At 41.7% G+C, this 95,500-nt stretch carries 83 protein-coding genes, 1 tRNA gene and 3 pseudogenes; 44 read left to right on the forward strand and 43 right to left on the reverse strand.

Going from position 1 to position 95,500, the window contains the following annotated elements; genetic code table 11:
- Positions 1-214: 214 nt before the first annotated feature.
- Both ACFE93_RS03790 and ACFE93_RS03795 read left to right on the forward strand, forming a co-directional pair.
- Entirely contained in the window at positions 215-1,087 is an 873-nt protein-coding gene (locus ACFE93_RS03790) for a hypothetical protein (RefSeq protein ID WP_375472088.1), read from the forward strand.
- A gap of 181 nt (positions 1,088-1,268) precedes the next feature.
- Positions 1,269-2,175 (forward strand): annotated as a pseudogene (locus tag ACFE93_RS03795) (DNA-methyltransferase).
- Positions 2,176-2,248: 73 nt separating this feature from the next.
- On the opposite strand, the gene ACFE93_RS03800 reads toward ACFE93_RS03795, so the two are convergent.
- Positions 2,249-2,443 carry a hypothetical protein gene (locus ACFE93_RS03800; protein WP_292740248.1) on the reverse strand — a complete coding sequence of 65 codons (195 nt, stop codon included), beginning with the start codon at positions 2,441-2,443 and terminating at the stop codon, positions 2,249-2,251.
- A gap of 232 nt (positions 2,444-2,675) precedes the next feature.
- A pseudogene (locus ACFE93_RS03805) lies at positions 2,676-2,753 on the reverse strand (hypothetical protein); the annotation flags it as partial.
- 604 nt (positions 2,754-3,357) lie between these two features.
- Between ACFE93_RS03805 and ACFE93_RS03810 the strand changes: the two are divergent.
- A complete protein-coding gene (locus ACFE93_RS03810) occupies positions 3,358-4,413 on the forward strand; it encodes an SGNH/GDSL hydrolase family protein (protein ID WP_375472089.1) in 1,056 nt (351 codons plus the stop codon).
- 67 nt (positions 4,414-4,480) lie between these two features.
- A complete protein-coding gene (locus ACFE93_RS03815) occupies positions 4,481-4,837 on the forward strand; it encodes a DUF4864 domain-containing protein (protein ID WP_375472090.1) in 357 nt (118 codons plus the stop codon).
- Between the two features lie 25 nt (positions 4,838-4,862).
- Here ACFE93_RS03815 and larE read toward each other — a convergent pair whose 3' ends face one another.
- Positions 4,863-5,690, reverse strand: a complete 828-nt coding sequence (larE, locus tag ACFE93_RS03820) for an ATP-dependent sacrificial sulfur transferase LarE (RefSeq protein WP_375472146.1) — start codon at positions 5,688-5,690, stop codon at positions 4,863-4,865.
- Positions 5,691-5,784: 94 nt separating this feature from the next.
- The gene (gene hrmK / locus ACFE93_RS03825; protein WP_375472091.1) at positions 5,785-7,635 is read right to left on the reverse strand and encodes a hybrid histidine kinase/response regulator HrmK; all 1,851 of its coding nucleotides are present in this window, start codon (positions 7,633-7,635) and stop codon (positions 5,785-5,787) included.
- Positions 7,636-7,843: 208 nt separating this feature from the next.
- Here hrmK and ACFE93_RS03830 point away from each other — a divergent pair, with 208 nt between their 5' ends.
- Positions 7,844-8,710 carry a branched-chain amino acid ABC transporter permease gene (locus ACFE93_RS03830; protein ID WP_375472092.1) on the forward strand — a complete coding sequence of 289 codons (867 nt, stop codon included), beginning with the start codon at positions 7,844-7,846 and terminating at the stop codon, positions 8,708-8,710.
- Between the two features lie 21 nt (positions 8,711-8,731).
- Here ACFE93_RS03830 and ACFE93_RS03835 read toward each other — a convergent pair whose 3' ends face one another.
- Together ACFE93_RS03835 and lipA are read right to left on the reverse strand one after the other, a co-directional pair.
- Entirely contained in the window at positions 8,732-8,869 is a 138-nt protein-coding gene (locus ACFE93_RS03835; protein WP_104907558.1) for a photosystem I protein PsaX, read from the reverse strand.
- A 187-nt stretch (positions 8,870-9,056) separates the two neighbouring features.
- Entirely contained in the window at positions 9,057-9,971 is a 915-nt protein-coding gene (gene lipA, locus ACFE93_RS03840; protein ID WP_375472093.1) for a lipoyl synthase, read from the reverse strand.
- 234 nt (positions 9,972-10,205) lie between these two features.
- On the opposite strand from lipA, the gene ACFE93_RS03845 reads away from it, so the two are divergent.
- From ACFE93_RS03845 to ACFE93_RS03855, 3 genes and pseudogenes are all read left to right on the forward strand, one after another.
- Positions 10,206-10,871: a response regulator gene (locus tag ACFE93_RS03845; protein ID WP_375472094.1), complete on the forward strand. Its 666-nt coding sequence runs from the start codon at positions 10,206-10,208 to the stop codon at positions 10,869-10,871.
- A gap of 388 nt (positions 10,872-11,259) precedes the next feature.
- Positions 11,260-12,375: pseudogene (locus tag ACFE93_RS03850) on the forward strand (protein kinase); the annotation flags it as partial.
- A gap of 1 nt (position 12,376) precedes the next feature.
- Positions 12,377-13,426: a sensor histidine kinase gene (locus ACFE93_RS03855; RefSeq protein ID WP_375472147.1), complete on the forward strand. Its 1,050-nt coding sequence runs from the start codon at positions 12,377-12,379 to the stop codon at positions 13,424-13,426.
- A gap of 98 nt (positions 13,427-13,524) precedes the next feature.
- On the opposite strand, the gene ACFE93_RS03860 is transcribed toward ACFE93_RS03855, so the two are convergent.
- Positions 13,525-14,916, reverse strand: a complete 1,392-nt coding sequence (locus ACFE93_RS03860; protein WP_375472148.1) for a cytochrome P450 — start codon at positions 14,914-14,916, stop codon at positions 13,525-13,527.
- 243 nt (positions 14,917-15,159) lie between these two features.
- Positions 15,160-16,194, reverse strand: a complete 1,035-nt coding sequence (locus ACFE93_RS03865; protein WP_375472095.1) for a terpene synthase — start codon at positions 16,192-16,194, stop codon at positions 15,160-15,162.
- Positions 16,195-16,850: 656 nt separating this feature from the next.
- Between ACFE93_RS03865 and ACFE93_RS03870 the strand changes: the two genes are divergently transcribed.
- From ACFE93_RS03870 to ACFE93_RS03890, 5 genes are all read left to right on the forward strand, one after another.
- Positions 16,851-18,167, forward strand: a complete 1,317-nt coding sequence (locus tag ACFE93_RS03870) for a response regulator (protein WP_375472096.1) — start codon at positions 16,851-16,853, stop codon at positions 18,165-18,167.
- A 42-nt stretch (positions 18,168-18,209) separates the two neighbouring features.
- Complete coding sequence (locus ACFE93_RS03875) at positions 18,210-19,361, forward strand: FIST signal transduction protein (RefSeq protein ID WP_375472097.1); 1,152 nt, start codon at positions 18,210-18,212, stop codon at positions 19,359-19,361.
- Between the two features lie 6 nt (positions 19,362-19,367).
- Positions 19,368-20,411: a sensor histidine kinase gene (locus ACFE93_RS03880; protein WP_375472098.1), complete on the forward strand. Its 1,044-nt coding sequence runs from the start codon at positions 19,368-19,370 to the stop codon at positions 20,409-20,411.
- 565 nt (positions 20,412-20,976) lie between these two features.
- Positions 20,977-21,495, forward strand: a complete 519-nt coding sequence (locus tag ACFE93_RS03885) for a methanogen output domain 1-containing protein (RefSeq protein WP_375472099.1) — start codon at positions 20,977-20,979, stop codon at positions 21,493-21,495.
- 86 nt (positions 21,496-21,581) lie between these two features.
- The gene (locus ACFE93_RS03890; RefSeq protein WP_375472100.1) at positions 21,582-22,973 is read left to right on the forward strand and encodes an ATP-binding protein; all 1,392 of its coding nucleotides are present in this window, start codon (positions 21,582-21,584) and stop codon (positions 22,971-22,973) included.
- 95 nt (positions 22,974-23,068) lie between these two features.
- On the opposite strand, the gene ACFE93_RS03895 is transcribed toward ACFE93_RS03890, so the two are convergent.
- From ACFE93_RS03895 to prfC, 10 genes are all read right to left on the reverse strand, one after another.
- Entirely contained in the window at positions 23,069-24,673 is a 1,605-nt protein-coding gene (locus ACFE93_RS03895; protein ID WP_375472101.1) for an NAD(P)H-quinone oxidoreductase subunit N, read from the reverse strand.
- 329 nt (positions 24,674-25,002) lie between these two features.
- The gene (locus tag ACFE93_RS03900; protein ID WP_375472102.1) at positions 25,003-25,275 is read right to left on the reverse strand and encodes a hypothetical protein; all 273 of its coding nucleotides are present in this window, start codon (positions 25,273-25,275) and stop codon (positions 25,003-25,005) included.
- A gap of 229 nt (positions 25,276-25,504) precedes the next feature.
- Positions 25,505-26,563 (reverse strand): WD40 repeat domain-containing protein, encoded by a 1,059-nt coding sequence (locus ACFE93_RS03905; RefSeq protein ID WP_375472103.1) that lies wholly within the window; start codon positions 26,561-26,563, stop codon positions 25,505-25,507.
- Between the two features lie 111 nt (positions 26,564-26,674).
- The gene (locus ACFE93_RS03910; RefSeq protein ID WP_375472104.1) at positions 26,675-27,646 is read right to left on the reverse strand and encodes a CobW family GTP-binding protein; all 972 of its coding nucleotides are present in this window, start codon (positions 27,644-27,646) and stop codon (positions 26,675-26,677) included.
- 388 nt (positions 27,647-28,034) lie between these two features.
- Positions 28,035-28,865 (reverse strand): hypothetical protein, encoded by an 831-nt coding sequence (locus tag ACFE93_RS03915; RefSeq protein ID WP_375472105.1) that lies wholly within the window; start codon positions 28,863-28,865, stop codon positions 28,035-28,037.
- A gap of 260 nt (positions 28,866-29,125) precedes the next feature.
- On the reverse strand, positions 29,126-30,040 hold the full coding sequence (locus ACFE93_RS03920; protein WP_375472149.1) for an alpha/beta fold hydrolase: 915 nt from the start codon (positions 30,038-30,040) through the stop codon (positions 29,126-29,128).
- Between the two features lie 95 nt (positions 30,041-30,135).
- The gene (locus tag ACFE93_RS03925; protein WP_375472106.1) at positions 30,136-30,570 is read right to left on the reverse strand and encodes a SufE family protein; all 435 of its coding nucleotides are present in this window, start codon (positions 30,568-30,570) and stop codon (positions 30,136-30,138) included.
- A 547-nt stretch (positions 30,571-31,117) separates the two neighbouring features.
- On the reverse strand, positions 31,118-31,627 hold the full coding sequence (locus ACFE93_RS03930) for an RNA recognition motif domain-containing protein (protein WP_375472107.1): 510 nt from the start codon (positions 31,625-31,627) through the stop codon (positions 31,118-31,120).
- A 624-nt stretch (positions 31,628-32,251) separates the two neighbouring features.
- Positions 32,252-34,525, reverse strand: a complete 2,274-nt coding sequence (locus tag ACFE93_RS03935) for a M48 family metalloprotease (RefSeq protein ID WP_375472108.1) — start codon at positions 34,523-34,525, stop codon at positions 32,252-32,254.
- A 108-nt stretch (positions 34,526-34,633) separates the two neighbouring features.
- The gene (gene prfC / locus ACFE93_RS03940) at positions 34,634-36,262 is read right to left on the reverse strand and encodes a peptide chain release factor 3 (protein ID WP_375472109.1); all 1,629 of its coding nucleotides are present in this window, start codon (positions 36,260-36,262) and stop codon (positions 34,634-34,636) included.
- 124 nt (positions 36,263-36,386) lie between these two features.
- On the opposite strand from prfC, the gene ACFE93_RS03945 reads away from it, so the two are divergent.
- On the forward strand, positions 36,387-36,746 hold the full coding sequence (locus ACFE93_RS03945) for a DUF4870 domain-containing protein (protein ID WP_375472110.1): 360 nt from the start codon (positions 36,387-36,389) through the stop codon (positions 36,744-36,746).
- 404 nt (positions 36,747-37,150) lie between these two features.
- Positions 37,151-38,131: a porphobilinogen synthase gene (gene hemB, locus ACFE93_RS03950; protein WP_292740208.1), complete on the forward strand. Its 981-nt coding sequence runs from the start codon at positions 37,151-37,153 to the stop codon at positions 38,129-38,131.
- A gap of 326 nt (positions 38,132-38,457) precedes the next feature.
- Here hemB and ACFE93_RS03955 read toward each other — a convergent pair whose 3' ends face one another.
- Entirely contained in the window at positions 38,458-38,670 is a 213-nt protein-coding gene (locus ACFE93_RS03955) for a DUF6887 family protein (protein WP_375472111.1), read from the reverse strand.
- An 8-nt stretch (positions 38,671-38,678) separates the two neighbouring features.
- Positions 38,679-38,840: a DUF6888 family protein gene (locus ACFE93_RS03960; protein WP_375472112.1), complete on the reverse strand. Its 162-nt coding sequence runs from the start codon at positions 38,838-38,840 to the stop codon at positions 38,679-38,681.
- Between the two features lie 331 nt (positions 38,841-39,171).
- Between ACFE93_RS03960 and ACFE93_RS03965 the strand changes: the two genes are divergently transcribed.
- From ACFE93_RS03965 to ACFE93_RS03985, 5 genes are all read left to right on the forward strand, one after another.
- Positions 39,172-40,155 (forward strand): alpha-ketoacid dehydrogenase subunit beta, encoded by a 984-nt coding sequence (locus tag ACFE93_RS03965; protein ID WP_375472113.1) that lies wholly within the window; start codon positions 39,172-39,174, stop codon positions 40,153-40,155.
- A gap of 198 nt (positions 40,156-40,353) precedes the next feature.
- The gene (secD, locus tag ACFE93_RS03970; protein WP_375472150.1) at positions 40,354-41,766 is read left to right on the forward strand and encodes a protein translocase subunit SecD; all 1,413 of its coding nucleotides are present in this window, start codon (positions 40,354-40,356) and stop codon (positions 41,764-41,766) included.
- A complete protein-coding gene (secF, locus tag ACFE93_RS03975; RefSeq protein WP_375472114.1) occupies positions 41,763-42,752 on the forward strand; it encodes a protein translocase subunit SecF in 990 nt (329 codons plus the stop codon). Before secD ends, secF begins: the two co-directional genes overlap by 4 nt.
- 72 nt (positions 42,753-42,824) lie before the next feature.
- A complete protein-coding gene (locus ACFE93_RS03980) occupies positions 42,825-43,238 on the forward strand; it encodes a hypothetical protein (protein WP_375472115.1) in 414 nt (137 codons plus the stop codon).
- 179 nt (positions 43,239-43,417) lie between these two features.
- Complete coding sequence (locus ACFE93_RS03985) at positions 43,418-43,912, forward strand: GNAT family N-acetyltransferase (protein WP_375472116.1); 495 nt, start codon at positions 43,418-43,420, stop codon at positions 43,910-43,912.
- A gap of 66 nt (positions 43,913-43,978) precedes the next feature.
- Here ACFE93_RS03985 and ACFE93_RS03990 read toward each other — a convergent pair whose 3' ends face one another.
- The 6 genes from ACFE93_RS03990 to ACFE93_RS04015 form a co-directional block, all read right to left on the reverse strand.
- Entirely contained in the window at positions 43,979-44,914 is a 936-nt protein-coding gene (locus ACFE93_RS03990; RefSeq protein ID WP_375472117.1) for a sensor histidine kinase, read from the reverse strand.
- Positions 44,915-45,010: 96 nt separating this feature from the next.
- A complete protein-coding gene (locus ACFE93_RS03995; RefSeq protein ID WP_375472151.1) occupies positions 45,011-45,619 on the reverse strand; it encodes an L-threonylcarbamoyladenylate synthase in 609 nt (202 codons plus the stop codon).
- Between the two features lie 65 nt (positions 45,620-45,684).
- Positions 45,685-46,575: a peptide chain release factor N(5)-glutamine methyltransferase gene (prmC, locus tag ACFE93_RS04000; protein WP_375472118.1), complete on the reverse strand. Its 891-nt coding sequence runs from the start codon at positions 46,573-46,575 to the stop codon at positions 45,685-45,687.
- A gap of 25 nt (positions 46,576-46,600) precedes the next feature.
- On the reverse strand, positions 46,601-47,416 hold the full coding sequence (locus tag ACFE93_RS04005) for a Tic22 family protein (RefSeq protein ID WP_375472119.1): 816 nt from the start codon (positions 47,414-47,416) through the stop codon (positions 46,601-46,603).
- A gap of 591 nt (positions 47,417-48,007) precedes the next feature.
- A tRNA-Pro gene (locus ACFE93_RS04010) sits at positions 48,008-48,081 on the reverse strand.
- A gap of 306 nt (positions 48,082-48,387) precedes the next feature.
- Positions 48,388-48,939, reverse strand: a complete 552-nt coding sequence (locus ACFE93_RS04015; protein ID WP_334845940.1) for a GNAT family N-acetyltransferase — start codon at positions 48,937-48,939, stop codon at positions 48,388-48,390.
- A gap of 481 nt (positions 48,940-49,420) precedes the next feature.
- On the opposite strand from ACFE93_RS04015, the gene ACFE93_RS04020 reads away from it, so the two are divergent.
- Together ACFE93_RS04020 and ACFE93_RS04025 are read left to right on the forward strand one after the other, a co-directional pair.
- On the forward strand, positions 49,421-50,140 hold the full coding sequence (locus tag ACFE93_RS04020) for a hypothetical protein (protein WP_012410214.1): 720 nt from the start codon (positions 49,421-49,423) through the stop codon (positions 50,138-50,140).
- A gap of 122 nt (positions 50,141-50,262) precedes the next feature.
- Entirely contained in the window at positions 50,263-51,174 is a 912-nt protein-coding gene (locus ACFE93_RS04025) for an alpha/beta fold hydrolase (RefSeq protein WP_375472120.1), read from the forward strand.
- 88 nt (positions 51,175-51,262) lie between these two features.
- Here ACFE93_RS04025 and tsaD read toward each other — a convergent pair whose 3' ends face one another.
- Complete coding sequence (tsaD, locus tag ACFE93_RS04030; protein ID WP_375472121.1) at positions 51,263-52,330, reverse strand: tRNA (adenosine(37)-N6)-threonylcarbamoyltransferase complex transferase subunit TsaD; 1,068 nt, start codon at positions 52,328-52,330, stop codon at positions 51,263-51,265.
- A gap of 360 nt (positions 52,331-52,690) precedes the next feature.
- Here tsaD and ACFE93_RS04035 point away from each other — a divergent pair, with 360 nt between their 5' ends.
- The 3 genes from ACFE93_RS04035 to ACFE93_RS04045 all read left to right on the forward strand — a co-directional run bounded on the left by ACFE93_RS04035 (position 52,691) and on the right by ACFE93_RS04045 (position 54,173).
- A complete protein-coding gene (locus tag ACFE93_RS04035; protein WP_375472122.1) occupies positions 52,691-53,185 on the forward strand; it encodes a Photosystem I reaction center subunit III in 495 nt (164 codons plus the stop codon).
- Between the two features lie 39 nt (positions 53,186-53,224).
- Entirely contained in the window at positions 53,225-53,374 is a 150-nt protein-coding gene (gene psaJ, locus ACFE93_RS04040) for a photosystem I reaction center subunit IX (protein ID WP_375472123.1), read from the forward strand.
- A gap of 277 nt (positions 53,375-53,651) precedes the next feature.
- Positions 53,652-54,173: a photosystem I reaction center protein subunit XI gene (locus ACFE93_RS04045; RefSeq protein ID WP_104907526.1), complete on the forward strand. Its 522-nt coding sequence runs from the start codon at positions 53,652-53,654 to the stop codon at positions 54,171-54,173.
- Between the two features lie 73 nt (positions 54,174-54,246).
- On the opposite strand, the gene gmk is transcribed toward ACFE93_RS04045, so the two are convergent.
- Both gmk and remA read right to left on the reverse strand, forming a co-directional pair.
- The gene (gene gmk / locus ACFE93_RS04050; RefSeq protein ID WP_375472152.1) at positions 54,247-54,846 is read right to left on the reverse strand and encodes a guanylate kinase; all 600 of its coding nucleotides are present in this window, start codon (positions 54,844-54,846) and stop codon (positions 54,247-54,249) included.
- Between the two features lie 166 nt (positions 54,847-55,012).
- The gene (remA, locus tag ACFE93_RS04055; protein WP_073639751.1) at positions 55,013-55,279 is read right to left on the reverse strand and encodes an extracellular matrix/biofilm regulator RemA; all 267 of its coding nucleotides are present in this window, start codon (positions 55,277-55,279) and stop codon (positions 55,013-55,015) included.
- A 255-nt stretch (positions 55,280-55,534) separates the two neighbouring features.
- On the opposite strand from remA, the gene ACFE93_RS04060 reads away from it, so the two are divergent.
- Positions 55,535-56,560: a phosphotransferase enzyme family protein gene (locus ACFE93_RS04060; RefSeq protein ID WP_375472124.1), complete on the forward strand. Its 1,026-nt coding sequence runs from the start codon at positions 55,535-55,537 to the stop codon at positions 56,558-56,560.
- Positions 56,561-56,565: 5 nt separating this feature from the next.
- On the opposite strand, the gene ACFE93_RS04065 is transcribed toward ACFE93_RS04060, so the two are convergent.
- The 3 genes from ACFE93_RS04065 to tyrS are packed head-to-tail and all read right to left on the reverse strand — an operon-like array spanning position 56,566 to position 59,240.
- Positions 56,566-57,300 (reverse strand): hypothetical protein, encoded by a 735-nt coding sequence (locus ACFE93_RS04065; protein ID WP_375472125.1) that lies wholly within the window; start codon positions 57,298-57,300, stop codon positions 56,566-56,568.
- Positions 57,297-58,028, reverse strand: coding sequence for an orotidine-5'-phosphate decarboxylase (gene pyrF / locus ACFE93_RS04070; protein ID WP_375472126.1), 732 nt, complete (start codon positions 58,026-58,028; stop codon positions 57,297-57,299). The genes ACFE93_RS04065 and pyrF overlap by 4 nt, the downstream gene beginning before the upstream one ends.
- Before the next feature lie 21 nt (positions 58,029-58,049).
- A complete protein-coding gene (tyrS, locus tag ACFE93_RS04075; protein ID WP_375472153.1) occupies positions 58,050-59,240 on the reverse strand; it encodes a tyrosine--tRNA ligase in 1,191 nt (396 codons plus the stop codon).
- A gap of 173 nt (positions 59,241-59,413) precedes the next feature.
- Between tyrS and ACFE93_RS04080 the strand changes: the two genes are divergently transcribed.
- Complete coding sequence (locus tag ACFE93_RS04080) at positions 59,414-61,339, forward strand: transglycosylase domain-containing protein (RefSeq protein WP_375472127.1); 1,926 nt, start codon at positions 59,414-59,416, stop codon at positions 61,337-61,339.
- A 222-nt stretch (positions 61,340-61,561) separates the two neighbouring features.
- On the opposite strand, the gene ACFE93_RS04085 is transcribed toward ACFE93_RS04080, so the two are convergent.
- Positions 61,562-61,885: a DUF1825 family protein gene (locus ACFE93_RS04085; protein WP_104907522.1), complete on the reverse strand. Its 324-nt coding sequence runs from the start codon at positions 61,883-61,885 to the stop codon at positions 61,562-61,564.
- A 126-nt stretch (positions 61,886-62,011) separates the two neighbouring features.
- Positions 62,012-62,944: a DnaJ domain-containing protein gene (locus ACFE93_RS04090; RefSeq protein ID WP_375472128.1), complete on the reverse strand. Its 933-nt coding sequence runs from the start codon at positions 62,942-62,944 to the stop codon at positions 62,012-62,014.
- A 189-nt stretch (positions 62,945-63,133) separates the two neighbouring features.
- Here ACFE93_RS04090 and ACFE93_RS04095 point away from each other — a divergent pair, with 189 nt between their 5' ends.
- Entirely contained in the window at positions 63,134-63,508 is a 375-nt protein-coding gene (locus ACFE93_RS04095) for an NINE protein (RefSeq protein ID WP_292740152.1), read from the forward strand.
- A gap of 14 nt (positions 63,509-63,522) precedes the next feature.
- On the forward strand, positions 63,523-64,056 hold the full coding sequence (locus tag ACFE93_RS04100) for a helix-hairpin-helix domain-containing protein (protein ID WP_375472129.1): 534 nt from the start codon (positions 63,523-63,525) through the stop codon (positions 64,054-64,056).
- 79 nt (positions 64,057-64,135) lie between these two features.
- Here ACFE93_RS04100 and lepB read toward each other — a convergent pair whose 3' ends face one another.
- Positions 64,136-64,708: a signal peptidase I gene (gene lepB / locus ACFE93_RS04105; RefSeq protein ID WP_334925281.1), complete on the reverse strand. Its 573-nt coding sequence runs from the start codon at positions 64,706-64,708 to the stop codon at positions 64,136-64,138.
- A 1,606-nt stretch (positions 64,709-66,314) separates the two neighbouring features.
- Between lepB and ACFE93_RS04110 the strand changes: the two genes are divergently transcribed.
- The gene (locus tag ACFE93_RS04110; protein WP_375472130.1) at positions 66,315-67,223 is read left to right on the forward strand and encodes a polysaccharide deacetylase family protein; all 909 of its coding nucleotides are present in this window, start codon (positions 66,315-66,317) and stop codon (positions 67,221-67,223) included.
- 484 nt (positions 67,224-67,707) lie between these two features.
- On the opposite strand, the gene gltB is transcribed toward ACFE93_RS04110, so the two are convergent.
- Positions 67,708-72,417: a glutamate synthase large subunit gene (gene gltB, locus ACFE93_RS04115; RefSeq protein ID WP_375472131.1), complete on the reverse strand. Its 4,710-nt coding sequence runs from the start codon at positions 72,415-72,417 to the stop codon at positions 67,708-67,710.
- A 780-nt stretch (positions 72,418-73,197) separates the two neighbouring features.
- On the opposite strand from gltB, the gene ACFE93_RS04120 reads away from it, so the two are divergent.
- From ACFE93_RS04120 to ACFE93_RS04160, 9 genes are all read left to right on the forward strand, one after another.
- Positions 73,198-75,252 carry a phosphodiester glycosidase family protein gene (locus tag ACFE93_RS04120; protein ID WP_375472132.1) on the forward strand — a complete coding sequence of 685 codons (2,055 nt, stop codon included), beginning with the start codon at positions 73,198-73,200 and terminating at the stop codon, positions 75,250-75,252.
- A 340-nt stretch (positions 75,253-75,592) separates the two neighbouring features.
- Positions 75,593-76,012, forward strand: coding sequence for a cupin domain-containing protein (locus ACFE93_RS04125; protein ID WP_104907515.1), 420 nt, complete (start codon positions 75,593-75,595; stop codon positions 76,010-76,012).
- Between the two features lie 250 nt (positions 76,013-76,262).
- Positions 76,263-76,586 carry a HesB/IscA family protein gene (locus tag ACFE93_RS04130; protein ID WP_375472133.1) on the forward strand — a complete coding sequence of 108 codons (324 nt, stop codon included), beginning with the start codon at positions 76,263-76,265 and terminating at the stop codon, positions 76,584-76,586.
- A 133-nt stretch (positions 76,587-76,719) separates the two neighbouring features.
- Entirely contained in the window at positions 76,720-77,103 is a 384-nt protein-coding gene (gene rpsL / locus ACFE93_RS04135; protein ID WP_012410236.1) for a 30S ribosomal protein S12, read from the forward strand.
- 603 nt (positions 77,104-77,706) lie between these two features.
- Positions 77,707-78,177: a 30S ribosomal protein S7 gene (gene rpsG, locus ACFE93_RS04140; RefSeq protein ID WP_069070112.1), complete on the forward strand. Its 471-nt coding sequence runs from the start codon at positions 77,707-77,709 to the stop codon at positions 78,175-78,177.
- A 137-nt stretch (positions 78,178-78,314) separates the two neighbouring features.
- Positions 78,315-80,393, forward strand: a complete 2,079-nt coding sequence (gene fusA, locus ACFE93_RS04145; RefSeq protein WP_375472134.1) for an elongation factor G — start codon at positions 78,315-78,317, stop codon at positions 80,391-80,393.
- A gap of 23 nt (positions 80,394-80,416) precedes the next feature.
- Positions 80,417-81,646 carry an elongation factor Tu gene (gene tuf, locus ACFE93_RS04150; RefSeq protein ID WP_334845917.1) on the forward strand — a complete coding sequence of 410 codons (1,230 nt, stop codon included), beginning with the start codon at positions 80,417-80,419 and terminating at the stop codon, positions 81,644-81,646.
- A 175-nt stretch (positions 81,647-81,821) separates the two neighbouring features.
- The gene (gene rpsJ / locus ACFE93_RS04155; protein WP_008232935.1) at positions 81,822-82,139 is read left to right on the forward strand and encodes a 30S ribosomal protein S10; all 318 of its coding nucleotides are present in this window, start codon (positions 81,822-81,824) and stop codon (positions 82,137-82,139) included.
- A gap of 226 nt (positions 82,140-82,365) precedes the next feature.
- Positions 82,366-83,013, forward strand: a complete 648-nt coding sequence (locus ACFE93_RS04160; RefSeq protein ID WP_375472135.1) for an LON peptidase substrate-binding domain-containing protein — start codon at positions 82,366-82,368, stop codon at positions 83,011-83,013.
- Positions 83,014-83,091: 78 nt separating this feature from the next.
- Here ACFE93_RS04160 and pheA read toward each other — a convergent pair whose 3' ends face one another.
- On the reverse strand, positions 83,092-83,967 hold the full coding sequence (pheA, locus tag ACFE93_RS04165; RefSeq protein ID WP_375472136.1) for a prephenate dehydratase: 876 nt from the start codon (positions 83,965-83,967) through the stop codon (positions 83,092-83,094).
- A gap of 464 nt (positions 83,968-84,431) precedes the next feature.
- On the opposite strand from pheA, the gene ACFE93_RS04170 reads away from it, so the two are divergent.
- Positions 84,432-85,019: a DUF1997 domain-containing protein gene (locus ACFE93_RS04170; RefSeq protein ID WP_375472137.1), complete on the forward strand. Its 588-nt coding sequence runs from the start codon at positions 84,432-84,434 to the stop codon at positions 85,017-85,019.
- 7 nt (positions 85,020-85,026) lie between these two features.
- Here ACFE93_RS04170 and ACFE93_RS04175 read toward each other — a convergent pair whose 3' ends face one another.
- From ACFE93_RS04175 to ACFE93_RS04190, 4 genes are all read right to left on the reverse strand, one after another.
- Positions 85,027-85,683: a ribonuclease HII gene (locus ACFE93_RS04175; protein ID WP_375472138.1), complete on the reverse strand. Its 657-nt coding sequence runs from the start codon at positions 85,681-85,683 to the stop codon at positions 85,027-85,029.
- Between the two features lie 8 nt (positions 85,684-85,691).
- Positions 85,692-87,830, reverse strand: coding sequence for a ribonuclease E/G (locus ACFE93_RS04180; protein WP_375472139.1), 2,139 nt, complete (start codon positions 87,828-87,830; stop codon positions 85,692-85,694).
- A gap of 937 nt (positions 87,831-88,767) precedes the next feature.
- Positions 88,768-91,425 (reverse strand): TIGR03960 family B12-binding radical SAM protein, encoded by a 2,658-nt coding sequence (locus tag ACFE93_RS04185; protein ID WP_375472140.1) that lies wholly within the window; start codon positions 91,423-91,425, stop codon positions 88,768-88,770.
- A 148-nt stretch (positions 91,426-91,573) separates the two neighbouring features.
- Positions 91,574-91,903, reverse strand: a complete 330-nt coding sequence (locus tag ACFE93_RS04190) for an STAS domain-containing protein (RefSeq protein WP_375472141.1) — start codon at positions 91,901-91,903, stop codon at positions 91,574-91,576.
- Positions 91,904-92,374: 471 nt separating this feature from the next.
- Here ACFE93_RS04190 and ACFE93_RS04195 point away from each other — a divergent pair, with 471 nt between their 5' ends.
- Positions 92,375-92,575, forward strand: a complete 201-nt coding sequence (locus ACFE93_RS04195; RefSeq protein WP_094349495.1) for a hypothetical protein — start codon at positions 92,375-92,377, stop codon at positions 92,573-92,575.
- A 181-nt stretch (positions 92,576-92,756) separates the two neighbouring features.
- Here the strand turns inward: ACFE93_RS04195 and ACFE93_RS04200 are convergent, their stop codons facing one another.
- Positions 92,757-92,936: a hypothetical protein gene (locus ACFE93_RS04200; protein WP_375472142.1), complete on the reverse strand. Its 180-nt coding sequence runs from the start codon at positions 92,934-92,936 to the stop codon at positions 92,757-92,759.
- Positions 92,926-93,291 (reverse strand): hypothetical protein, encoded by a 366-nt coding sequence (locus tag ACFE93_RS04205; RefSeq protein WP_375472143.1) that lies wholly within the window; start codon positions 93,289-93,291, stop codon positions 92,926-92,928. Before ACFE93_RS04205 ends, ACFE93_RS04200 begins: the two co-directional genes overlap by 11 nt.
- A 295-nt stretch (positions 93,292-93,586) precedes the next feature.
- Between ACFE93_RS04205 and clpS the strand changes: the two genes are divergently transcribed.
- The 3 genes from clpS (at position 93,587) to ACFE93_RS04220 (ending at position 95,309) form a co-directional block, all read left to right on the forward strand.
- Positions 93,587-93,868 carry an ATP-dependent Clp protease adapter ClpS gene (gene clpS, locus ACFE93_RS04210; protein WP_229451116.1) on the forward strand — a complete coding sequence of 94 codons (282 nt, stop codon included), beginning with the start codon at positions 93,587-93,589 and terminating at the stop codon, positions 93,866-93,868.
- 155 nt (positions 93,869-94,023) lie between these two features.
- On the forward strand, positions 94,024-94,845 hold the full coding sequence (locus ACFE93_RS04215; protein ID WP_375472144.1) for a lysostaphin resistance A-like protein: 822 nt from the start codon (positions 94,024-94,026) through the stop codon (positions 94,843-94,845).
- Between the two features lie 269 nt (positions 94,846-95,114).
- Positions 95,115-95,309 (forward strand): hypothetical protein, encoded by a 195-nt coding sequence (locus ACFE93_RS04220; RefSeq protein ID WP_375472145.1) that lies wholly within the window; start codon positions 95,115-95,117, stop codon positions 95,307-95,309.
- Positions 95,310-95,500: the final 191 nt, after the last annotated feature.

Here is a 95,500-nt window from a genome sequence, read left to right on the forward strand (position 1 = left end):
TTATTTGTACTACTACGAACTCACCTCTATTTACCACTTTGCCAACATTTAGATGTGCGTTTGCCCTGATTTGGTACTAAATAAAGTTTTATTAAAAAATACTATGTAAGTTTTAACCCGATTTCTGGCTGGTATCACACAGTTTTGCAGTCTTTTTCAAGTTATTTTTTGATCAACCAAGAGTCTTGGGTTATGGTAGTCGGGCAGGAGTAATATGGCAGAACTGGAAATCCCAGAAAAATATAAGCCTGGGTTCAAACAACTCTTAAGCATAGACAGCAAAACTGTAGAAAAATTAATTGATGCTTTGAGACAAGCCTCGCCATCGCTAGTTATTGAGGATTTAGCATCAGTAGTGGCTTCACAGGTTCAGGTTTTGACTGTAGAAGAAGTAGTAGATGTCATAGAAGCCTTAATTTCCTTATACAACTTTCGAGATTATACTGGTGCATCGATAGATGACTTGGTAAAGAGCATTAGTCAGGCTGTTCAGGATGATGAAGAACTTCCAGATATTTCTGACGAACAAAAACAAGAACTTGAGCATCGATTGACTACTTTTTTAGAGTTTGATGGGGTACTTAGTGTTACTTCTAAAGCAATCGAAGTGATACGGGATCATGAACGTCTATTTACACGTTCTCGTGTTCTTTTTGTCACAGAAAAAATTGAGCGTGATTATCCTAACCTCACTGTCTATGGATACAAACTTACCAGTCCAGATACAATTGATTACAACTGTATTGCTTGGGCAGCAGAGGATGATGAAACATGGTGGTGGCCCGATATTCAACATCAGTTTTATTGGCCATTGAGTATTCCCAGAGAGGAAACTATAGAGGCATTTAAAACACTTGGTTATGAAGTTTGTCAAGGTGATGCTTTAGAAGAGGGATTTCAAAGAATAGCAATATATGCTAATTCCAATAAAGTACCAACTCACGTTGCTAGACAACTATTTACTGGTAAATGGACAAGTAAGCTTGGATCACTTGAAGATATAGAGCATAATAATTTACAAGGGCTAACTGGAAATCCTGGTTATGGTAAAATTGTCTGTATTATGAAAAAAATCATTCCAGTGTAGAAAATATTTAGCACTATCTAATTTACTAGGCTAATTAAAAGTCTGAAGTTCATATACTCCTCTGTATTACTTTGCGCTTCCCTCTGTATTCCTCTGCGTTAAAAAATAATTTTTAAAATTAAATCCTTAGACAATACCAAAACAAGTTATAACTATAAAAAATGAGATAATTTTATCACTCTTGCAAGAAGAACCCATAACGCCACCAAAAAAAATAATTTTTAATCCCTCTTATACCCAGCAGAACGGTGCAGCATATTTAGGTAATAGTCTTAAACTTATTAAATTTATTGATGATAATAGTATTAATTTAATTCTTACCTCACCTCCATTTGGTCTGACACGAAAAAAAGAATACGGTAACGAAACTGCGGAAAAATATATTGAGTGGTTCCTACCTTTTGCATCCGAATTGAAAAGAGTACTAGCAGAGAATGGCTTATTCGTACTAGATTTAGGTGGTGCTTACTTACCTGGTAATCCGGTGCGGAGTATCTACCAATAAGAACTTTTAGTAAGATTATGCAAAGAAGTAGGTTTCTTTCTCGCTCAAGAATTTTACCACTATAATCCAGCTCGGCTGCCAAGCCCAGCTGAGTGGGTGACAATCAGACGGATTCGTGTGAAGGACTCAGTAAATACAGTTTGGTGGTTGTCTAAAACACCGAATCCTAAAGCAGATAACAAAAAAGTTTTAAAGCCCTATAGCCAAAGTATGAAACAATTACTCAATAAATGGCTATAAAGCAAAAATATGTCCTAGTGGACATAATATTTCTGATAAATTTCAAAAAGATAACTAAGGTGCAATTTTGTCAAATTTACTAGAAATTGCTAATACTGAATTGAATAGTGCTTATTTAGGACGCTGCAAAACAGCAGAAATTAGACCCCATCCAGCACGTTTTCCTCAAGGGTTCGCCGAGTTCTTCATCAAATTCTTAACTGATGAAGGTGATATAGTATTAGATCCATTTGCAGGTTCTAATACAACGGGCTTTGTTGCTGAAACTTTGCAACGTCGATGGATATCTTTTGAAATTAATGAAAATTATCTAATGAGAAGTCGTTATCGATTTAGCCAATAATTAAATTAAGTAAAGAGTCAGGAGTGAGAAGTTAAAATTTATAACTCATAACTCTTAACTCATAGCTACTCAATTAAATCTCTCCATTTACCTGCATTTGATGAACTTGATCGGCTAGCTCTTGACGACCTCGATCATCTAGTTTATCAATAGCTAACATCCCCATTAGAATAACTTCTTTCAGGGTCAAACGTGTGGAATGTGCCTGTTTTTGCACAATCTCTTTAATAATCGGACTGACACCAATCGCTGTACTAGCTCTAGCCACAGAAGAAAAGGAAACACTAATGATTCAGCCTAAATCTTAGCACTTTCAATGAGGTTATTCTCTAAAGTTAAAACTTAATTTAAGTGTGTTTCAACTCATACTTCAATGAGTAAACATAAATTTCAAATTATGTATAGGTAATTCTCAAATTCTTAGTATGGCAAATCTGATACTTGCTCATTAAGGACACATCATCGTATGATATCAATATTCTCAACAGTTAAACTTTTGCCTATTTCTCCAGAATTTTCACTAAGTCCTCAATCGTCACATTAAAGGTACGAGCTAATTTGTATATAGTAGTAAAGTAAACTGTTGTCGCAAATTACCCCAAAATTGTCAGAAACTTATTTTAGTGACCATGCTTTCACTTGTGCTAGTTATCAAAACTTTAATCTGAACTAATCACATCTTTAATAACTGGTGCATTTGCACTGCTTAATTTGACATGACAAAGTGAAAACTGTCGAAGTACTCCCGTGGCATTCTCGGTCTAGCCAACTCTCAGGCGATCGCGACAATTGACTGAAATCTAGAAACCTAAAATCTGATGGTTATTTCACATACTAGCAATATCAAAAGCAAAAACCTCTGTCCTGAGATCCTTAAAAATCAATCACTAATCGCCAAGTTTGCAAACACTAGTAATATTTGTAATAACTGAGTTAGAAAAAGTAGTGGGCTGATGAAAACAGTGCTTTTAGTAGAAGTATTCTCACAAATAAGATTTGTATACCACCGGGAAAACCGTACTTTAAAGAGATCGTAAATTGTCAAATATAATCTCATGAACACGCTTTACAGAACTATACAGCGTAAATAAGAATAATAACTTAACCGAAGTAAAATTTTCCTGAATACAGGCAACTAATGCCGTGATATGGAAAAGTAGTGAGTAGAGGAGAGAGAAAGCGATGAGGGACCCTTATCTGTTGGCAGCAGGCTTGTTAACAGGATTAGCAATACCAGCATCGGCTCTTCCACATCTGTCAATTGTCCTGCCAGAAAGTTCTAGATTCCTGTGGGATTTAAAACAGGGTTCGCAGACAATAGCCAGTACAAAAATTATCAATAGCGTCGATCTCTCCTTACCAGAACTCAGCGGTCAAGCGTTCCAACCCCTAAAAAGTTCGCAGCCAATAGTAGGTGAGAAAAACGTCTCTAGCGTACCAGAATTCAGCAGTCAGGCATTACCAGTATCAACAGAGTCATCACTCAACCCCAGCGCCCAAGCAACTAGCCTCTTATTGACATCTGGAAATCAACTTTACTACCAAAGATTGGCAGCTCTGAAAACAGGTCAGATTTATACACGCGTAGATAGTGATAATTTGCAATCATTGTGGGAGTCGATCAAGAAACGTCAACTAACTTATGACGACTGGAAAAGTTTATTAGCTTTAGAAGCTAGAGCGATCGCTCAAGGTCAAGGAGCCAATCATCTAAGTATTTTAGTTGGTGATTCTTTGAGTATGTGGTTTCCCAGAGAAAAACTGCCTGCTGGGAAGTTGTGGCTGAATCAAGGCATATCTGGAGATACTTCTAGTGGCGTTTTAAAAAGATTGGGAGCATTTTCGGCAACGCGGCCAGATGTAATTTACATCATGGCTGGGATTAACGACTTACGAAAAGGCGCTACTGATGAAACAATTTTGCGTAATTATCGCCGAATTGTCCGTCGTTTACGGCAGGCTCACCCCCAAGCTCAAATCATTGTCCAATCAATTTTGCCTACTCGTCTAGCAAAAATTTCCAATAGCCGCATTCGTCACATCAACATCCAACTAACCGTGATTGCTAAACAAGAAGGTGCTAATTATCTCAATATTTATAGCTGGTTTACGGATATGGAAGGCAATTTGCGTCCAGAGTTGACCACAGATGGGTTGCACCTGTCTCAAGAGGGATATGATGTGTGGCGAACGGCACTACAGCAGATAGAATACAAGCTCACTCAGCTTGAGAATTGAGCAATCGCTTTGCCGACACTTGGAGCGATGTCTAAGGGCGGGCTGCGCCTACGCAATTTTTAAATTTATGGAAGTTCCTGATATCGATGCCATCAACATACGTTCTGTAATTGAATACCAATTGGCAGCTTTTAAAAAAGATGATGCCCAAAGTGCTTTTACCTATGCTAGTCCGGCGATTCAGGCGCAATTCAGAACCCCAGAAAATTTTATGCAGATGGTAAAGACAAGCTATGCAGCAGTATATCGTCCTCGTTCTGTCTTTTTTGAGAAGATAACAACCATCCAGGGAAATATAACTCAACCAGTCCTGCTACTTGCTCCTGATGGAGTTCCCTTGAGGGCTTTATATTTTATGGAAAAACAGCCCAATAATATCTGGAGAATTAACGGTTGCTTCCTAGTTTCTCTAGAAGATAAATAAACTCTATATTTATACAACTAAAATCCTATACTTTAACGCCCAAGGCTTCCCTATTTAAAACCTGATTCAACTTACCGCTACGATAACCTTCTAAATCTAAGGTTACGTAGATAAATCCAAAATCTTGAAATGCCGAAACTAACGTTTGTAAATCGTTAGTCAACACAAACTCTTTGATTTGTTCTGGTGGTAATTCAATACGTGCTGTATCCCCTTGGGATCGCACGCGCAAATTTTGCCAACCTAGCTTTCTTAAGAAAATTTCTCCTCTACCGACTCGTTGCAACTTAGCGACAGTAATCTCTTCACCGTAAGGAAACCGGGAACTGAGACAAGGTTGAGCAGGTTTATCCCACCAAGGTAAATCGAGTTGTTGCGAAAGTTGGCGAACTTCTACTTTGGTGACACCCACTTCTGCTAAAGGCGATCGCGCCCCTCTTTCTTTCGCTGCCTGAATTCCTGGGCGATAATCATGCAAATCATCAGCATTTACGCCATCCACTACATAGGGATAACCCAACTGTAAAGCTAAAGGTTTGAGAGTGTCGTGCAACTCACTTTTGCAAAAATAACAGCGATTAACAGGGTTAGAGGTGTAATTGGGATTTTCCATCTCGTGAGTCTGGACGATTTTATAAGGAATCCCGATAGTTGCAGCTTGGATTTTCGCGTCTTCCAACTCTTCTGGCAACAGCGAAGGAGAAACAGCCGTGACAGCCAAAGCGCGATCGCCCAACATATCATAAGCAATTTTGGCAACCAAAGTGCTATCAACGCCCCCAGAGTAGGCAATCAACGCCTGCTCCATTTCTCTAAATAAGGCTCTTAATTGCTCAAATTTTTCTGTCAGCATCATTTCCCAATCCTGCCAAAACCCTATAGCACCCAATCATTTATATTGTAGTCATTAGTTATGGGGCATTGGGCATAGTTTCTTCTTGTCTCCCTCACTCCCCACTCCCCACTCCCCACTCCCCATCAACCAAGGTTGGTGCTTGACTGTACTTGGCCACCAGACTGGCTAAAAGCGGTAAATCAATCGGTTTAGAAATATAGTCATTTACTCCAGCTGCTAGACAGGTTTCGCGATCGCCTTTCATCGCCATTGCTGTTTGAACAATTACCGGAATCGTCCGATATTGCTGATGTTCTCGCAGTTGTTGCACCAAGTTAAGACCATTTCCATCTGCCAGAAAAACATCCATTAAAATTACCGCTGGATCTAACTGTGTTAGAGCTTCCCACATCTCATCAGCATTTTTAACCCAAGTCACCTGATATCCCAATTTACTTAGATAAATTTGTATCAAGTCAGCATTGGGTAAATCATTTTCTACCAGCAAAATTTCTCTAGAAGAACTAGGTGTCAAAGGCTGAGGAGATGAGGAAAATTTTGCTTCCCCTGCTTCCTGTACTCTTCCCACTCCCGCCTCTTGGTTAAGGGGAAGTATGAGGGTAAAACGGGAGCCGCGATCTATTTCAGATTCCACTTTCACAGAACCACCGTGAATTTGGGCGAGTTTTTGAGTCAGTGCTAAACCCAAACCAGTACCTTCAACACCATCAGCCTTGGCAATTTGAAAATAGCGTTGAAACAGTTGAACTTGGTCTTCTTGGGAAATGCCAGTGCCAGTATCCCAAACTGTAAAATGCACAAATACACCTTCAAGAACAACCTCTAAGCCAACACTTCCTTCACTGGTGAACTTTAGGGCATTCAAGAGTAAATTCAACAGCATTTGCTTGAGTCGCAAATCATCAGCTACTAGGGTTGTAATATCGGGGTCAATTTCTAGACGTAGGTTTAAACCCTTATCAGCAGCTTTCTCTTTCACTAGTGCGAAAACACTGTCACATACGAATGTTACATCTAGTATTTCCCACTTCACTGCTAGCTGATTTGCTTCAATTTTAGAAAGATCCAAAATATCATTAATCAGAGCTAGCAAGTGCTTGCCACTAGACTGAATGATATTTAAATAGTTTCGCTGGCTTTCTTTAGTTGGTTCAAACCCTGGGGTTAAAAGCATGTAAACTGGCACAGTAATACAATTAAGCAGTGTGCGAATTTCATGGCTGGTATTTGCTAAAAACTGATTTTTCAGTTGATTGGTGCGCTCTAATTCTTGATTAGAGTTACTTAACTGTTGATATTGTTGCTGCCAAGATAAGATATGTCTAAGTTGTACCAAGGCTGTAGTACAGTACTTCGCAGACCTTGCCATCAATTGCGATCTGAGTTGAGCTTGTGATTCTATGCGTGACTCACGATCAGAGCTTAGGGGCGCTGTGGCGATAATTAGCCAGCCCATAACGCTGCCAGAATCATCAGCTAACCGCCAAGCGCTTGGTAGTTGTTGATTCTCAAGCTGTTGCAAATCTTGAAGTTTTATGACCTCTTGCAACCTCAATAGCAGCTTTTTTTCTGCTGTCAGCACTTCTAGAAATAAAGGCGGTGAATTTGGGGATGGAGAACGAGAAACATAGCAAACTGTGGCAACAGTTTCTTGTGGTTGGCACATAGCGATGCCTACGGCACATTCTGTAAGTGCCAGACTACTACTGTGAACAGCACTGTTAATCTCGTTAACCACGGTTTGGAAAATTTCCGCTTGTGCGGCTTCTGTCTGTGGGACAGTGTTACAAGCAGAAAGCAAGCAATCATTAAGACGACTTTGCAACTGGTTTAAGCTGCTCTCCAGCCACAGCTGCGCGCGAAGTTGCTCAATTGTTGTCAAAAGTTTTGGCGTTGCATCTATCAGTGAGTTCTGGTCTGGTAAGCTTGAGTACTGCTGCATGGTCAACTAGACCGCTGAACAAGTTTAGCTACGCATAAAAATCCCAACAGGATTTTATGTATATTAGCGGACAATTCTTTTTTATTTATAAACGATAACTTATGTTGTTATAAACCATAACTTATGATGTCGAGTTTAGCAGCTAGTCCAAAAAAAAATTATTGTATGAACCACTAACCTAAAATTTTTTAAACGCAACTTAAGACTTATGGATGCACAATTCGCCCAACTAATCGTTAATGGGATTGCGGTGGGGAGTATTATTGCTCTAGCCGCAGTCGGACTGACTCTTACTTATGGAATTTTACGGCTATCTAACTTTGCTCATGGTGACTTTCTCACTTTAGGAGCCTATCTGACTTGGCTAATAAACACCGTTGGAGTCAATATTTGGCTGTCGATGATCCTAGCGGCGGCGGGAACAGTAGCAGCAATGCTGTTATCAGAAAAGTTACTATGGTCAAAAATGCGCTCTATCCGTGCTACTTCCACTACGCTGATTATTATTTCTATCGGACTTGCCTTATTTCTTCGCAATGGAATTATCTTTATCTGGGGCGGCAAGAACCAAAATTATAATTTACCTGTTACTCCGGCTTTAGATATTTTGGGTTTAAAGATACCGCAAAATCAATTATTAGTATTAGGGTTGGCGGTGCTAGCAATTTTGGCGCTGCATTACCTGCTGCAAAATACCAAAATTGGTAAAGCGATGCGAGCAGTTGCCGACGATCTGGACTTAGCCAGGGTTTCAGGTATCAATGTTGACCGAGTAATTTTCTGGACTTGGCTAATAGCTGGCACTCTTACATCATTGGGTGGCAGTATGTATGGGTTAATTACAGCCGTGCGCCCGAATATGGGATGGTTCTTAATATTACCATTATTTGCCTCGGTAATTCTTGGTGGGATTGGCAACCCCTATGGTGCGATCGCAGCAGCTTTTATCATTGGCATCGTCCAGGAAGTCAGCACTCCTTGGCTGGGTTCACAGTATAAACAAGGTGTTGCACTGTTGATCATGATTTTGGTGCTGCTCATTCGTCCCAAAGGTTTATTCAAAGGAACGATTTAAGCAGCACCATTCCACTTCTAACTATTGAATAATGTGGAAATAGTAGGCTGCTACCAGGAAATTAATAGCTAACAACAACAGTGCCCACCCTGTGCGAAAGGCGTAGGGAGGTTTAGCGCCGCTGTCGGCAACTGGGGAATTCTTAGCTTTAGCAGTCATAATGCGATTCTCCTTATGTCATGACTTTTTAAGAAATACCAAACTGGCGTACCAAATACTCAAATTCTTTAAGAATATTTGTGTGAAGTTAAGAATTGGGCACAACAGTTCCGAGTTCCAAGTTCCGAGTTCTGAGTAAAGAAGTAAGATTTCCCACTCAGCACTCAGCACTCAGCACTCAGTACTACTACTTCCCCACTCCCTCCTCTCCAGCATGATAGGAACTGCGAACCAGAGGCCCAGAACGAACATGGTTGAATCCCATTTCCCATGCTAATCTGCCGAGTTGATCGAATTCCTCTGGAGTCCAATATTTTTGGACTGGCAAATGTTCTAGAGAAGGACGCATATACTGCCCAATAGTCAAGCGATCGCACCCCACAGTCCTTAAATCAGCCATTGCTTCAATGACTTCATCAAGTGTTTCTCCGTGTCCCAGCATCAAACCTGATTTGGTGGGAATTGTCGAATCGATTTCTTTAACCGTAGCCAGCACCAAGAGCGAGCGATCGTACTTGGCTCCCCGGCGCACTGGGCCAGTTAACCGTTGCACTGTCTCAATATTGTGATTGAAACAAGCTGGTTTGGCTTTGACAATCATCGCTATCCGCTGGCGTTGACCTAACTCTCCAACACCAGCACCACCCCAAAAATCTGGGGTCAGCACTTCAATTTGAGTCTCTGGGTTCAATTGGCGGATAGTCGCGATCGTCTTCACAAAGTGCCCTGCCCCCTGATCGGGCAAGTCATCACGGGCTACAGAAGTCAGCACCACATAACGCAATCCCAAAAGCTGCACCGCCTGTGCTACCTTTTGAGGTTCATCTAAATCAAGAGGCATCGGTGCATGGCCTTTATCTACTTGACAAAAAGCACAAGAGCGTGTACACGTAGGCCCCATTAGTAAGAAAGTTGCAATTTTTTGAGCATAGCACTCTCCCCGGTTGGGACAGCGTCCTTCTTCGCAAATTGTGTGAATTTGGCGCTGCTTAATAATGCGTTGTACGGTAGAGATTTCACTGGCTTTGCCAATTGGGCGACGTAGCCAGTTAGGCATTGCCGTAATTTCAGACTTTAGGTCGGCTTGTTGTGACGAAATCATAGACATCCCAGCAAGATGCGGATATAGATGTAGTGGTCTGTTGATTAAATATCACCATGACACAAATTGAAAAGAGCGCGAGCAAAAGTTTTGCAAAACACCTCTAGCAATGTCATTTATACCGAAATATACTATCCCCCAATTGCTAGAAATTATGTATATAGTGGGAGGATTCTCAAGGACAATCGGCAAAGCCGCTATTTACACTTATAGTTTCTGTTAGAGCAAACAGTCGTGGCAAGCAACAAGATTTTAGTTATCGATGACACTACAGTTGTCAGGGTAAAAGTACGAGAAATGTTGCCTCCGGGCAATTTTGAGGTACTGGAAGCAAAAGACGGTGTGGAAGGACTAAATTTCATCCTTCAGGAAAAACTCAGTCTGATTATGCTGGATTTCCTGTTGCCTAAAATGAGTGGCTGGGAAGTTTTCCAGAAAGTTCAAGCCGATCCGGAACTAAGGAAAATTCCTTTAGTGATCATGTCTGGTCGCAAGGAAGAGGTGACTGAGAAAATCACAGAACCATTTGAATATTTTGAATTTTTGGGCAAGCCTTTTGATCAGAAACAACTAATTGGCGCGATTAAGTTAGCTATGGCTAAGGCGAAACAGCCACGTCCAGAACTAGTTTCAGTAGGAACAGGAGTTTCCGTAAAAAATGGTACATCATCAACCTCTGATGTCACCAATAGTACGGTAGTAGCCCCTAGCGTCGCAATTCCTAGTGTCACAATCCCCAGCATCGCAACCCCTAGCGTCGCAACCCCCAGTACTGGGGGAGTCTCCGAGGCAGAAATTAATGCATTGAATGAGAAAATTGTCAAAATGCAAGCAGAAATTGATGGTTTGAAGAAACAGCTAACTCAGGTTGTGACTTTTATTAAACAAAAAATCAAGTAGTATTTGTGCTCGTTATTATTATCGCAGCCAAAAATACACCATCTATACTGGTGTCCGATTAAAAGCGGATAAAAATAGTTAGTTCAAAAACACTTATGTTGACAAATCATCATTATTTAGTGAGGTACAGCTTTACCTTAGCCTGGTAAAGCTGTACTTTATCTTCCCTCTTCGTAAGTTCAAAGAGGGGTTGTGGTTGAGGTTTTGATATTTACTTAACTTGATGAGAAAACGCTACAGCTCAAGATTCAGATATTTAGTAAGAAAAATATATTAAAAGTCATATTTTCTAATACAAATTAAACAAAAAAATCCTATTTCATGATGAGGATAGTCTTTGCGCGGGAATAATAAGCCATAGAAACAATAATTATGAGCATAGTCCGCAATGTTAGTAGTATTGGATACATTATATTCGTTTCTTGGCTATCGCATTACTGAACAAATCTACTCAGGCAGTAAAACCCTGGTTTATCGGGGTATTAGAGAAGAAGACCAAAAATCAGTCGTTCTCAAATTGATGCGGAATGAATATCCTACCTTTACGGAAATAGCTCAGTTCCGAAATCAATATATCATCACCAAAAACCTCGATCTTCCTGGCATAGTCAAAACCTATAGCTTAGAAAATTACCGTAACAGCTATGTCTTAGTGATAGAAGATTTTGGCGGTATTTCCCTACAAAACTGGCGAATAGAGGACAAGGTAAAAAAGGAAAACTGGCTTTCCCTGAAGGAGTTTTTCCACATTGCGATTAAAATTGCTTCTACCCTAGAAAGACTACATCGCGATCGCATCATTCACAAAGATATCAAGCCTGCCAACATCCTCATCAACCCTACCACAAATGAAATCAAACTCATCGACTTTAGTATTGCCACCCTTCTGCCAAGAGAAATTCAATTTCTCACGAATCCCAACATCTTAGAAGGTACTCTGGCTTACATTTCCCCAGAACAAACCGGAAGGATGAACCGAGGTATTGACTACCGCACTGATTTTTATTCCCTCGGTGTCACCTTCTTTCAGCTCCTCACTGGACAGTTACCCTTCACCAGCAAAGATCCGACAGAGTTAGTTTATTCACACATTGCCAAACAACCGCTAAGAGCCAGTCGGATTAACTCCAATATTCCGCCAATTTTGTCTGACATCATCAGCAAACTGATGGCAAAAAATGCCGAAGACCGCTATCAGAGTGCTTGGGGGTTAAAGCATGACTTGGAGACGTGCCAAAGCCAATGGCAAGAAACAGGAAATATTGCACCCTTTGAACTCGGTGTGAGAGACATCTCAGACCGTTTCGTAATCCCCGAAAAACTCTACGGTCGCCAAAGTGAAGTTGAAACCCTACTCGCTGCTTTTAAGCGTGTAACAGATGGGGCAACAGAAATGATATTAGTCGCAGGTTTCTCTGGCATTGGCAAAACTGCCGCGATCAATGAAGTCCACAAACCTATTGTGCGGCAGCGTAGTTACTTCATTAAAGGCAAATTTGACCGCAATATCACTAGAGAATGCTATTCTTTATAAAAATTTAGCACAAGCTAAAGAAAGCTTGGAAGAATACAACCATACTCTAGAGGGAAAAGTTCAGGAAAGAACCCAAGAACTCAACGACAAAAATCACTGTTTACAACAAGCTTTACAAGAATTGCAACGTACCCAAATTCAATTGATTCAAAGTGAAAAAATGTCTTCTTTGGGACAAATGGTGGCGGGAATTGCTCATGAAATAAATAACCCTATTAACTTTATTCATGGCAATATTAATCATGCTAGTGAGTATGTCCAAGACTTGCTAGATTTGATAGTTATTTATCAGCAAGAATATCCCCTTGCTTCGCCTTTAGTTGAGGAAAAAACTGAGGAGATTGACATAGATTTTTTAGCAGAAGATTTGCCAAAGATTCTAGATTCAATGAAAGTGGGGAGTTCGCGTATCCGAAATATTGTTTTGGGCTTACGCAACTTTTCTCGCCTAGATGAATCTGAGATGAAGCCTGTAGATGTTCATGAGGGAATAGACAACACCTTAATGATTTTGCAGCACCGACTTAAAGAAAAGAGCAATTTTCCAGAAATTGAAATCATCAAAGAATACGGTAAATTACCGGAAGTTATCTGTTACCCTGGTCAACTTAATCAGGTGTTTATGAATATCCTAAGTAATGCGATTGATGCTTTAGAAGAGTCATTTGTCATTAATCATCCATCATTGGTAAATAACAAAGAACAAATAACAAAGGACATAGATGCATCAGCGGCTTCTCATAAGGTAGGAAAAATTCACATCTTTACTGAATTAATAGATTCTAATACGGCGAGAATTCGGATTGCCGATAACGGTTCTGGTATGACAAAAGCGGTGCAGCAGAAAATATTTGATCCATTTTTTACCACCAAGTCTGTAGGAAGTGGCACGGGGTTGGGGTTGTCGATTAGCTATCAGATTATTGTGGATAAACACAAGGGTAGTTTAACCTGTGATTCTATGCCAAAAGAGGGGACTGAGTTTACTATTGAGATACCGATGCAACAGTTAGAGGGCTAGATTAGTAATCTGTCAAGCCCAAATCTAAGAGTGCTAAAAACCCAATTTGTCCCAAAAACTGGGTTTCTAATATTCATTAAAATCGCTCTGACAGATTACTAAAAGACGGGTGTAGTTGTCATATTCACTTGAGACTCTTCACGCACGTGTCGTCCTGTAACTACCATCTTGACTCCATTAGCAGGCGCAAGTGCAAAACCTCGACGTTGAGGATGCTCTGGCCGCTTACCAGCTAGAGCAAGTTGATAGCTTGACAGTACTTTTGCTAATACTAGCTTCATTTCAAACATAGCCAAAGCTTCACCAATACAGCGACGAACTCCACCACCAAAGGGCAAGAATTCATAGGCAGAAAATTCGTGTTCTATAAACCGTTCTGGTTTAAATTGCTGAGGCTGGGGATATAAATCCTCACGCTGATGAGTCAGGTAAATACTGGGAACTAGTAACGTTCCAGAAGCTAAAGGATGTCCTAGTAGTTCACAGGGTTCTTGGACTATCCTGGGGAATGCGAACATTGCGATCGGGTGAATTCGCAAAGTTTCATTACAAACAGCTGTGAGATAAGGTAGTTGGAAAATGCTCATGGGATCTGGGGAATCACCGAGAGAATCAAGTTCTTGAAGCAATTTCTCTCGGACTTTCGGTAAATGATGAATCCAATACAATCCCCAAGCCATTGCTGTTGCCACTGTTTCATGTCCTGCTACCATCAGTGTCATCAAATCATCACGCAACTCTTGATCTGTCATCGGATTACCCGCTTCATCCCGCGCTAACATCAGCAAGGATAAAATATCGATGCGATCTGGATTGGGTTCTTCCCGGCGTTGGGCAATTTCAGCGTAAAGCAATTCATAAATTTGTTGCCGTTGACGTAGAAACCATCCCCAAGGACTCCAAGCTCCTAAATCTTGTTGCAGGAAAGGGAAAAAAAGGAAGCTAGAAGTAAAGGGTGAGCTAAAGAGATCGAGAAGCAACGCCATTAAGTGTTTGATTTTGTCGTAACGTGCTCCTTTATGCAAGCCAAAGACAGCTTGTAAAATGATTTGCAGAGAAATTTCCTGCATTGTAGTACGAGCTAAGAAGGGCTGATTTAGCGGTAACTGACTAAAGACTTGTTCGGTGAGATTAGAAATCAAAGAACCGTAGGCTCGCATTCTGTTGCCATGAAAGGAAGGCATTGTGAGTTGTCGCCGCCGTTTATGGCGTTCACCGTTCAGCATCAGGAGTGAATATTCCCCAGCTAAGGGTTCAAATATTCTGTTCACTTTCCCAACGAATAGAAACTTCTTCCGATCGTTAGTGAAAATTTCCTTAATTGCTTGAGGATGGTTCACGAAAACCACAGTCTCCCCAAAACCTATTACTTCAGCAGTAAAAATGTCAGGATATTGCTGAACTGCATTTTCCATAAAACTAACGGGGTTTGCAACCCACTGGATTTTCTGGATTAAAGAGGGAATTTTTAGTGGATTAGGTAGTTGCATTTGATTTTTCATACTGAAATTGCGTTATTGCAGGAAGCAGGAGGTAAAAACATTACTCTTCCTGACATTCACGCTTGTCATTATGTCCTAACCTACATGACTACGGCTATACTTTTGTATTGTTAGTTATGGAGTAATATTGATTAACTTTGAAGCAGTAAAATTTTAGATGCTCCTAACCACTCTTTATCAAAATCGTTGGGAGCATCGTGAAAAATCTTCGCTGAGATAGTATAGTTTTCCTTATGATGGTAATAAAACTTTCATGTTTGAAAGTACTTGCATATTGCTTTGAGATTTATCTAGCTCCAAGGTTTCTACTAATTCTAGCCTTTCTATAGTTTGATAGCGATCGGAATTAAAGTACCAATCGAGATTGCCGCGTATCCAGGCATACATTCCTGATATATACTTTGCAAGTTCAGCATCTACTTCTTCTCCAAAAGATGGCAGACATGCTTCTAATTCGATCAGTTCTCGTACTTCTCGATCGTGGATATCGACTGCACACTTAATCGCTATTTCTAGAGATAGTTGCTGTTGATAGTGCAATACTAATACTAGATTGTGAACATCACCACTTGCCATTTCTCTAGAATACGAGAAGAGATCATTACACCAGGCAAGAATATTAATTGTCTTCTCCTTGAGTTTTTTGAAGATGTCGTGCTGTCGTAAAATATCAGGAATCAGCAATTGATCGCAAAATTCAATCAACACTACGGTAAGATCCCCCGCCGAACTTAAGTTCCGTATTCTGATATAAGTATCAATATCCGGTATAATTCCCTGTGCGCGGTTACTTGCTTCCTGTACACATCCGGCGAAGTATTCCTCAAAGCTAAAAACAAAATGATGGAACCATTTTATGCTTCCTATCTGAAGCATCCGTTGTCGTAGGTCACTTAAAGCATAGCTAAGGTGTATATCGTTGCTTGTAAGTTCTGCTCCATTTAGTACTTCAATAAATCTTTGGTGAAAAAGCTTGAGTGCTTCAGGTTGTTGGCCTAAATCTGACATATCACATTGATCATCCCAAATAAACAGCCAACTGAACAAATCACTGGCAATCTTGATTTTTTCTAGATCGCAGTAAGGATAAGCGCCTGCTACTAGCTTAAAAAAATTTGACTTGATGAAACGTCGGTAAACTGATTGATTTGCCAGTAGGTTAAAACGAATTACCCATTCTAGAGCATACTCTTCTAAAACATCAACATGTTTATTGATATGGGCTGAAAATGGGCAATATAAATCAGAGGAAAGTAGTTCCTTCATAAAAATATATTAGTTAGAAGTAACAAACATTAATTACAGGAGAACAAAATCAAGAGACTCAAAGAAAGCCTATGAAAATTTTTTGAAAAAACTCAGATCGCTAGAACACAACATGTTATACAGTGTGTAAATTATATTTACGTCACTGTAGTGGTGTGTAAATCTATATGAGTGTTTTCAAACTTAACTAATATTGTTGAATGTTTTAAAAAAAAAACTAACCGTAATTATCTGTAACTATATTTATTTTTTAAATTTTGATAAAAATATAGTTAAATGTATAAAGATTCATGATAAATACTGTTGACTAACTGAAAAGATTAACTTAGGGTATCAAAAATATTATTCTTAGTTAGCGCTAATTTTCTAAAAAACAAGGGTAATAATAAGTAATTTTATAGCGATCGCCTTTATAAAAGAGGATTTTGAACTTTGGTGAAAATTAAAATTGGTGATTGATGTCCATTAGCGATCGCCCCAGCAAAAAGCTGTAGGCAATTTAGTCTGAGAATGTTGCTGTTATCAGAGTTTTTGGGAACTATAGGGTTGTCAGACAATAGATTTGCAGTCAGTCTGCCAATAAAATAGAGGTGACTTAGCTGCGATCGCAGAGCAAATAGGGAATAACTAACAATGAATAAAACTAATTTAAATATATGAATGAAAAACCAGATATGAAAATGCTTTATAACCCAAAAGATAGTTTAATCTTAGTGGTAGATGATACTACTACTAATTTAGAAATTGTCTTTAATATATTAAATAATGTAGGTTTTAAAGTTATCACAGAAAATAATGGAGAAAAAGCAATTAAACAGGTTGAATCTAGACTACCCGATTTAATTTTATTAGATGTCATGATGCCGGGGATAGATGGATTTGAAACCTGTAAAAAGCTAAAAAATAACTCAGAAACCTGTGATATTCCCATAATTTTTATGACGGCTAATTCTGATACTGATAGTAAAGTAAAGGGTCTAAATATAGGGGCAGTTGATTACATTACTAAACCCTTTCATGCAGAAGAACTATTAGCTAGAATTAAAACCCATCTGCAATTACGAAATCTCACAAAAACTTTAGAAAAACGAGTTGTAGAAAGGACAGCAGCTTTGTCTAGGGCATTAAAAGACCTACAAGAGTCTCAACTCCAGCTTGTGCAGACAGAAAAAATGTCTGCCCTTGGGCAATTAGTAGCAGGAGTTGCTCATGAAATTAATAATCCAGTTGGTTTCATTCATGGCAATCTTGGACACGCTTCAGTATATTTCCAAGACATGATTAACATTATTGACCTCTATCAGCAGCACTATCCTAATCCAGTTTCAGAAATTCAAGAGGAAATTGCAGCGATAGATTTGAAGTATATACTTGCCGATCTACCTAATTTAATTTCCTCAATGAAAGAAGGAGTTCAGCGCATTCGCAACATTAGTACCAGCTTGAGAACCTTTTATCGAGCAGATAGCGATCGCAAAGTTTCTTGCAATATTCATGATGGCATAGATAGTACAATTATGATTCTCAAACACCGTTTAAAAGCATCCGAAGCTCGACCCGATATTCAAGTAATTAGAGATTACGATATATTGCCAGAATTAGAATGTTTTATCGGACAGCTAAATCAGGTATTTATGAATTTATTAGCTAATGCTATTGATGCTTTAGAGGAGTCGAATGTAGGACTTAACTATATGGAGATTGAAGCAAATCCTAATCAAATTTTGATTAAAACTACTCTTACTGAAGATAAATATATCTTGATTAAGATTAAAGATAATGGCATAGGAATGTGTGCTGATATCCAAAAAAAAATCTTTGACTATTTATTCACCACCAAGCCTGTGGGTCAAGGTACAGGATTAGGGTTATCAATTGCCCGTCAAATTGTTGTTGAAAAACATGGAGGAACTCTAGAGGTAAATTCATCAATAGGGCAAGGTTCAGAGTTTATCATTAAACTTCCCATTTAATAATTATAGTAAGTTACGTTTATCAACATAATAAATAAATGTATGTTCAAGGCAGTAGTAGGTCACAGTAACGATCCAGATTCTCTAGCAGCAGTTGAAGAAGTTCTTCAGCAATGTGCCAGTTCTCTTACAGGAGATATACCAAAAGCTGGGATTATTTTTGCTGCAATTGACTTTGATCATTCTCTCATTTTGCAGCAAATCGATCGGGCTTTTCCGGGGATTGAGTTGATTGGTGGAACAACAGATGGAGAAATTTCCTCAGTCTTAGAGTTTCAGCAAGATTCAATCACCTTGATGTTGTTTTGCTCAGACGAAGTTGAAATTCATGCAGGAGTTGGACGCAAAGTTTCAGACAATCCAATAACTGCAACTAAACAAGCTGTGGATCAAGCTAAAGCAAAAAGTATCGCACCTCCAAAGCTATGCTTAACTCATCCAGAAAGCCTCACAACTAGTGGTGTCTCTATATTGAATGGCTTAAAGCTAGCTCTTGGTCAATATGTGCCGATATTCGGTGGTTTAGCAGGCGATCAATCAAGATATCAAAGTACATATCAATTTTTTCAAACAGAAGTATTAAGTGATTCTGTACCAATTCTGCTTTTTTCTGGCACAATATTGTTTTCTCATGCTGTTGCAAGTGGTTGGCATCCTATTGGTCAAACAAGCAAAGTGACTAAGGTAGATAAAAACATAGTCTATGAAATAGATGGTAAACCAGCTTTAGATTTTTATCATCATTATTTAGGTTTGCTTCCTCCTTCAATAGAATATCCACTAGCAGTCTTTGATGAGAATGAAAACAATTTTTATATAAGAGCACCTATTGCTTATAATCAAGAATCTAGTAGCATAACCTTTTTTGGAGATATTCCCGATCGAGCAATTATTCAAATTTCCGAAGCAGGTTATGAAGATATTTTGGCAGCTTCTAAAGCATCATTTATGAATGCTTTAGATAATTATCCTGGTACAGAACCAAGTGCTGTTTTATTTTTTTCATGTGTAGCTCGTCGGCAGATACTTGGTACTAGGGCACAAGAAGAGTATCAGAATACGAAACTTTGTCTGAGTGACTATTTACCTGCCTGTGGATTTTATTCTTATGGAGAAATTGCTCCTCTAGATGGAATTAGCCAGACGCTATTCCATAATGAAACTTTTGTAACTTTAATTTTGGGAAATCATTAAAAGTTAATGGAAATATTAGATTACCAACAAGAAATTAAAAAATTAAAAAAAGCCAATCGAATTCTCCAAAAGAAATTAGATCGGTCTGAATCAGACCGAATAAAACTTGAAGAAACAAATCAAAAAAAAGAATGTTTGCTTAGGAGAGTAATTGATGAATTAAAGGAATATCAAAATAAGTTAGAAGAAAGAAGCCATGAGCTAGAAATAATGCTTCTTAATCTTCAGATAATGGAGAATAAGATGTCTACTTTGGGAAGCATGGTAGCAGATGTAGCTCATGAAATTAACAACCCAGTTGGCTTTATTGCAGCTAATCTGACTCCTGCTAAAGAGTACGTTGATAATTTATTACATCTAATTGATCTCTATCAGCAGACCTATCCCAAAACATCTCAGCAAATTCAAGAAACAATCGAAATGATTGACCTAGAATACGTGCGCGAGGATTTACCTAAACTCATTTCCTCAATGAGAGGAGGGACAGATCGTATTTCCAATATTAGCCATAGCTTACGAACTTTCTCTAGAGCCGATACAGAACAAAAAACTCTGTTTAATATTCATGAGGGTATTAACAGTACTCTCCTCATTCTCAAGCACCGTTTACAAGCGAATAAGATTCGTCCTGCTATTCAAGTAGTTAAATATTACGAAGAATTTCCCCTAGTAAAATGCTTTCCAGGACAATTGAATCAAGTATTTATGAATCTCTTGGCAAATGCTATTGATGCTTTAGATGAGTCTAGTGCTGGACTTAATTTTAATGATATTAAGCTAAATTCCAATCAAATTACAATTCATACTGCCCTCACTGAAGATAAGAATTATGTCTCAATTCGGATTCAAGATAATGGGGTGGGAATATCGGCTGATGTTCAGCAAAAAATATTTGATCATTTATTCACAACAAAACCTGTGGGAAAAGGAACAGGATTAGGATTATCAATTGCTTATCAAATAATTGTCCAAAAACATAAAGGAACTCTAGAAGTAAATTCTGTGTTAGGAAAAGGTTCTGAGTTTATAATCACTACACCTATTTATTAAACTAGCAAAAATATAAAATACGTAACCTATTCAAAAAAAATGTTCAATATATTAGCAAGTTATAGTAAATAAAATTACTTATATTTCCTACCTTGAAATTAATTAGTTTTTAAAGCAACAAAATTGATTTATAGAAAATATAAAATTTGTATACTGATTGCGAACAAATATACTTTTGCGCAGTTTGATAATAAAATATGTTTAGTGTTAACAATATTTTGCCCCAGAAGATTCTCCCAACCCAAGCTCACTACTTATAGGGATAAAACTTAATATTTTGCTGGCTAACCTTTTTAAGATTCGATCTCATTCCCTACTTTTTAAGGAGGGTTGGAAAGGATAAGGGGACGTAATTTAGAAGAGACTATACAAAACCGTAAACTATCACAATGATAAGGCTCATAATTTGTTATAGACATTTTTTATTAGAACCAAAAACAAATATTAAATTCTTAGAATAAAAAGATTAAGTAGTTACTTTAGAGGCATTTTGGGGAACTCTATATATAACTTTACTTCCAAGATTGTATCTTCAAAATTTATGATCGATGCACCTAAGCACTCAATGGCTACGCTTAATTTTTCTTTGGAACGCGATATATTTTTACGTACACTAATCAGAGAATTATCTGGTACTTTGCAGGATGTAGTTGGTTTAGAAGAAGCTTCGGGATTTATTAGCGTTGTTGGTGAAAGGATGGGAAGGCAGATTAACCAAGATTATAAATCTGCCCTGGAAATCTCTAACCTTTCTCGTAAGCAGGTAGCTGATGTCTTGATTGATTTAAAAAAACGAATCCAGGGTGATTTTTATGTTATTGAGCAGAATGATGAAAAAATTGTCTTTGGCAACCGTGTTTGCCCATTTGGCGACAAAGTACTTAATCGCCCTGCCATGTGCATGATGACTTCAAACGTTTTTGGAACGATCGCAGCTAACAATCTAGGATATGCCAAAGTAGAATTGCAAGAAACCATAGCACAAGGTGCTTCTGGATGTAGAGTTATTGTTTACTTAAAACTTACAGAAGAAGCAGAAGATGCACAAGGTCGAGAATACTTTAGGGGAATAGAATCTGTGTAAACCCTTCAGCATCAAACAAAATAACTCCAGAATTAAGCTTAGTGCAGATATGTAAACTAGAGTCAAACCGTGAAAGTTGAAGCCCCATGACTCCTGAACAATTTCTTGAACTTGCCAGAGTTCTACCAGAACCTCTACTCCTGGTGAGTGGAGAAGGTCAGTTGTTAGCTACGAATCAACCAGTAACAGATATGCTGGGATTACGCCGTCAGGAACTGCGCAAAAAAATGCTTTTTGAACTTGTAACTGAGCCTGCCAACGATATTGTAAAGTACCTAGAAGCTTGTTCAAGTAGTAGGGCAATGGTTATTGGCTCCTTGACTTTCCGAAAGAATGATGGACAAACGTTAATATGTCGTAGTCAAGGAGCAGTTATTCAACCTTGGTCTCCTGAATCTTCAGCTTTAATTCTCTTACGCTTGGAAAATAGAGTTGTAGCCAGCAGTAATTTCGTTCTCTTGAACGAAAAAATTGATGAGTTAGCAAAGGAAGTGCAAAAACGAAAACAAGCGGAAGAAGCGCTTTGGAAAGCGAATCAAGAGCTTGAAATTCGGGTTGAGGAACGTACAACTGCTTTACAAGAAACACTAAATGAACTACAACTTACCCAAACTCAACTTATTCAAGCTGAGAAAATGTCTAGTTTAGGTCAGATGGTCGCTGGTATTGCTCATGAAATTAATAACCCCGTGAGTTTTATTTATGGGAACCTTCACCACGCTCATAAATATACTCAAGATTTACTGAAATTAGTGCAAGTTTATCAACAAGCTTTTCCAAATACTCTTCCAGAAATCCAACAGCAAGTAGAAGAAATAGATTTAGATTTTTTGATTCAAGATATAACTAAACTCTTCCAGTCCATGAAAGTGGGAACAGAACGCATTCAGGAAATTGTTAAATCACTACGTAATTTTTCCAGGCTGGATGAAGCAGAACTTAAGCAAGTTAATATTCATGAAGGAATTGATAGTAGTTTAATGATTTTAGAGCATCGCCTGCAAGCTAGGCATGAGTACCCAGAAATCAAAGTCATCAAAAAATACAGTCAACTGCCGAATGTAACTTGCTATCCTGGTCAACTCAACCAAGTGTTTATGAATATTCTTGCTAATGCGATCGATGCACTGGAGGCGTCGGTCAATAATGGTCAGCGTTCAGTAGTAAATTCACAAACTACTGACAATCAAAAACTCGCAGAGAATAATCCTAAAATTCAAATAAAAACTGAGTTAATCGATCAAAACTGGATAGAGGTTACTATTGCTGATAATGGTTTAGGGATAAATGAACAAGTTCGTTCAAAGCTATTCGATCCATTTTTTACCACTAAAACTGTGGGTAAAGGTACTGGACTAGGGCTATATATAAGTTATCAGATTATAGTTGAAAAACATAAGGGAGAACTTAACTGTTTTTCTGTTCCAGCAAAAGGTGCAGAATTTGTAATTAAAATACCTATTCAATCAGCCTCATAAAGTTTCAGTAAGTTTCAGTTAAAAGATATAACAACGCCTGTCTGCTAATTAGCAAACAGGCGTGTCTTTGAGTACAAAGTATAATTGAGAGTCGGTTATATCTTGGCAGTAGAATCAACTGAGGATTGAGACTGACTAACCGAATCTAACTTTGGTAAAAGCAGTAGATTTTCTGCTTTTAGATTCCTGTTGATTGTTGCTTGCAAAAATGGGGTATGGGAAATGGAATTGTTAGCCAATGTAAACAGTGGATTTGACAAAATCCCTGCTATGGAAGTGGCGATTAATGTTACTATCAACCCGACCTGTAAAGGTCTTAGCCCAGGCAAATCCCAACGCACTTGTGGATAATTCTTCACCACGTCGGACATTTCGTGGGGTTCTTTGACTACCATCATCTTAACTACACGAATGTAGTAATAAATGGATACTACGCTGGTGACTAAGCCCAACAAAACTAACCAATAAAGTCCTGCTTGCCAACCAGCCCAGAATAAGTAAATCTTGCCGAAAAACCCAGCCAATGGTGGAATACCACCCAAGGAAAGCAGGGAGATACTCAACGCCAGTGTTAGAAGTGGGTCTTTTTGATATAAGCCAGAGTATTCGGCAATCTGGTCGGTTCCTGTTCGTAGTGAGAACAGGATGATGCAGGTAAAGCCGCACAAGTTCATGAACAGGTAAACCAGTAGGTAAAATATCATACTGGCGTATCCTGCCTGTGTACCAGCAATCAAACCAATCATCACAAACCCAGCTTGGGCAATGGATGAATAAGCTAGCATCCGTTTCATGCTGGTTTGGGCTAGGGCGACTACGTTACCCAAGATCATGCTGAGAACGGCTAGAGCTGTGAAGACAAACCTCCACTCGTCAGCAACAAGAGGGAAGGCTGTTGTCAGCAAGCGGATGGCTAGGGCAAACCCAGCCGCTTTGGAACCGACAGATAAAAAGGCAATCACTGGCGTGGGAGCGCCTTCATAAACGTCTGGTGTCCACTGGTGGAAGGGTGCAGCGGAGATTTTGAAGCCAATACCTGCGATCGCAAAAACCAGGGCAATCACTAAACCTAGAGATTGTCCGACTTTCGCTGTGGCAATGCCATTAGCAATCGCACTAAGTTCAGTTTGTCCTCCAGATAGTCCATACAGCAGTGATACACCGTACAAAAATATTGCCGTACTGGAAGCTCCAATTAACAAGTATTTCAGCGCCGCTTCGTTGGAGCGAGGGTCACGCTTGGTATAACCTGTCAATAGATAAGAGGAGATACTCAGGGTTTCTAGGGAGATGAAAATCATCACCAACTCACTAGCCCCGGATAAAAACATCCCTCCTAATGTAGCACTCAGCAAAATAGCGATGAATTCGGCTAAGGCGGTGCCGCTCTGCTCAACGTAGCGAATTGACATCAGTATAGTCACAATCGCAGACAAGGCAATAATACCGCGAAAGACTATACTCAGGTCATCACTATTAAAGCTACCGGTAAAACCGATGGGATTAGGAGAGTCCCATTGAAAATATAGGGCGACAATCGAAGCAAATAAACCTGCGATCGCTAGATATCCAATCCAGCGTGCGGATGTACGCCCCAAAATCAAATCAACAATCAAAACCCCCAAGAGGGTGAGAATAACAATCCCCTCTGGCAAAATCGTTCCAGCGTTTAGCTGGGATGCAATATTAGCAAAATCCATGAGATGTATAGGTTTTGGGGATTAGACATTAAGGCTAACTCTGTTCACTCTAGCAAGTTTTCTAATCCCCGGACTAGCTCTTTTAACAAGAGCTTAACAGCTTGGGTGCAGATAGCGAACGTACCAACTTCACTGGCTTACCAGCAGCTTTCTCAGTATCTAGGAATTCACCTAACAGCTTTCCTACCTCGTTTTTTAGGCGCGAACTTCAGGGAATATCATAAATAATTATGCCGCAACCAGTGCGATAGTTAGGTACAAATAGCTTATAAAATTAATAAGGGCACAGCAATGCTGTGCCCCAACAATATTTATAACTCCTAAGTTTATTAAAAACTGATTGATGGCAGCTTGCCTTGTAGCGACTGAAATTTAGACTGAACACAGTTGGCACAATTACAACCAACTCGATCAATAATCGGATTAGATGTTTGAATCAAATGTGGTGTTACCAGATCGGGAATTTGTTGTGTAGATACTACCGTCACAATTTGGGTAGCATAAGCAGATTTCAGGCTGGATGCGTTTGCTGGATTGATTACCAGCAGCATGGATACTAGAAATGCAGGACAGGCAAGTAGAATCAGTTTGATAATGTTCATAATTTACAAAGATACCTTTGCTGATACAGCATAGCTAATAAATTCCCCACCTTCAACTTTAATAATTCGTAATTCGTAATTTTTGGGTTTAATTACCTTTTTCTCAAAGGCAGAGGCTAACGCTAACGTCTATCTATAAAGTTGTAGTTTTTCAGTCTGCGTATAATACCTTGATGTAACAGTCTTTAATTACGAATTACGAATTACGAATTACGAATTACAAGTTATTTTAACTACGCCCAAATCCTTGACCCCGTAGAACCTTTGACCATATAAGTAATTCGCCCTGTTCGCCGCCTGCGGCCAGTAACTTGCCTTGGGGATGCCAAGCTAGGCTAGAAAATCCTCCTGAGACACCTGTGATAATTTGGGATACTTCTTTGGCTTTGTTCCACAAACACAACCAGCCATCAGTAGCAGCAGAAGCGAGAAGGAAGCTTTTGGGTGCAAAGGCGATCGCATTAATCACACCCACATGATTAGTTAATACTCGTGCTTCCCAACCTAATGAATCATCCTCTAGCTTCTCCCACACCACAATACCTTCAACGCTAGAAGATGCCAGTATTGGCGCACCCACTTTAGTCATAGCTTCTGACCATGCCAATTGGCGAATTTTACCAGGGAAGCCACGCATTACCCAAGGATCGGGGTTGTTCCATTCCAAAACGGTGACACTACGATCCATATTACCAGAAGCCAGAAATTTGCCATCGGGCGACCAAGCCATAGCTAAACTGACAGTAGTCATATCTAAGCTGTATGGTTCTTCATCCCAGTTTTGACTATGCCAAATCTTCACTCCCTTGTAACCACTAATAGCCAAATACTGTCCGTCAATGCGCCAATCTATACCCAATACTGAAGAGTTGTCGAAATTCAGCGTCACGACAATTTCACGAGTATCTGCATCCCAAACTTGAACGTAACGCCCCAAACTAAAAGCCAGTTGGTTACTGGTGTAATTCCAAGCTAACTTGTCAACCCATGCAGGGGCATTTTCTAACGTGGCGATTAATTCAGTGTCGCACCAAATTTTCACCTGTCCATCTTGTCCGCCGACGGCTAAAAATTTGCCATCGGGCGAAAAAGCGAGACAGTCTACTGATTTACCGTTAGCAGTTTGTAAGGTTATAAGTTCGCCATTATTCCACAATACTACTTCACCGGCGGCGGAAGTTGCTGCTAAAGTTTGACCTTGTGGCGACCAAGCGATCGCAGTTACATAATCTGAAAGTGTCCCCGAATAGTGTTGTTCAAATTCCTTAGATTTGGTTGTGGAGTTCATATTTATTGGGTATTGGGTACTGGGGATTAGCGACTGGGGACTGGGAACTAGGGACTGGGAAATATAAAGTGAATTTTTCCCAATCCCCAATACCCAATCCCCAATCCCCTTTTAAACTAAACAAGCGAGAAAATCTTGCTTGAGTTGGGCTGCATCAAGGTTACGGCCGATGAAGACTAGTTCGTTTTTGGGGGTTTCGCTTGGTTTCCAGGGGCGATCGGGTTTGCCATCAAATATCATGTGTACTCCTTGAAACACAAATCGATTCTCTTCTCCTGCAATATTTAAAATGCCTTTCATCCGAAAAATATCTGGGCCTTGGGTACGCAGTAACTCGGAAATCCAAGCGTTTAATTTTTCTCCATCGACTGCACCTGCTTCTACTAAAGCCACAGAAAAGACAGTTTCATCGTGTACATGAGCATCTTCGCCTAAGAAATCTGGATCAATTTCTAATGCCCGCTCTAAATCAAAGGCTTTCACGCCTAATAAAGCATCCATTCCTAGTTCAGAATTTTGGGTACGGTAGATTTTTGCGATCGCATTCATCGCCCGAATCCGTTTTTCTAACTCATCTAACTCTTCTGGCGCTACTAAATCTGTTTTATTAAGTAAAATTACATCAGCAAAGGCAATCTGTTCTTGGGCTTCGTCTGCATCCCAGTGCTGCGAGATATGCTTGGCATCTACGACTGTCACCACCGCATCTAGAGACAGTTGGCTTTGCAAATCTTCATCAACAAAAAATGTCTGAATCACTGGTGCCGGATCGGCTAATCCAGTCGTTTCAATTACTAAATGGTCAAATTTATCGCGCCGCTTCATCAAATTGCCGATGATCCGAATTAAATCGCCACGGACTGTACAACAGATACAGCCATTGTTCATTTCAAATATTTCTTCATCTGCATCGATAATCAATTGATTATCAATACCCACTTCCCCAAATTCATTGACAATCACAGCAACTTTTTTGCCGTGTTCGTAGGTGAGGATGTGATTGAGTAGAGTCGTTTTACCTGCTCCCAAATAGCCTGTAAGAACAGTAACGGGAACTGAATTGTTGATTACGTCAGCCACCATACTCTAAATTCCTTTTGTCTCACCTTATGGATAATCATTATCACACATCATAAATCTTTTTATATTTTTGTGCTAGCTTGCCTTCTTTTCGGCTTCAGCAAAATCATCACATAATTTAATTAAGAAAGATTTTATTTCTCTGCATCTATAATAAGTAATAAATATTCCCAAATTGGGGTAGCCTGATAGGAATATTGCATACAACCACTAATCGGTTTTCAGTGATTAGTTTTCAGTTATCAGTTAACGCCGATATAATGGGGGACTCTGACTCCCAATTGACTTACAATTTTAACTGACAACTGATAATTATTAAAAAGCTTACTTTATATTAGTTTCAGCCTTAGTGTATAATTTTCCGGTTTTGGCACGGTGATACCACATTCAGCTATGCTGTTTGTTCTTTAGAATTTCTATAAAAGATAAAAGCGGCAAAACTAATAAAGGCAATAGCTATAAATATTGAAGAATATTTCCCTCTACTGCGGTTACTCAAATTAGCTCTAGGGAAGATAGTCCAGTAACTATCAGCAATGGCAACTCCTTGCTTCTCTAACCACGTTCTCACTTCTCCTTCTCCACCCTCAGTCACAAATCCACTCACTGTTACTGTTTCACTTTTTGGATCTTCGTGAATATACTCTTCAATATCACCCTTCTCTAATGAAATAATCAAATGAACCGGGGTGTTCGACTGAGAATTCTCTCTCAATGCAATATAGACTCTGGGTATTCTATTGCCCTTTTGTGTTACTAACGCATTGGGATCTGGATAGCCTGAAATATTAGCATAAAAACTGTGTTCAGCAATTTTGCCGGAACTTAGTTGAGTGACGCTAATCGTACCGATATCTTTGGCGAATGATTGTGCTAATGTACCATTCAGCGCAATAACCCCGATAATTAAAATAATTATCGGCATGAGGGCATTTTTTAGAAGTCGGTTACTTGTCAAATCATCAATTACATTCCACTTAGCAGAAAATTCTTTATCTGGATTTTGACTTTGAACTCGATTGCGTAAATAAGTCCCTAACAATATAACTGGAAGATGAAGGATCATAAAACTTACAGATTGCCACTGTTTACCAAACAGATTCATCTGCATTTCTCCCAAAAATTGCACTAGTCCAGTATAGTGAAAAAGCCAATATGTTGTCAGTGCAAGATACGCACAATACGCTAGAGATAAATATTTTAATTTCTGATTGTTACTCATGTTTAAAATTTTGATTTACGCTCATTTTTTAACCTAAAAAAGATTAAATTGAGATCCGTACTCAAACGGAAATAGGGGCAGATATAGCAGTGCAATGTAGCGATCGCTAATTTCACACCATTTACTACATCACCCTGTAAAATTTAAAGCCTCTCTCCTTTTAAGAGAGAGGTCAGAGTATATTGCATACAAACGAGAAGCGCTATGTGATAATAATGAGCGCAAACAATAAAATTATACTTTGAGGGATAAGTGAGGATTTAATTTTCTGGGGAGAACAAAAAATCTTGAACTGCTTCTAAAACAACTGCTGGGTATTCTTCATGTAGTCCTAGAGAACCAGGTATAACAATGCTTCTCACTCCTGGTAAGGCTACCAAAGCGTTCATTTCTTCTCGTGATTTAGGGGGGCTGGATTCCCCAATTACTACCATGAGCGGTACGGTTAAAGACTGCACAAGTTCCAGAAAATCAGATTGTTCGCGTACAGCATCAAGATTACCAGTTACAAAGGCAGCAGATGCAAATCGCGCTCCTGGTTGTTGAGTCGTGTGCCACTTCTTCTCAATGAAACTGGGTGTAATTTTAGCCGCGTCAGTAAAGACATGACGGCGGTACATAAAACTTAAGAAAGATTGGGTAGTGTTGAGTTTGTAGAGAGTTTGACCAACTATAGGCGATCGCACCAATTCTCTCACAATGCCAGCTATTTGCTGACTTGCCCCCATTGTTGGCAAAGGCCCACGCCAAGTAGGAGCTAACAACAAAATTCGTGAGAAAGCAGCCTGCTGTTTGACAGCTAATTGTAAAACGTAACTAGCAGCATGACCAGCCGCAACTACAGTGATGGGAGTATTAAAAACAGCTTTGACAAAATCTTCCAGAAATTGCTGATATATTTCTGGTCGATAATTCAAACTAGGGCGAGAAGATTCACCAAATCCAGGCCAGTCTACGGCTACAACTTGAAAATGGGGAGCTAGTAACTTGGCAAGTTCGCCTACTTCCAAACGCGTCGAAACACTGCTGAAAGATGGTAGCAGCAATAGTGGTGAACCTTTACCAAGGGTTTCATAAACAACACGCAATTGCTGATTTTCGCAGTTCCAGAGATATTCTTGAACCACTCCACCAAAGCCAGTAGCAGCAGAGGTAGATAATAAATTTGTTGACATTAGACTAAATTTTGGTAGTTGTACCTTATTTGTCATTAGTCATTTGTCATTTGTCCTTTGCTAATGACCAATGAGCAATGACTAATGACTAATAACTAATGACCAATTTTAGATTCCAACGCTTTTTTTTGCATAGTTTTGAAAATGTTGTAAAATCCATTAGCGCGGGAAGGTGTCAGGCTAACATTTAAACCTGTTTCTTGAATAAAATCTGGAGTAAGTTGGACAATCTCACTTGGTGTTAATCCATGTAATCCTTCAACCAGAAGCCCTACTAATCCTTTGGTTAATTGGGAATCGGAATCGCCCTGAAACACAACCTTATCGTCATCCAAAGCTGCTGTGATATAAACTTGAGACACGCAACCAGGAACTTTATTTTCGGGTAATTTATCAGCTTCTGGGAACTCATTGAGCTTCTGAGCATACCAGATTAGCTGTTCGTAGCGTCGCTTCGGTTCGGAAGCGCGTTGAAAGCGCTGGACAATTTTAGCGAGCGCAGGTGGCAAAGAATCTAGAGTTGAAGACATAAACAGAAGCTGAAAACGATCGGTATCTCCTTGAGTGTAGATTATCTTTAGAGCGATGCCTACGGCGGGCTGCGCCTACGCGCCTCCGGTTCTCTTCGCATTACTGACTATAATTTATCAAATCCAGCTAATTACTGCGATCGCATTGATAAAGATCGAGTTTTTTAATGTGTCTAATCACAAAAACTTAATTTTATGTTTTTATAAGCAAGTTTTAACAATAAGTTTACATAAACTATAGTTGCATCAATATATACTTTTATTACGCAAGTATGATAAATTTGTGAAACTTATGTGTCGTTTGATTTGATTGAAATGCAGATAGATTTTGTGGAGCTTGGTCGGTTTGCACGCTCCTAGCTGCTAACTCTCAGCTACGCCTTAGTGTGACTAGTGGCGATGCGATGCCTACGGCGGGTTGCGCCTACGTACTTACAAAATTAGCTGCAAGTTCATTAAACTAAGCAGCTAGATAATTATCAACAATTAAAAATTAAAAATCAAAAAAAATTCTGATTTTTAATTTTTAATTTCTCTCCCTTGAGGATTAATTTGTAGCTTGGGCAGCTAGCATCTGCTTCAGCTTTTCTAATTCCGAAGCCCAACGAGGATCTGGACGAATAGCGTCTGAATCGGTGGTTGTGGTGTTGTTTTCACGAGAACCGCCGCCGCCACCGCCGCCACGACGAGGCTTCTTAGAGCTTTTCTCGCGGCGGCTACCTTCTCTGTTGGGGCTAGGAGTCGGGGTACTATTACTAGCAAGAGTAACTGGTTTAGGAACTTGCTCGTCACCCTCTTCACCTTTTGTCCGAGGTAATGCCTTCTCTAGCTTAATGGGAGTATCTTTGAACATCTGACCATTATACTTTTCAATAATTTCGTCAGCTTGTTCGTCATTGTTGACTGTAAGAAAACCGAAACCACGGCATTTGCCAGTTTTGCGGTCTTTAATTAATTTAGTAGTTACAGCATCACCTTCTGCTGCAAAAACGGCTTGTAGATCTTGACGATCTATTTCATCTTTAGGCAAATTACCTATATATAGGCGAACGGACATGAACTATACCTCCAGAGTTGAATGAACATGGCAAGGCAAGAAAACAATCATTTAGCTTTAGCTTTTAAATAGATGCTATTGACCAAGACTGCCATAAACCAATTTTTTTGCTCGAAACTGTCAACCTATACAACAATACAGTTTTTCGTCGGGATCAAGCTTATTTAATCCAAAGGCTCACACTATGGTGAGCTAATAACACCTTAATTCTAAGAGTTGTAAATTTAATAGCCTATTGCCTGCTAAAGTACACGCTTTCTTCTATGCCCTTATTCGCAGAATCAAATACCATTCCTTACATTACCACGGTATTTTCTACGTAGCTAGTTTAGCGCATACATTTCCGACATTAGTATTACGGCATCGTAACATAAAACACATTTTTTTATTCAAGTGAGCATATTTTGAAACAAAAACCAGCCAGTGGCTGGTTAATTTGCTGCTGTGTTGGGAGGATAAAAAGATATAGAGCGGGGAAAAAGCACCTAAATCCACAACTAAGCGGTGATGATGAGTTATGTCGGTTGCTCTTGTTTGTGTAAATAAATGTAACATTTGTTAAAAAAACCTGCAACTTTTGTTTACATTCCGATTTGTCCTTTGTCCTTTGCTAATGACCAATGACTAACCAGTGAGAAAGACGTATGCGCCCCAAGCCTGTGCTGCAACAGCTAAAAAAGTAGACCAAATGGGATGAGGGCTATGAATGGTTTTACCACTTTGAGTTTCTAGGGTTTGGATATCGATCCAAGGTGTTGCTCCTCGCCGGAACCAACCTGTAACGATAATTTGCCGCCCGATTAGATCCTGGTGATTGACTGACTGTCCTAGCCAAGAAATATGGTGTAATTTCACCAAACCTGCGCTGGATTGAAGAATTAAATCTTGCGCTAGGGAGTTGCTAGTACCTTGACGACCTAATAATTTACCTACAAGACGCACGCTGACGCTATCAATAGGTAAGGCAGAAGGGTCAGCTAACAGGTTGGGTAAGCTATCGTCAGTTTGTACAGTGGCAGGTTTAATATCAGGAAAGAAAGAATTAATCCGCATCACAGTACCAATGCTAAAGCCAATCAGAAGGCAGCCTGTAATGAAAGACCAATCTTCATATATCCACTTTAGATTTAAAAACTTGAGTGTGAATGCTAGTTGCCAGGTTAGCCAGACGAAAGCTGCAAACAGAACCCCTAGAGGAATTCCCAACCAGGGAGCGACTTGTAATAGAAAAGACTGACGCTTAACCTTCAATGGAACGCTTGCAAAATGTAGTTCGGTGTCTAGATGCCAGTGACGGGCTATTTGGCAGAGGCGTTCGAGGCGATCGCCCATTAAAGGATGGCTATTATTAATCGTAAACCATCGGCGATAGGGATTGGCAATATCCCACTTCAAAAAGGATTCAAAAGATAGATTACTGGCAATAGTTCCCAAAGATAAACTCTGTTGGTAGCTGACTGGTGTTAAAAGATTTAAGCTTTCCAGTTGCCAACTGGTGCGTTCTTGTTTTTGGATATCAGCGGCAATGCCAATGGCAATTTTGAGTAAAGCGCGAATCAGGGCATTGGGATTACCAGTAATTTCAGCAGCGATGCGATCGCTATAATAAAGCCGCAACCGCGACAACCACAATGCAGTTCCAGTCAGCAAACACCAAACTCCATAAATTAGACTCGCCAAAATTGTCACCGGCCAGCGCCAAATTTTCGCTGATATTTTGTCTCCCAACTCCGAAACTCGTTGATATAGCTGATGAGTTGGTAATGTCACCAGCAGCAACAAAGACATGACAGCAAAATCCCAGTGAGCAATATGCCCTAGTTGCGTAGCGTAAATAATGGCGATTTCATCATCTGCCAGCTGCTCTAATAGCCCTTGACTGACAACAATCCTGGCATTACGTGGTAAACTACCATAAGTCAGAATAATTGGTGCAGCCGTTGGTAAAATCCGCAGTTTGGGTAACGGCCAGTGTCGTTGTTGGCAACAACGTTGTAGCACCCGAACAGCTTCGCGGCTATGGGTATTCAATACATCTTTCGGAAATTCTCGCTGACCATACAAGTTCGCCAGTAACAGATCCAGCAGCCAAGGTGAGACTCCAATTAAAATCACCAAGACTATTAGCAACAGTTGAGTAGGGTCGGAGTATAAAAGCTGAATCGGTTCCAGATAAGGTAGTTTGACTAAAGTCTGGTTGATGAATCCTAGTGCTAACTTGAGGATTTCTCGCATCACCCAAAACAGGGCGATGAATGTTCCGGCTGACAGTAGCCGCAAAGGAATTAATTTTAGTTTACGTAGTGGTTGCCATGCTCTGGCGCGTTGTGCTTGTCGCCAATAAATAACGCCGAATAATTTGGCTTGGGTGCGGGTAACGGAACCCATGAAGCCGCTTAGGGGCGTAGGTGGTGGTGGTGGTGCTAATGTAGCTTTAAGTCTCGCTAGTGGCACCATCGCCGGGATGTCGTCGCTTTTGGTTTCTATTACTTGCTCGTTTGGCTTTTCCTCTAATGTTGGAGTTTCCGGGGGAGTAACGGGGGTTGAATCTGGAGTTGAATCTGGCGTTGAATTCTCAAAAGCAACAAATCCAGTTTCGATTTTTTTGGATTCTTGCTCAGGTTTTTTACGTTTTGTCAGGTGTTCGAGAGCGCGTGTTGCCCACTCTTGAACTTGCGGATTGTTACTCTTAATGAGATTCTGGGAAATAGCGATCGCTTTGGGAACTTCGCCAGTGCGAGCATAAGCCATCACTAAACCAACTTGGGCTTGTAAGCTAGCAGTTCCATTATTTTGGCTACTAGCAATAGGTTCTAGTTGGGCGATCGCTGTTTGGTAATTTCCCTGCTTGAGGGCAACTAAACCAGCCTCCAAAGACGGTTTGGCATGTGAAGGCATACAAATTCTGGCACTCCAATCTCTTCTAAACGATCCACGTTTGTGCAAAAGCGCGAACCTCGGATGCAGTGGAAATCAACCGCGCTCAAGTTTTGCTTGTCAAGTGAATTATTCCTCCACTGGTTGTTGACTAGAAAATACTGGAGCGATCGCGCTTAATTTTAACTCTGGATGGTCGCCCAATAACTGTTGACAATTCCATTCATTACGGAATAGCAACACTGGTCGTCCCATACTATCTTTAACTGTAGTGGTATTGAATATTCGTCCCACTTTTTCTAATGCTTCCCAACCACCCTCAACCCAACGGGCGACACTGTAGGGCAATAAGTCTAATATGGTTTCTACACCATACTCATTTTGTAAGCGAAACTGTACCACCTCGAATTGCAACTGACCCACCGCCGCCAAAATTGGATCGCGCTTGGCTTCATCAGTTGAATACATAATTTGCACAGCACCTTCTTCTCGCAATTCCGCAACGCCTTTTTGGAATTGTTTAGACTTTGAGGGGTTGGGATTCCTCAGAGACGCGAACAGTTCCGGCGAAAAATACGGAATCCCCTCATATTCGAGCTTTTGTCCCGTGTAAATTGTATCCCCGATCGCAAAAACACCGGGATTGTTCAAACCGATCACATCGCCAGGATAAGCCACATCAATCGATTCTCGCTCTTGAGCAAAGAGTTTTTGCGGGCGAGATAGACGGATAAGTTTACCAATGCGGGCGTGATTCACCATCATATCTTTTTCAAACTTACCAGTGCAAACCCGGATAAATGCGACGCGATCGCGGTGCTTCGGGTCCATATTCGCTTGCAGTTTAAAGACAAACCCCGAAAACTCCGGGTATGTAGGGGGAACTTCGCCAACACTGCTGACATGAGAACCGGGTTTGAGGGCATAGTCGAGGAAATACTTGAGGAATAACTCTACCCCGAAGTTAGTCATGGCGCTACCAAAGAACACAGGCGTCATTTTGCCTTCGTGTATCAACTGTAAATCTAGCTCTGGTCCAACTCCTTCTAACAGTTCTAGATCGTTTTTCAGTTGGTAGTACAGGTTTTGTTCTAGCTGTTCTTCTATTTTCGGATCGCCTAATTCTACTATCGTATCACGGGCTTCTCGGCTACCGTGGGCGCTGCGTTCAAATAGGTGTATTTGTTGCTTGTGTCGGTCAAACACACCTTTAAAGCGATCGCCCATCCCAATCGGCCAGTTTACCGCATAGGTTTGCAATCCCAATTCTTGCTCAATTTCATCCAACAGTTCCAGAGGTTCCCTACCTGGGCGATCGAGCTTATTGATAAATGTAAAAATTGGGATACCCCGCAACTTACACACTTCAAACAATTTGCGGGTTTGGGGTTCCAAACCTTTTGCCGCATCGATCAACATCACGGCATTATCGGCGGCGGCGAGGGTGCGATAGGTATCTTCACTGAAATCTTGGTGTCCGGGAGTGTCTAATAAATTGATTTGACAATTTCGGTATTCAAATTGCAACACTGTAGAGGTAATAGAAATACCCCGTTGTTGCTCCATCGCCATCCAGTCAGAAGTCGCCTTTCGCTGTGCCCGTCGCGCTTTCACTGCCCCAGCTTCGTGAATTGCACCCCCATACAGGAGTAGCTTTTCAGTTAGTGTAGTTTTACCAGCATCGGGGTGAGATATAATCGCAAAGTTGCGGCGAAGTTCAACTGCTTGAATAAGTTCAGACTGAAGTTCAGTAGACATAAATGTATTTGTTTGTTAGCTAGCTTAATTTTTTTTGACTCTGGCAAGTCTTTTAATCTTAAGACAACGATGCTCATGATAGGGTCGTAGTATAACCAACAATCTGACTAAATAGGAGAAAGCAATGTACGACACAGACAAGCGAAAGCTTCTATCTGCCTTGTCTCATGGAGCGATTTTTTTCAGCACAACATTGGTATCTGTAGGCATACCTATCGCCATACTGCTTGTATCTGACGATCTTGTTGTTAAAGAAAACGCCAAAGAATCGATCAATTTCCACTTTAATGTCTGGTTTTATGGTGCAATTCTGGGAGCGCTGTTTTTTTTATTCGGCTGGTTAGTGTTACCTCTATTATTGTTGGGGCCATTAGCAGGTCTGGGATATCTATTACACTGGGGATTAACAATTTGGGCGCTGATCGGAGTTTTCAACGATCCTGATGTACCCTTTCGTTATCCCTATATTTTCCGAGTTTTCTAGCACAAATTATTATTGGGCATAGGGCATTAGGCATTGTAAATTATTTGTTATCAATTACAACATTTCATTAATTTGTAGCGAATTCTCTGCGTGCCTCTGCGTTTACCTCCGCGCCCCTTTGCGTTTAAATTTCAACCCTCAATTCGCCAGGATTTTTGCCAACAGACAGTCTTAGCATTTTGAATTTTAAATTTTGAATTGCTTCATAATGTTGTTTTTTTTCCAGTCCGTCGGATAGGTGCAACCAAGTTGTAGAATACAAAATTGCCCCACAACTTGATTAAGAGTAGGGCAAAGGACAGTTAAGCACTGTTTATAGTCTGTCTGACGGCAGGAAATTTTTAGCCTGCTTTTGTGACGCTTTGTTTTGTGTCTATTTGCGTTGTTTTTCTTCATAAAATTTTATGTTTCCTATACATCGCCCCCGTCGTCTACGTACTCATCCTCAACTGCGCCGGATGGTTCGTGAAACTGTTTTAACAACAAGCGATTTAATCTACCCACTATTTGCTGTACCGGGTGAGGGAATCGCTAATGAAGTGAAATCCATGCCTGGAGTCTACCAACTTTCGGTAGATAAAATTGTTGAAGAAGCAAAAGAAGTTTACGACTTAGGAATTCCTTCTATTATTCTATTTGGGATTCCGGCTGATAAAGATGTGGATGCCACTGGCGCTTGGCATGATTGCGGTATTGTCCAAAAAGCAGCGACGGCGGTAAAAGCAGCAGTGCCAGATTTGATTGTAATTGCTGATACTTGTTTGTGTGAGTATACTAGCCACGGTCATTGTGGTTATCTGCAAGTTGGTGATTTAACAGGACGAGTTTTAAATGACCCAACTTTGGAATTGTTGAAGAAAACAGCAGTTTCTCAAGCGAAAGCTGGTGCCGATATCATCGCGCCTTCAGGGATGATGGATGGGTTTGTGCAGGCAATTCGTCAGGGTTTGGATGAAGCCGGATTTCAAGATACGCCGATTTTATCTTATGCTGCTAAGTATGCTTCGGGTTATTATGGCCCATTTCGGGATGCAGCAGACTCGACACCACAATTTGGGGACAGAAGAACTTACCAAATGGATCCAGGTAACGCCCGTGAAGCGATTAAAGAGATTGAATTAGATATCGCTGAAGGTGCTGATATGCTCATGGTTAAGCCAGCCTTGGCATACATGGATATTATCTGGCGCGTTAAGGAAGCGAGTAACTTACCAGTTGCGGCTTACAATGTTTCTGGTGAATATGCGATGGTAAAAGCTGCGGCTCTCAATGGTTGGATTGATGAAGAGCGAGTGGTTTTGGAAACTTTAACTGGGTTTAAACGGGCTGGTGCAGACTTAATTTTGACTTATCATGCCAAAGATGCGGCGCGATGGTTAAAGTAGGCTAGGCATATTGAATACTAATTTAAAAGCAAATCTCACACAGAGGCGTAAAGATGCAAAGAAAGTTGTATTTTGGTGTCTGGGTGTGAGATTCTTTATTTATGGCTATTGCGATGCTTGCGGTTTTTGCTAGCCTACGCAACTTTGATCGTCAAAAACCTTTCGAGTGGGTGTTATGGGGATAGCGATCGCTAGCGAAACATTGGTGGGTTATGACTCCACCTAACCCACCCTACAAAAACCTAAACTTAATGCCCAGATACCCGACTTCTCACCAGAAGTCGGGATCTATATTGATAAGCTTCGTTTGTCTTGTTGGAGAAGGTTTAAGCTTGCTTTCGTAATCTTTCTAGGTTCTGTTGATGCAACTCTGGGAAGTTTTTTAAATCATCTATTGACTGCGGCGCAAGGAAGATTACAGCATCTTCAGAGGTGAATCGATCTAAATAAGTTTGAAAGGCTTGATCATCTTCTCTGTGGTCAAGGATATATTGACGCAATTGGACACGGGGCATTGTCATAAAATCTGGCTTACTCATATATATCTTCACTTCCCGTCTAGGTAAATTATAATTTCATTTTCTTCGCCAGCGATAATTACAACATTTTTTGTTCGTTCATCGATTCGCACTAAAAATACAGGTAAATACATTTTAGTAGCCCAAAAACTTAAGATAAACAACGTTTTCAATTGTTCTACAGTAGGCATATTTAAATTATTGCTACAACAAATTTTTTATTCTGGGGTGACTGGAATTAAGTTAGTATATTTTAATCATTAAACACGGATATATTTTTAAACATAATTTTACGTTATATTACATAGACAAAACAGTCACATTTGCCAGAGTCAGAGGCGATCGCTCATAAAACCGATAAAATCTAAGTTAAATAGCTTTGATATAGTTATGGCAATAACTCGTTCTATGCTATGAGCAGTTTATTTAAAAAACCTAAACTCTAACTAGTGCGATCGCTCACTGTATTTGCGACAGCAGCACGATAAAATTCTAAAACCATAATCGTACTAAAAGGTCTAAATGGCAGAAACACTATTCTTCAACGCCTTACGGGAAGCCATCGATGAAGAAATGGCGCGTGACTCCAGCGTATTCGTTCTCGGTGAAGATGTCGGGCACTACGGCGGTTCCTATAAAGTTACCAAAGACCTGTACCAAAAATATGGCGAACTCCGCATTCTAGACACCCCTATCGCTGAAAATAGCTTTACTGGGATGGCTGTGGGAGCCGCAATGACTGGGTTGCGCCCGATCATTGAAGGCATGAACATGGGCTTTTTACTGCTCGCCTTCAATCAAATATCTAACAACGCTGGAATGCTGCGCTATACTTCTGGCGGTAATTTTAAAATTCCGATGGTAATTCGCGGCCCTGGAGGTGTAGGACGGCAGCTAGGCGCAGAACATTCCCAGCGACTAGAAACCTACTTCCAAGCTGTGCCGGGGTTGAAGATTGTTGCCTGCTCCACACCAAGAAACGCTAAAGGACTGCTGAAATCCGCTATCCGCGATGATAATCCAGTGTTGTTCTTTGAACACGTTCTACTTTACAACTTGAAAGAAGATTTACCAGAAGAAGAATACCTACTCCCCTTAGATAAAGCAGAAATTGTCCGTCCAGGGAAAGACGTAACAATTATTACTTACTCACGAATGCGCCATCATGTAGTGCAAGCCGTAAAAACTCTTGAAAAACAAGGATACGATCCAGAAGTTATCGATTTAATATCCCTCAAGCCATTAGATTTTGATACCATTGGTGCATCAATACGTAAAACCCATAAAGTCATTGTTGTGGAAGAATCGATGCGAACTGCGGGTATTGCAGCAGAAGTCATCGCCTCAATAAACGATCGCTTATTCGATGAATTGGATGCGCCAGTACTACGACTTTCTTCCCAAGATATCCCCACACCTTACAACGGCAATCTAGAACGACTAACAATCATCCAACCAGAGCAAATAGTAGAAGCTGTGGAAAAAATGGTGGCGTTGCGAGTCTAGGGACTGAAGACTGAGGAGGCAGAGGAGCAGAGGGGCAGAAGGGCAAGAGAAGAATAATAATGCCCAATGACGCCAGTTGCTTCAAGTCGGGCATTGCCCGCCCAACGCACTGGCTCCCCAATGCCCCATCCCCAAACTCCTAACTCATAACTCCTCAAAAGAGCGCTATTATAGCGTTTGTCAGTTGCGAGTTATGATATGCAAAGACAGCGATCGCTATTAATTTTGATTTTAGTCCTGATAATCGCCGCTATTACGGTGATTGCCACAATTCCGATACCTCTTGGGCTGGACTTGCGCGGAGGTTCACAGCTCACAATTCAGGTGAAACCATCAGCGGATATTCCCAAAATCACCGAACGAGAATTAGAAGGTGTAAAGAAAGTTGTCGAAGGCCGGATTAATGGTCTGGGTGTTTCTGAGCCAGTAATCCAAACAGTCGGCACAGATAAAATATTGGTGCAACTACCAGGAGTCAACGATCCAGAACAAGCTGAACGGGTGCTAGGGGGTACAGCACAGTTAGAATTTCGTACCCAAAAGCCGAATACAGAAACTCAACTGCTTGCTTTTCAAGCATCAAGAGCCGAATTGAAATTCAAGCAAGAAGAATTAAGAAAGAGTACCGACAAAGCAGCAATTGTCAAGAATCAAGAAGACTTACAAAAAAATAATCAAGCGATCGCAGAATTGTTTGAAAGCACTAATCCACCACTAATTGGCAAATACCTTAAGGATGCCTATGGTGAACCCACTCAAGGTAACAACTGGAATGTTGCTATTCGCTTCGACCAAAAGGGTGGTGAACTGTTTGCCAATTTGACGAAAAATCTCGCTGGTACTGGGCGTAGTATTGGTGTTTTTCTGGACAATGAAGTGATCAGCGCTCCCACCGTGGGTATAGAATTTGCCGCTACTGGTATTACTGGTGGTTCTGCGGTGATTACAGGACGTTTTACCGCCCAGCAAGCCAATGACTTAGGCGTGCAATTACGCGGTGGCGCATTACCCGTACCAGTAGAAATCGCAGAAAGGCGGACAGTCGGAGCAACCTTGGGTAAAGATAGCATTCAAAGTAGTATTTATGCTGGAGTCGGTGGTTTGACTTTAGTATTAATATTCATGGTGGTTTACTATCGACTACCAGGATTGATTGCGGATATATCACTAGTGATCTACTCTCTCTTAACTTGGGCAACCTTTGCTTTGTTGGGCGTTACCCTAACTTTGCCGGGAATTGCTGGTTTTATTCTCAGTATTGGGATGGCAGTTGATGCCAATGTGCTAATTTTTGAAAGGACGCGGGAAGAATTGCGGGCAGGTAAATCTCTGTATCGTTCTGTGGAATCTGGTTTTTATCGGGCATTTTCTAGTATTTTAGATAGCAACGTCACTACATGGATTGCTTGCGCTGCCCTGTTTTGGCTGGGGTCTGGTTTAGTTAAAGGCTTTGCTCTCACTTTAGCTTTGGGGGTAGCTGTAAGTATGTTTACTGCAATTACCTGTAGTCGGACATTGCTGTTTTTGGCAATTTCAATTCACTCCTTGCGGAAGACAGAACTTTTCTATCCAAACCTGCCAGCATCGAATAAGGCAGAGGTGACTCAATGAAACTGAGTATTAATAAATCGCGATCGCTTTGGTGGACTATTTCTGCTGCTATCATCCTCGCTGGTATCATCTCAATGGTGATTTCTTGGCAACAACCGAATATTCGCGCCCCCTTACGCCCCGGTTTAGATTTTATCGGTGGTACGCGGTTGCAGTTTGTCCGAGATTGCACCAAACCCGGTAACTGTGACAAACCAATTGATATCAACGCTGTCCGAGAAGTAGCAAAAGCACAGGGACTAGGTGATAGCAGTATCCAACTTGTCTCGGAAAATGGTGCAGAAAATGGTGTACTAATTCGGTCAAAAGATTTGAGTGTCGATCAGCGTACCAAATTACAAAACGCTTTAAGCGAAGAAATTGGCGTTTTTGACCCCCAAAAGAACCAGATTGACTCCGTTGGCCCCACCTTGGGAAAAGAACTGTTTACATCCGGGGTGTTAGCTTTGATAGTTTCCTTCATCGGTATTACTATCTACATGAGCTTCCGCTTCCAGTTAGATTATGCTGTGTTTGCGATCGTTGCCCTACTCCACGATATCTTAATCACAGTAGGGGCTTTTTCAATTTTGGGTTTGGTAGCAGGCATCGAAGTAGATAGCCTTTTTATCGTCGCCTTACTTACGATCACAGGTTTCTCAGTCAACGACACAGTAGTAATTTACGATCGCATTCGGGAAACCATTAAAATCCATCCTGACCAGCCGATTGCCGAAATTGTAGATGATGCGGTTAACCAAACATTGACAAGATCGATCAACACTACCTTAACCGTATTACTGACATTATCTGCAATCTTTCTATTTGGCGGAGAAACACTGAAAAACTTTTCCCTCGCTTTGATTATTGGCTTCACAATGGGGGCTTATTCAAGTATTTTCATCGCCAGTACTCTTCTAACTTGGTGGCGAGAGCGTAAAGGGAAATCCCAGGTGTTAGACAACGCTGATTCGATTGATACATCTCCCAGTTCCCAGGATAGTTAAACTTGTGTATATTTCCCAATTGGGTGAAAGCATTTTGAATTGCTCACCCACGCCTTGCAATCTTATTCCCCTATGGAGCAACCGAAAGAACTATTAACTACTGTCCCAGTTTTTGAGAAATCTGACCCATCGTTTGCTCAACAAGTACAAAGGCTACATCAGCTAACAGTATATGGCAGGTGGCTGTTTGTCGGCTGTTTATGGCTGACCATTGCGCCTGTTTCCTTGTGGGGTCTACGTGCAGAAATTGCTCTGTGGCAACAATATTTTACCTGGGTGGCAGTGAGATTTGGATTGTTCTACCATCCACTGTCTACCTTCGGTCTAGCCTTTTGTCTGGGGATGACTGCTGCTGTTTTAGTTTGGCAAAGTCGGAATATTCTACTCGGACTGCCACCGCAAGAAAAACAACGTTTAGAAAAACAAGTTTATCGGATACGTCAACAGGGAGCAACTCATCCTCTATGGAAGTGGGTTTGTCATTAAATTTTCTTTCACCACACGTACAGCAATTTATAGCAAAATATGACTTAACCTTACTAAACATCTGCCCAAAAAGAATGTAGAGGCGTAGCAGTGCTACGTCTCTACGAGATTTCTGGATAATACATATTTAATTTCACCAAATGTCTGCTCAAAGATACTGCCAAAAGTGGATGCCATACATGAACGATCTTCAGATTAAATTTAGCGATCGCAAGTCTGAAATTGACCTTTACCAACTCCAACAACTGTTAAACGTTTCCGCTTTCTGGGCAAAGGGACGCAGTATTGAAGATTTAGATATAGCTATTACCAACAGTGAGCCAGTGATTTGTGTTTGCGATCGCGATCGGCTCATTGGCTTTGCCAGAGCAACATCTGATGGCATCTATCGCGCCACAATTTGGGATGTTGTGATTCATCCAGAGTATCAACATAGTGGCTTGGGAAGCAATTTAGTAGAAACCATTTTGAGACATCCCCGCATGAGGTCGGTTGAGCGTGTTTATCTAATGACTACTCACCGCCAGGGTTTCTACGAAAAGATTGGTTTTCAACCCAACACTACCACTACGATGGTACTACATAACCGAGCTAACCATACTTTCCTTGCTGCTACAGAAGTTCAGCTTCAGGAATCACCGAAACAGTTCCGAGCAATGAGTGCTGAGTGCTGAGTATAAGAACTGTTGTAGTAGTAAGGTAGTCAAGAAGCAAGATATTTTGTCTCTACTATTCAGAACTCAAGACTCAGCACTATTCACTAAGGGGATAGAGATTTGTAGTCTGGTAAGCTGCTGAAGTGTTTCCTTCACAGTGGTTGAGGGCAAGATTTCTAACTTTCCTCCCATAACTTCCAGTAGAGTCTGATTGATTAATAGCCTCATTCCTGGGGAAAGAGCAGTCTTCTTTTGGTCAATCTCGGTCAACGGATCTTCAATTTTGAGCAAATCAATCGGCTCACTCCAGGTCATGGCATGGGTTGGGATATCTAGCCAAATGTTTACAAAATTGTTTGTAGGTAGAGTGCTACTGGAAATACAAATGCTGCCTTCCTCCATCTGAGTAATGGCAGTGTCTATTAAACTGATTAATACTTGGCGGAGCCAGAGGTAATCTGTCAAAACATAAATTTCTGAGTCGGCAGGTAATAATTGTAAGGGAAAATTGCGATTTGCCGCCAGCATATAAGTTAAGTCATGAACCTCATCTAAAATTTGGGCTAAGGGTCTGGGCTGAATATCTAATTTATTGGTGCCGTGTTCAGTTCTAGCAACATTGAGAATTTCATCCATTAGCTTCAACAGCTTCAGTGTTCGCTCGTGAGCTTGGGCAAGAAATTCTCGCTCTTCAGCTGGATTTTCACACAAATCTGACAAAATTAGTTGATGTAAGCCAATCAAACCATTAAAAGGCGATCGCAATTCATGGGTAGTCCGTGCCAAAAAACCAGCTTTAAACTGGCTTATCTCCCTTGCCATCAGGTATGCCAGCTGCGTTTGCTGTAGCTGTTGCGATATTGGTGGTATATCCTGTTCAGCTAATGGCGCTACTGGGGATGAGCTAGATGAAACATTAGGCGATGCCTGCGGCGGGCGTAGCCATCGCCCAAATAAGTGACGGAAAACCATACCTAGTGTTATTCCTACTCCTAGATATATCCAGTTGCTCCAATTCATATCTGGCAATTATTAACTTGCTAATTAAATACAACAGCGCAAACTAAAGTTTCAGATTTCTCTGTTGTTAAAACATGAAAACAACATTATAGCTACCTATACTTGGTTATCAGTTAATAAATCTAACTCAATCGCACCTTGCCGCAAAATCTGCCAATTTATCCCTGTCCATTTAGCAACGGTGGAAGGTATACCCATCCCCAACATTTCACCCTGGTATTCTGTCGCTGCTAAAGTCAGAACCTTGGGAAACTGATTCTCAATTTCTGCCATTGTTTGCAAAGGCGGCTGACCAGAAAAATTGGCGCTAGTGGTGGCAAGAGGGCCTGTTTGCGCCAAAATAGTTTGAGCGATCGCACTGTTTGGGACTCGAATGCCAATTGTTGTGGGATCGATGGGATTCATAACTTTTGGTAGGCGTTGACTCGCTGGCAAAACTAATGTCAGCCCTCCTGGCCAATATTTCTCTGCTACTTTTTGCCAAACTTTATACTCGTTCTCACTACCTTTGACATACAGCCACAAATCTTCAACACTAGCAGCCATCAAAATCAAAGGTTTGTCTTGACTACGTTGCTTCGCCGCAAAAATTAATCCAGCTTTTTCTGGTACTACTGCAAGTGCAGGAACAGTATCAGTCGGAAAGCTCACCAAAAGACCAGCACGTGCGCCAGCTATTAGATTTGTTAGAGAAACTTGTGTCATTTTTATCGGGTTTGGCATGGGACATTTTTCCTATTCCCTATGCCCTATGCCCCATGCCCTATTTCCTAACTTTTGTAGGCCAGGGCAAAGCGTTCAATTCCAGCTAAATCAGCGTGAATTTGAATTTTATAATAGCTACCTTGATTTTGTAAAAATTCTTGCACTGTATCTGCCTGTCCAGCCATCATCTCAATCAGCCATACGCCACCAGGTTGCAAATAACTGGGGGAAATTTCGATCAAATGGCGAATGCTATCTAAGCCATCAACGCCACCATCCAAAGCTAGATGCGGTTCGTGGTTAACTACTTCTGGTTGCAAAGTAGGTAAAGTACTGGTGGGTATGTAAGGGGGATTTGACACCATACCACTGAACTGACCTTTGAGAAATGTCAGTGGCTCCCACCAGGAACCTTGATAAAATTTAATCCGGTCAGCAAGACCCAAATTATGGGCGTTGGATCGAGCGATCGCCAGAGCTTCTAAACTGTAATCAACTGCATGAATTGTTGCTTTTGGCAAGACATCTGCTAATCCCAGTGCGATCGCTCCACTCCCAGTACCCAAATCTGCCCAGTGTCCTGAAGCATTACTAGTAGATGCTTTAGCTAAATCAATTAAACACTCTGTCTCTGGTCTAGGAATCAAAACCGCACTCGACACGGCGATTTGAAACTGACGCCAAGGTGTAACTCCGGCAATATACTGCATTGGTAAGCGGTCATTTAATCGCCTTTGCCACAGAAGTTCTAACTCTTCTAAAGGTAATTGCAGCTGGATTTGCGGCCAGTTTTTAAAAGACTCCAAACGCAGTGCCAAGCGGTCTAACCCAGCAACTTCGAGGAGCAGCCAATCTACCTCCATTGGTGGCACATCAGTGGCGATCGCTGCTTTAAGAGCTGCATTCCGCCACTGCCAAAGTTGTAAACCAGAGACTATTAAATGTTTCTCCCCCATACCTCAACCTTGGAGCGCATATCCGTTATTTTTTCGGAGCGGGGGCAGGTGGCTTGGCAGCTGGTGATTGATTTGGCGCAAGGGAGCGAATAAAGTTGATCGACTCGCGTGATGGATAAAGAACAATTTTATTGATACTAGGATCGCTACTGCTATTGAGAGCCTCCATAACACCGTACAAATCCACCACTTGAATTTCAGTGTTGTTTGCTTCCTTTGGCACGGCTTTTTTGAATTCGTCTAACAGAGCCACTGCTTGTTCTTTCTCAAAAAAGAAAGGGATGTATCGCTCATTACCTTTAGCAAGGGGAATAGTCAGATAGCTATTATCTTTCTTAAATTTGGGTACAAATAAGGGAATACCATTGAATTGCTCTACCTTTTTACCATTTTGATTCAGCATACTTGTTGCCGAGGCTACTTGCTGTTGCGTCGGCACTAAAGTATAAATCACAGAGTCTGATTTCTTTTTGCTTTCTTGGACTATTTTATAGTAGTCAGCCAAGGACAAAGGTCTAACCTGTAGCGTGCCTGCCAACTGGGGGTTTTCTTTTTTGAGTCGGCTGTCAAGGAATTTTTGAGCATCTTGCTTGCTAATAAAAAATCCTACTTGTGAGATCGGCTTGGATGCGTTGTTTCTCGAAAGAACTACGAATTCGCCTTTAGGATTGGTAAGCGTGAATACAGGTACTTCTTGGAGCTTTTTCACAACCTGATCTTGTGGCAACGCGATCGCCTCTAGATTGCCCAGTCCTGGCATATTGCCTATTCCTGAAAGCCCTGTTAAAAATACACTGCCAGCTATACCCAATGTCGCACCTAAGCGAATAAATGATTTCATGACTGCTCCTCGCATCAATAGTCCAATTAAATTAAACAAATGGTTGGATTTGCACAGCACCAACTAGCTTTAGTTATATAGCAATTCATTTTAGTTTTGAAAAATTCATTGTGCGCGTTGGGGTTGAGTGTTAAGCCTCAACGGTTAAAATCCAATGTTCCCTAACTATTTAGAGTTGCTATAGTATCGTTTTCACAAATTGGCTGTGCTAACGTTGTGTTTTTCTAGGTTTTGCTTCGCTATTTACCGCAAAATGCCGTAGATGCCTATTATATGTTTTCTCAAACAGCAAAAAATCTCTCGCTCTCTCCAACCTTGGAGATGATAAATGCTATTTTATCGGCTTTTTCTAATATTGGTTGACGCTATTACTTAATCAATCGTTCCATCTGCGATTGGTTTAATATCTTCTCAAATATATATAAAGCTCAGTGTCAAAAATCACCTTACTACTTAATGACGAAATTTGCCTGTTAGGCTTCAACAGCAGAACAGCTTAATTGGTATTCTCCGTAAAAATATCCAATTAAATAGCAGATTTAGCAAAGAAAGCCTAGCTAATTACCTTAACTGTTAACTATATTAATTAAATCGGGATGACAGGATTTGAACCTGCGGCATCCTGCTCCCAAAGCAGGCGCGCTACCAAGCTGCGCTACATCCCGTTATACTTAATCTACTTTTTTTGGGTTTGGTTTTAGTTTCCCATCAAAGCGATCGCACTTCACAAAAGCGTTAAGGCAATCATATCACATAACACTGCTCATGCCTAATATATTTATATCTTCTGCAAATTCGAGCTAAATTAGATAATTACACTGATAAAGGTTTGGCTGCCGACTTCGTTTTACAAGAGATATTACTTGTTCGTTCGTCGGCTAAACCTTGTCAAACCAAATTAAAATAATAGATTTATACTACTATACCTACCTGATTTTATTGTGCGAATCGGGTTTTATTTGGATTGAGTGTTAGTGAGGATACCAGAACATACCTTTGATGCCTTCTGGATCGGCCATAAACCCCATAGTTCGGTAGAAATCTACAACATGGGGGTCGGCAAAGAGAGTGACATTACTAATTTCTTCACTCCTAAGTTTTTTGAGAACATATTTCATCAGCGCTTTACCCAGTCCTTGACTTTGAAAGTCTGGGTGAACCACTACATCCCAGATAGTGGCATTAAACGCGTGATCTGAAGTAGCACGGGCAAAACCAATGAGCCGCTTTTGGTTTCCTCTCACTTGCCACATTGAGGCAACGAGAAAACTATGCTCAATAGCTTTTTTCACTTTTCTTAGAGGACGACGCGACCAACCAACTGCATCACAGAGTTCTTCTAGCTCATATAGGTCAATATCTCGTTCTGTGCTGAAGACGATCCGAGCCTCCTTTGAGGAAGCTTCGCTAATACTACTAGGGCTAGAGTTGCCCGCAGTTTCTGCTGTATGCTCTTCAAAGAGGTTTGTCCTAGTTGTCCCTACAGATTCAGGAGTACTAAACCAAGTTTTCCAAAAACCCATGCCAACGCGGTTCGGGTAGTATAACTGAATTGGTTTCCACTCTCAGGAGTGTTGATATCACTTTTAACATCGCTACCCCCATTTACTACCCTTTACACTCAAAGTTTTTCGGTTGTTTTCGGGATTTGCAATGGTAACAGCCAGTTAGAGCGTGTTTCACACCAATCATTTTCAACTTTAGCATTTTGTTGTAAAGGCTAGGAGAAATTCATCAAAAGGGTAAGGATATAAACAATTCAAAATTCACGCATTCATAATGGAAAAACCTAATCCTGGCAATTGCTCGTATAGAGCTTAAATGCAAGTTAGCTTAGGAGTGAATTGTATACACAGGATTGGGCATTGGGAATTGGGAATTGGACATTGGGTATCGAGAACACTCTTTTGTTGTCCCCTTGTCCTCCCAGTCCTCAATCTCCAGTCCCCAGTCCCAAACACCTAGCCCCCAGATGACGAAAGCAAGCGAGTTTTACCCTTAACAATGGCTTCTGGTTTAAAATCTTCAACACTGGAACTCCTAAAGCGCTTTAACCGAGCGTTTCCCCAGTTTTATGAGCAATTCGTCAGTAGTGAAATTCAACTGCAAAATTTGCGGCTAGCCTACCGTCTCTATAAAACTAGACGCGCTGTTATTGAACTGAAACCGGAAGGTAGCAAAAGTGCCCTGCATTTTGCTTACCGCAACCAGTCTTTTCTCCTCAGCGATATTTTTGGTGTACTAGCAGCTTATGGGTTGACTATCCACGGTCTGAGTCTATACGGTCAGATCCGTCCGCCAATGTTAGTTTTTATCAAACTTTTGGTATCTCGTGGTAGTAAAGCCTTGACCGAGAAAACCGCAGAAAATGTCTGTCGCGCCATTCGCGAGGCTTTAGGAGGTCGGTTTGAGGTAGAAGAGATGCTGGCAGTAGAATTTAATCTTGACACTGGCTTAGAGCAGGTACAAACTGAGTTCTATGTCGATCCGGTCTTTCATCTCCCTGCTCTAGTGATTGAAGCTGATAATCAACCAGGATTATTCTACAAAGTGATGTACGCTATCTGGCAGGAAGACCTTTTGGTAGTCAATGCCAATTTACTGGTTTGGCGCGGACGTACACGGCTAATTCTGTACTTGTTAGGGCCGAATGAAAGCCTCATTCCTGAATATCTGGGTCACAAAATTGCTGAAGGAGTGCGACAGAGGTTGTTGGGTAAATAAACAAAGTGAAAAGTGAGGAGTTATGAGTTATGAGTTATGAGTTAAAAATTCCTCACTCCTAACTTCTAACTCTTTCCACTTTAGTATTTAGTCGCACCCGTCCTTAAGGGTACGATATAAGTATGGCAACTATCGAAATCTTGGGCGTTCCACACGCATACGAGCTAACGGCTCCCACTTCCTGCCCCGATGCTTTAGTATTTATCCACGGTTGGCTCAATAGCCGTGGATATTGGCAACCTGTGATTTCCCGCCTATCAGATGATTTGCAGTGCCTGTCCTATGATTTGCGGGGTTTTGGTGAATCTCAGTCTCAGGTAAAAACCGATTTTAGTCGAGTACAAACGTCTTTGAGTCTGACGCCCATCTCCAGTAGTGCGGTTGATTCATCTTTCGATTCTCTTTATACTCCTGCTGCGTATACTCAGGATTTAGCGGCTCTTTTGAAACAGTTGAATATTAAAAGTGCTTGGCTAATTGGTCACTCATTAGGCGGGACGATCGCTCTTTGGGGAGCAGATCAAATACCTGAGTGTGTTAAGGGAGTTATCTGTATCAACGCTGGCGGTGGTATTTACCTCAAAGAAGCCTTTGAGCAGTTTCGCTCGGCGGGTCAGAAATTTTTACAAATGCGTCCGCGCTGGCTCTCCCAAGTGCCTTTGATTGATTTGCTGTTTACTAGAGCTAGTGTGGCTCGTCCTTTGGAGCGCTATTGGGCACGTCAGCGGGTAATAGATTTCGTCGTGGCTGACCCAGAAGCGGCTCTGGGAACTCTGTTAGACTCCACAACTGAAGAAGAAATCAATCGTTTACCTGAGCTAGTATCCCAACTGAAGCAGCCAGTTTATTTTTTGGCTGGCGCGGAAGACAAGGTTATGGAACCCAAGTATGTGCGCCATTTAGCCAGCTTTCACAGACTTTTCCAATATTGTGGTGACAATGTTCTGGAAATTCCTAATTGTGGACACCTGGCGATGTTGGAACAGCCGGATGCTGTGGCTGACCATATCCGAGCGATAGTCAAGAGTCTATAGTTATAGGGCATTGGGCATTGGGCAAAATAGTTCCTCTTTTTCGAGTTCCTCGGCTGAGAGTAAAGAAGTGAGATTCCCGACTTAGCACTCAGCACTCAGCACTCAGCACTCCTGAAGGTTGATACAACTTCATCACCTGAGTAAGCCCTAACCTAGACTCAACGCCTAGTGTGAGGGGGGATGTATGACCGCGGGATAGATGGTCAGCGGCGGCACAGCCAATCATGGCGGCGTTATCAGTACAGAATTTTAGAGGTGGGAATAGGACGCGTAGGTTGTGTTTAACGGCGGCGGTTTGGAGGTTTTTTCTCAACCCGCTGTTTGCTGCTACACCGCCACCAATGGCAATTGTGTCTAGACCATAGTCAAGGGCACAGGCGATCGCTCTTTTGGTTAGCGATCGCGCTACCGCATCCTGAAAGCTAGCTGCTACATCTGCCACTGGTACTTGTCCACTATCTTTCTCTAACTGCTGCATTAAACGCAACACAGCCGTTTTTAATCCACTAAAACTCGCATCATAACGATGAACCCCCCCACCGGGTAGAGAAACTCTTCCTTCTGGTAAAGCAAAGGCTTGAGGATTCCCCTCTTGTGCCAACTTGTCAATCACTGGACCACCGGGATAACCCAGCTTTAACAATCGCGCCACTTTATCAAAGGCTTCACCTGCAGCATCATCACGGGTTTGTCCCAGGGTTTCGTATGTACCACAATCTTTGACATGAATCAAGCTTGTATGTCCGCCTGAAACCAGTAAGCTAAGAAAAGGGGGATTTAAAGTTGATTCACTTAAATAAGTTGCGTAAATGTGACCTTCAAGGTGATGAACTCCCAAAAATGGCTTGTTGTGTACCATTGCCAAGGTTTTGGCAGCAGTTAACCCCACTAATAGCGCTCCTACGAGTCCAGGCGCACAAGTGGCGGCAATTGCATCGATTTTTCCCCAGTCTAATTGGGCTTGCTCTAAAGCTTGGGCGATCGCTTCATTTATCGTTTCCAGGTGCTGGCGAGACGCTACTTCTGGCACTACCCCGCCATACTGCTGATGGACTGGAATTTGCGAGGCTACGATACTGCTGCAAACTTTACGATTGTTAACAATTGCGACGGCTGTTTCATCACAACTGGTTTCTATTGCTAAAACGGTTGTCATTGAGAGTAATCAGTGCTGAGTGCTGAGTGCTGAGTGCTGAGTTCCAAACTCAAAGTTCCGAGTTCTGAAGCCCAAGTTCCAAGTTCTGAAGCTCAGTTTTGAGTTTTGAGTCCTAAGTCCTGAATAGTAGAGAGAAAATCTTTCTTCTTTACTACCCTACAACAATTCTTATACTCAGCACTCGGAACTCAGCACTCAGCACTTATTTTGGTTGAGAAGCTTTAACTTTTATTTACTTAAACTTTACTCGGTTCCCACCCAAGAGTATGATGACTTCCTAGTTATGCAAATAAACAACTGTACAAGCCGCTTCGTTTTGTACAAAGAACTTCTTGTTTTGTAATAAAAGGAAACAACTCTATGCGACGATTGTTTGCTTTGATGTTAGCGATTAGTCTTTGGTTCAACTTTGCCCCCCCAGCACAAGCTTTAGGGGCTAATTTGACACCGTGCAAAGACAATCCCGCTTTTCAAGAGCTAGCAGCTAATGCCCGTAACACCACCGCTGACCCCCAATCAGGGATAAAGCGGTTTGAGCGTTATTCTCAGGAGCTGTGCGGCCCTGAAGGATTCCCCCACTTGATTGTTGATGGTAGTCTAAATCATGCTGGTGACTTTTTGATCCCTAGCATTTTGTTTCTATACATTGCTGGTTGGATTGGTTGGGTAGGTCGTGCCTATCTGCAAGCAATCAAAAAGGAATCTAACACTGAACAAAAAGAAATCCAAATCGATCTTGGTTTGGCACTACCTATCATGGCGTCAGGCTTTACTTGGCCAGTAGCAGCAGTCCAAGAATTGCTCTCTGGAAAATTAGCAGCCAAGGATACAGAAATCCCCATTTCCCCACGCTAAATCAGCTTAACTAATTTATTTGTTTTGGAGACTAAATTCATGGCAGACAAAGGCGATCAATCAGCCTATTTGATTAAATTCCTTTCTACAGCCCCCGTGGCAGCTACCATCTGGCTGACCATCACAGCAGTTATCTTGATTGAATTCAACCTCTTTTTCCCCGACCTACTTTTCCACCCACTGCCATAAGTGTCAAATGGGATTTAGGACAGTTGAATCAATGTCTTGTTTTTTGCTTAATATTGTGTAGTTGATGTATTCAGCTTAGTTAGGCAGAATTATCACCAAAATAGACAGCAAAAATAGTTTTTTGAAACTCGCGATTTGTAAACAAAATCGCGAGTTTCACAGTTTTAAAACAAGCTAAATTAATTTTTCTAAACTTCCTAAACAAAATGCTTCTTTAGCTACAATTATTATTAATATGAAAATGCCACCATTTTAATTTTAGAGGCGAACATAAAATATGGCACAAGCAGTAGATGCATCAAAGAATCTTCCCAGCGATCCTAGAAATCGGGAAGTTGTTTTTCCCGCATTCGGCGATCCACAGATAGGCAACCTAGAAACCCCGATTAATGCTTCTCCCTTAAGCAAGTGGTTCATTAATAACTTACCTGCCTATCGCCCAGGTCTGGCTCCTGCTAGACGCGGTTTAGAAGTTGGTATGGCTCATGGTTACTGGCTATTTGGTCCCTTTGCCAAATTGGGCCCACTGCGGGATACAAGTGATGCTAACTTAGCTGGGTTGCTGTCAGCCATTGGGCTGGTTGTAGTTCTCACAGGCGCTCTGTCGCTGTATGCCAATAGCAATCCACCCAAAGCACTTCCTAGTGTTCCCGTACCCAAGCTTCCAGCAGATGCTTTTAACTCTAAAGAAAGCTGGAACAACTTCGCCAGTTCTTTCTTGATTGGTGGTATTGGTGGTGCTGTAGTTGCTTACTTTTTGACTAGTAATTTGGCACTAATTCAAGGTCTATTTGGTTAATTACTAGAAATTAGGAGTTAGGAGTTAGGAGTTAGGAGGTTAAATTCATAACTTCTAACTCTTAACTCCTAACTTATTTAAATAAAACTGCTTCAATATCATTTAAAGCAGTTTCAAAATCGTCATTAACGATTTGAATATCAAATTCATCTGCGGCTTGAATTTCTTCTTGGGCGCGAAGCAGACGGCAGGCGATCGCTTCTTCAGAGTCTTGGGCACGAGAGCGTATTCGTTTCTCTAATTCATCAAAGGAAGGCGGTAAAATAAAAATGCTGAGGGCACTGGGAAAGGAAGCACGAATTTGTCTTGCCCCTTCTAGTTCAATTTCCAGCACCACCAACTTACCGGCATGAATTTGGTTAAGTACAGCTTCACGGGGTGTGCCGTAATAGTTACCAGCAAATTCTGCCGATTCTAAAAATTCACCTTCAGCAACTAATTGTTCAAACTTACTGCGGCTGATGAAATAATAACTTTTGCCATCGATTTCCCCTGGACGGGGAGAGCGAGTTGTTACAGATACAGAATAATAGAGTTTTGGATGACGGTCTAGGAGCGATCGCATTAAAGTGCCTTTACCGACCCCGCTGGGGCCAGTTAAAACAATTAACCTGCCTAAATGGAAGCATTCTTCGGTAGTCACACTACTCTGGATGGGTAAAACTGGCATCATCCCTTCAACCTGTGAATCAATCAATACATATTATTCATTAGTTTTGTGTTCCTGGTCTAGACCACTAGTGACTAAAGAATTTGTAGCAAGAGTAACAGAAAATTTATCTAATTCACATGGTACTACCGATACGGTACAAAGAGAAGTGGGAAAAATCCACTGCTAGTCAATTATCTACAGTTTGATGATCGCGAGAAATTACAAAGCGATTCGCTACCGTTTCCGGCTGAATTGCTGACAGAATTACGTGGCTGGAATCGGTGATAATTACAGCTCTAGTGCGACGACCGTAAGTTGCATCAATCAGTTGACCTCTATCCCGTGCATCGGTAATAATCCGCTTAATCGGGGCAGACTCTGGACTGACAATGGCAACTACTCGGTTGGCAGACACGATGTTACCAAAGCCGATGTTGATTAACTGAATGTCCATAAAAAAAACTGACGCTAAACGCGGTTTGATAAAGCTTGAAATAAACTTATTTCCATGTTATCGCCAAAAAACAGGAGTTACAACGCTTAAATTCAAGCCAGTCTGCGTTTTTAAATAATGTCTGCTTCTTTTAGCTATTTATCAGCTATTTTTCCTGAAAATCTTCCTAAAGATACAGGTGCAATTCCACTGATACAAGCTAATTGGATGATGTACATTTATTTTGTTTGAAATAAGTATCTGACCCGGAAATAGATGGAGAGCAAAATCGATTGGAACGGTCTGGCTCTAACTACGCTAGCTCAATACAATGTCAATGCAACTCAATTGGTATTCTTGGGTCATAGCGAAAATGTGACGTTTTGCGTTGATACTCGCAATAATCAAAATTTTGCTACATCTGGAGAATATGATCAGCAAGCGTTATTTCTTCTCCGTATCCATTATCCGATCGCTCAGTTTTGCGATCGCATCTGGCAACAACATGCCGTCATTGAGTCAGAACTAATCTGGCTTATCGCGTTGCATCAAGATACCCATTTGGTTGTGCCCTACCCCGTGCAGAACCTCAGTGGCAGTTTTATTACCTCTGTAGCAGTTGATGACATCAGCGAAACGCTCAACTGTACACTACTAAAGTGGGTCGATGGTTCCCCTCTCGACACTGAACCTACACCGATACAGGCTAGGCAAATTGGGGAACTTATGGCTCAGTTGCACCAGCACACCAGCCTTTGGGAATTGCCTTCAGGCTTGACGCGACCAAAATACGACTGGGAGCAACTACACGCCTCATTGATAAAGCTGCGATCGCTAGTAGATGCTGGTACGATATCTGTGACTGATTTCGCTGTGCTTGAGAGTGCACTTGTGCGAATTAGTAATGTGATGACAGCACTAAAAAAAACACGCACCAATTGGGGTCTGATTCACGCAGACCTGAATGAAAATAATTACATCTTTTATGCAGGTGAAGCGCGGGCCATCGACTTTTCCTGTTGTGGCTTTGGCTACTACCTTTATGACATTGCTCATACACTGCTACATCTATTTCCCGAAAACCGTAGATCGTTCCTCAGCGGATATCAAAGTGTGTGTCAACTGCCCGATGGGTATCAGAGTATCTTGGAGGCGTTCTTTCTCGGAGCAATGGTAAACAATTTTGCTTTTTTAGCGTTGCAGCCAAATGAACATGATTACTTATTAGAAACTGTACCCTACGTTAATGAAAGCTTCTGTAGCAAATATCTTAAAGGCGAAGCATTTTTGTTTGAGTCATAGCTGTTCTACTTTGATATTAACGGTTCAATTTTTTCTCCTAAATTTACAGCACGCATTCGGCGTACACTTCCAGCTTGACAATCGCGTAACCAAGTTTTAACCCCTTGGGCAACAGTACCTTTACTACTATCGCGTGGCGGAGATAATGGCTGCTGTGTTGAATAGGAACCAGTTTGAGAAAACATCATCACTAGTTGCCAACCACTTTTAGTTTTAGTCAACAACAGCCAGTGGAATTGCTGCAATTCTATCGCTTTCTTTCCTATGTACTGCCGTTCTAAGGTAGTAAAGAAAACTTGCTCAACCCCTGATGCAGAGCTTTTAGGTGTATCTGCACTATATTCTTCAAGGTTAAGCGGCAGAGGAGTAAACTCAGGTCTTCCTGCCACTAACATATAACTGTAAACATCACTGCTTCTTCTAAGGCGACGGGCGCGTTGACTAGCGCGATTGGTATAACTAGGCAAATCTTCCAGTAGCTGTATAGTAAATGTTTCTAAATTTTGCTCAGAACACAAAGATTTTGCCGCGTCGTTGACATTTTCCCTTTCTGCTAGGACAGAGGGTTTAGGGGTGGGATTTATAGAGAACGCTGGATAAGCAAGGTTATTTGATACTAGAACCCAGAAGCCACAAGCTACAAGCCAACTATAATTTTTCTTTCTGAGCGAAGAGGCAAGATTGTTTTCCCCTGCACCTTGCACTCTGTTCCCTAGTTTCTTACTGACTTTTAGCTTCATGCCACCGTGCTTAACTCCTCCGAAATCCTCTTCCAGGCCAACTCAGGTTCTGTAGCAGCGGTAAGCGGACGCCCAATCACTAGATAATCTGCGCCGGCTTTAATGGCTTGTGCTGGAGTGAGCGATCGCTTTTGATCGCCTTTCTCTGCCCAAGTTGGTCTAACCCCCGGACAAACTAGCAAAAAGTCATCTCCACAAGTTTGTCGTAGCTGTACCACCTCTTGAGGCGAACAAACTGCCCCATCTAAACCAGATTCTTGAGCCAGCAGTGCCATTTCTAGAGCATATTCTGGCAATTCTAGGGGTATTTTTAAATCAAATGCCAACTGCCGAGCCGAAATGCTCGTTAACAGAGTAATAGCAATTAACTTTGGTGGTTGTACACCTGCTTTTGCAGCCCCTTCCTGTACCGCCTCAGTTGCGGCTTTCAGGGCATCTCTACCAGCAGTAGCATGAATTGTCAGTAAATCCACTCCGTATCTAGCTGCACTCCGGCAAGCACCAGCAACGGTATTAGGAATATCATCAAACTTTAAATCCAAGAAAATGCGCTTTTGCCGAGACTTTAACACTTCCAGAATTTTCGGGCCAGTGCTAGTAAACAACTCTAAACCGACTTTCCAGAAACTAACTTGTGGTAGCCGATCTATAAGAGCGATCGCACTTTGTTCATCCGGCACATCCAAAGCCACAATAACTCGTTGTTTTACCTGTTCTCCATTCCCCATTCCCGACTCCTCATTCCCCATTTAAGGCACTAAGCGCACAAACTTATTTTTTCCAACTTGTAAAACTTTACCTTGTAATTCACTAGGAGCATCGAAAGTGGTATCAGCATCAGTAATGCGATCGCCATCTAGGCGTACTCCACCTTCTTGAATTTTCCGCTTTCCTTCCCCGGTACTTTTGCACAAGCCAGTGACATTGAGAATATACGCTAACTTAGTAGGAAATTGCTGCACGCCAGCTAAAGAAAATTCTGGAACAGCACCTTCCTTACCGCCGCTTTGGGCTGCTTCTTTCGCCTCTTGGGCTGCTTGTTCGCCATGATACTGTTTGACAACTTCCCATGCTAAGAGTGTTTGGCGATCGCGGGGATTTTCTGGCAGTTGATCCAAAGGTAAATCCGTCAACAGTTCAAAATACTGTGACAGCAGATTATCGGGAATTCCTTGCAACTTTTGATACTTTTGGCCTGGGTGTTCTGACAATCCAATATAATTACCTAAAGATTTAGACATTTTTTGCACGCCATCCGTGCCAATCAAAATTGGCAGCAGCATCCCAAATTGGGGTTTTTGACCAAAATAGCGCTGCAAATCTCTGCCCACAGCAAGGTTAAATTTCTGATCAGTCCCTCCCAATTCCACATCTGCTTCAACTGCAACCGAATCAAAACCTTGCATTAACGGGTACAGGAACTCATGAATAAAAATCGGATTCTCTTTTTTATAGCGATCGGCAAATCCTTCCTTCGCTAACATCTGCCCCACCGTCATCGTGGAGAGTAACTCCAAAATTTTCTCTAAGTTTAAACTAGAGAGCCATTCAGAGTTATAGCGCACCTCTAACCTTCCTGGTGTGTCAAAATCCAAGATAGGACGTACTTGATCTAAATAAGTCTGAGCATTTTTAGCTACATCTGCTTCTGTAAGCTGACGACGCACTTCAGATTTACCAGTTGGATCGCCAATACGTGCTGTAAAATCGCCAATAATTAAAACTGCTGTATGACCTGCATCTTGAAATCCTCGCAGTTTTCGTACTGGTATGCTATGACCAAGATGAATATCAGTACCTGTAGGGTCAATCCCTAATTTGACCCTTAAAGGTTTGTTTGTGGTTAGTAAGAGCCTTTCTAGACTTTCGCTGTTAACATCATCTGATTGTGGGAATACTTCTACTACACCACGACGCAACCAAGCAAAATCTTGCGTCATCCGAAGAGATTCATTATTAGCTATGTTTTGCACACTAGAAGTTAAGTTGGTTATACTCACTGGCAATTTATCCACTTTCTCATCTGCCAAACTACTATAATTGCAAAAAACTAACCGCCTTGCTTCACCCAATCAATTACAGTTAAATTTACAAGTGAGGAAGTGAAATAGCCGTGTCGTCGTCTAGGACTTTTGAAGATAAACAGCCACAGCGTCGGGCTTCATCAGGTTTTGAGTTTTTGAAAGGAGTCGGTCAGGTAACTGGCGGTACTCTCCTCTCAATCACCATGCTGGCAAGTTCCATTGTAGCCGGAGGACTGGTTGGTTTAGCCATCAGTTTCCGTAATTTGCCAGATGTGAGACAGCTACGTAACTTCTTTCCCTCAGAAACGACTTACATTTATGACGTTAAGGGCAAACTCTTAACGAGTATTCACGGGGAAGCCAACCGGGAAGTCGTACCTCTAGACAGAATTTCGCCGAATTTAAAACGGGCAGTATTAGCAAGTGAAGATGACCACTTCTACGATCACCACGGTATTAATCCTACTGGTGTTGGCCGGGCCATAGTAACTAACGCAGCAGCAGGCGGAGTCAAAGAGGGTGGCTCTACTGTCACCATGCAATTGGTAAAAAACTTATTTTTGTCTCGCAAGCGTGCTTTTACCCGCAAGTTAGCAGAGGCTGTGCTAGCAATCCGGTTAGAGCAAATTCTCACTAAAGACCAAATATTAGAAATGTACCTCAATCAAGTTTATTGGGGTCATAACAATTATGGTGTACAAACAGCAGCCCGCAGTTACTTTAATAAGTCAGCAGAATATTTAAGCTTGGGTGAGTCAGCAATGATGGCGGGTCTAATCCAAGCACCAGAAGAATTCAGCCCGTTCGTGAGCATGAAGCTGGCAAAACAGAAACAAAAAGAAGTGCTAGGACGGATGTTGGAATTGAACTGGATCGACCAGTCAGAATACGACAATGCCCTCAAGCAAGAAATCAAACTTGGGAGAATTAAATCCTTTCAAGGTAGTGCCCTACCTTATGTAACCAACACCGTAGCGCAGGAGTTAGCTAAGAAGTTTGGGCGTGAGACACTACTCAAAGGTGGAATGCGGGTGCAAACTACAGTTGATGCCAACTTCCAAATCATGGCAGAAGAAACTGTTAGTAAGTGGCATAAAACACTTTTGGGGCAAGGATTATCTAAGAATCAAATGGCCTTGGTGGCAATTGATCCGCGCACACATTTTATCAAAGCACTGGTGGGTGGTATAGATCCTAAGACCAGTGAGTTCAATCGTGCAACTCAAGCTCAACGGCAACCCGGATCTTCTTTTAAACCGTTTGTATATTATACTGCTTTCGCTAGTGGTAAATATGCGCCAGACTCAACAGTCGTCGATGCCCCAGTTAGCTATCGAGATGGTAACGGTTGGTACTTTCCGAGAAATTATGATGGCGGTTTTAGGGGAGCGATGCCAATCCGCACAGCTTTAGCCCAATCGCGCAACATTCCGGTGATCAAGATTGGTAAAGCTGTGGGGATGAATAGAGTCATAGAAACGTGTCGTACCTTGGGGATTACGAGTCCGATGGAACCTGTGACTTCCTTACCACTTGGGGCAATTGGTGTCACACCTCTGGAAATGGCTAGTGCCTATGCTACTTTTGCTAATTATGGCTGGCAATCTCCACCAACTGTAATTGCCCGTGTCACTGATAGTAGTGGTAATGTGTTGTTAGATAACACCCCTAAACCGCAGCTAGTCCTCGATCAGTGGGCATCAGCAGCAATTATCGATGTAATGCGATCGGTAATCTCTGAGGGTACAGGTAAAGGTGCTGCTATCGGTCGCCCAGCCGCTGGAAAAACGGGAACAACATCATCAGAAAAAGATATTTGGTTTGTTGGTACTGTGCCACAATTGACAACTGCTGTCTGGGTAGGGAGAGATGACAACAGACAATTAGCTGACCATGCCACAGGTGGTGTTATGGTCGCTCCCATTTGGAAAGATTTTATGGATAAGGCACTCAAAAACGTACCAGTAGAAAACTTCAAGCCACCTTCGCAGTTTTCTCGTCCCAAGTCACAATAATTTAGTTTTAGATTTTGAATTTTGGATTGCCAATGAATCCAAAATCTAGCTTGGAAAGTTGGAGTGTCGACTGCGGGCGATCTGACTTTCCACAAAATCTAATATTGACTAGTACAGCACGGCGGAAATAAATATACCATTTCAAATGGTGTAAAAGCCCGAAATACAATTCTTTTGACTTTTGACTTTTGACTTTTGACTTTTGACTTCCGCCTTGCGGTACTAGGGCTGTTTTTCTAGCTCGGCTTTCATCCGTTCTAAAGTGAGGTGCATTTGGTCAAACATTTGTTGTGGGGTGACACCGAACTGACCTAATTGCGTTTTCAGTTGTTCTACTGTCATTTGTGCCATGAAATCTTCTGATAGCTCGAAGCGCTTCATAAAGATGCGATACCGATCCATCATCGCTTCCATTTGCTCAATAAACAGCTTTTTGCCATCGCGGTCAAATTTGCCGTAGCTGTTGCCAAGCTTGATCAGCGCTTGATAATCCTCAAACAGCTGTTTTGCTTCTTGTTGAACTATTTCAGAATCGAAGAATCCCATATTGCTTATATTAAACTGAGTGCCCAGACTCAGTAGCTTAATAGCTTTACTTCTATTTATTATTTTAGTCTAGGGGAGTAATCTAGTCACGAAGCTTCGGTTTTAGTACGGTTTATTACCGAAATTTCAACACTTGACTTGAGAACGTTTTCCCTTGTTAAATCGACTTAATAAAGCCGCAATACTCAGAGCTTTAGCCATTGATTTAGGATTGGTGTTTTCACCCGGTTCAATTTTCAGTATGGTAGCGTATTTTTGAGCTAGTAAATCTTGTGGGTTAAGTTTTAATGCTTGACGAATGTAAACCCTAGCCATCCCGATAAATTTCTGTTTTAGATGTACTAAACCTAATAAGGCATAATATTCGCTGTTATTTGGCTCTAACTTGATGGCATCGCGCAGTTCTTGCACAGCTAGGGGCCAATTAGCTAGCCTGACGTACTCAATCGCTCGCTGGTAGTGGCGTTGAGCGTAGTTTGTCAAAACTGGTTTGATATTAGTTTTTTCATTTAATGTCAATTCAACTGGCTTGACTTCTACTTCAGGGATGATGCAAACGGGTTTTTGCGGGAGAAACAGGTCAGGTTTATGCAACTGTAAATAAACTAAATTCAATATACTAATTTGTTGTGTAACTTGATAAAACTGATGGAGTGATTTGTATTGAGCTTCTGCATAGGAGGCGATCGCTTCTTCATAAAACAATTCTGCTTGGGGTGCAGACATTTCTATAATTTCTTTAGCTATAGCACTTTGTCCACACAAAGCTTGCTGCTGTAACACTCTTGCGTCCGATCGCAGCATGGCTATAGCAATCAAACGCTTGTCTCGATGTTTGAGTTGTTCGTAAGCTGGATTGATTAAATGGCTAAGTATTGCCGTTGCTAATTCTCGATCTGGATTGCAGCTTTTAGCATAGCGATCGGGATGTAGCAGTTTCGCTAAAGTGTGATAGCGTTTAAAAATCTGGCGATCGTCAGCACTCACAGAAATTCCTAGCACAGCGTAAGGATCGCAAAGCTGTTTCAGCCATTTTAGCGGTAGGAAGGTCTGTAACATCGTAGTAATCTAAATCCATTGAAAACTTAAAATTAGCATCAAAGCTCAATTCACAGTCATGTGAAACTTACTCAAATTTCTTTAAATTGGGGATTGGGGATTGGGAAGATTTAGTTAGGGATGAATTGTTTCTGTGCCTTTTGGCTGTCTTATTGTAGGAACTGTGGGATTCGTATATTTATTAGAAATATGTTGACTAAGCGCAAAAGTCGAAGTGTTGCCGCTGTTTTAGCTTTTTCTGGCACGCTGACAATTTCAGGATTACATAAATTCTACCTGGGACAGCCGCTGTGGGGTATTTTGTATGTGTTGCTTTCCTGGACGCCTATCCCCAAGGTAGCTAGTGCGATTGAAGGAGTTTGGTATTTAGCCCAAGACGAAGAAGCTTTTGATCGTAATTTTAATCTAGGCAAGTCAGCAGCAAGGAACTCACAAAAAGCGATTAATCAGGTAGGAGCGATCGCTGACGCAATGCGTGAATTAGATGCTCTGCGCCAGGATGGACTGATTTCAGAGTATGAATTTGAACAAAAGCGCCGCCAATTGTTAGACCAGATTTCTTGAGGTAAGCGACAATCATGAATAACTGGATACCTTTAAATTCCAGACTGCAAAAACTTCGCGCCAAGCTTCTCAATGATCCCTACTATCGCCTACAATCTGGAGAAGAAATTCAGATTGCAGCTCAATTAGGTATCCGCATTGATGCTAATCAAGCGACTGTAGATGATTGGTTACGCTTACCAGGTTTGTCAATTCACCAAGCGCGATCGCTTGTGGAACTTTCACATTCGGGTGTGAAATTTTACTGTATTGAAGATATCGCTGCGGCTTTGGGTATGCCAGCGCCGCGCTTAGAGCCATTAAAGCCTCTACTGAATTTTATTTACTATGACCACGAATCTTTAGAAAATCCTACGCATTTAATTAACCCGAACACAGCAACCGTTGAAAAATTAGCACAAATTCCATTTATAGATTTGTCTGTGGCGCAAGCAGTGGTGCAAAATCGCCAATCAGCCGGGCCTTTCCGTAACCTGGCTGATTTCCAACGACGGCTAGAGTTAACTGGTGATGCGATCGCCCAGATGATGTATTATTTGAGGTTTTAAATTAAAAGTTAGAAGTCTTAAAATAACTTCTAACTCTGGCAATTTTGAATTTTGGATTGAAAGGAAAATCCAAAATTGATTAAATGAACCCAATGCGGTCAAGAGGCCAAAAGCGAAACGTTGCCCGACCGATGACATTTTTTCTGGGTAAAAAGCCCCAATAGCGAGAATCATTACTATCGTTGCGATTATCTCCCATGACGAAAAATTCGTCTTCTGGGACTTTTACTGGTCGATATGGCTGATTTGGAGGTTCAGCGATATAGTCTTCTGCCAAGGGTTGACCGTTGAGGTAGACTTTGCCAGAAGCAACACTAATTACCTCACCCGGCTGCCCAATAACTCGCTTGATAAACGCTTGGTCTTTGGGATATCCTCGACGTTGTAGTTCTGCGGGTGGCTGAAAAACAATAATATCTCCAGTTATCGGAGGGTGAAAATGGTAGGAGATTTTTTCAACTACCAAGCGATCGCCAGTATGTAATGTAGGCAACATCGAATCAGAAGGTATATAGCGCGGTTCGGCGATAAAAGTCCTGATTAAGAATGCCAAACACAGTGCGATCGCAATTAAAATCAGATTTTCTTGCCAACTACGCCATACTTTTAACGACGCACGCTCTTCTTTTGCATCACTTTCGTGAGGAATCATAAAAGTTTCTAGCTAGTTTCAGAAGTGAGACAAATACCTTGATTATTTTGACTCAAAAGGTATATTAATAGGAAAACAGGGTTTAGGGTCAACCTATACAGACATTAAATAATACACTTATCTCTTTACCAAAGATAAGCAAAAGTACTGTAAATAAACTATGACTTGTCTAAGGTAATATAATCTAATAATTAGGATTGCTAAATAGATAATTAAAAATAAAAATTCTAATTTCTGTAATTATAAGGCAAGTTATGATAATTGTAAGCTTTGTTTCTTCCTGCAAAAGAAGCTGGTTACAGACTGCTAGAGCGATACAAGCAGTAGGTTTTTTCCTTAAACAGAAAATTGATCGTAGAGTTGCAAAATAGTCTACCCATGTTTTAGAGTATCTACCTCACTTTACTGAAAAAAGGCAGAGGGCAGTCTTGCTGGAGGTCGAGTTGCAAGAAAATATATTTTGGTCTGTATTATTAAGTGATATTACATAAAATTAGCCAAAACGTGAATGTATTTTTAAATGCATAAGTATGGTTAAAGTAAGCGTTTTTAGTAAGAAATACTACTTTTAAAGATGAAATATAGATTTTATTGCTTCAATGGATAGATACCATATTATTGTGATTTTAATAACTGACCTATACTTACAGAATTAATTTCCGTAATTACACGGTGACAGTGCATATTAAACTGTACTATTAATTAAGATATAAACATACTTAATTATCGAGAAAAACATTCACAGACAGAAAGCTACTAGCAATTTCGGCTAAAGTATCAGCATCCGAAAGAGAAGTAAACTGCTGATAGAATTATTTTTGCTGAATGAGTCAAAAGTGACTAGATTTAAAGAATAAATGCCCCTTGGCAATGAGAAACTATATTGAATCAATTTTCGTCTGGTCTATTTTATAGAAAGTACAAGGTAACATTGTGTCAGTTGAAAATTTAACTTTTTCTTAAAAAGGAAACAATGACAACAGGCAGTAAAATATATTCTATTAAAAATAGGACTAATAGTTTACCAGACTCTTTTTTTAAAGATAACCCGCCCTTGTAAGTAGTTTTGTATGTTAATCAAACAATTTACTTAAGTTGTCAATTATACAGATTTACTATCAGAAAGTCTGGCTATAAAAACTTCAGTCTGCGAAAAGTGCAAATTGTCGGTATGACAGCTTAGTTCATCTTATTTGAAAATCTATAAAACTTGAAAGGATAATGCTGCTTTAGCAGTGAATTCAAAAACAGCGACTAATTCAGAACTCCTATTTAAGAGGATTTTGGGGTGTGGTTAATTATCTGATTGTGTTCCTCTCCTTCTTAGAGCTAGCGGTAAGAATGTGGAAGCGCAGAGCTTACCTTTTATGACTACGTTGAAATTAAACAGTACCAAGTATTGTATATTCAACGCTGTCCAAATCTAGAGCATATAGATTTCAGCTAAAGCAACATAGTCTGTCTTATCAATTCTGAATTTACGTTAGTACCAATTCCAATTTTCATGATTACCAGAAAGCAACTGGTATCTAAATATCTAATAAAAATGTGCTATAACGTACCGCCATAACCGTAGTGATGGTTCGATCTTTGAAGGAGCGTTGAGGTGGAAAACAATAAGTCGTTTCTGTGGCCAGAAGGAATATTAATTGCGCTACTTGCTTTAGGTGGTGTTTTTAGTCTTGCTTTTATGATGCTTCTAAGGCCAAATGCTTCGGAGGCTCAGAGTAGACCAAGTATCAATATCAAGGATGTATCTGCAAACGTAGGAACTCAGCAGCGCATTGATAAATTAAAGGCGACGATGCTTACAAGTTGGCAGCAAGAAGCACAAACAAAGGGTCTAGCCTACCCCATACCATCACGTTTTCAAGGGGAAATCATTAAAGCTGCAAAACTTACTCAGGGTGAGAAAGTGATTGCTCTTACCTTTGATGATGGTCCTTGGCCTCAGACTACAGAACAAGTGCTAAGTATTCTGAAATCAAATAATATCAAAGGGACGTTTTTTGTAGTCGGGCAGAACCTAAAAAATTATCCAGAGATAGGAAGGCAGATTGTTGCTCAAGGTCACGTCATTGCCAACCATACTTGGCATCACTGGTATCACTTCTTTAATCAACAAGCAGCTGCTTTTGAAATTGAGCGGACAACAGACTTAATTTATCAAGTTACAGGTGTTAAAACAAATCTATTCCGACCGCCTGGTGGCATTCTACACAATGGATTAGCTGGTTATGCTAAAGGACAAAAGTATGCTGTGGTGATGTGGTCGGCTGACTCCACAGACTACAAGTTACCAGCTGTACCAAAGTTGATCGATAACGTGATTAAAGATTCTAAACCTGGTGGGATTGTGCTAATGCATGATGGTGGTGGTAATCGTTCCAGAACTGTGCAAGCCTTACCAGAAATTATTAGCAACTTTAAAAAGCAAGGTTATCGCTTTGTGACTATTCCAGAACTTTTAGAAATCGAAGATACAGATCAAAAGTTGCTTGCTAACAAAAAGTAATAATTAATTATCTGTAATTAGTCAATAGTAATTGGCTAAAAACTAAAATTCATTATCATGAATAATTTAGATTATGTGGGAACCAGACGATCTAACATTATCAATATTTCTCACAATAATATTTGGATCGCCTTTTTTTGAACCACCAAGCACTCTAGAGTTCTTAATAATATTTCGCTGGCGCTCATAAATTCATGAACTATAATGCAATACGGTTCAGTTAAAGCCAAAAATTAAAACCAGCGTGGGTTGGGTTTCGTTCCTCAACCCAACCCACTACTTATCGCTAAAATTAGATTTTATTGAGAATAAATAACGAGCAAATAAGGTTTATAAAAAATACGAGAACCATTGTCACAGAAAACAGAGTTTAGCGTTATTACATGAATACTATGAAAGTTGTTCGACGCTGAAAACCTTGTTTTATTAAAAGGCAGGCCTTCTGGCCTGCCTTACAAGATTGAATTTATTTGTTGTCAGTCTCTTAATGACTGCTTACTAAACTGAACTCAGTTGTTTTTTCAGGATTGACTTCTGGACTATCAGCTTCAGAAGGCGGAATTAACTGCCAGAATTTCGGCAAAAATTCTTGCCAGTTTTGCAGAATTTTCTTCGCCTTTGGTGAATTAGTGCGTTCTGCATGAATTTGGATCAATTCTTGCAGTTGCTTTGCACCTACTTCTGTAATCACCCGCTGAATTTTGACAATTTCCAAGTTGACTAACTCACGAAATGAGTCGTCTTCATCCAAAAAGTATGCCAGTCCACCAGTCATTCCCGCTGCTACGTTACGTCCTACTTTGCCGAGGACGACAATCACACCACCTGTCATGTATTCACAGCAGTGATCCCCAGCACCTTCAATCACTGCGATGCCTTTGGAGTTTCTCACAGCAAAGCGCTCTCCTGCTAGACCATTGGCAAATAATATGCCACCAGTAGCACCATAGAGGCAGGTATTGCCAACTATCACATTTTGTGATGGGTTATAGGTAGCATCAGTTGGAGGTTTGATGATGATTTCACCACCATGCATACCTTTACCTACATAGTCGTTTGCTTCTCCTTCTAGGCTCAGAATTATGCCGGGGAGGTTGAAAGCACCAAAGCTTTGCCCAACACTGCCTGTGAAGTTGAGATTAATTTGTCCTTCAAAGCCACTGTCACCGTATTGGGAAGCGATCGCACCCGCTAATCTTGTACCCACTGTTCTGTCAGTATTGATAATTGGGTAAGTCTTGGTGACAGTAGATTGATCCTTAATGGCAGCCTGAATTTCGGGATCGGCAAGAAACTTGTCATCTAAAACCACGCCATTGCTGTGAACTTCTTCATGCACCAACCAGCTACGATTGTCTTTGCTATTTGGTAGTTGAAGTAAACAGTCGAGATTTAGCGATCGCGTTTTGGTGAGTTTTGCCTCTTGGCGCAGTTTTAACAAATCTGCACGTCCAATGATTTCTGACAAAGAACGATAGCCAAGTCGGGCTAACAAACTACGTACTTCTTCAGCAATGAAGTAGAAGAAGTTGACAACCTGTTCCGGTATTCCCGTAAACCGCTTGCGGAGTTCTTCTTTCTGAGTAGTAACACCCACAGGACACGTATTCAGATGGCAAACTCGCGCCATAATACAGCCTTCAGCAATCATGGCGATGGAGCCGAAACCAAATTCTTCACCACCCATCAATGCACCTATTACCACATCCCAGCCACTCTTGAGTCCGCCATCTACGCGCAAAATCACGCGATCGCGCAGACTATTTTCCATCAAAACGCGATGCACTTCACTTAAACCCAGTTCCCAAGGCGAACCAGCGTGTTTAATCGAGCTGAGTGGTGATGCACCTGTACCACCATCATGGCCAGAAATCTGGATGATATCAGCGTTTGCCTTGGCTACACCAGCCGCGATCGTGCCAATGCCAACTTCTGCAACTAGCTTCACCGACACCTTTGCTTTGGGATTAATTTGGTGCAGATCAAAAATCAGTTGTGCTAGGTCTTCAATAGAATAAATATCATGGTGCGGTGGTGGCGATATCAGCGTTACACCTGGTTTGGAGCGCCTTAACATCGCAATGTATTGGCTCACCTTGGGCCCTGGCAGTTGTCCACCTTCCCCAGGCTTGGCACCTTGGGCAATTTTGATTTCAATTTGTTTGGCGTTAACTAGGTACTCTGGGGTGACACCAAAGCGTCCCGATGCAACTTGCTTAATGGCACTATAAGCTCGATCGCCATTCTGCAATCCTTTTAAATGAGGTAGGGTTGGCGAGTGTCCAGACTCATCTACATCATCTAGAACTGTGTAGCGCACTGGATCTTCGCCGCCTTCTCCAGAATTTGATTTACCGCCAATGCGGTTCATGGCGATCGCTAGAGTTTCATGAGCTTCTCTTGACAAAGCACCTAAAGACATGCCACCGGTGCAGAAGCGCTTGACAATTTCATATACCGACTCGACTTCTTCTAGAGGAACCGACGGGCGATCGCCTTGGAAATCCAGCAAGTCCCGCAAGGCTGTTACTGGTCTGCCTTGAAGGTGCTTTTTATAAACTTCGTAGTGGTCGTAGTTTTTGCCATCTAGAGCCTTATGCAGCGCCTTAACCATTTCTGGGCTATTCATGTGGTACTCGCCGCCAGGACGGTACTGCACAAAGCCCAGGTTTTCTAACTTCTTGGTCGTTAGTTCTGGGAAAGCTTTAACGTGGAAGGAAAGCACTTCATCAGCGAGTTCGGTAACACTCAAACCACCGATGCGGGAAGTCGTACCACGAAATCCCAGTTCGATTAAATCTCCACCAATGCCAATCGCTTCAAAAATTTGGGCTGCTTGATAGCTGGAGAGCAGAGAAATTCCCATTTTGGAGAGAATTTTTAGTAGTCCTGACTCTACTGCTTTGCGATAATTTCCTAAAGCTTGTTTTAGGGTGAGGGTGGGAATTTTTTGTACCCCCATTAACTTTTGAGTTTTGGGATCAGACCACCAATCACGCACCGTATCTAAAGCCATATACGGGCAAACTGCGCCAGCACCATAGCCAATCAGACAAGCAAAGTGATGGGTACTCCAGCATTGAGCAGTATTCACAATCAGGGATGTTTTCATTCGCAACCCCTCACGAATCAGATGGTGATGCACAGCGCCCACTGCTAGCAGGGGGGGAATGTAGGTGTATTCTGTGCTGATACCCGCATCAAGAGAGCTTGAGGGGATCTGGTCGCTTAATATTAAAATCTTTGCACCTGCGCGGACTGATTCAGCTGCTTGTGCTTGTAAAGATTGGACTGCGGACTTTAATCCTTCCGGGCCATTAGCGATCGCAAATAGGGTTGACAGCTCAGCCGTCGCAAATCCTGACAGCTTAATCGTCTCTAATTCCGCATCCGTTAACACTGGCGATTCGAGTTTCAATCTCCGAGCATATTCTGCCTTGGGTTCTAATAAGTTACCCCGTTCACCCAGTTCAACTTTCAGAGACATTACTAGCTTTTCCCGCAGGGGATCGATCGCCGGGTTTGTCACCTGAGCAAAGCGTTGTTTGAAATAGTCATAAAGCAGGTGTGGCTTTTGTGATAGCACCGCTAAGGGAATATCATCACCCATGCAGAAAGTCGGCTCAGAACCTGCGATCGCCATTGGATGAATCACCATTTCTACATCTTCTGTGGTGTAGCCAAAGGCAGTTTGACGCTGAAGTAAGGTTTGCTTATCAATTTTGTCACTTGGACTATGCCCGTTACCATTTTCAGCAGCCAAATGTCCATTTCCATTCACATCTGACGATTGACTACTAACAATTTCTTTGAGTTCTTGACGGTACTGTTGCAACCATTCCCCGTAAGGGTGCTGCTTGGCGATGCGCCCCTTTATATCCCAATTCTTCAACACTTCATGATTTTCTAAATCCACGGCGATCATTTGCCCTGGGCCGAGTCTACCTTTCTCGACAATATCGGCTTCTGGGAAGTCCACCACACCAGCTTCGGAAGCTACAACAATGTAATCATCTTTAGTGATCGCGTAACGAGCGGGTCTTAAACCATTACGATCTAGTGTTGCACCAACTTTTTTGCCATCGCTGAATACTAAAAGTGCTGGCCCGTCCCACGCTTCTTGCAAACCACTGTAATATTCGTAGAAATCAACAATTTCTGGAAATTTATGTAAAGAAGGCTGATTTTGGTAAGCCTCTGGAACCATAATCATTAAAGCTTCCAAGGGGCTGCGTCCAGAGCACACCAGTAATTCCACTACGTTGTCTAGGGTGGCTGAGTCACTGTTATCAATATGAACTAATGGCTTGAGTTCTTCAATGCGATCGCCCCATACAGGATGATTCAGGCTAGCTTCTCGTGCCATCATCCAATTGATGTTACCCAACAAAGTATTGATTTCGCCGTTGTGACCCAAAAGCCGCATCGGTTGCGCTAGGGGCCACTTGGGCATGGTATTGGTACTAAAACGGCGGTGATAAACAGCAAAGGCGCTTTTGTAAGCTGGATTTTTTAAATCGTCGTAAAAGCTGCCCAAGACAGCAGAACGCACCATACCTTTGTAGACAATTGTGCGACTTGACAACGAACAGATATAAAATTCTTCTAAGATATTGGTTGCAGCTTTACTAATTCGGCGGCGGGTAATGTACAATTGGCGTTCCAATTCATCGCCGCTTTTGTCAACAGAAGCTAATAAAACTTGTTCAATCTGGGGTTGATTTTCTCTTGCTTGTACCCCCAGCAAATCAGGTTGCACTGGCACTACTCGCCAACCCAATACAATTAATTTTTCTTCAGCAGCTACTTGCTCAACTATTGCTCTAGCTTTTTGTGCAGCTTGCTGGTCTTGTGGTAGAAATATCATCCCCACAGCTGTGCGATCGGTAGATGGAAATTCCTTCCCCCTTTGGGCAAAGTCTTGTTGGAACAACTCCCAAGGTATTGCTGTCAATACTCCAGCACCATCACCAGAGTCGCGATCGGCGCTACAACCTCCCCGATGTTCTAAGCAGGTTAAAGCAGCTAAGGCTTTTTCGACAATTTCGTGGCTGGTATGATTCTGGCGATGAACAATAAAACCTACACCACAGGCATCTCGTTCTTCTACTAACCACTTTTGCCCCTGATAGGTATCTCTTGAGTTGATATCCGCTGTGATTTTCTGGTCTTGATTCATCGGTTTATTATTCATACCCTGTTCCTGAAGTATTGAGTTACCAATTTTGCCACTACATTGTGGGAAAAAATTTCTAATTTCAGTGATGGAAAAATATATAAGCACCGAAAATTTAGGGAAAAAAAATTTTAACTTCGGTTTTACTTTATCAGTTCCCCCGTGTTAAAATGATTGCGTGTTTTTTATGTATTTATGCGGTGTTAGACAAGTTACCTCCGCCAAGACATTATTTTTGCCCTGACAGTTTCTTTTTTATATTTTGAAGTTAAGTATTTTCTCAATCCCTTTTTTCCAGATGCACACTAGCTACTTACTGAGCCTATTTTTTTGGCTCACCTGAAACAAAACTAAAACTAAACGCTGTACTATGTTCTAAAGCCAAAATAATCCCGATCCAGCAATAAAATCAGCGTATTACAATATATACCCATTTGACAATTCCCAAATATTTTTGTTGTCTAGAATTTTGCCGCTTACTAGTTGCCGCTTGTATTACTATTAACTAGACATTACTGAAGTAATCATATTAGCAACCTTCAGCTAGGATTAAATATATTAATCCAGTTTTGATAACCAAAACTACCGTATATGGTGTGGTTAGAATTAGTGGGAGTTAAAACACTTGATTGCAGTGGCTTTAGCGTCTAAATAAATTAATGTGTGTTTAAAAGAGATAACTAGCCAACATATAGATTACCATATTTATTCAAAAATAAAGTCATGCTTTTTTTATATTTCCAAATAATTGATTAGTTTATACCTTGGGTGATAGTTTTCAAAAGTACCTAGTAAATTATGGTAAAAATGCCGAATTGTTGCCAATCAGGGATTAGCGATGGCTCCGTCAACGCCAAGGGCGAACGCAAATTTTTTCTGGCTACTGTGTCACCAATACTTTTGACAATACTGTGCTTAATTACTACCTATCCTATCAACGCTCAGGAGTCCCTAAAAACCACCAAATCAACACCCAAGTTAATCTCACAGTCACCTACACCTCCTTTAACAGGCACGGCATTTTCTGGTAATCAAATTTCCCTCAATGGTCGTACTTTACCAGGAACTTGGTTGCAGCAACCTGGAAAATCTGGTCAGGTGACAACTCATCTCAGTGACGGGGCATTCAGGCAATTAATTGGAGTAAATTTCTTAAACAGTAGTAATTCAGCGAGGCAACCAATACAGTGGTTTTCGCCGATAACAACGCCACAAGTTTTAGCCGCCAGGCTAGTAGGAGCATATCGCTATCTGGATATTACTAATTTTGCTCGAACATCAGGATGGCAAATCCAAGCTAATGGCAACACCTTGGAAATTGCCACCCCAAAAGCACAAGTCACAAATATTGTTCAGAGTCAGGAACCTCCAGAAGCGAGTACCCCTTTGCAACAGGCTCGGATTCTTGTCGATTTAGATCATCCCACTCCCTGGCAAGTTGCACAAGGGTCAGCGATCGCCAAACTGCAAACTCCATCTTCCGATCCAGATACACCAACTCCCAAATCCACTGTACCGCCAAATAGACAGTGGACAATTACTCTGGATGGAATAGCTGACCCTGTTTTGATAGAACGCTATACCCCTGAGCCACCAGTAGCACCACCAACATTGCTGCCAAACCTGCTCAAACAATTATCACCAGCGACACCAACACAACCAATACTACCAGCCCCTGAACCACTGATTCAAAAAGTGGAGGTGGTGAAAAACCAAACGATTATTAGTCTGAGCGTTCCTTTTGGCCTATCGCCTCAAGTTAGTACTGTCGCTAACCCCAATCGCCTGATTATCGATATTCGACCCGATCCTTTAGAAGAGCGGGATATTACTTGGGCCCCAGGATTGCGCTGGCGACAGCATTATGTCAACTTAGGCACAGAACGCTTTCCGGTGGTCTGGTTAGAAGTTAATCCCCGCAAATTTGGGCTAATTTTGAAACCTATGTGGGCTAGTCCTGATGGACTTGCAGGTACTGCTCCCTTAATTCAAACAGCACAACGCTACTTAGCAGTAGCTGGAATTAATGGTGGTTATTTTAACCGTAAGAACAGATTGCCATTAGGTGCGATTCGTCGGGATAGTCAGTGGTTATCAGGCCCGATTCTTAACCGGGGTGCGATCGCTTGGAATGATTCAGGCCAATTTTACTTCGGTCGTTTCACCTTGGAAGAAACTTTAATTACAGCAAATGACCAGCGCCTACCAATTCTGTTTCTCAACAGTGGTTACGTCCAAAGTGGCATTGCTCGTTACACTCCAGCTTGGGGATCAACTTACACACCCCTGACAGATAACGAAATTATCTTAGTAGTACAGAAAGACCAAATTACTAATCAGTTACCAGGCGGCAAAGTTGGTGCGATAGCGGTTCCAATTCCCCAAGATGGCTACCTGCTAACTTTACGCGCTAACGCTGTTAGTGCTGCCTCACAACTACCTATTGGAAGCGCAGTAAGTATTTCCAGCGCTACTACTCCAGCTGATTTTAGTCGTTATCCCCACATTATTGGTGCTGGGCCGCTATTAGTCCAAAATCGTCAAATTGTCCTTGATGCCAAAGGCGAAAAATTCAGTAATGCCTTTATTGCCGAAAAAGCTATTCGTAGTGGTATTTGCATAACAGAAACAGGCACAGTGATGATTACTGCCACACATAATCGTGCCGGCGGTTATGGCCCTAATTTGGCAGAACACGCCCAATTGATGCAACTCATGGGCTGTGTGGATGCTTTAAATTTAGATGGGGGTAGTTCTACCAGCCTTTATTTAGGAGGGCAACTACTTGATCGATCGCCCAGTACTGCTGCTCGTGTTCATAACGGAATTGGTATTTTCCTGAAATCACGATAATCGGGAATAGGGAATAGGTGGGTAATAGGATATAGAGAAAAAACTCAATCCCTAATCCCCCTTATCCCTAGAGGGGGCCCCACCTTCCCCAATTACCAGTCCCCCAATCCCCAATCACATTTTAAAGTTTTGAACAAGCTATCATTTTGCTTGATGAAGACTTGGTGTAGACATCAGAATTTTAGTAGTGATGGTTTACACCATAAGGTTTGATTTTGCTATGTTTATCAAAGTGCGACAAAATTGCTGATTTCAAGGTTGCAATATAGCGCCAGATTTTTTATCAATAGTTAAGAGTACCAACGGTTTGTTATTTGTTATGTCTTCCAATGAGGTAACTATGGCTCGATATCAAGAAACTACACAGACTGAAACTCTACACCTCCCTCCAAACATAACTTCTAGGGGCGTTGCTGCAACTGAATTACGTCCTTGGGGTGCTTTTACAGTTTTGGAAGAAGGGCGCGGATACAAAATTAAGCGCATCGAAGTTAAGCCAGGACACCGCCTCAGTCTACAAATGCACCATCACCGCAGCGAACATTGGATTGTCGTCTCTGGTACAGCTAGAGTAGTTTGTGGCGAGAAAGAAGTCTTACTGAGTAATAATGAGTCAACCTATGTACCTCAATGTACATCTCATCGTTTAGAGAATCCTGGCGTGATCCCCTTGGTATTGATCGAAGTCCAAAATGGCGAATACTTAGGAGAGGATGATATTATCCGCTACCAAGATGACTATGCCCGTACCAAAGATTAAAACCAAAAGAATGCTATTAAAGCTCTAATGCCAAAGCTGAATACATTTTTATATAAACCATCTTTGTAAACGAACTATTGCACCCCAGAAGTCCCTACCTTGTTAAAGTGGGGACTGAAGCATATTAGTGTTATAAATGTAGTAATAGCGATCGCGCTCATACCTTCGGTGATTTGGAATTTTGCAAAAGCAAAGGTCAACCCATCTGTAAAATGAAAGATGGGGTATTCAATTGCAAAAAACGAGTTCCATGATTCATCTGAGTCAAGCAGCCATAAGTGAGATTGGGCGAATTAAGTCCAAGCAGCCAAATGTCTTGTTTCGATTGGCAGTAAAACCAGGTGGTTGTTCTGGATTCTTTTATGATATGTCCTTCGATGAAGCAATAAAAGTTGGCGACCAGGTTTTCGACTTGGATGAGATTCAAGTAGTCATCGATGCCACAAGTTTAAATTACCTCAACGGTTTGAGAGTTGATTATTCAGAAGACTTAATGGGTGGTGGTTTTCGCTTCCACAATCCCCAGGCGATCGCTACCTGTGGTTGTGGCAATTCCTTCTCCTTGAGTCATTAGTGATTGAGCATTAGTCAAAAAACAGATGTTTAATCGACTAAGGAAAAATAACAATTGACATAAAACCGTAAAAAAAGATATAATCAGGATTTGTTAAAACTTAGACCATAAGCAGCTTTACGCGCTGTAACTCATGCCAACAATACAGCAGCTAATACGAAATGAGCGCGAACAAGCGCGTCAGAAAACCAAGTCCCCTGCTCTGAAACAATGTCCCCAACGTCGGGGAGTTTGTACCAGAGTATACACGACCACACCCAAAAAGCCTAACTCAGCCCTACGCAAAGTAGCAAGAGTCAGACTTACCTCTGGATTTGAAGTCACAGCTTACATTCCAGGCATTGGTCACAACTTACAAGAACACTCAGTTGTGATGATTCGTGGCGGTCGGGTTAAGGATCTACCAGGCGTGAGATACCACATTATCCGTGGCACCCTAGATACAGCCGGAGTCAAAGACCGCAAGCAAGGCCGTTCCAAGTATGGAACCAAGCGTCCCAAAGAAGCGAAAAAATAGGATTGGGCGATTAATCGCATCCAACACGATTAATCGTCTACCTTGAAAGCGTTAAAGGGCAAAAAAGGATCGCCGTCTGTGTTCTAACAGTAGTTATAAAGGCTGCTAAAGTCTGTTTGAAAAAATCAAGCAAGCTACATCTACACTAAGCGAGCAAGTGTAGAAGTTCTGAGGAAAATGCTGTAATATACAGCGAGTTTCTCATCTGAACATTAAAGTTTATAATCTTGTGCCTTGAGTATTTAGTTGCAGGTAGCAAGTCAATGAATTTTAGATTTTAGGTTTGCGATCGCGTAGCTTTAGCGATTTATCGAGGATCTTTTGGATTGGTCGAACCCACAAGGGAATGAGGCTTATAGATTTTTGATTTGTTCAGATCCTTGTAGTCAGAACATATACCGAAAACTTTTAATCCAAAATTCGGCGTTGCGCTGGAAGGGCAACAAAAGGTGCGACCAAAATCCAAAATTGCCAGTTAAGAAGTCAGCCTTGCTGCAACGGTCGAAAAAATTGAGGAAGTCTGAGGGTTGGGTTCTACCACTTTTAGTTTCCGGTGTCTGATAGCATATAATTTCGTTGCCAATTCCGAATTAAAGGTGAAGTATGTCTCGTCGTGGTGTTATTCAAAGGCGCCCAGTTCCGTCTGACTCCGTATATAACAGTCGCCTTGTGAGCATGATTATCAGACGGATCATGCGTCATGGCAAAAAATCACTTGCCGCACGCATAGTTTATGATGCATTAAAAACTATTGAAGAACGCACTGGTGCTGGTGCTTTGGAAACTTTTGAAAGAGCAGTGCGAAATGCCACGCCTTTAGTAGAAGTAAAGGCTCGGCGAGTTGGTGGAGCAACCTACCAAGTACCAATGGAAGTGCGTACAGAACGGGGTACTACCCTAGCACTGCGTTGGTTAGTGCAATATTCCCGGTCTAGACCAGGCCGGACAATGGCAAGCAAATTGGCAAATGAGTTAATGGATGCTGCCAACGAAACAGGCAATGCCATTCGCAAACGTGAAGAGACGCATCGGATGGCGGAAGCTAACAAAGCATTCGCACATTATCGTTACTAAGTAAAAAAGCGATATATCGCCTTGCCGAAGCGGTATATCGTGGATTTACAAAGAAAGACGGTTTTCCGTAAAAGTATAGAATCTTAACAAAGAGTAATATACAAGATATCATGAGGCAAAAACTATAGGAGGTAGCTGTGGCACGCACGATCCCGCTAGAGAAAGTACGCAACATTGGTATTGCGGCGCATATAGATGCGGGCAAAACAACAACAACAGAGAGAATATTATTTTACTCTGGGATAATTCATAAAATTGGCGAAGTTCATGAAGGAACTGCCGTCACAGACTGGATGGAGCAGGAGCGGGAGCGGGGAATTACCATTACTGCTGCTGCTATCAGTACCAGTTGGAAAGATCATCAAATAAACATTATCGATACTCCGGGTCACGTAGACTTCACAATTGAAGTTGAGCGTTCCATGCGCGTGTTGGATGGTGTGATCGCAGTATTTTGTTCTGTGGGCGGCGTGCAACCGCAGTCTGAGACAGTGTGGCGGCAAGCAGAACGCTACAAAGTTCCTCGGATAGCCTTTATCAACAAGATGGATCGCACCGGAGCGAACTTTTATAAAGTTCACGACCAAATCCGCGATCGCCTGCGGGCGAATGCGATCGCCATTCAACTACCAATTGGTAGTGAAAATGACTTCCAAGGTATTGTTGACCTAGTAAGGCAACGTGCGTATATTTACGCCAATGACCAAGGAACCGATATCCAGGAAACCGATATCCCGGAAGAATTGCAAGCGCAGGTAGACGAATTCCGCACCAAGCTCATAGAAGCCGCAGCAGAAACCGATGATGCTCTGATGGCTAAGTACTTCGATGGTGAAGAACTTACAGAACAGGAAGTTCGGACTGCCCTGCGTAAAGGCACAATTGCGGGGACAATTGTACCAGTACTTTGCGGTTCAGCATTCAAAAACAAAGGCGTGCAGTTGATGCTGGATGCCGTTGTAGATTACCTGCCAGCGCCAAGTGAAGTACCGCCAATTCAAGGCTTACTACCCAATGGCGATACTGTTGAGCGGCAAGCTGATGACAACGAACCCCTAGCAGCTCTGGCATTCAAGATTATGGCTGACCCTTACGGTCGCCTGACATTTGTTCGCGTTTATTCTGGTGTCCTGAAAAAAGGCAGCTACGTTCTCAACGCTAGTAAGAATAAAAAAGAACGGATTTCCCGCTTAGTTCTAATGAAGGCAGACGATCGGCAAGATGTCGATGAACTACGAGCGGGTGATTTAGGAGCAGCTCTTGGATTGAAAGACACCTTGACAGGTGACACGCTCTGTGATGATGGATCGCCAGTAATTCTAGAATCCCTATTCATTCCTGAGCCTGTGATCTCGGTAGCGGTTGAACCCAAAACCAAGAACGATATGGACAAGCTGTCCAAGGCTCTGCAATCTCTCTCAGAAGAAGACCCCACCTTCCGTGTCCGCGTCGATCCGGAAACAAACCAGACCGTAATCGCGGGAATGGGAGAGCTACACCTAGAAATTCTAGTAGACCGGATGTTACGAGAATTCAAGGTGGAAGCGAATGTAGGTGCGCCACAAGTAGCTTACCGAGAAACAATTCGGAAAGCTGTGAACAAAGTTGAGGGCAAATTCATCCGCCAAAGTGGTGGTAAAGGTCAATATGGTCACGTTGTGATCAATTTGGAGCCTGGAGAACCCGGTACTGGCTTTGAATTCGTTTCCAAAATTGCTGGCGGTACAGTACCTAAAGAGTACGTTGGCCCCGCAGAACAAGGAATGAAAGAAAGCTGCGAATCGGGTGTTCTAGCTGGATATCCGTTGATTGACGTTAAAGCGACGCTAATTGATGGGTCATACCACGATGTAGACTCTTCAGAAATGGCTTTCAAAATCGCTGGCTCAATGGCGATGAAAGAGGCTGTGCTGAAAGCTTCACCTGTCATCTTAGAGCCTATGATGAAAGTTGAAGTTGAAGTTCCTGAAGATTATATGGGGAACGTCATTGGCGACCTCAACACTCGCCGAGGGCAGATTGAAAGCCAAAGCACCGAAAAGGGACTCGCTAAGGTAACATCCAAAGTTCCACTGGCGAGCATGTTTGGCTACGCCACTGATATCCGGTCAAAAACGCAAGGTCGGGGTACCTTCACGATGGAGTTCAGCCACTACGAAGAGGTGCCTCGCAGCGTAGCTGAAACTATCATTGCAAAAAGCAAAGGGAACGCTTAGTTAAAATAAGGAAATGAGCATTCATGGCACGCGCAAAGTTTGAAAGGAATAAACCCCACATTAATATCGGTACAGTTGGCCACGTTGACCACGGTAAAACTACCTTGACAGCAGCCATCACCATGACCTTGGCAGCTATGGGTCAGGCTATAGCTAAAGGCTACGATCAAATTGATAATGCCCCAGAAGAAAAGGCACGGGGTATTACCATAAATACCGCTCACGTAGAGTATGAAACTGCAAGTAGGCACTATGCTCACGTAGACTGTCCAGGACACGCTGACTATGTGAAGAACATGATCACCGGTGCTGCCCAGATGGACGGAGGTATCCTGGTAGTTGCTGCTACCGATGGTCCTATGCCCCAAACCCGCGAACACATTCTGTTGGCAAAACAGGTTGGCGTTCCCAGTCTGGTTGTCTTCTTGAACAAAGAAGACTTGATGGATGACCCAGAACTCTTGGAACTAGTGGAACTAGAACTCAGAGAACTGTTAAGCAGCTATGATTTCCCTGGTGACGATATCCCTATTATCAAAGGTTCTGGTCTGCAAGCTCTAGAAGCAATGACCAAGAATCCCAAGACCCAACGAGGAGAAAATCCTTGGGTAGACAAAATCTATGAACTGATGGATGCTGTAGATTCTTACATTCCCACACCTGAGCGGGATGTTGATAAACCCTTCCTGATGGCTGTAGAAGACGTGTTCTCAATTACAGGTCGTGGTACTGTCGCCACCGGTCGGATTGAGCGGGGTGTAGTCAAAGTTGGCGATAACGTTGAACTAGTCGGTATCAGAGATACTCGCGCCACTACCGTAACTGGTATTGAGATGTTCAAGAAGAGTCTCGACCAAGGTATGGCTGGGGATAACGCTGGCGTACTACTCCGGGGTATCCAGAAGGCTGATATTGAACGGGGTATGGTCATCGCCAAACCTGGTTCGATTAAACCTCACAATGAATTTGAAGGTGAGGTTTATGTCTTAACAGAAAAAGAAGGTGGTCGTAAGACTCCATTTTTCGCTGGCTACCGTCCCCAGTTCTACGTGCGGACAACCGATGTAACTGGTACTATCAAAGCCTACACTTCCGATGAAGGCAAAGAAGTAGAAATGGTAATGCCAGGCGATCGCATCAAGATGACAGTAGAATTGATCAACGCGATCGCGATTGAACAAGGAATGCGCTTCGCTATCCGCGAAGGTGGTCGCACCATCGGTGCTGGTGTCGTCTCCAAAATTATCAAGTAGCACCTTTTTGCTCATAACAAAGGAGCAGAGATGGTATGTATTTTGCCTCTCTGCTCCTTTCTCTTCCCTCTATTCTAGGTACTGGTGATTGGGGATTAGGGATTGGGTATTAAGTTCCCAGTCCCCAGTTCCTAGTCCCCAGTACCCTAATTACGCAGAACCTGGAAAATTAAAGATGGCAACTCTACAGCAGCAGAAGATTAGAATTCGCTTACAAGCCTTTGACAGGCGCTTATTAGATACATCTTGCGAGAAGATTGTAGACACGGCTAACCGCACCAACGCTACAGCTATAGGTCCAATTCCTTTACCAACAAAACGCCGGATCTATTGTGTGCTGCGATCGCCCCACGTAGATAAAGATTCACGGGAGCATTTTGAAACCCGTACTCATCGCCGGATTATTGACATTTACCAGCCCTCTTCTAAGACTATTGATGCCCTAATGAAATTGGATCTACCATCGGGTGTAGATATTGAAGTCAAACTTTAATTTAGTCATTAGTCATTGGTCATTTGTCATTGGTCATTTGTCATTAGCAAAGGACGAAGGACAAAGGATAAAAGACAAATGACATTAGTATAAATATTTACATAGCCCTGAAGAAATATATCTCAGGGCTTTTATTTAGCTAAGAAACAAATGATAGAATGTAGATAAAGTACGGGAAAAGCAGAGAAAAAGAAATTTTAAAGATTAAGTTTATCCCAAAGCAACAATGACATCATCTTCTAAAATTGCAGTTCGCGAACTACCTCTGTTCCCGTTACCCGAAGTAGTTCTGTTTCCTACCAGGCCATTACCCCTGCACATCTTTGAATTTCGCTACCGAATCATGATGAACACGATTTTGGAAAGCGATCGCAGGTTCGGTGTTTTAATGTTTGATCCAGTCAAAGGTACAATTGCAAACACTGGTTGTTGTGCCGAAATAGTTCATCATCAACGGCTGCCAGACGATCGGATCAAGATGATGACTTTAGGACAGCAAAGATTTCGTGTATTAGAGTATGTTCGTGAAAAGCCATACCGGGTTGGCTTAGTTGAGTGGATTGAAGACCAACCACCGACTAAAGATTTGCGACCTTTATCAACTGAAGTAGAACAACTACTGCGAGATGTTGTGCGTCTGTCAGCCAAATTAACCGAACAAAATATCGAACTGCCAGAAGATTTGCCCGATCTACCAACAGAATTATCTTATTGGGTAGCCAGTAACCTTTATGGTGTCGCCGCAGAGCAGCAATTATTGTTAGAAATGCAAGATACTGTAACTCGTCTAGAGCGGGAAGCAGAAATTTTAACTTCTACTCGGAATCACTTGGCAGCTCGCGCTGTTCTCAAAGACACATTTAGTGAAAAGTGAGAAATTAGGAAGAAATAACAAAAAATCAAAGATTAACAACTTAGAATTTATAGTCCCAAACAGATAACTCTTAACTTTTCAAGCAAGGGTATTGATTGCTAAAACATTGTAAGCGCCAAGAATTTTTAAAATCTCTGTGTGAGTAATTAATTCTGCTAAAGCAGATTGCATTTGTGCTTCCTTGGCATCTGCTTCTAAATCCATGAAAAACAAGTATTCGCCTAGTGATCGCTTTGTCGGACGAGATTCAATCCGACTGAGGTTAATTCCTAGTTGAGCAAATATTTGCAAAGGTTTTACCAATGCTCCGGGTGTGTTGGCAGGCATACTAAAAGCCAGTGATGTGTGACTAGCAGGCGCTTTTGTTGCCTGGTATCCAGCGTCCACTTTACCCTGACTTATTACCCAAAAACGAGTAAAGTTTTCTGGATTGTCGTTGATACCACTAGCAAGTATCGGCAGATTGTAGAGTTGAGCTGCTCTACTAGAAGCGATCGCTGCCGTTGTTGTATCTTGCTGCAATCGCTGTAGTGCTTCGGTTGTGGAATTACTGGGAATAATTTGTACTGTTGGGAGAAACCGCTCTAACCATCCTTGACATTGTGCCAAAGCTTGCGGGTGGGAGTAAACAGTTTTAATTCTGTCTAAATTAGACGCGCAAGAAATTAACGTATGGACAATAGGTAATACCAAAGCCAACTGAATTCGCAAACTGTCCAACTGCCATAGTGTATCCATTGTTGTAGTCACACTCCCTTCAATAGAATTTTCTGCAGGCACAACAGCCAAGTGAGCTTGACCATTAGCAACGGCGTGCAGTGATTGAGGGATAGTGGGATAGGGGCATAATATAGCTTCAGTTCCCGTACTTTTACTCAACCAGTTGACATAAAAAACAGCTGCTTGTTCTGTGTAAGTGCCGGGAGGCCCTAAATGTGCGATCGATAAAGTCATGTTTTTAGCCTTGAGTTGCTAGTTTAATGCGTAAACAGAGATTATGATATTTTGGTTTGGCAAATATATCCAACATCTACTCTTACTAACACTGTTATCTCTAAAATTTACGCACTAAAGGGATAGAAGGAAATATGTATCCAAGAAAACAAGTTATGGAAATCAGTCTTTTAGCAGATAGATTTCCTTGCAGTTTTTTTGCTAAATCTTTCTGAAGATTTAAGAGTAATTATGTTGGTTTCTAACCAACCAAATAAGCATATTCTTGATTTTGTGTCAAGAATTAAATTTTAATCTATATTTCTTGAACTAAAGATAGAATGAACCTACCAACTTTTTGCTAATGATGTATAGCTGATAAGCAACAATCATTTTTAGAGTCAATAAATTTTGTACTTTTCTAATAATCAGAACTAAGTTGTTAAAAAATATTAAAATTAAGAAACAGATATTTTTATCAGCTCATGGCTACCCGGTTTACTGCCTCTCAATCGGTTGAAATCGCTGTTCCAGAGCAGCCTATTCCCATTCAGCACTACTTGCGTCAGCCTCAACGTCTGGTTAAGGCTTTGGTTGACAATAGCCGGATTCAGCAACTTTCTGAGGAAGTATTTCGCTTGAAAATGCGTCCGCTGACTTTTATGTCATTGAGTATTCAACCTACTGTAGACATGAGAGTCTGGGCAGAATCAAATGGAATAATTTATTTGCGATCGCTAAAGTGTGAAATTTTAGGTTTCGAGTATATTAACCAGCGCTTTGCTCTCAATTTAGAAGGGTATTTGTCTCCCAAAGACTTTAGTACTGGCACTCGCCTGCAAGGAAAAGCTGATTTAGAAGTGCTGGTGGATTTCCCACCGCCATTTTCCTTCACTCCTAAGCCGATTTTAGAAGCTACTGGCAATGGTTTGCTCAAAAGCGTGCTGTTGTCGGTCAAGCAACGTTTATTAAATCAACTTTTGACGGATTATCGTTACTGGGTAATATCACAAACTAAAGATAAAGGGCTTGACAGTGATACTACTGAATTACCAATCCTGAATGCTGAGTAATTATTAATCACTTAACACCCAGACCTTTGATTTGACAAGGACGAAAAGACTGACGATGTAGGGGCGAAGGGCCGTATTGTTGCAAAGCCAGCAAATGCCGCTGGCTACCATAACCCTTATTACACTCCAGGTTGTACATAGAGTATTTTAGTGCTAGACGCATTATCAGATCGTCACGCCAAACCTTAGCGACAATACTAGCAGAGGCAATAGCGAGCGATCGCTCGTCCCCTTTAACTATTGTTTGTTGCGGCAATAGCAAATCTTTGATTGACTGATTGCCGTCAATCAAGCAAAGTACAGGCTGTACCTTTAACTTCAGTACAGCCCGTCTCATTGCTAACAGCGTTGCTTGCAAAATATTTATCTTGTCAATTTCGGCAGTAGAAGCAAACCCTATTTTCCAGTCTATAGCTAGCTCACAAATTTGCTGCGCTAGCTGAGTTCTCCGAGAACTAGACAACTTTTTACTGTCTTTAATTTTAGCTGCTATCAGTATTGGCAAAGCGCGATCTGGTAGGATCACTGCTGCCGCCACCACAGGGCCAAACAGAGCGCCTCGCCCTACTTCATCCACACCTGCAACCAACCCTGGAATCCCTGACAAGGTAGAAAACTCCAGCCAAGTGGATTGTTCCAAAGGCGTTGGCGATATTTCTACCATAAAGTAAATTAATTATCCTCGATCGCTGAGGAACGACGGCGGCGGCGACGGCTGGCAGTGGCGCTGCTATTAGCTTCGCTTTCATCGGCGATCTCGTTCTCAGCAGCTTTCGCAGACAAGCGTCCCGAAGGATTCACAGTCAACTCCGATGGTTCAGTTGTCTCTTCGATCAAAGATTTTTGTTCTGGCTCAATAACTTTTGGTGTCGGTATTTTGCTTGTAGTTATTTCAGGTGTGGCCTTTTGGGGAATAGTGATTATTTCAGGTGTTGCTTTTTGGACAATAGTTGATTCTGAGGTTGATTCAGTTGGGGTCGTTGGCTGTTGACCGGGCTGAATCACATTAATAATCACAGACTTGGTATTTTTAACCTCTTGCTCTAACTTCACCAAAGGAGATATTCCCATCAAAGCAAATATATCCTGTTCTTGGAGGCTCATTTCTACAGTTCTAATCTCCGGTGGTTCTACCACTGGCTTAACTGGTTCTGCCTTGATAATTTTAGTGCGCTCTACTCTTTCACTCCAACCTGGTTTACCAAGAGTGGGTGAGGGAATTTCTGGTGTAACTCCTATTTCTGGTTCCACATCCAGGTCTAGGTCTGGCTCGTTAACAAAAGCTAGGGGATTGGGAACAATCCGAGATTCATCTTTCCCGTTTAACCCATTAACACCAATTCGACTGCGGCGAGTCCGGGTACGGCGCTTATCATTAAGTTCTTGATAACTAGGATGATTGATCAGATTGAGGTTGCTCAATTCTGAGTCGCCATCAAATGCTTCCCCAAATCCATCATAGGTTTCTCGTGGTTCCGGGATGCGGGCAGATGGCTGACGTGGTTCTCGGTGAGGCAAGGATACAAAACGCTCGCGCTCTGGTGTCTCTGCCGGTATCGGTAATCGATTTTCGAGTTCTCCAGGCAGACGCACGGTATGTCCTAAACCGCCACAGGTGGGGCAAGTTTCACCAAACAATTCATAAATATTTTGACCCTGACGTTTGCGGGTCAATTCTACTAAACCTAGTTCGGTAAGTTGGGCAATCTGAGGACGAGCTTTGTCTGCTTTGAGTGCTTTATTAAAGTGTTCGAGAACTTGCAGTTGGTCGCGTCGCGATTCCATATCGATAAAATCAACGACGATTACTCCGGCGATATTTCGCAGACGCAACTGGCGAGCAATTTCTGTTGCTGCTTCGCAGTTTGTCCACAAAACTGTTTCTCTAGCTGTTGCCGATCGCGTGAAGGAACCTGAGTTAACATCGATTACGGTTAATGCCTCCGTCGGTTCGATGATAATGTAACCGCCAGAAGGGAGGTCTACCCTTGGTTTTAGGGCTTCTCGAATGGCAGCAGTGATGCGGAAGTACTCTAAAATTGGGGAGCGATCGCGATGATGGTCAATCAACAATCCCTGCGGTGTTTGACCGCCACTCCAATTCTGCAAGTACTGTTTGACACGCTTCAAACCAGTACTAGAATCTACGACAATCCGATTGACATCCGCGCCGTACATATCCCGCAATACACGCTGGATAAAGTCATCGTCCCGGTTAAGTAGTGCTGGAGCACGGGTGGAATGAGCTTCCTGCTGGATAGCCTCCCATTGCTTTTGCAGTAACTCCAAATCTTCCATAATCGCTTCTTCGGGTTTGCCTTCTGCTTCTGTACGCACAAGCAAACCCATTCCCGCCGGCTTGACCAAAATCGCCAGCGCTCGTAAACGGTTGCGCTCACTTTCACTTTTAATCCGTCGGGATAAATTTACGCCCCGACCATAAGGCATTAGTACTACGTAGCGTCCGGGTAGAGTAATATTACCCGTGAGCCTGGGCCCTTTTGTCCCCGTTGGCTCTTTCATTACTTGCACCAAAACTTTCTGTTGTGGTGTCAGTAGTTCTGTAATTGCAGCTGCGGTACGCTTGAGCTTCAATGGCCCCAAGTCGGTGACGTGAATAAAACCGTTGCGCTCTGGGTCGCCAATATTGACAAAAGCCGCATCTATCCCAGGTAATACGTTTTCTACTACTCCTAAATAGATATCACCTATTTGATGATGACCTGTAGCAACAACAAGTTCCTGTATTTGATCTTCAGAAAAAACCGCAGCAATTTGGTGCTGCTCCGCAATGATAATTTGTTTTGGCATTCAATTTCCTCAAAAATTGGCAGCACTTACAGGTTTGAGGTTTGTTGTATCAAGTCCGGTTAATTACTTAATAATTCAAAACTACCTGCGTCTCCGCGTCAGTTTTAATTACCAGTGCTTCTCGGTTTGATATTATACTTCTGCTGCCCTCACAACCCTCAAAAGGCGCTACTGATAATAAAAATCGCAAATCTGAGCTTCTAAGTTAAATAGCTATTGGCGCTCTTAAGAGCGTTTTTATGGCTGATTATTCCAGAACTGCTGCATATCGTTTAAGCAATTAAATCAACCGTCGCGGTTGATTTGTGATGCAATACCCTCAATCAAGAGAGTTTTGAGTTGAAAGTTCTAAATCCTGAGTGAGCATTTTAACTCAGGATGCTTTATTTGAGAGTAACCTACTGAATTCGTTAAGAAAAAGAAACTATTTCTATTTTCCATTCCCCGGATTTATCTTAGGGTTATACTCAGCAGCGCCAGTTACTACCCTACCTTGAGCCGCTCTAGCCTAAGACAAGCAGCGCTTTGCGCGTCTGGTAAACGTCTACAAGTCAGCAAAACCGACAGTAGTTGCTTTAACTCTAAAAAAAGTAATGCACTAGCTCTTGGGCACTACGTGGATTAGACATTCAGCAGTTGTTTAAAAAGCATGGATTTAGAGAAGCTAACCGAGCCTGTTGTTAGTTACTGATTCACAAGGTAGCTATAGAGAGAGTGTGCATTCTTTAATCTGCTTTTTGATTTGTCTAGGATAAAATCCTAGAAGTTGCACTCTAATATCTTTGCTTTCGCCCCCTGAATACCAGGGTAGTGAACCAGCTAATTCAATGCAGCGCCAGAAAATTTCTCTTCACCCTATTCTAACGCAACCTTGCTAAAAATCAATTCCTACGAGCTGCCATCTTTGGACAACTACTAGCAAGTTGCCCTATAGGGATTATACCCTTAAAATTAGCCGATTGCGGTGGATATGCAGCAGTTGAAATTCTACATTAGCCACTGTCTCTAGCATAAATAGGATTTGTTCGGGACGCAATAGCAAACCGTCCTGGCGATAGCTACCTAGATAACGGATTACAGACGACATAGATTCTGCAACGCTTTTGTGGGTTTCTACTAACTCCAGTTTAAATAAGCGATCGCGCAGATTTATTAACTGGCTCTTGCCTGATTTAGTTATTTGCTCGTACCAAAGTTCCTCTTTTGCTTTGATTGTATCAATCCAGTTTTGCCATTGTATGGGTGTTGTTTCTGCAAGTGCTGCTACAGTAATTAAATACTCTGCGGACTCTAGCAGTTGGGTAGCGGCACTAGCTTTTAAATCTATCTGCTCCACATTATATATAGGTATATCTGTGGGCATTTCACGAGTCAACTTTTCTCGGAAAGTATTAACTTCCACTGGCACAGTTAACTCAAAATCTGCAATTTCACCGCTGCTAGTAGCCCCTAGAGCCAAAGCAGTTGCTAGAGAAATCCGTGGCATTGGGTGAAACCCACCAGTAAAAGCAATTGGTAAGCTTGCTCGCCGCACAACTCGGTCAAACAGACGGATTAAATCGAGATGGCTCATCAAAGCCATATTACCTTGTTTTCCAAACCAAACTCGCAGTCTTTGCGCCTTAGTTGTGTTGGGGACAAACTCACCAGCAAATTTTGGGATGGCAGGTGATTCAATCACGATATTATGCCCAAAATCGGTGCCACAGACGCCACAATGAGAACAACCTTCAAAAGAGCAGTCGGGTACAATTGCAGCTTCTAGAGCGCGTTGCAAGTCTTCTTGAAGCCACTTTTTGTCAATCCCGGTATCAATATGATCCCAAGGTAAGGGAATATCGAGGGAGGGAGTGCTGAGTAGGGTATTCTCCTGTGCTTCTCTGCCCTTCTTTGCTTCTGCGTGAAACAAATTCCATTCGCCATTTTCTACTTGGCGATATTTCCAATCTAAATCGGCTTGGGCGATCGCAGACCCCCAAGCACTAAAAGCCCGATCTAAATTTTCATACCAGGAATCCATACCTGCACCCAATTCCCAGGCACGGCGGACTACTTTGCTCAAATTGCGATCGCCTCGTCCCACAAAATCTTCCATTGCCGAAATGCGGACATCGGTAAAATTTACCTTCACTGCCTTGATTCGGCGGAATTCTTGCCGCAACAGGTTTTGTTTTCGCTTAAATTCAGCGGTAGAAACTGAGTGCCACTGGAATGGTGTATGCGGCTTGGGCGTAAAGTTAGAAATTGTCAGGTTAAAGTTTAGGGGTTTTCTGCCCTTACCTCGACATTCTCGCTGTAACCAGCTTACTGTTTCGGCAATGCCTAAAACGTCAGCATCCGTTTCACCCGGCAAGCCAATCATAAAATACAACTTGATTTTATCCCAGCCTTGTTCCCAAGCGGTTTTTACTCCCCGCAACAATTCTTCATTTGTCAACCCCTTATTCACAATGTCTCGCATCCGCTGAGTACCAGCTTCTGGAGCAAAAGTTAGTCCACCTTGCCGCGTACCTCCCAGAATATTGGCAATATTCTCATCAAATCTGTCTACCCGTTGGCTTGGTAGAGTCAGAGAAATATTTTCATTTTTTAAGCGATTTTTGATTTCCATCCCCACTGCTGGTAGGGACAAATAATCAGAACAACTCAGAGATAGGAGGGAAAACTCATTGTAACCAGTTGCCCGCATCCCTTGTTCAATTGCTTCTACAACCTTATCGGGTTCTACATCCCGTGCTGGTCGAGTTAGCATTCCTGGTTGACAGAAGCGACAGCCACGAGTGCAACCACGCCGAATCTCAATACTCAAGCGGTCATGAACTGTTTCTACATAGGGAACTAACCCGATAGAATATGCTGGTATGGGAGTTGCAACCCGTCGCAGAATTCGTTTTGGCACATCCGGGCGACCATGATGAACTGAGCCATCCTCTGCCATATCGTAAAACTGAGGGACATATACGCCAGGTATCTGTGCCAAATCAAGTAACAGATGTTCTCGACTCAATCCTGCTTGTTTGCCTTCTTCCAACACCAAACCAATTTCTGGCAGTAGTTCTTCTCCATCTCCAAGGGCAAAAAAGTCGAAGAAGTCAGCATAAGGCTCAGGATTCGATGTCGCTGTCTGCCCACCAGCAAAAATCAACGGAAAGCATGACTGGGTATCGGTAAGTTTCCCCCTGCCCCCCTGCCTTTCTTGCCACGTCAATGGAATTCCAGCCAAATCCAACATTTGGAGGATGTTAGTTGCACCCAGCTCGTAACTGAGGCTAAAGCCTAAAATGTCGAATTCTGTCAGCGATCGCTTTGACTCTACCGCAAACAATGGCGTATTAGTTTCGCGTAGTTTGGCTGCCAGGTCTTTTCCTGGGAGGTAGGCGCGATCGCACAATTGACGCGGTTGGGCATTCAAGATGTTATAAAGAATGATGTGCCCTAAATTAGATGCACCGACTTCATATACTTCTGGGTAGGTTAAAACCCAACGTATTGCTGCCGGATTCCAAGGTTTGTGTACTGCTAACAGCTCGTTACCCAAGTAACGGGCTGGTTTTAAAATATCTGACGTTATTAATCTTTCAACTGCAACAACCACTGTGCTATCTTCTAGCTACCTTAATTACAGCTACCCAACCCCAACATTAGCATTGAATTTGGTCTTATAACAAAGTTTATCGTTGCAACTTACAACTCCTTTACAAAAAGCCCATTTATTGCGCGAACCTTTGTGCTTTTACATAAAGTTATGTTTGGCCCAATTCGGCTTCAGTGTCTAATATTTCAAATACCCTATCGAGTTGCGTCAGTTCAAAAATAATTCTAATTTGTGGAGCAACAGCGCAAAGTTGGCAACTTCTTCCTAAAGTAAGAGCCAGCTTGTGTGTAGATAACAATGCCATCAACCCCGCGCTGTCTAACGATTCTACTGCCGCGAGGTCTACTACCAAGATGGAAATACCATTTTGTGCCAACGCTGTAGTCATATCTCGTTCAAATTCCAAGGCGTTTGCAGCATTTAAACACCCTTGGGGGCGAATAACTGCAATCTTGGGATAGTTAAGCACTGCTTGCATAGTTACATCCTATTAAGAATTTTGAAGCGTCAAGCTAAGGATTATTTGAACATAAACTCTATTTTGTTGCATCGACCATACGTCTTAGCTCTCTTTGCTGAATCTTTATTGCTTTAGTATGTCTGTTTAAAGATTGTTATAATTCCAGGTTAAAATGTGTTTATATATACTTTTTTTTTATGTCAGTTCAAAAACAATCAACTATAGACGGTCATAGAGCAGATAAATTATCAGTAACTATGCTGGTAAACCTTGCTTAGTCTATAACTAAAGCTAATTTAGCCAAGTCTTAACGGTAGGTTAAATCTCCCACTTTAGCGTTGCTGATGGTATACAGCAAAGTCATAGTGAATTATCTAGTTAACTAATTAATTTGTGATATATATCACTACTAAGTTAGTATTTGGATCGCTCTTTATACTGAGACCGATCTGGGATGATTAGTGTCATATTACAGTTGGGTTATTATTTATGAGAACTCAGTACGCTATTCGTAAATTAGTAGAAAAAGCTCTTGACATTAAAAAACTAACTCCTGAGATAGAGAATGAAATCAACTCAGAACTGACGGAACTGGGTTACATTTCTGATGTTGATTACGAAGCCCTAGAATTATTAATGGCAGAGATGGATGCTGGACGAATCCAGTTGGTTCCTAGCCTGGGATTTTAAAATAATTCATAATGACGCTCTCTACCAGACGCTGCACTAACGTAATGACACTCTCTACGAGAAGTTGTGTATAGCTTGCTTCTCTTTAAGGGTACGAGAACTCCCTAACATAATTCGTAATTAAATTTAGCAAGGGGACAAGGAAGACAAGAAAGAATTATTGAAGAAGTCTCTACGTTGTCTATTCTCCATGCTCAATGCCCAATGCCTTCCAGAAGTGCTGAGTGGGGAATCTCACTTCTTTACTCGCTTGCCGAGGAACTCGAAACGGGCTAAACGCCCCGCTGACGCTAACGGAACTGTTTTGCCCGATGCCCAATGCCCAATGCCCAATACCTGATGCCCAATCACTAATCCCCAATCCCTAACCCCTCTTGATATGCTTGCCAAAGTTGGTGAATAAACTGATTGAGTTGCTGCTTGGCGACTGAATCAGGTTCAGTTTTTGGCTCTTTTGCTAAAAGTTGGCTCAAGAAGATAATTACTTCTGTGTCTAATGCTGGGCGAAATAAATTGGCAGGCCAAAGTAAGTCAGATGCATCTCGCAAATCAGTAATTAGGGGTGATTCTTCTATGAAAGTAACCATTAATAAAGGACGCACCCAGCACAACTGCCGGGAAACTACAAATTGAATGACTTCTGCATACAGGTTCCTGTCGCCATACTCTAAAGACACAATTTGTCCCGCTTGAAGAAAATCTAGGCTCATGTCCATCTTGGGCAGGGGCAAGGATTATTTTGCTTGCAACTTCCTTAATCTTAAAAGGGAAAATGCGCTACGTTTAAGGAAAGCTTCTGTAAGATTAGGGTAGCACTCTTATGGCAGCCATGTCTTAGACGTGTGCCTTATCAAGTGGCTACGCAAAACTAATACAACCAATCCCTGGCAGCCAAGGGTTTTCCTAGCATAGTATCTGAGCAGAAATACTATAGAATAGGAAAATAACTATTGAGCGATCGCTAGACAGAGATTTTGTTGTAGTGAAGTAACGAGAAAAGAGCAAAGAGCCGTGTCAGTTGAAACCATTGAAAAGCGTTCCACATCCCGCAAGCTCGCGCCTCGCTATCGCGTTTTGCTCCATAACGATGACTACAACTCTATGGAGCATGTTGTACAGTCACTAATAGCCACTGTACCTAGCCTTACCCAACCCCAAGCTGTGAGCATCATGATGGAAGCCCATACTAACGGGCTGGCTTTAGTCATTACTTGCGCTCTGGAACACGCTGAGTTTTATTGCGAAACATTGAAAAGTCACGGTTTAAGTAGCACGATTGAACCTGATGAATAGTTAAATAATTCGTAATTCGTAATTCGTAATTCGTAATTAAAGAGGGTACAGCAGCCCACGCTGAATTTTTAATTTAGTAGACAGTAAGACAGTGGAAAGTTCAGAGCTAACACTGATTGTAATTACGAATTACGAATGATTTTGATCTGTTTGGTATGAAAAAAAACCTTGTCCGTTTAGCTGAACGCCCTGCCCCTATTAGGCTGGGTGCTTTTATTTTGACTTTATTGTTGCTATGGTTGCCATTGGCTACACCAATATACTTACTAGTGCATGATTCAAACTTAGAAAGTATATTGACACTGGTATTGTTATATGCAGTATTTATTTTTATTCTGAGATTATGGGGTAAATATGTCTACCAGCAGCCTCAAATTCTGCGGCATTATGGCTTAGAATTCACGCGGCAAAACGGTATGGATTTGCTGCGTGGCTTGGCTCTGGGGATAATTAATATTCTGATACTTTTTGGGGTAGAAAGTTTGTTGGGTTGGTTGGTGTGGCAACAACCGAAAGTTTTTTTGCTGAAAGTGATTTTAGAGGGTTTACTTGTTGGCTTAGGTGTTGGATTTGCTGAAGAATTGTTATTCCGAGGCTGGTTGCTAGATGAATTACAACGAGATTACAGTCCGCGTGTGGCACTGTGGATAGATGCAACTGCGTTTGCTACATTGCACTTTATTAAACCTTTGGAGGCAATTATTCATACACTGCCGCAATTTCCAGCTTTAGTACTGCTGGGGTTAACGCAAGTATGGGGAAAGCGTTGGCGTAGGGGACGCTTGGGTTTACCAATTGGTTTACATAGTGGTTTAGTTTGGGGTTACTACATTATTAATGTGGGTAAATTAGTGAAATATTCTGGCCAAGTTCCTGATTGGGTAACTGGTGTGAATAATAATCCCCTGCAAGGAGTGATGGGGGTGTTGTTAATGAGTGTACTGGCTTTGTGGATACGAGGGCGAACAGCAAATTGATAAAATATTTAAAAGATAAACATTATTTATCCGTGCCAATACTGCTTTTATAATATTAGGGTAAAGTCAGCATAACTTTTATTGACAGTAAGTATTTGTTCTAAATACTATTATCTAGTAGAACAATTATTAAATATTGCTGGTTTACTATGAAATGGAAGCAAGAATTAACAAGATTGTCTTTTAAATTTACATCAAAATTGTGTGTTCAAGTTATATGCACATGTGTTGGGTCTGTTGTAGGTGGTTTCGCAGGTGGAGCAGTTGGATTGACTTTAGGAGAATTTATTGTTTCCGGACTGATTAAAGGGATAGCAGATACTGCTGGTGAAGCTGCCTTTGAGTCTGCTGGTGAATTAATTGGAGCTACATTTGGTGTGTTAGTAGGTGAGGAACTCGCGGAAGTTATTAACAGCGATAACAGCAATATAGAAGATGGTAGTGAGCCAGATGCTGTAGTCTAATTATGATTTAAAACAAGCAATTAATAAGGGAATACTGAGGTTTTATATTCAAAGCAGCTAGAGAGGCATTAACTAAACTCAGCCGGATAGTTATTTCTCCGACTGAGTTTTAACTAAATACACTGCTTTGCATATAAATGCAGCAATTCCAAATTCAAAAATTTAAGAGGAATCAGTCGCCGGAGAGCGTG

The organism is uncultured Nostoc sp. (assembly GCF_964247315.1).
In the GTDB taxonomy this organism is placed as follows: Bacteria; Cyanobacteriota; Cyanobacteriia; order Cyanobacteriales; family Nostocaceae; genus Nostoc.

What these genes read in the sequence shown, in the direction of transcription:
- ACFE93_RS04175 (WP_375472138.1), bottom strand. Translation starts at nt 85,683, where the DNA reads ATGGTAGAAATATCGCCAACGCCTTTGGAACAATCCACTTGGCTGGAG.
- ACFE93_RS03935 (WP_375472108.1), bottom strand. Translation starts at nt 34,525, where the DNA reads ATGCCTTCACATGCCAAACCGTCTTTGGAGGCTGGTTTAGTTGCCCTC.
- ACFE93_RS04170 (WP_375472137.1), top strand. Translation starts at nt 84,432, where the DNA reads ATGGCTACCCGGTTTACTGCCTCTCAATCGGTTGAAATCGCTGTTCCA.
- ACFE93_RS03910 (WP_375472104.1), bottom strand. Translation starts at nt 27,646, where the DNA reads ATGGTGGCTGACGTAATCAACAATTCAGTTCCCGTTACTGTTCTTACA.
- prmC (WP_375472118.1), bottom strand. Translation starts at nt 46,575, where the DNA reads ATGGGGGAGAAACATTTAATAGTCTCTGGTTTACAACTTTGGCAGTGG.
- pyrF (WP_375472126.1), bottom strand. Translation starts at nt 58,028, where the DNA reads ATGGGGAATGGAGAACAGGTAAAACAACGAGTTATTGTGGCTTTGGAT.
- lipA (WP_375472093.1), bottom strand. Translation starts at nt 9,971, where the DNA reads ATGATTTCGTCACAACAAGCCGACCTAAAGTCTGAAATTACGGCAATG.
- secF (WP_375472114.1), top strand. Translation starts at nt 41,763, where the DNA reads ATGAAACTGAGTATTAATAAATCGCGATCGCTTTGGTGGACTATTTCT.
- ACFE93_RS04060 (WP_375472124.1), top strand. Translation starts at nt 55,535, where the DNA reads ATGGAGAGCAAAATCGATTGGAACGGTCTGGCTCTAACTACGCTAGCT.
- ACFE93_RS03945 (WP_375472110.1), top strand. Translation starts at nt 36,387, where the DNA reads ATGTACGACACAGACAAGCGAAAGCTTCTATCTGCCTTGTCTCATGGA.
- ACFE93_RS04020 (WP_012410214.1), top strand. Translation starts at nt 49,421, where the DNA reads ATGGCTTCTGGTTTAAAATCTTCAACACTGGAACTCCTAAAGCGCTTT.
- ACFE93_RS03835 (WP_104907558.1), bottom strand. Translation starts at nt 8,869, where the DNA reads ATGACTGCTAAAGCTAAGAATTCCCCAGTTGCCGACAGCGGCGCTAAA.
- ACFE93_RS03960 (WP_375472112.1), bottom strand. Translation starts at nt 38,840, where the DNA reads ATGCCTACTGTAGAACAATTGAAAACGTTGTTTATCTTAAGTTTTTGG.
- ACFE93_RS04005 (WP_375472119.1), bottom strand. Translation starts at nt 47,416, where the DNA reads ATGAAATCATTTATTCGCTTAGGTGCGACATTGGGTATAGCTGGCAGT.
- gltB (WP_375472131.1), bottom strand. Translation starts at nt 72,417, where the DNA reads ATGAATAATAAACCGATGAATCAAGACCAGAAAATCACAGCGGATATC.
- remA (WP_073639751.1), bottom strand. Translation starts at nt 55,279, where the DNA reads ATGGACATTCAGTTAATCAACATCGGCTTTGGTAACATCGTGTCTGCC.
- ACFE93_RS03815 (WP_375472090.1), top strand. Translation starts at nt 4,481, where the DNA reads ATGGAAGTTCCTGATATCGATGCCATCAACATACGTTCTGTAATTGAA.
- ACFE93_RS03790 (WP_375472088.1), top strand. Translation starts at nt 215, where the DNA reads ATGGCAGAACTGGAAATCCCAGAAAAATATAAGCCTGGGTTCAAACAA.
- hrmK (WP_375472091.1), bottom strand. Translation starts at nt 7,635, where the DNA reads ATGCAGCAGTACTCAAGCTTACCAGACCAGAACTCACTGATAGATGCA.
- ACFE93_RS04130 (WP_375472133.1), top strand. Translation starts at nt 76,263, where the DNA reads ATGATTCATCTGAGTCAAGCAGCCATAAGTGAGATTGGGCGAATTAAG.
- ACFE93_RS03985 (WP_375472116.1), top strand. Translation starts at nt 43,418, where the DNA reads ATGAACGATCTTCAGATTAAATTTAGCGATCGCAAGTCTGAAATTGAC.
- ACFE93_RS04100 (WP_375472129.1), top strand. Translation starts at nt 63,523, where the DNA reads ATGAATAACTGGATACCTTTAAATTCCAGACTGCAAAAACTTCGCGCC.
- ACFE93_RS03890 (WP_375472100.1), top strand. Translation starts at nt 21,582, where the DNA reads ATGACTCCTGAACAATTTCTTGAACTTGCCAGAGTTCTACCAGAACCT.
- ACFE93_RS04085 (WP_104907522.1), bottom strand. Translation starts at nt 61,885, where the DNA reads ATGGGATTCTTCGATTCTGAAATAGTTCAACAAGAAGCAAAACAGCTG.
- ACFE93_RS04035 (WP_375472122.1), top strand. Translation starts at nt 52,691, where the DNA reads ATGCGACGATTGTTTGCTTTGATGTTAGCGATTAGTCTTTGGTTCAAC.
- ACFE93_RS04025 (WP_375472120.1), top strand. Translation starts at nt 50,263, where the DNA reads ATGGCAACTATCGAAATCTTGGGCGTTCCACACGCATACGAGCTAACG.
- ACFE93_RS04045 (WP_104907526.1), top strand. Translation starts at nt 53,652, where the DNA reads ATGGCACAAGCAGTAGATGCATCAAAGAATCTTCCCAGCGATCCTAGA.
- larE (WP_375472146.1), bottom strand. Translation starts at nt 5,690, where the DNA reads ATGCTGACAGAAAAATTTGAGCAATTAAGAGCCTTATTTAGAGAAATG.
- rpsL (WP_012410236.1), top strand. Translation starts at nt 76,720, where the DNA reads ATGCCAACAATACAGCAGCTAATACGAAATGAGCGCGAACAAGCGCGT.
- tuf (WP_334845917.1), top strand. Translation starts at nt 80,417, where the DNA reads ATGGCACGCGCAAAGTTTGAAAGGAATAAACCCCACATTAATATCGGT.
- lepB (WP_334925281.1), bottom strand. Translation starts at nt 64,708, where the DNA reads ATGATTCCTCACGAAAGTGATGCAAAAGAAGAGCGTGCGTCGTTAAAA.
- ACFE93_RS03900 (WP_375472102.1), bottom strand. Translation starts at nt 25,275, where the DNA reads ATGAACATTATCAAACTGATTCTACTTGCCTGTCCTGCATTTCTAGTA.
- ACFE93_RS03870 (WP_375472096.1), top strand. Translation starts at nt 16,851, where the DNA reads ATGAATGAAAAACCAGATATGAAAATGCTTTATAACCCAAAAGATAGT.
- tsaD (WP_375472121.1), bottom strand. Translation starts at nt 52,330, where the DNA reads ATGACAACCGTTTTAGCAATAGAAACCAGTTGTGATGAAACAGCCGTC.
- rpsJ (WP_008232935.1), top strand. Translation starts at nt 81,822, where the DNA reads ATGGCAACTCTACAGCAGCAGAAGATTAGAATTCGCTTACAAGCCTTT.
- ACFE93_RS04125 (WP_104907515.1), top strand. Translation starts at nt 75,593, where the DNA reads ATGGCTCGATATCAAGAAACTACACAGACTGAAACTCTACACCTCCCT.
- ACFE93_RS03860 (WP_375472148.1), bottom strand. Translation starts at nt 14,916, where the DNA reads ATGCAACTACCTAATCCACTAAAAATTCCCTCTTTAATCCAGAAAATC.
- psaJ (WP_375472123.1), top strand. Translation starts at nt 53,225, where the DNA reads ATGGCAGACAAAGGCGATCAATCAGCCTATTTGATTAAATTCCTTTCT.
- prfC (WP_375472109.1), bottom strand. Translation starts at nt 36,262, where the DNA reads ATGTCTACTGAACTTCAGTCTGAACTTATTCAAGCAGTTGAACTTCGC.
- secD (WP_375472150.1), top strand. Translation starts at nt 40,354, where the DNA reads ATGCAAAGACAGCGATCGCTATTAATTTTGATTTTAGTCCTGATAATC.
- ACFE93_RS04160 (WP_375472135.1), top strand. Translation starts at nt 82,366, where the DNA reads ATGACATCATCTTCTAAAATTGCAGTTCGCGAACTACCTCTGTTCCCG.
- ACFE93_RS03885 (WP_375472099.1), top strand. Translation starts at nt 20,977, where the DNA reads ATGGCTACGCTTAATTTTTCTTTGGAACGCGATATATTTTTACGTACA.
- ACFE93_RS04090 (WP_375472128.1), bottom strand. Translation starts at nt 62,944, where the DNA reads ATGTTACAGACCTTCCTACCGCTAAAATGGCTGAAACAGCTTTGCGAT.
- ACFE93_RS04095 (WP_292740152.1), top strand. Translation starts at nt 63,134, where the DNA reads ATGTTGACTAAGCGCAAAAGTCGAAGTGTTGCCGCTGTTTTAGCTTTT.
- ACFE93_RS03925 (WP_375472106.1), bottom strand. Translation starts at nt 30,570, where the DNA reads ATGTCTTCAACTCTAGATTCTTTGCCACCTGCGCTCGCTAAAATTGTC.
- ACFE93_RS04190 (WP_375472141.1), bottom strand. Translation starts at nt 91,903, where the DNA reads ATGCAAGCAGTGCTTAACTATCCCAAGATTGCAGTTATTCGCCCCCAA.
- ACFE93_RS03965 (WP_375472113.1), top strand. Translation starts at nt 39,172, where the DNA reads ATGGCAGAAACACTATTCTTCAACGCCTTACGGGAAGCCATCGATGAA.
- ACFE93_RS04065 (WP_375472125.1), bottom strand. Translation starts at nt 57,300, where the DNA reads ATGAAGCTAAAAGTCAGTAAGAAACTAGGGAACAGAGTGCAAGGTGCA.
- ACFE93_RS04205 (WP_375472143.1), bottom strand. Translation starts at nt 93,291, where the DNA reads ATGGACATGAGCCTAGATTTTCTTCAAGCGGGACAAATTGTGTCTTTA.
- ACFE93_RS03905 (WP_375472103.1), bottom strand. Translation starts at nt 26,563, where the DNA reads ATGAACTCCACAACCAAATCTAAGGAATTTGAACAACACTATTCGGGG.
- ACFE93_RS03995 (WP_375472151.1), bottom strand. Translation starts at nt 45,619, where the DNA reads ATGACACAAGTTTCTCTAACAAATCTAATAGCTGGCGCACGTGCTGGT.
- ACFE93_RS03990 (WP_375472117.1), bottom strand. Translation starts at nt 44,914, where the DNA reads ATGAATTGGAGCAACTGGATATATCTAGGAGTAGGAATAACACTAGGT.
- ACFE93_RS04120 (WP_375472132.1), top strand. Translation starts at nt 73,198, where the DNA reads ATGGTAAAAATGCCGAATTGTTGCCAATCAGGGATTAGCGATGGCTCC.
- ACFE93_RS03895 (WP_375472101.1), bottom strand. Translation starts at nt 24,673, where the DNA reads ATGGATTTTGCTAATATTGCATCCCAGCTAAACGCTGGAACGATTTTG.
- ACFE93_RS03955 (WP_375472111.1), bottom strand. Translation starts at nt 38,670, where the DNA reads ATGAGTAAGCCAGATTTTATGACAATGCCCCGTGTCCAATTGCGTCAA.
- ACFE93_RS03875 (WP_375472097.1), top strand. Translation starts at nt 18,210, where the DNA reads ATGTTCAAGGCAGTAGTAGGTCACAGTAACGATCCAGATTCTCTAGCA.
- ACFE93_RS03810 (WP_375472089.1), top strand. Translation starts at nt 3,358, where the DNA reads ATGAGGGACCCTTATCTGTTGGCAGCAGGCTTGTTAACAGGATTAGCA.
- ACFE93_RS03930 (WP_375472107.1), bottom strand. Translation starts at nt 31,627, where the DNA reads ATGTCCGTTCGCCTATATATAGGTAATTTGCCTAAAGATGAAATAGAT.
- ACFE93_RS03915 (WP_375472105.1), bottom strand. Translation starts at nt 28,865, where the DNA reads ATGAGTAACAATCAGAAATTAAAATATTTATCTCTAGCGTATTGTGCG.
- ACFE93_RS04180 (WP_375472139.1), bottom strand. Translation starts at nt 87,830, where the DNA reads ATGCCAAAACAAATTATCATTGCGGAGCAGCACCAAATTGCTGCGGTT.
- ACFE93_RS03830 (WP_375472092.1), top strand. Translation starts at nt 7,844, where the DNA reads ATGGATGCACAATTCGCCCAACTAATCGTTAATGGGATTGCGGTGGGG.
- ACFE93_RS03880 (WP_375472098.1), top strand. Translation starts at nt 19,368, where the DNA reads ATGGAAATATTAGATTACCAACAAGAAATTAAAAAATTAAAAAAAGCC.
- hemB (WP_292740208.1), top strand. Translation starts at nt 37,151, where the DNA reads ATGTTTCCTATACATCGCCCCCGTCGTCTACGTACTCATCCTCAACTG.
- rpsG (WP_069070112.1), top strand. Translation starts at nt 77,707, where the DNA reads ATGTCTCGTCGTGGTGTTATTCAAAGGCGCCCAGTTCCGTCTGACTCC.
- tyrS (WP_375472153.1), bottom strand. Translation starts at nt 59,240, where the DNA reads ATGACGCAAGATTTTGCTTGGTTGCGTCGTGGTGTAGTAGAAGTATTC.
- ACFE93_RS04195 (WP_094349495.1), top strand. Translation starts at nt 92,375, where the DNA reads ATGAGAACTCAGTACGCTATTCGTAAATTAGTAGAAAAAGCTCTTGAC.
- pheA (WP_375472136.1), bottom strand. Translation starts at nt 83,967, where the DNA reads ATGACTTTATCGATCGCACATTTAGGGCCTCCCGGCACTTACACAGAA.
- gmk (WP_375472152.1), bottom strand. Translation starts at nt 54,846, where the DNA reads ATGATGCCAGTTTTACCCATCCAGAGTAGTGTGACTACCGAAGAATGC.
- ACFE93_RS03980 (WP_375472115.1), top strand. Translation starts at nt 42,825, where the DNA reads ATGGAGCAACCGAAAGAACTATTAACTACTGTCCCAGTTTTTGAGAAA.
- ACFE93_RS03865 (WP_375472095.1), bottom strand. Translation starts at nt 16,194, where the DNA reads ATGAAGGAACTACTTTCCTCTGATTTATATTGCCCATTTTCAGCCCAT.
- ACFE93_RS04215 (WP_375472144.1), top strand. Translation starts at nt 94,024, where the DNA reads ATGAAAAAAAACCTTGTCCGTTTAGCTGAACGCCCTGCCCCTATTAGG.
- ACFE93_RS03920 (WP_375472149.1), bottom strand. Translation starts at nt 30,040, where the DNA reads ATGTCAACAAATTTATTATCTACCTCTGCTGCTACTGGCTTTGGTGGA.
- ACFE93_RS04015 (WP_334845940.1), bottom strand. Translation starts at nt 48,939, where the DNA reads ATGGGTTTTTGGAAAACTTGGTTTAGTACTCCTGAATCTGTAGGGACA.